Below are 110982 nucleotides of genomic sequence, written 5' to 3'. Positions count from 1 at the left end.
ATCGCCCCGGCAGCGGTCCACATGCCACCGCCAGTGGACACGACGCCAGAGGTGACGGCGGCAGTGGTGGCAACGGCGGCGGCGGTCGTGATCGCGGCGGTGACGATAGCGGCGGTGATCATCCCCCGAGGCCGCAAGCGAGGCTGGCGCCCAGCCCCCTGAACCGGCCAGGTGTCCACAGTCCGCTGGGCACCCAGGCCGGCTATCACGACGGCTCAAGAACTCGCGCCGACGGCGGTTTCGCGCGAAACCGCCATCCCCACGCCTGCCAGATGCCGGTTTCGCGCGAAACCGCCATCCCCACGCCTGCCAGATGCCGGTTTCGCGCGAAACCAGCGCACCCCACGCCCACCGGGCGACGGTTTCGCGCGAAACCAGCGCACCCCACGCCCACCGGGCGACGGTTTCGCGCGAAACCGGCGTTCCTCACTCTCGCGAGATGGCGATTTCTCGCGAAATCGCCGCCGCTCACCGCGTGGCCAAGCGGTTCGCCACTCCAAGGGACGCGCCACCACGGGAAAACGTCGTGCAACAGCAAGACGACCGCCGGAACGCCGAGCCGCCCGGCTGTGGTCAGACTCGCGTCGTCTCCGGGACGATGACGAGCTTCGTGCTGCTGACCCGCTCGTGCCAGCCGAGCGCTGCCACCATCGCCACCACGATCACGAACCCGGCCCACTGAGTCGCGCTCAGCTCCGCCCCCAGCACGAAGACGCCGACGATCGCCGCCGTCGCCGGGAACGACAGCTCGGCGAGCGTCGCCCGCGCCGCGGGCGTGGTGCTCAAACCGATGTAGTAGAGCCAAAGCGCGAGCAGCCCGGGGATCAGCGCCAACAGCACCAGCCCGAACGCGTTGTGCCAGCCCACCGCCACCGGCGCCCCGCTGGAGAGCAAGATCACCGACGCCGCGGGCAGCCCGATGGCGAACCGCAGCGTCGTGACGTCGCGCGCGGGAACGCTGCGGCTGACGAACCGCCCCAGCACCGTCCCGGCCGCCCACAGCACCGCGGCGCCCAGCGCCAGCAGCGCGGGCACCACCTGCGAAACCTCGATGTGCAGCGGATTCTTGAACGCCAGCAACCAGGCCCCGATCAGGGCCGGGATCGCGAAGGCGAAGTAGCGCCCGCGCAGCTTCTCGCGCAGCAGTGCGAACGAGGCGACGGCCGCGAAGATCGGCTGCAGCTTCTGCAGGACCAGCGGCGTCACCGGATCGCCGTACTTGAAAGCGGTGGTGAACAGCGCGGTCGCGAGCGCGGACGAGCCGACCCCGACGACGATGATCGCAACGCGTTCCCGCCAGCCGCAGGCCCGGAGCGCCCGCAACGCGCGCGGCAGGAACGGCGCCAGCAGCACCACGATGATCACGTGCTCCCAGAACACCACACTCGCCGACGGCAGGCTCGTCGCGAGCGGCTGCCGCCACAGGGCATCGGTGCCCCACATCGCGGTGGCCAACGCCACCAGCCAGGTCCGATCCGCACCCCGCGATAACCCCATGCCCACAATCTATGATCTTGCCCCGCCCGCGCGGCCGGCCGCTCGCCATCTGGGACGCGATCCGCGGCTTTCGTACCCCTGTTCACGCGACAGGACACGGGCCGCCTGCAGTCATACGCTCGATCCGGGCCACCGCTGGACGCCGGTTTTCGACGCGTCGGCGATCACGGGCAGAATCGGCGTCGATTCAGACAGTAGCGACAAAGGACGGATACCTCATGCTTCACCAGAGCGCTCGCCTGACCGGTTCGGTCCTCGCCTTGTGCACGGCGACCGTGCTGGTCGCCGGTTGCGGTGGCGGCGAGGCCCCACCGCCGCCCGGGCAGCCCGCCACGCAGGAGCACGGCCAGCACCAGGCGGCCAAGCAGACGTCGGCGACCTTCGAGCCCTACAAGGAAGGCGCCACCGCGATCACCTACAACCCGGAGCAGGTTCCGCCCGGTTCCCGCGTCAACCTGACCTCGGAGCGCACCAACGGCCAGACCAAGATCACGGTGAACGCCGAGGGCCTGCAGCCGAACCGCGACTACGGCGCCCACGTGCACACCAAGCCCTGCGGCCCCACCGGCGACGACGCGGGCCCGCACTTCCAGGAGAAGGCCGACCCGGTGAAGCCGTCGGTCGACCCGGCCTACGCGAACCCGCAGAACGAGGTGTGGCTGGACTTCCACACCGACGCCCAGGGCAACGCCACGGCCACCGCAGAGGGCAACTGGTCGTTCGACAGCCGGCAGGACGCGAAGTCCTTCGTGATCCACGAGATGCACACCCACATGGAGCCCGGCAAGGCCGGCACGGCGGGCGGCCGCCTGGCCTGCACCAACGCCACGTTCTGACGCACTAGCGCAGGGCGCCTCCGGCCACTCGGCCCGGAGGCGCCCTACTTTCGCGCCAGTTCTTTAACTGACCAATCAGTTAATTTGCTAGCCTGGTGGCATGGCTCGAACAGTCGATCCGGCGCGCTCCGCGGCGCGACGCAAGGCGATCACGCAGGCGGCCGCGACGTTGTTCGCGGAGCGGGGCTTCGAGAACACGTCCGCGGCGGAGATCGCGAAGGCCGCGGGCGTCAGCTCGGGGAGCGTCTTCTACTACTTCGCCGACAAGCGCGCCGTGTTCCGCTCGATCTTCGAACAGGACCTGCCCACGTCCCGCGAGCTGGTGCGGCGGTGCACCGCCGGCGAGGACCCGGTGGCGTCGATCCTGACGATGGTGGACGAGCTGTCGGTCGAGGCGATGGATCCGATCGCCCCGGGCCTCCTCGTCGAAATCCTGCGGCAGGCCGGCAAGGACCCGGAGTTGATGCAGGTCATCGGCCAGAACGCGGCGATCCTGCGCGCCGGGTTCGCGGAACTCGTGGAGCGCGGCATCCGCACCGGGGCCATCGATCCGGCGCTGGATCCGCACGAGACGGCGGAGGCGATCGAGGTCGTCATCGACGGCGCCTTCGTCAACGCCGACCCCGGCCGCGACCCGCGGCCCATGCTGCGCCGGATCGTCTCGAAGTTGCTCTCCCACCCGTGCGAACCCGCTGGAGAACCCGCATGACCACCACCGAAACGTCCGTGACCCTCCGCATACCCAACGTCGTGCTGTGGCTGCTGGGCATCGGCTGCGGCGCGGCGGGCTTCGGCCTGGGATTCCTCGTCAAGCCGGTCGTGGAGTGGATCCTCGACGCCGTGGGCGACGCGCCCGGCCCGCTGCGGCTGGCCGCCGCCCTGCCGACCGTCTGGGCGGTACCCGTCCTCACCCTCGCCGGCCTCCTGATCGGTGTCTGGCTGGCGAGCATGGCGCAGAAGGAAGCCCTGGTGCTGACGGTCAACGCCGCGTGCGTAGGCCTGCGGCAGGACGGGGCCGACCGCCACATCCCGCGCGACGCGATCGGCTCGGTGTTCCTGGACGGCAAGGAACTGGTGTTCCTCGACGCGCAGACCAAGCAGCTCGCCCGCCACAAGGCCTCCGACCTCTCCAAGACCGCCGTGCGCACCACCTTCGAACGCTTCGGCTACCCGTGGGCGGGCATGACCGATCCGCACGAGCAGGAGTTCCGGCGCTGGACGGACGGGCAGCCGGGCCTCGACGAGCACGCCAACGGGCTGCTGCGCGCCCGCGCCAGGGCGCTGACCGACAAGCAGGCGGGCGCGGCGGCGGACCTGGCCGACCAGCTCCAGGCGGCGGGTGTGGTGCTCCGCGACCGCGACGACGCCCAGCAGTACCGCCAGATCCGCTGATCAGGGTCACATCGGGCGGATCACGCCGGACCGGACCAGGTCGTCGTAGTTCGCGATGATCTCCTGCTGCACGATTTCGGGCGTGAGCGCGTCCGGACCGTACTTCTCGTGCAGGTCCATGCCGAACTGCACGGCGGCCTGGTCCGCCGGGTCGGTGTGCCCCTGGGTGCCGTAGTCGGCGACGTCGGCGCCGGTGTGCAGGTCGTCCGCGCTGAATCCTGCCTCCCTGCCGACGTAGCCGTAGTGGATGTTCGACCACATGTCGTACCGGATTTCCCCGGACGTTCCAGGAATCGGGGTCGCCGTGTTGTCCTCGACCGTCATGTCGAGGATCCACGACTTGTGGTCCCATTCCCCTCCGGGCTTGACCAGTTCGAACCACTCCGCGTAGGCACCAGAACGGTTGAGCTTCTCGGACAGGTCGTCCGATTCGAATATGTCCAGGAAGTTCTCCGGCGGGTCGCGCACGTCGTCCAGCACGTCCAGGAAACCGGCCAACCGGTTCTTCTCGATCAGTTCCCGCGTCCTGGGATCCTTGGAGTTGTTGACCATTTCGCCGGTCATGAAGTTCAGGACGTCGCGGAACTCGGCGAATGCGTCTCCGGGTCTAAACTGGGCGGCCACACCGGAATCGAGGTACTCCGCCGACTTCGCGGCATCGTCCATGATGCGCACCACCTCGGCGGCCACGCCGTGAACGACGAGCGGCCGCTTCGAAGCCCACGCGTACAACGCGCTGTTGCGGAGGACGCGTGCGGCAATATCGCGTTTCGCCGCTCCTACGATGTCCGCGAACAAGGCGGCGTGGTTGCTCTTCTGCTCGCAGCTCAGCCGAACCGTCTCCGTCACGTCCACGATGTCCTCGACCTGCCCGGCGAACAGCGTCCCCGCCGGGTCCGGCCACGCTTCGCCGAATTCACCGGACCGGACCGGAATCGTGGTGAAGTCCGTGGCGGCGTCGTGCCAGGCGCGGGACAGCTCGTACATGTCGTCCTCGTTGGTCTCCGGCCACCACCAGGCCGTGTAACCCGTCGCTTTCACCGCATCCCGGAGTCCGTTGGGATCGGCGGGTTCTGGAATGGGCACGCGCCCTCCTATCGAGGAAAGCAGCCGGTGGCGTCCTGCTGGGCGAGGAAGTAGAGCGCCACCGCGTCCGTGCCGTTCTGCTCCTGCGTCAGCCACCGCCCCGGCAACGGATCTGCCAGCGCGAGAACGGATTCCCGGGCCGGGCCGTATTCGCACCGGAACGCACTCCCCAGCAGATCGCGGCCGATGCGCGACTCGCTCGCCTCGATCGCCGCCCGGTGCCGGTTCCACCCGGTCTGCATGTCCTCGCCAACCGCGGTGAGCACCCGGGACAGGTGCTCGAAGTCCTCGGGCTTCATGTGGATGCAGTTGGGGTCCGCCATGTTTGAAGCCTGGCCCGCCGGAAGCCCCGCCGCGCCAACCTGACCGCTTCCGGCCAACGCCCGCACCGCCGCGCCGCGAACTGCCCGACCGCGCCCTATTCCACGTCCAGGTGGCGGCGCAAGACGTCGTAGGTCGGGGCGAGCGCGCGCAGGACCGCAGCAGCTGCGCGGTCGTCGCCGGTGACCAGCGGGTGCTGGAGCGCACCGACCAGCCGCGCCTGCTCGGTGAGGACGACCGCCGCCCCGGTGCGACCGACCCGGTGCAAGCACGTCGCGGCGTCCGCCAGCCGCCGCGCGCCAACGCGGATCACGAAGTGGACGAGCTGATCGCGCAGATCGTCCTCGCAGCCGGATTCGAGCAGCTCTGCCAGGGCGAGCGCGGCGGTGCCGCTGTCCGGCTCGGCGCGCAGCCAGTGGGCCGCGCGGTCGAGCGATGCGCGGATGGCGTCGTCCGGATCGACCTGCGCGATCCGGTGGAAGTTCGCGCGCAAGGTGAACGGCTTGCCGTAATCGATGGTGTCGGCTCGCCACGCCGCGACGAAGTCGCCCACCGGCAGGCGTGCGTACGGGTACCCCTGCGGGTCGTGCAGCAGCACGTGCTCGTCGTCGATGCCGAGTGCCACGAGGTAGTGGTCCGCGCCGATGGGCCCGGTCTTGCCCGGCTGGTACCGCAGATGCCCCATCTCGACGGGGCCGACCACGACCGGACCGTTCACCAAGCACGCCGAGAGGCGATCCAGCGCGGCGTCGACGCCGCCTCCGCTGGTGGACTCCGCGGCCCAGCCGAGGGCTGCCATCGCGTCGTCCACGCCGATCTCGGGGTTCCAGCCGGGCGGATCGAAGAACGGCAGCGACCCGTCGACCAGCTGCATTCCGAACGGGCTCCCGGTCGCCGTCTCCACGACACCGACGTCCGGCGCGTCCGGACCGAACATCATGACGAGGGAGTTCGAGTAGCAGTACGGCCCCGAGCCGAGATAGGTGATCATCCGCTCAAGATGGCCTTTTTCAGGCGAAAACACCACTGGCGCGACAGGCCCGGAGCGCGCTCCCCCCTCCGCCGACCGGCTGGTCCACGGTGGGCGATGGCCCCAGCGCGGCCGCCGAAGTCGCGGGGGCTGAAGGTCGTTTCGGGCGTCGGCGACAATGGTGGGATGACCGCGACGCTGAGCAAGCCCGCCCTCAAGATCGGCCCCTACGAGGTCGATCCGCCGGTCGTGCTCGCGCCGATGGCCGGCATCACCAACGTCGCCTTCCGGCGGCTCTGCCGGGAGTACGGCGCCGGGCTCTACGTTTGCGAGATGATCACCAGCCGCGCGCTGGTCGAACGGCATCCGAAGACCCTCGAAATGATCACCTTCGACGCGGACGAGCACCCCCGCTCCATGCAGCTCTACGGCGTCGACCCGGTGACCATGGGCAAGGCCGTGCAGATGATCGTCGACGAGAACCTCGCCGACCACGTCGACATGAACTTCGGTTGCCCCGTCCCGAAGGTCACCCGCAAGGGCGGCGGCTCCGCCCTGCCGTACAAGCGGCGGCTGTTCGCCGAGATCGTCTCGGCCGCGGTCCGCGCGGCCGAACCGGCGGGCGTCCCGGTGACGGTGAAGTTCCGCATCGGCATCGACGACGACCACATCACCTACCTCGACGCGGGCCGCCTCGCCGAGGAGAACGGCGCCGCGGCCGTCGCGCTGCACGGCCGCACCGCGGCCCAGCGCTACTCCGGCACCGCCGACTGGACCGCCATCGCGCGGCTCAAGGAGCACGTCAAGACGATCCCGGTGCTGGGCAACGGCGACATCTTCAGCGCCGACGACGCGCTCCGGATGATGGCCGAGACGGGCTGCGACGGCGTGGTGGTCGGCCGCGGCTGCCTCGGCCGCCCGTGGCTGTTCCGCGACCTGCAGGCCGCGTTCGCCGGCCGGCCGATCCCGCCGGGGCCGAAGCTGGGCGAGGTCGCCGCCGTGCTCCGGCGGCACGCCGAGTTGCTCGCCGACCACATGGGCGAGGAGAAGGGCCTGCGCGACCTGCGCAAGCACATGGCCCAGTACCTGCGCGGCTTCCCCGTCGGCTCCGATCTGCGCCACCAGTTCGGCCTGGTGTCCAGCCTCGCCCAGCTCGACGACCTGCTCGCCGGGCTCGACCCTGACGTGCCGTTCCCGGCCGACGGCGAGGGCCCGCGCGGCCGCCAGGGTTCGGCGGGCAAGGTCGTGCTCCCGGAGGGCTGGCTGGACGACCCGGAGGACGCCACCGTGCCGGTCGGCGCGGAGATCGACAGCAGCGGCGGCTGAGTGACCGCGCAGCTCACCACGACCCGCGATTCCGTTGCGGCGCGCCGAATTCGCCACCGATCGGTTTTTCCCGTCGGCGTGTCGGCGCTGCTTTTCGCGGCCGGATGTGCCCAGCCGCCAACCGAATCCGAGTCGCTGCGACTGTCCGAGCAGTACTTCGCGGAGAGCAACTCCGCCGCGGCGGAAGGACCCCAATCGCAACAGGAGTTCTTCCGCCGCACGCAACATCCCGATTTCCAGGACCAGACCTGCGATCTCGGAACGATCACGGTCGAACTCGACCCGGCATTGTCGACGCTGCGGCCGGACCCGGGTTTCGCCCCGGACGGCGCCAAGCCGCGCGGCGAGATCTGGGTGGTCGGAGTCGAGGTCACCACCAGGTCGGCGGGCAGCACCACCGGCCACCAGATCGGTTCGCAACACCTCGTGCTGCTGGACGGCCGAATGCACGGATTCGCGCCTTGTCCAACCGGTTAATTGTTGCGCGCTCAAGCGCTGTAACGCTAAGGACGGGCGAAACCGATGAACTTGCAATGTGGTGACGAGAAACACACACTGGTCTGCTCGTCCGTGCGGGTGGGTCCGATCCGTTTTGCTTCCACCCGCACCCCTCGGCCCGGTACACATCCTAGGCAGCTGCAGAATCGTGCGGCGCTCGCCAATTCGGACCAGGCCAGGGTCAGCCGGTTGAGCAAATTAGGGCGGTGCGCGAGTCAGACCAGCTCAAGCAATCCGTCCCACCCGACGACACCACGGACGGGAGGTGAGTGCGATGACCGGGCTGCGCAACGGTTTCGCCGGGCCGGAGCCACTGCGTGACGACGAACCGCCCACCGCGCTGCCTCCCGGCCGACGCTCCCGGCAGGACCTGGCCAACGGGACCGGGATGGCCGAGCTGCACGAATCGATCGCGAGCCTGCTCGCGTCGCGCGGCCAGTGGCGGCAGGCGTACCACCACCTGCGGTCGGCGCTGGACCTGAAGTCCACCGCGGACGCACCGCGGGTGCCGGAGCAGCTGCGGCACGAGGTCAACCGGCTGCGCCGGGAGCACGCCGAGGCCCGCGAGCAGAGCCTGCGGGACAGCCTGACCGCCAGCTACAACCGCCGCTACCTGGACGAACGACTGGCCGACCTGCTGGCCGACCACGTCGGCACCGACCACGGGCTGGCCGTGGCGCTGGTCGACCTGGACTGGTTCAAGCAGGTCAACGACACCTACGGACACCTGCTCGGCGACCGGGTGCTGCAACGCGTCGTCGACCTCCTGCAGGAGGTGCTGCCGACCGGCGCGTTCTGCGCCCGCTACGGCGGCGAGGAGTTCGTCCTGGTGCTGCCGAACATCGAACCCGCGGCTGCCGTCGCGGTGTGCGAAACAGCACGTTCCCGGGTGGAGCGGTTCCCGTGGGCGCAGATGGCACCGGGGCTGCGGGTGACGGTCAGCGCCGGCGTGGCGCACGAGCACACCATGGCCGATTCCGCGCCGGTGTCCGCCGAACAACAGCTGCTCAGCGCGGACGCGCTGCTCTACGCCGCGAAGCAGTCGGGGCGCAACGCGGTCGCGTACCGGACCGGGGCCGAAGTCCGCTTGGCCGGGATTGCGGCCGGGCGGCGCGGCGCCGCGGCCCGCCGGATCGCCGATTACTGATGGCGATCACGCGAAAGCACAGGGTGTATTCGAGAAACGTTTACCCCGGTCAACCTGCCTAGCACAGTTGGCCGCATTCGACGAGGACCAGGGCATGATCGTGCACTGATTGTGAAGAAATTGTCGCCCACTATCGTCAATTCGGGCGATCGGCCGTACTATCTCGTAGGCGCCGACCGATACGCGTCGGGGGGTATCGAGCGCGTCGGCAGTAGTCGCAGACCGTTGGCTTTCGCAGGTGGGAGGGAAAACGCGTGCCGCAAGACCCCCGGCATGGCGAATTCGGGCACCGGCGTTCCCGCCCCGATGAGGACGTCGCCGAGAACGCCACCGCCGCTTCGACCGGTCGACGCAGGCGCGCACTGGGCGACGACGGCACGGGTGGCACCCGCGTCATCGACCTGCTCTCCAAGCACGGCAAGGCCCCCGGCAACGGTTCCAACCACCGGCGCGCCGCCGAGCCGGAGCCCCCGCAAGCACCCCAGGCACCCCAGGCACCGCAGCCGCCGCAGGCGTCGAAACCGCGCCGCGCCGCGCGACCGCCCCAGAACATCCCGCCGGGCCCGGCGGAGCAGTCGGACCCGCGCGGCTGGACCGCGCCGGAAGGCGCATCGCGCCGCTCCCGGCCCGCGCCGCCGCCGAACCCAGGCACCCCGCCCGCCACGCCGCCGCCCGGCTGGGCGCCGCCTGCGGCGGGCTCGCACGCCCCCCAGGCCCCGAACGGCGAACCCCGCCAGGGCCGCCGTCGTGCGCGCCCTGAGAGCCCCGCACGGCCCGCCGACGGCCCTTCGGACCGCGCCCGCCCGAACATCGGTGGTGCGGCCGCAGCGTTCGCAGGCGGAGCCGCCGCGCGCAACGGCGCCCCAGCCGACCTCCCGACGCGCAACGGCGCCCCAGCGGAGCCGCCTGCTGGACGCAACAGCGCTCCGATCGAGCCGCCTGCTGGACGCAACAGCGCTCCCGCAGAGCCGCCCGTCGGCCGCAACAGTGCGCCGCTCGAACGGCCGGGTCGCAACGGCGCCCCTGCAGAGCCCCCGGCCCGCGCTCCGGAACGGCCCATCGGCAACGGCGCTCCGATCGAGCTGCCCATGCGCGGCGGAGCCCCCGGTCAGCCGCCCGCCCGCAACGGCGCTCCCGCCGAGCCGCCCGGGGCCGAGCCGACCCGAATAACCCAGGCGCTGACCGGCGAGCCCGCGCCCGCCAAGCCGCCGCGCCGCGCGCCGCGCCCCGCCGCGGGCCGTCCGGTGCCGCCGCCGGTCGACGCGGACCTGGAAGCCACCACCCAGCACCCGGCCGTGCCCGCGGGCCCGCCGCAGGCCGAGAAGACCGCGATGGTCGCGCGCCCCAAGCGGGACGACAAGACCACCATCGCCAAGCCTGTGGCGCCGCCGACCTCGGACGCCGAGCAGACGGCGATCGTCGCGCCCGCCGAGCTCGGCGGCCTCGATGAGTTCGACGAGTTCGACGACCTGGACGACATCGACGACGCCGAGGACGCCGACGAGCCCGGCGAGACGGGCGAGGAGCGCAAGAACGACATCAAGGAGATCGACGCCACGCTGGCGCGGTTCTCCGCGGTCCACGACGAGATCGCCGCCGAAGAGGAAGCCCGGCGCAAGAAGTACTCCTGGCTGCTGGGCAAGCGCCGCGAGCCGGAGCTCGGCACCAACATCCCGTTCGACTTCGTCGAGGGACGCGACGGCCAGTCCCGGGTGGAGTGGAAGAAGAAGCAGCGCAAGCGCCGCACGAACCTGATCGTGATGGCGGTCGCGATGGCCGCGTCGCTGACCGTGTTCCTTACCCTCGGCATCGCCTGGGGCGCCACCACGCTCTGGGGCCCGCCGTCGGTCCAGGCGCTGGACCCGAACTCGGACTCCATCAAGGAGATCGCCAAGCAGACCGGCGACCAGAACTTCCTGCTGGTCGGCTCGGACACCCGGGCGGGCGCCACCGCCGAGGACGGCGTGGGCAGCGAGCAGGACGAGCCCGGGGCGCGCTCGGACACCACGATCATCGCCCACATCCCGGCCGACCGGAGCCGGGTCGTGCTGGTGTCGTTCCCGCGCGACCTCAAGGTCGACCGGCCCGCTTGCGAGCGCTGGGACTCGACCACCGGCAAGTACACCGGCGAGCAGGTTCCGGCGGACAAGGGCGTGCGGCTGAACTCGGCCTACGCCGTCGGCGGTCCACTGTGCACGACGAAGGTCATCCAGCAGATCTCCGGTCTGCGCGTGAACAGCTTCCTGGGCATCGACTTCCAGGGCTTCAAGTCCATGGTGGACGCGGTGCAGGGCGTCGAGATCTGCACCGAGAAGCCGATCATCGACACCACGCTCGGCACCGTGCTGCCCCAGGCCGGCCGGCAGACCCTCACCGGCGAGCAGGCGCTGAACTACGTGCGCGCCCGGCACGTCAAGGGCGACCCGACCTCGGACTACGGCCGGATGCAGCGCCAGCAGCTGTTCCTGTCGGCGCTGCTGCGCAAGACGATGTCCAGTCAGGTGCTGCTCGACCCGGGCAAGCTGAGCGACTTCGTCAAGGCGGTCAGCGCGAACACCTTCGGCGAGAACATCGGCGTCGACCGGCTGATGGACCTGGGCCAGCAGATGCAGGGCCTGGACGCCAGCCGCGTGACCTTCATCACCGTGCCCACGACCGGCTACGCCGACGAGCAGGGCATGGAGGTGCTGCGGGAGGGCGACACCAAGGCGCTGTTCCAGGCGATCCTCGACGACGCCCCGATCATGTCGGGCAGCGGCGGGCCCGCGGGCGTCAACGCCACGCCCAGCGGCGGAGGTGCCGCGGCGGCGAACGGCCTGTTCCAGCAGCAGCCCGCGGACCCGAACCAGCCGCCGGCCGTGCCGGACGGGCTGTCCACCGTGAACGCCGGAACGGACCTCTGCGGCTGAACCGCTCCGAGCCGCGATAACGGGTTCATCACGGCCCGTTCACCGCCGGTTCACCACAGGGCATTCTGTCCGATTCCGGCTGGAAGTACCCTGGTTGTCATGCGTGAGGTTTACCAGGAACAGCTCGGCGTGCTGGCCGATGAACTCGCTTCGATGTCGACGATGGTCGGCACCGCCATGGAGCGCGCCACGAAGGCTCTCCTGGAGGCCGACCTGGCGCTCGCCGAACAGGTGCTCGACGAGGACGTGCAGGTGGACGAGACGCGGGCGCGCGTCGAAGAGCACGCCTTCGGCCTGCTGGCGCTGCAGGCGCCGGTGGCAGGCGACCTGCGCACGGTCATCTCCGCCATCCACGCCGCCGAGGACCTGGAGCGGATGGGCGACCTGGCGCTGCACGTGGCGAAGGCCGCGCGCCGCCGTCACCCGAACGCCGTGCTGCCGAACGACGTGCAGCCGTACTTCGCCGAGATGGGCCGGATCGCCGTCAAGCTGGCCGGCCGGGTCCACACCGTGATCCGCACGCAGGACGTCGAGGCCGCGCGCGGACTCGAAGAGGACGACGACGAGATGGACGACCTCCACCGCCACCTCTTCACCGTGCTGATGAGCCCCGAGTGGTCGCACGGGGTGGCGGCCGCGGTGGACGTCACGCTGCTGGGCCGGTTCTACGAGCGCTTCGCCGACCACGCCGTCTCGGTGGCCCGCCGAGTGGTGTTCGTCGTGACCGGAAAGATGCCGACCAGCTGAGCCGTCGTCGCAGGTCAAGGACGGTTTGGCCGCGAAAGTATTAATACTCGGTCTCAGTACTCGATGTTGTGATCGTCCTGTGCGATGCTCGTTCGGGTGAGAAGGTTCCGAACAGCTTCCGGCGGGGTGTCCGGTGCGTAAGAGTCCTACCGTGCACCGTCGGCGGCTGGGCAGCGAGTTGCGGCGACTGCGCGAATCCGCAGGCCGCACGCACCGCGAAGTCGCCGCTCACCTGGACTGCTCCCAGGGCAAGATCAGCCAGATCGAGCTCGGCCGGGTGCCGGTGCGCACCTCCGACGTGCGGCTGATGGCCGAGTTCTACGGCGCCACGACCGACCAGCTCTCGACGCTGGTGGACCTCGCGCAGGACTCCAAGCAACGCGGCTGGTGGCAGCAGTACCCGAGCACCGCGCAGCGGCCCGGCCTGCAGACCTACCTCGGCCTGGAGACCTCGGCGAAGGCGGTCAGCTGCTACGGCTCGGATCCGCTGCCGGAGCTGCTGCAGACTGCCGAGTACAGCCGGGCTCTGCTGACCTCGGGCGCGCAGCCCTACGAGGCGGACGAGCTGCAGGAGCGGCTGACGGTGATCTCCACCCGGCAGCAGCGGCTGCTCGGGGAGAGCCCGCTGGAGCTGTGGGCGGTGCTCGACGAGGCGGCGCTGCGGCGCGCCGTCGGCAGCCCGGCGGTGATGCGCCAGCAGCTGGAGCACCTGGTGCTGCTGGGCTACCGGCGCAACGTCACGATCCAGGTGCTGCCGTTCCGCACCGGCGGGCATCCGCTGATGGGCGACCGGATCGCGGTGTTCTCCTTCCCGGACGACGCCGACCCGCAGGTCGTGCACCTGGGCGACTCGGCGAACTCCCGGTTCCTGGACAAGCCCGAGGACACGGCGGACTACCTCAAGTCCTTCGAGCACGTCTGCACCCGGGCCCTGAACCCGAAGGACTCCAGCGCCTTCATCTCGGCCATCGCCGACGAATCCCCGGCCTAGCGCAGTTTCGGTTTCCGCTGGTCAAATGCCATGTGCTAGACCACCCACCGCACGTTCGGACCGCTACCAGCACCAAAAGGCACAGTGCAGCCGCCAACACTCGGGCCGTTGCGTCGACGTCGCTTGCCGCAGCTGGGACGCTGGGTCAGTGCAGAACCTTGCAGGTTCTGCACCTGCCAGCCAGGAAAGGAGCCGAGCCGTGAGCCTCGCGCACGCCGTCCCCGCAGCGCTCGGGCCGCACACCGTGTCCGAGTGGCACGAGATGCCACAGCCCGGCAATGGGCGGCGGTTGGAGCTTCTGGCAGGCTGGTTGATCAGGTCTCCTGCCCCGACCCGCCGGCACCAGCGCATCGGCGATCTCGTGCGCACCGTTCTCGAGGACACTTTCCCCGAGAACCTGGTGGTCACCGCCGCCGCGGTCGACGTTTCCACGCCTCGGCGCGACGGGCTCATCCCGGACGTCATGCTCATGACCCACGACACCGACGACGACCCGGCACGAGCCGAAGACGTGCTCCTGGTCGTCGAAGTCTGGTCGGACGGCAATACCGCGCGGGAGCGGGTGGAAAAGCGCCACGCCTACGCAACCGCGGGCATTCCGTTCCTGTGGGAGATCACCTTCGACGCCACCACTGCCGAACTCGTCGGCCAACGCAACGACCACGGCCGATGGCTCGAACTCGACCGCCTCCCGCTCGGGCCTGACCCGATCGCGGTGACCGCCGCGCCGAAACCCCTCACGCTCGTGCTGACCTGAGCCGGCCCGGCACAGCGGCCGATGCCCGCGGAACGCCCCGGCTTCAGGCGGTCCGCACGGGCGCGCCAGGTGTCCATTGTGGTCTGTTCGGGACGAACACCTGTCCCGGTGCATCATCCGACTTGTCTGGTCGCGATTTCGGGGAAATCAGGTCAATCGCCTGGCGCGGAGGAAGTCCGCTGTGGACTGATCTGCCGGGAAGAAGGACTCGATCGCCAGCTCCGCGACCGTCACGTCCAGCGGGGTGCCGAAGACCGTCGTCATGCTGAGCAACGACAGCTCGTGGTCGCCGTGGCGGAGGCGCAGCGGCACCACGACGTCGCTCGCCCCGGGTAGCTCGACCTCCGGTTCCGGCTGATCGCACGGGTAATCGCGGAGCTCCGCGAGCAGCTCGGCCAGCGCCGGGTCCGCGGTCACCGCGGCCTGCCGGCGCAGCCGGCCGAGGACGTGGGCGCGCCATTCGCCGAGGTTGGCGATGTTCGGCGCCACGCCCTCGGGGTGCAGGCTCAGCCGGAGGACGTTCACCGGCGGTGCCAGCAGATCCGCGGCCGCGCCTTCGAGGAGCAGTGCGACGCTGGCGTTGCTCTCGACCAGTTGCCACGCCCGGTCGACGACCAGCGCCGGATAGGGCTCGTGCCCGGCGAGCACCTGGCGCAGCGCCGCTCGCACGGCCGCCAGCTCCGGCACGTCCAGGCCGCTCGCCGGGTAGGCCGGGGCGTAGCCGCCCGCCAGCAGCAGGCTGTTGCGCTCCCGCAGCGGCACGTCGAGCCGTTCGCTGAGCCGCAGGATCATCTCCTTGGTGGGCTTCGACCGGCCGGTCTCCACGAAGCTGAGGTGCCGCGTCGAGATGTCGGCGTCCAGCGAGAGCTGCAGCTGGCTCAGCCTCCGCCGCTCCCGCCATTCCCGGAGCAGCACACCCACCTGGCGCTGTTTCACCGTTGTCACACCACGACATTAGCCACCCGGGCCATTACCTCCCGGGTAATCGACGCGATGACTTCCGCGCCGCACAGTGGTGCTCATCGAACCGCAGAACGGAAGGGTTTACACCATGACCGAGCTCCTCGACCGCTACCTCGCCGCCTGGAACGAGCGGGACGCCGACAAGCGCCGCGCGCTGGTCGACGAACTCTGGGCCGACGGGGGCACCTACACCGACCCGCTGGCCGACGTGCGGGGCCGGGAGGCCGTCGATGCGACGATCGCGGCCGTGCAGGCCCAGTTCCCGGACTTCACGTTCCGCCCGGGCGAGCTCTTCGACGCCCACCACGACATCGCCCGCTTCACCTGGGAGCTCGGCCCGGCGGGCGGCGAGGCCGTGGTGGTCGGCTTCGACGTCGCGGTCCTCGACGAGAACGCCCGGATCCGGGCGGTGCACGGCTTCCTCGACAAGGTCCCGGCGATGTGATGCCCCGGTCGTGAGTGGCTGTGGCCGCTCCAGAGGCTGTTTGGGATGTCGTGGTGTTGAGGTGCGGTAGGGCGGGTTGTTGTCTTTGAAGCGGCGCAGCCGCTTAGCCCGCCCTCGCAGCTTGCACCGCCGCGGGTTCTCAGGGGTCTTCTCGCGAGGACAGCCCCGACGTGGTGAATTGGGCATTCATGATGTCGGGGATCCCACAGCGAGAAGGGCGCAGTAACTCCCGCAGGGGGGCCGCCACCCGCACCGCCACGCAGAGCAAGTTCGGGAACAGGCTCTCCGGCCACCACGGCCACTCACGACACCAGGTCAGGCGGCGCCGTTCAGCGCCGCCATGAGCCGCCGGGTTCGCCGCTGCTCCTCGTCGGTCCCGAAGGGCGCCGCGATGAGCTCGGTGGCTCCCGCCGCTGCATAGCGGCGCAGCGCACGCTCCACCGCCGCTTCGTCGCCGATGACGGCGACGTCCTCCGGACCCGCGAGGCCTTGGCGGTCCAGAACCGCCCGGTAGGCGGGCAGTTCGCCGGCGATCGCGAGTTGCGCGGCGAACCGTTCGCGAGCGTCGTCCACATCGGACACCACCGACACCGAGACCATCGCGACGACGCGCGGTTGTGCCGCAACCGCCCGGATCGTCGGCACGATGTGCTCGTCGAGCGCCCGCGGCCCGGCCCAGACCGTGATCGTGCCGTCCGCGAGCTCCCCCGCGATCCGCAGCATCGTCGGCCCCAGTGCCGACACCAGCAGCGACGGCGCCTCGGCTCCCGGGACCTCAACCTGCCCCGCCGCCCGCAGCGTCGCGCCGCGGAAGTCGACGGCTTCGCCGCGCAGCAGCGGCCGCAGCGCCGTCAGGTACTCCCGGACGTGCCGCGCGGGTTTGTCGTAGGAGTAGCCGAACTGGTCCTCGACGATCATCCGGTGGCTCGGCCCGATGCCGAGGTCGAGCCGGCCGCCGGTGATCGCCTGCACCGTGAGCGCCTGACCGGCGAGCATCAGCGGATGGCGTGGATAGGTGGGCACGATCGCGGTGCCGAGCCGGATGCCCGGCACCGCCGCCCCGATCGCGGCCAGCGAGGTCAGCACGTCCCACGAGGCGTGCTGCCCCAGCCAGAAGCTCCCGAAGCCGTCGGCCGCGGCGTCGCGAACCGCTTCCAGCAGGTCGCCGTGCGAGAGCTCCCGCTCGTCGACGCAAAGCCCGATCCGCACATCAGCCCCTCACGTCCAGCACGGCCTTGCCCGAGACCCGCCGCTGCAGCAGCGCTTCGGCGGCCTCGTCGAGGCGTTCCCACGAGCCTCGCCAGCCGACCTCCGGCGAGATCCGGCCCGCCGCCAGCAGTTCGGCCAATGTGGACAGATTGGCGGCGGGCGCGGTGACGTCGCCGAAGGTGTTGAGCGACTTCGACGGCCCGATCGAGAAGATCGAGTAGGGCTCGAAGACCGCCGGTTCGCCGGAGGTCCAGCCGATGTTCTGCACGCTCCCACCCGGCTTGAGCAGCTTCCAGGCGTCGACCAGCAGCCGCCCGCCGACGTTGTCCAGCACCAGGTCGACCGGCCGCACGCCGGCCAGGTCGGCCACCACTTCGTGCGCGCCCAGTTCCGCCAGGCCGTCCTGCCGGTTCGCCTGCGCGATGACGTGCGCGCCGCCGATCGCCGCGAGCTGCACGGCGAAGCGCCCGACGCCGCCGGAAGCCCCGGTGATCAGGACCCGCTTGCCGAGGATCGGCGCGGTCCGCAGCGTGCGCAGCGCGGTCAGGCCCGCCATCGGCAGCGCCGCCGCGTCGGCCAGGTCCACCGCCGCCGGGACCTCCGCCACCGCGTCGGCGTTCACCGCCATGCGCTCGGCCCAGGCGCCCGCGCCGAAGGCGATCACCCGCGCACCGACCGGCGGGCTGCCCTCGGCCGCCCGCACGACGACGCCCGCGGCGTCGTAGCCGTGGACGGTGCCCGGCGCGAGCCGCCCGGCGAAGGCGATTTCGCCGTGGTTGAGCGAGATGTGGTGGACGTCGAGCAGCACCGGCCCGTGGTCCGGCTCCGGGACCTCGTCGAGGCGCAACTTCGCGGGTGCCGCCGGGTCGGCGACGAGTGCACGCATGTTCCCTCCAAGCAGTAACCGGACCATCAGTCCGCTTAATCGACGGTAGCATAGGCGGACCGACGGTCCGGTTATTCAGGAGGGGATGTGCCGAAGCAGGAGCGAGCCGACGCGGCGCGCAACCGCCAGGCGGTGCTGGAAGCGGCCGAGCGGCTGCTGGCGGAGCGCGGCCACGTCTCGCTCGACGAGGTCGCGGCCGAGGCGGGGGTCGGCAAGGGCACGGTGTTCCGCCGCTTCGGCAACCGCGCGGGCCTGATCAGGGAAATCCTGGCGGAGCGCTCGCGGGCGCTGCGCGAGGCCGTGACCAGCGGGCCGCCGCCGCTGGGCCCGGGCGCGCCGTCCCGCGAGCGGCTGATGGCGTTCCTGGCGGAGCTGACCGGCATCGGCGAGCAGAACGCCTCGCTCCTGTCGGCGCACGAAGCGGCCTGCGCCGACCACAAGCACGAAGACCCCAGCTACCGGTTCTGGGCCCAGCACATCGCGGACCTGATCACGGCGGAGCGCCCGGACCTGGACGCGGACTTCCTGAGCCACGCGATCCTGGCGACCTTCGACGCCGACCTGATCCGCCACATGCGGACCCGCGGCCCGGGTGCCTTCACCAGCGCGGTCCAAGCCATGGTCACCGCGATCCTCGACGCACCCCGAAAGCAACAGGACCCCAGTTTCAATTGAAACCAGGGTCCTGCTTCGGGCACCCACACCAGTTTCAATTGAAACTGGGACACCCGGGCATGGTGCCCAGTTTCAATTGAGCGTTTTTCATCCTGGTCGGCCCGCAGTCGCGGGTCGCAAAGCTGCACGTCGATGGGGTGCCGCATGCGCCGCAGGCGCATAGCCCACCTACGACACTTGCACCGCCGCGGGTTCACGGTGCCCACCCCTTCGGGGTTCCCTCGGCGAGGACGGCCCTGACGCCGTGTATCGGACATACATAAGTCAGGGCACCCACAGACCAGGGAGCCTCTGAGGTTCCGCCACCCGCACCGCCACGCAAACTGAGGTTGGAAAACCTCAATTGAAACCGGAGACGATCAGCCGAAGCGGCCGGAGATGTAGTCCTCCGTCGCCTTCTGCGTCGGGTTGGAGAAGATCTTGCCCGTCTCGTCGATCTCCACAAGCTGGCCCGGCTCGCCGACCGCGCGCAGGTTGAAGAACGCCGTCTGGTCGCTCACCCGCGCCGCCTGCTGCATGTTGTGGGTGACGATGACGATCGTGTAGTCCTGCTTGAGCTGCGAGATCAGGTCCTCGATCGCCAGCGTCGAGATCGGGTCCAGCGCCGAGCACGGCTCGTCCATCAGCAGCACGTCCGGCCGCACCGCGATCGCGCGCGCGATGCACAGCCGCTGCTGCTGACCGCCGGAGAGGCCGCCGCCCGGCTTGTTCAGCCGGTCCTTGACCTCTTCCCACAGGTTCGCGCCGCGCAGCGCCCGCTCCGCGACCTCGTCGAGCTTCTTCTTGTTCTTCTCGCCCGCCAGCTTCAGGCCGGCCACCACGTTGTCCCGGATGGACATCGTCGGGAACGGGTTCGCCCGCTGGAAGACCATGCCGATGGTCTTGCGCACCTGCACCGGGTCCACGTCGCCGGCGTAGATGTCCTCGCCGTCGAGCATCACCTTGCCCTCGACCCGAGTGCCCGGGATGACCTCGTGCATCCGGTTCAGCGAGCGCAGCACGGTCGACTTGCCGCAACCGGACGGGCCGATGAACGCGGTGACGCTGCGGGCGGGCACCTGGAGGGTCACGTCCTGCACGGCGTGGAACTTGCCGTAGAAGAGGTTCAGGTCCTTGATGTCGAGACGCTTGGCCATGTTTCGGTCCCTACTTCGTCTTGATCGCGAGCAGCCTGGACAGCAGCGACGCGACAAGGTTGATCAGCATGATGACGAGCACGAGGGTCAGCGCGGCGCCCCACATCCGGTAGTCACCGGCCACCGTCCCGGTGCTGCGCTCCATGTAGATCACCAGCGGCAGCGACGCCATCTCACCTCCGAAGAGGTTGTAGCTGATCGAGCTCGAATAACCCACCAAGATCAGCAGCGGCGCGGTCTCGCCGAGCACGCGCGCGAGGCCGAGCATCACGCCGGTCAGGATGCCGGACAGCGCGGTCGGCAGCACGATGCGCAGGATCGTCTTCCACTTGGGCACGCCCAGCGCGTACGACGCCTCGCGCAGCTCGTCCGGCACGATCAGCAGCATCGTCTCGGTGACCCGCACGACCACCGGCAGCATCAGCAGCACCAGCGACAGGGCCACCGCGAAGCCGCTGCGGCTGAACCCGAAGGTGGTGATCCACAGCGCGTAGATGAACAGGCCCGCGACGATCGACGGCAGACCGCTGAGGATGTCGACCATGAAGGTCGCGATCCGCGCGAACCGGGACTGCCGGCCGTACTCGATCAGGTAGACGCCGACCATGATGCCCAGCGGCACCGAGATGATCGCGCACACCAGGCCCTGCAGCAGGGTGCCGATCAGGGCGTGGTTGATGCCGCCGCCGAAGTCGTTGGGCAGCAGCCCGTTGAACGAGTTCGTCCACCAGGTGGAGCTGAACAGCGGCTTGAGGCCCCGCTCCAGCAGCGTCCACAGCACCCACAGCAGCGGAACCACCGCGACCACGAAGGCCGCCCCGAACAGCGTGGTGGCGAGGTTGTTCTTGAACTTCCGCCCGAAGCTGATGCGCTGGAACGCCGGCGGGGTGGCGAGCTGCTCCACGTCAGCGGTGTCGGTCCTCATGCTTTCCCCTTACCGCTGGAGTTCTCGATCCAGCGGGCGAGCGCGTTGACCGCGAAGGTGATGACGAACAGCACCAAACCGGCCGAGATGTAGGCGCCGACCTGCAGGTTGTTGTTGAACTCCCCAGAGCCGAGCGCGATCTTGGAGGCGAAGGTGGCGCCGGCGTCGAAGATGCTGTAGTTCGGCGGCGCGGTGCTCATGCTCAGGATGATCGTCAGCGCGACGGTCTCGCCGAGCGCGCGCCCCAGACCGAGCATCGACCCCCCGATGAACCCGTTGCGGCCGAACGGGAACACCGTCGTGCGCACCACTTCCCACTGGGTGGCGCCGAGCGCCAGGGCGCCCTCGATGTGCATGTTCGGGGTCCGCGAGAAGACCTCGCGGCTCACCCCGGTGATGGTCGGCAGGATCATCACGGCAAGCACGATGCCGGCGGTGAAGACGTTCGCGCCGGAGTTGGTCGGCGCGTTGCCGTCGGCGAAGATCGGGATCCAGCCGAGGTTCTGGTTCAGCCACAGCGCGAAGGGCTTGAGCACCGGCCCCAGCACCAGGTAGCCCCACAGGCCGTAGATCACCGACGGCACCGCGGCGAGCAGGTCGACGATGTAGGCGAAGGGGCGGGCCAGGGCCCGCGGCGCGTACTGGGTCAGGAACAGCGCGATCCCGCAGGCGACCGGCATCGCGATGACCAGCGCGACCACCGAGCTGGCCACCGTGATCCAGGCCAGGTCGATGATGCCGAAGCTCATGTTGCTCGGGTTCGAGGTGTTCCACTCCCTGCTGAACAGGAAGTTCACGTGGTTGACCTGCAGCGCGGGAACGGCGCGGATCAGCAGGAAGATGCCGATCGCGGCGATGAGCGCGACCACGAACGCGCCGGAGGCGGTCGCAACCGTGGAGAACACCCGGTCGCCGATGCGGACCTTCTTGCCCGCGGTGGTTTCGGGAGCGGAAATGGGAGCCTCCGGTCCGGAACTGGGCGCCGAAGCGCCCCGCGGCGCACCGTTGTCGGTGTCCGCGGGGCGCTGATCGGCTCTAGTCGAGTCGGTCACTGCTGTTTGCAGCCTCTCACTTCGTCCGTTCGACCTTTGGTTCGCCCTGGGTATGTGCGACCCGGGTTACTCACGAGATCGCGTTGACCGCAGTCAGGACCTTGGTCTTGAAGGACTCCGGCAGCGGCACGTAGCCGGCCTTCTCCAGCTCGTCCGAGTTGGCGTTGGCCGCGACCGTCAGGAACGCCTTGACCGACTTCGCGGTCTCCGCGTCGTAGCCCTTGGAGCAGACGATCTCGTAGGTGTTCAGCACGATCGGGTAGACACCCGGGGCCTTGTTGCCGTAGATCGAGTCGAGGTTGACGCGCAGGTCGTTGCCCTCGCCCTTGATCTCGGCGTCCTCGATGGCCTTGCCGACGTTGGCGGTGGTCAGCTCGACCGGGCCGGCGCCGCTGTCGATCTTGGCGATGCCCAGGCCGAGGTTCTTCGGGAAGGACCACTCGACGTAGGTGATGCTGCCTTCGGTGGCCTTCACCGACTGGGCGACCTGGTCGCTGCCGTCGCGACCCTGGCCGACGCCGGGGCCGCCCTGGAACTGCTTGCCCTTGCCGGTCCAGGTGCCGCCGGTGGCGGTGGTCAGGTACTTCTGGAAGTTCTCGGTGGTGCCGGACTCGTCCGAGCGGAAGAACGGCACGACGTCCTTGGCGGGCAGCTGCGCGTTCGGGTTCAGCGCCTTGATCGCCGGGTCGTCCCACTTCTTGATCTGGCCCTGGTAGATCTTGGCGATCACGTCGGCGTTGAGGGTCAGGTCCGTGACGCCGGGCAGGTTGTAGGAGATGGCGACCGGGCCGAACACCATCGGCAGGTTCCAGGCCGGGTTGCCCTGGCAGCGCTCGGCGGCCTTGGCGACCTCGCCCTTCTCCTCGCTCAGCGGCGAGTCGGAGCCGCCGAAGTCGATCTGGCCGGCGGTGAAGGCGGCGACGCCCTTGCCGGAGCCCGACTTGGTGTAGTTGAGCTTCTGGCCGGCGCACTTCAGGCCGTAGTCACGAGCGAAGACGTCCATGGCGTTCTTCTGCGCGGAGGAGCCTTCACCGGAGACCGGCTTGGTGCCGCACTCGACCTGGAGGCCGTCCAGGGCCGGGTTGCCGCCACCCTGCGGGGTGTTCTGGTCCGACCCGCAGCCGGCGAGCACGAGCGCGCCCGCGGCGAGAACGGCGAACGCAGCGCTGTGCCGCTTGATCTTCACTTCGTTCCTCCAGTTGGAAACCCTGCGGTTGCGCGGCCGAGCAGGCGCAGGCCCGTGTTGCCGCTCGCCAGGGACGCTAGGGAGTCGGGGTGGACGGCCTTCGCCATCGAAGTGAACGGAAGGTGAACAAGGCACGCTAAGTAAGCAGGCCCACAGTCAAACGGGGGATTGGCGACCCGGTTCCCAGGTGACCCAGTAACTCAGGGCAAAGATCCATCAGCGCCCAAATTGCACGTCCGTGTCCCATTTCTCGAACCCCAAGCGCTGGTAGACCTTGATGGCGGGCGCGTTGTCACCCTCGACGTAGAGCATCACCTGCCGGGATCCAGTGTCGCGGAGATGACGCAATCCGGCCACCGTGAGTGACCGACCCAACCCGCCGCCCTGCGCGGCCGGATCGACGCCGACGACGTACACCTCGCCCATGCCGTCGGGGTGGACCTTGGTCCAGTGGAAGCCCAGCAGCCGGTCCGCGCCGTCCACGGCGAGGAAGAACCCGGCGGGGTCGAACCACTCCTCGTGCTCCTTGGCGCGCAGGTCCTGCTCGGTCATGCCGCCCTGTTCGGGGTGCCAGGAGAACGCCCGATGGTTGACCTCGACCACGGAGGGTTCGTCCTGGCCTGCCCGGAAGGTGCGGATCCGCACGCCTTCCGCGAGCTCCGGCTCGGGCAGCTCCGGGGTGGCGAGGTCCCGGCCCATCCGCCACAGCTCGCGGGGCCGGCTGAACCCGAAGCGCTCGGCCAGCCGCACCGCGCCGGGGTGCTCGCCGTGCGACCAGATCCGCAGGCGGCCCAGGTCGGGCGCGGGTTCCAGGGAGAGTTCGGCGCGGTCCAGCAGCGCCTCGACCAGGCGGGCGCCGACGCCCTTGCGGCGGTGGTCGGGGTGCACGGCCAGCTCGGCGACGAGCTGACCGGCGGTCTTCTCGTGCTCGGTGTCCAGGTGGGCGTACCCGATGAGGACGCTCCCGGCGTCGCGCACCACGAAGTGCTCGGAGCGCACGTCGGCCTGCACCGGCTCGATCTGGTGGATGACGTCGCGATGCGCCTTCAGGCGCAAGATCACGTGTTCGCCGACCGGGGCCACCCCGTCGGCCTGCTCGGTCTTGTCGAGCAGGGCCATGACCTCGGCCGCTTCACTGCTGTCCAGTCCGTTTCGCCAAGTCAGCTGCACGCCACAGACGTTACCCACGAACCTTGCGGATGACGCGAGCAGAACGCTAAGACTTGTCCGCGAACTCCTCTCACCGGGCGGTGCAGGTGCCGAAACCCCGCAGGAACATCACGTGACCGAGCTCCGCCGACGCCTGAACACCGCGGACGCGGTGACGATCGGGCTGACGGCCATGATCGGAGCGGGCCTGTTCAGCGCCTTCGCCCCGGCGGCGGCAGCGGCCGGATCGGCCCTGATCATCGGCCTGGTCATCGCGGCGATCATCGCGTTCTGCAACGCGAGCAGCTCGGCGGTCCTCGCGGCCCGCTACCCGACGGCGGGCGGCACCTACGTCTACGGCCGCGAACGGCTCGGCCCGTTCTGGGGCTACCTCGCGGGCTGGGGCTTCGTGCTCGGCAAGACGGCGTCGTGCGCGGCGATGGCCCTGACGGCCGCCGAGTACCTCGCCCCCGCCGCCGCCAAGCCCGTCGCCGCGGCGTTCGCCGCGGCTCTGGGCGCGGTGAACTACGTCGGCGTCACCCGCACCGCCAAGCTCGCTCGCATCCTGCTCGCGGTCACGCTCGCGGCGCTCGCGTGCACGCTGCTCGCGATCTGGCTCGGGGGTGCCTCGGCTGCCGCCTCGGCGTCCCCGCCGCCCGCGCCGCTGGGCGTCCTGCAGTCCGCCGGGCTGCTGTTCTTCGCGTTCGCGGGCTACGCCCGCATCGCGACGCTCGGGGAGGAGGTCCGCGATCCCCGGCGGACGATCCCGCGCGCGATCCCGATCGCGCTCGGGTTCGTGGTGTGCCTGTACTTCGTGGTGGCGGTTTCGCTGCTGGCGGCGCTCGGCCCTGCGGGGCTCGCGGCGTCGTCGGCTCCGCTGGCCGACGCGGTGCGCGCCGGTGGTTTGCCGCAGCTGGCGCCGGTCGCGGTGGTCGGCGCCGGGGTCGCCGCGCTCGGCTCGTTGCTCGCGCTGCTCGCCGGGGTGGGCCGGACGACGTTGGCGATGGCCCGGGAGCGCGATCTGCCCGCTCCGCTGGCGGCGGTGCATCCGCGCTTCGCGAGTCCGCACCGCGCGGAGCTGGTGATCATCGTGGCGGTCGTCGTGCTGGTGCTCGTCACGGATTTGCGCGGTGCGATCGGCTTTTCGTCGTTCGGGGTGCTGGTGTACTACGCGATCGCCAACGCTTCGGCGTTCACCTTGCCTCGCGACCAGCGCTGGTTCCCGCGTGCGCTCCCGGTGCTCGGCCTCGTCGGCTGCGTGGTTCTGGCCTTCGCGCTGCCGTGGGCGGCGGTGCTCAGCGGGCTCGCCTGCTTCGCGCTCGGCGCCGGCGTCTGGGCCTGGCGCCACCGCGCCCGCGCCTGACGCCGCCTCGATCACCTCGCGTGGTCGTCGTCATCCTGGGCGGGCGGAATTTCGCGAGAAATCGACCATCACTCGGCGAATGTCGATTTCTCGCGAAATTGCGCCCACACGGGTGAATCACCACCGAATGGTTCCGTGATGCGGAAGAGAAATTCACAGGCGTCCGGTTTTGCCTAAAATTGGACGCCCCAATTTTAGGCAAAATCGGGAGCCCTGCACTGGACGAAGATCAACAATTCGACCGGGGATTCGCCCGGAATGCGCGAAGGCGCCTCCGGCCGGATCGACCGGAGGCGCCATCGCGGGTGGATCAGTACGCGTCGACCGCCTCGCGCTCGATCGCTTCGAGCTCCGGGTGCACCTGCTCGGCCGCCCGCGCGGAGCCGCCGCGGCTCGGGCGGACGAACTTGTAGCCCACGTTGCGGACCGTGCCGATCATCGAGTCGTGCTCCGGGCCGAGCTTCGCGCGCAGCCGCCGCACGTGGACGTCGACGGTGCGGGTGCCACCGAAGAAGTCGTAGCCCCACACCTCCTGCAGCAGCTGGGCCCGGGTGAACACCCGGCCCGCGTGCTGGGCGAGGTACTTGAGCAGCTCGAACTCCTTGTAGGTGAGCTCCAGCGCCCGCCCCTTCAGCCGCGCGGTGTAGGTCGCTTCCTCGATCATCAGGTCACCGACGCTCAGCGAGCCGTCGCCGCCGGAGCCAGCGCTGGTGCGCCGCGACACCAGCAGCCGCAGGCGGGCGTCGATCTCAGCTGGGCCGGTCGTCGGCAGCAGGATCTCGTCCACGCCCCACTCGGCGCTGATCGTGATCAGCCCGCCCTCGTTCACCAGGGCGACCACCGGCACGTCGCCGGCCGCCAGCAGGCGGCACAGGTCGCGCGCGCCGACCAGGTCGTTGCGGGCGTCGACGATGATCACGTCGTGCGCGCCGCCGGAGAGGATGGCGCCTGGATCGGCGGGCAGGGTGCGGACCCGGTGCGGCAGCAGGGCCAGCGCCGGCAGCACCGCCTCGCACTCGGATTCGCTGGTAAGCAGGAGTAGTTCGGAGCTCATCAGAGGGGCCTCCGTCCCAAGGCGAGAAACACCGACGACCGGTGGGAGAGCGGCCATCCGCAATCGGGGGACGGCCCGGCGTCGTTGCCTGTGGATGGCAAGGAGAATAACCGAGATGCGGTGGAAAAACCCAGGTCCAACCGGCGGCATCACATTTGTGAACGCTGGACGACCATTTGTTACCGGCATGTGTCGGGTGCGTCACGTCACACTCACCGCCGCCGACGGCACGCCGCTTCGCGGGCACCTCTACCCCGGTCCGGGCCTGCCCGCGGACCTCGGTTTCGTGGTCGGCCACGGCTTCACCAACCACGTGCGCAAGCCCGCCGTGCGGCGGGTGCTGGAGCGGCTGGCGAGCCACGCCCCGGTGCTCGCGGTCGACTTCCGCGGGCACGGCCGCTCCGGCGGCCGCACCACCGTCGGGCCCGCCGAGGCGCTGGACATCGCGGCCGCCGTCGAGCGCCTCCGCGAGCTCGGCTGCCGCAAGGTGGTCACCGTCGGGTTCTCGCTGGGCGGCTCGGTGGTGCTGCGGCACGCGGCGCTGTCCACGCCGCCGGACGCGGTGATCTCGGTGAGCAGCCCGGCGCGCTGGTGGGTCCGCGAGACACCCGCGATGCGCAGGGTGCACTGGCTGCTCGAACAGCCGCACGGCCGCTGGAGCGCACGGCTGCTCGGCGTCCGCCTCGCCCCGCCCTGGCCGGACGTGCCGATCTCGCCGATCGAGGTGGCGTCGCGCATCCCGGTGCCGCTGCTGGTCGTGCACGGTGACCAGGACCATTACTTCCCGGTGGCCGACGCGCTGGCACTCAGCGAGGCGGGCGGCGGCGAGTTCTGGCTGGTCCCGGGCATGCGGCACGCCGAGAGCTCGACGAGCGCCGAGTTGGTGGACCGCATCGCCGGCTGGGCGGCCGATACAGTGGGGCCGCCCGATCGAGGTGGCCGCTGGACCCCGAAAGCCACGGCCTCCTGCCCCGACGAGAAACGGACCGTTCGGTGAAGAAGCTCGCCATCGCCCTCGTGATCATCGTCGGCCTCCTGGTGGGCGCCGACTTCGGCGCTGCCGCGATCGCCGAGTACCAGGTGTCGAAGCGGCTCGCCGAGCAGATGCAGCTCCGCGAGAACCCGGACGTGCGGATCAACGGGTTCCCGTTCCTCACCCAGGCCATCGCCGGGAACTACCGCGACGTGCAGGTGGCCGCCAACGCGGTGCAGGTCGGGCAGCTCAACGAGGTCGGCATCGAGGCCGACCTGCACGGCGCGCGGGTGTCCACCGCCGACGTGATCTCCGGCACCGCCGACCACATCACCGTCGACCAGCTGGTCGGCCGGGTGAAGCTGAAGGCCTCCGACATCGCGCGGCTGATCGGCATCCAGGACCTGACGATCGAGCCTGCTCCCAAGGACGCGCTGGCCGACGACGACGGCAACATCAGCAGCGCCGACGAGCAGCTCGCGGCGGGCACCGACGACACCAAGGCCGTGGTGCAGCTGGACGGCACCGTGAACATCGCGGGCTCCGACAACAAGGTGCGGGTCATCGCGGTCTTGTCCCTGGCCGACGACAAGATGAAGATCGAGCCGCGGAAGCTGGATCTGAACAACAGCGCGCTGGGCCGGATCGAGCTGCCGAAGCTGTTCGAGCAGTCGGTGCTCAAGCAGTTCAGCACCACCCTCGACCCGGGGATGCTGCCGTTCGAGATCAAGCCGACCGCGGTGCGCGTCGAGCGGGGCGCGCTGGTCATCGAGGGCATCGCCGAGAACGTCACCATCAACGCCGGCGGGGTGCGCACGGGGTGAACGCGGGTACCTGGGCACTGCTGATCGCCGTCGCCGTCGCCGCGGTGTTCGGCCTGGTGTGGCGGGCCCGGGAAGGCAAGGTGCGCACCGGGACCGGCGGCGAGGAGAGCATGTACGACAAGCTTCCCGAGGGCCTGCGGCAACGGCTCGCCGACGCCCCGGACACCGGCGCGAAGGTGACGCTGCTGCAGCTGTCCACCACGTTCTGCGCACCCTGCCGGCACACCCGCATCCTGCTGTCCGACTTCGTCGGGCGCACCGAGGGCGTGCGCCACGTGGAGGTCGACCTCACGGACCACCCGGAGTGGTCGACGCCGCTGCGGGTGCACCGCACCCCGACGACGCTCGTGCTCGACGGCGCGGGCCGGGAGCTGTTCCGCGTCGGAGGCGTCCCGCGCCGCGACGAACTCGCCACCGCCCTGCAACCCCACCTCGCGTGACCTCTGGGCTGCCTGAGCAGCCCATACGACTCACTACCCTGGTGCCAACCGGCGCGAAGCCGAACGCTGTCCGTCGAAAGCGGCCGCAAGCGGCGCAGCCGCTTAGCCCACCCTCGCAACTTGCACCGCCGCGGGTTCTCAGACGGTGCCCACCCCGTCGGGGTTCTTGGCGAGGACAGCCCCGATGCCATGAAATGGGCATACATAAGTCGGGGATCCCACAGTCCAGACGGCGGCCGTAATTCCCGCAGGGGGCCGCCACCGGCACCGCCACGCAAAACGAGCCTGGAAATCCATCCCTGCCGTCTCACCCTGTGAACGACCTTCCCGCCGATCGGTCTAGCCGGTAACCTCCGGTCCGTGCATGTACTGCTGACCCGGAGGCGCGCGGTGGATCTTTGCCGCGTGGGTAGCAGCCTGTGTTGCGGGCACTGACCGGGCGGTAGTACGTCTTGCACATCGCACGGCCGCGCGCGGCTGGGGTGTGCTCCCGAAACCGCCTGACGGACTCGGCAGTCGAAGTCCACTGAGTCAGGAGGCCCCATGCCCGCCGCAACGCTCGACCCGCGTGGCGTCCGCTTCACCGCCGCGATGACCAGCGTGATCCTCGCGCTCGGGCTGGTCACCGCGAGTTGGCGGGTGCTCGCAGCACAGATGGTGCTGTTCGGGATGTGCGCGTTCCTCGGAATGCGGCTCAACCCGTGGGGTTACGTGTTCCGGCAGGCAGTGCGACCGCGCCTCGCGCCCATCGATCCGGCCGAACGCGAAGAACCGGCACCGGTCCGGTTCTCCCAGGGGGTCGGTTTCGCCTTCGCGCTGGTGGCCACCGTCGGCTACGCCGCCGAGTGGACGACGCTGGGCCTCGTGGCGAACGCGTTCGCCTTGGTGGCGGCGCTGCTCAACGCGGTGTTCGGCTACTGCCTCGGCTGCCAGATGTACCTGTTGCTCCGGCGCGTCACGCCCGTCGGGGCGTCCGCATCAGACACCCGCTGAACCACCGAAGATCAACGAAGGAGTCGCTCGATGAGCCGCGCAGAGGTCCTGGTTTCCACCGAGTGGGCCGAACAGAACCTGAACACCGCCGGCGTGGTGTTCGCCGAGGTGGACGAGGACACCACCGCCTACGACGGCGGGCACATCCCGGGCGCCATCAAGCTGGACTGGAAGAACGAGCTCCAGGACCACGTCCGCCGCGACTTCGTCAACCGCGAGGGCTTCGAGAAGCTGCTGTCCGCCAAGGGAATCAGCAACGACGACACGGTGATCCTGTACGGCGGCAACAACAACTGGTTCGCCGCGTACGCGTACTGGTACTTCAAGCTGTACGGGCACGGTGACGTCAAGCTGCTCGACGGCGGCCGCAAGAAGTGGGAGCTCGACGGCCGCGAGCTGACCAAGGACGACCCGAACAAGGCCGCGACCACCTACCAGGCGCAGGAGCCGGACACCTCGATCCGCGCGTTCCGCGACGAGGTCGTGGACGCCATCGGCAACAAGAACCTGGTCGACGTCCGCTCGCCCGACGAGTTCGCGGGCAAGCTGCTGGCCCCGGCGCACCTGCCGCAGGAGTCGGCGCAGCGTGCCGGGCACATCCCGTCGGCGATCAACGTGCCGTGGAGCAAGGCCGCGAACGAGGACGGCACCTTCAAGTCCGACGACGAGCTGACCGAGATCTACCAGGGCGCCGGGCTCGACACGTCGAAGGACACCATCGCCTACTGCCGGATCGGCGAGCGCTCCTCGCACACCTGGTTCGTGCTCCGCGAGCTGCTGGGCAACGCCAACGTCAAGAACTACGACGGCTCGTGGACCGAGTACGGCTCGCTGGTCGGCGTCCCGATCGAAAACCCGGCCGAAGCAGCCAAGAACTGAACAACTGTTTCCAGGTAAGGAGAGTTGAGCATGAGCGGATGCGGAGCGCCGCAGCAGTCGGGCACGGCGGTCGCCGAGGACACCGACCAGGTCATCGTGACGGGCAAGGTTCGGGCCGGCAGCGAGCCGGTCGGCGGGGCTTTCGTCCGCCTGCTGGACTCCTCGGGCGAGTTCACGGCGGAGGTCGTCTCCTCGCCGGAGGGTGACTTCACCTTCTACGCCGCGCCGGGCGACTGGACGGTCCGGGCCCTCCACCGCGAGGGCAACGGCCAGGCCGCGGTCACCACCAGCGGACCGGGCGTGCACGCGGTGGACATCGCCATCGCCTGAGTTCTTCCCGAAACGAGGACGCCCCGCACCGGTCCGGTGCGGGGCGTCCTTCGTTCGTGATCGTCCACTGTGGTCAGCGGGCGGACTTGGACCGGAGGAGGGCGAAGGCCCGCTCGTCGCGGTCCTGGGAACGCGGGTCGGAGTCCTCCTGGCAGCCGACCGTCGTGAAGTCCACGACCTCCCAGCCGGTGCGGTCGAACAGCCGCCGCAGGCCCGCCTCGCTGAAGATCCAGAAGTTCGTCGCGTCGTTGTTGGCCTCGGCCGGGTCCAGCAGGTACGCCACCGGCAGGTGCTGGATCCGGGTGCCGTCCGGCGCGACCTGCGCGACCCGGGTCGACACGAAGCACAGGTCGGCGCGCTTGGCCAGCTCCTCCAGCACGAAGTACGGGTTCTTCAGGTGGTAGAGCAGGCCGAGGAAGAACACCGCGCCGTAGTGCTCGGCGGGCAGCCGGAACTGCGCGTCCAAGTCGATCTCGTGCACCTGCACGCCGGAGTCCAGCTCCTCGACGAGCCGCCGCGCGCCGCGCAGCCCGTTGAAGTTCGTCGGCGCGTTGTCGACCACGTCCACCTGGCAGCCCAGCTCGGCCTCCAGGAAGAAGCCGAAGTCGCCGTCGGCCGCGCCGATGTCCGCGATGCGGGTGCCCGCGATCCGGTCGAACACCGAGCGCTGCTCGCCGGTCAGCAGCGCGTCCAGGTGGAAGATGTTCGCCATCGTGTCGTACGGGTACCAGCCGAAGTCGGCCGGCGCGATCTTGTCCTTGCGCGCCAGCAGATCCTCGCGGAAGGCCAGCGCGCGCTCGCGCAACGTCTCGAAGTCCATGTGATCCCCGTCCCTGCTGTCGGCTCGGCGCAGTTCGGCGCGGTATCCGCCCGCAGATCATGCCCGACGCCACACTCCGGACGGGCGCTGCGGTGGTTATCCTTTGCGCGTGGAACTTATCGACTTCCTGCACTACGGTCTCGTCACCCTCGTCGGGCTCGCCGCGGTGGCCACCATCTGGTTCGCCTGCTACGTGGTGTACCGCCTGCACAGCGACTGATCCGGGGCTCCCGGTAATCTCGACGCGATGACTGCTACGCCGAACGAACCACAGCGCGGCAGCGGCGACGCCGCGGTCGCCGCGGCCGAGGAGCGCGCCAAGCTGACCCGGGGCCGCAACGTCCCGGAGTACGACGACCTGCCCGGTATCGGCGACACCGCCAACCTGCGGATGGGTCCGTCGCTGAACGACGCCTGCCTCGCGCTGCTGCCGCTGGTCGGCGTGTGGCGCGGCGAGGGCGAGGCGTCGCACCCGTCGCTCGACGAGTCGTACTGGTTCGTCCAGCAGGTGACCATCGCGCACGACGGCCGCCCGTTCCTGACCTACGAGAGCCGCGCGTGGCGGCTCGACGGCGAGGGCGGCAAGGTCGTCGCGCCCGCGTTCCGCGAGGTGGGCTTCTGGCGCCCCCAGGCGGACGACACCATCGAGCTGATGGTCCTGCACGAGACCGGCGTCGCCGAGATGTTCTTCGGCAAGCCGCAGGGCCAGACCACCTGGCACTTCGGCACCGACGCGGTCCTGCGTACTCCGACCAGCGAAGACGTCACCGCGGCCACCCGGCTCTACGGCGTCGTGGAAGGCTCGCTGGCCTACGTCGAGGAGCGGGCCACCTCGGAGCACGAGCTGCAGCCGCGCCTGTCCGCGAAGCTCGACCGCGTCGTCGGCTGACTCGCCTGTTTCTGTCGGTCCCCCCGGGTAGGTTCAAGCCAGCTGACCGACGAACCCGAGGCAGGCAGAGCATGACCAGCACTCTCACCGGCGAGCGCGCCGACATCCTGGAACTCCTGCGGGCGCACCGCGGATTCCTGCGGCACACGGTGCAGAACCTCACCGACGAGCAGGCCCGCCTGCGGCCGACCAAGAGCGAGCTGTACCTCGGCGGGCTGATCAAGCACGTGACCGAGGTCGAGCGGAGCTGGGCCGACTTCATCCGCAACGGCCGCAAGTTCGACGCCTACGACGAGGCGGCGTTCGCCGAGCAGGCGGCGACCTTCCACCCGACCGACGAGGAAACGCTGGAATCGCTGCTGGCGGAGTACGCGGCGGTGGCGGAGCGGACCGACGAGATCGTCGCGAGCCTGCCGGACCTGGACCTCTCCCACCTCCTGCCGGACGCTCCCTGGCAGGAGGAGAAGGGCCAGCGCTGGACGGTGCGCCGGGCGCTCCTGCACGTCGTGGCGGAGACCGCCCAGCACGCGGGCCACGCCGACATCATCCGCGAGACCATCGACGGCCAGAAGACCATGGGCTGACCTGGCGGAACCGCAATTTCCATTGAGGTTTTTCCAACCTCGATTTGCGTGGCGGTGCGGGTGGCGGAACCTCAGAGGCTCCCTGGCCTGTGGGTGCCCCTCCTGATGTATGTCCAATACACGGCGGAGGGGCCGTCCTCGCCGAGGGAACCCCGAAGGGGTGGGCACCGTGAACCCGCGGAGGTGCAAGCGTCGTAGGTGGGTTATGCGCCTGCGGCGCATGCGACACCCCATCGACGTGCACCTTTGCGGCCCGCGACTGCGGGCCGACCAGGATGAAAAACGCTCAATGGAAATTGCGGGAGTTATCCACAGGTGACGGTGTCGTTGATCAGTAGTTGGACTCGTAGAGGCGGTTGATCTCGGCGTGCAGGTCGGCGTCGGTCTTGACCGCGGTGCCGTCGATGGTGTGCACCTGCGTCATCAGCCGGATGCTCGACGCCAGCCACACGCCGTCGCTCTCGAACAGCGCCGAGGTCGGGAACTTCGCCACCTCGGTCTTCCAGCCCGCCTCCTCCGCGGCGCGGAACAGCGCGCCCTGGGTGGTGCCCTTGAGGATGCCCGAGCTGGGCGGCGTGGTCAGCAGCGTGCGGCCCTGCGCGATGACGACCGTCGAGGTCGGCCCCTCCAGGACCGAACCGTCGGTGGCGGTGAAGATCACCTCGTCCGCGCCGCGCGACTCGGCCTCCCGCATCGCGGCCATGTTCACCGCGTACGACAGGGTCTTCGCGGACAGCAGCAGCCAGGGCGCGCGGTCCATCAGGTCCGGCGCGTAGCCCCGCTCCAGCGTCACCGCCGCGACGCCCTCGGCGCGCTTGCGCAGCGTGTCCGGACCGATCTGCATGCCCATCGCGAAGCCGTTGGGGGTGCCGTCGCCGCCGTCGACGCCGCGGGTGCACACGAGCTTCAGCGCCATCTGCGGGTCGGTGTCCCACGGCCAGTTGTCGATGACCGTCTGCACGACGCGTTCCCACGCGGCGCGCTCGGGCAGCCGCATCTGCATCAGGCCGGCGGAGCGCTCCAGCCGGTCGAGGTGTGGCCCGAGCTCCCTCGGCTTCCGGTCGGCGACCAGGATCGTCTCGAAGATGCCGTCGCCGCGCATCACGCCGAGGTCGTCGGCGCGGAACAGCGGCGCCTCCGGATCAACGAGGGTCCCGTCCAAAAGTGCCAGTACGCGCATGCCGGAAGCCTAGAACCTCCGCGCCGCCGGCAACGGCCGCCCCGCGCACACAACCGGCAACACCACCCGCACCGCTCAACGAGCCGATCCGAGCATTCCGGCGCGGAGTTACGATCGAAGGGACTTCAAGCGCGCCGAGCACAGGAGCGGGCATTGAGCGACCAGGGATCGCTGCGCAGCACCTTGCACCAACGCGGCATGCGGATGACACCGCAGCGCCAGCTGGTGCTGGACGCGGTGCGCGAGCTCGGGCACGCGACGCCGGAGCAGGTCTGCCGGCGCGTGCAGGGCACCGCATCGACGGTCAACATCACGACGATCTACCGCGCCCTGGACCTGCTCGAGGAGCTGGGCCTGGTGCGGCACACGCATCTGGGGCACGGCGCGCCGACCTACTCCGCCGAGGAGCACGAGCACGTCCACCTGGCGTGCCACCGCTGCGGGACCATCGACGAGGTCTCGACCGACCTGCTGGACGACCTGTGCCGCGACCTGCTCGCGCGGTTCGGGTTCGCCCTGGACGCCACCCATCTGGCCCTGTCCGGCACGTGCCGGAACTGCCGCAACGCCGACGCCGCCGAGGAGCGCCGATGAGCTCACCCCTGTTGGACCTGCCGGGTGCGGTGCCCGCGCCGGAGGATGCGGAGGACGCCGGCGTGCCCTGGCACTTCGGCGACCCGTTCGCCGAGCAGCGGTCGGCGACCCGCTCCGCGGTGCTGGTCGACCGCTCGCACCGGCAGGTCATCGCGGTGCCCGGCGAGGAACGGCTGAGCTGGCTGCATCTGGTGCTCTCGCAGCACCTGACGGAGCTGCCGGACGGGCAGGGCACCGAGGCGCTGGTGCTGGACAGCCAGGGCCGCGTCGATTGCCACGTGCTCGTCGCGCACCACGAAGGCGTCGTCTACCTGGACGCCGATGCGGGGGCCCAGGCCACCAGCGCGTTGCCGACGATGGGCGTGGACGGCAGGCAGTCGCTGCTGGAGTACCTCGACGCCATGCGTTTCTGGTCCAAAGTGGAGCCTCGGGACGCGAGCGAGGAATTCGCGGTGCTGACCGCGATCGGCCCGGACGCGGGCGGCATCCTCGCCCAGTTCGCGCCGGTGCCGTCCAAACCGTACGAGGTGAAATCCCTGCCCGGCGGCGGTTTCAGCCGCTACGTGCCGTTCCGCGCGCTGCCCACCATCGACCTCGTGGTGCCGCGCGCATCGCTGGTGGAGTGGTGGACGAAGCTGACCGATGCCGGCATCCGGCCCTCCGGCACGCTCGCCTTCGAGGCCCTGCGGGTGGAGGCGCTGCGGCCGCGGGTCGGGCTGGACACCGACGAGCGCGCGATCCCGCACGAGCTCGGCTGGGTGCACGTGGCGGCGCACGTGGCCAAGGGCTGCTACCGCGGCCAGGAAACCGTCGCCAAGGTGCACAACGTCGGCAAGCCGCCGCGGCGGATGGTGCTGCTGCACCTGGACGGTTCGGCGGAGATCCTGCCGGAGACCGGTGATCCGGTGTGGCTCGGCGAGCGCAAGGTCGGCCGGGTGGGCAGCGTGGTGCAGCACCACGAGCTCGGGCCGGTGGCGCTGGCGCTGCTCAAGCGGTCGGCGCCGGTGGACGGCGAGCTGGTCGCCGGCGATCCGGAGCAGGATCGCGCGGTGGCGGCCGCGGTGGATCCCGACTCGGTGCCGCCGGACACCGGCGAGCCGCCGGGGCGGATCGCGGCCCAGGGGCTGCGCGGCCGGTAGTTGACGAGGCGGGTATGTCTGGAGGCGCTGTCCCGCGCGTGATCCAACGCGGCGGGAAAGCACCGTTGTTGAAACAACATCACCCGAACTGTTGGCGAACTGCACCGAATTGCCGGAGGATGGCCACGTGATCGAAGTCCGCCCGGGTGGACGGCGCCGAATCGACAGGGTCCTGGCCCCGGACTACACCAGCGATATCGAACAGCGCACGCTCGGCGAGGTGCGCGCGTTGCGGGACGAAGCGGCGCAGGAGGAAACGGATCTCTCCTACCTGCGCCGGGTGCTGCATGCGCGGATCGACATCGTGCGCGCCGAGCAGCGGCGGCGCCGCGAGGGCGGCTCCGCCTCGGTCGTCGAGCAGCTGGTGAACATCCTGTCGGACAACGCCGTCGGGCCGGCGGCCGGTTCCGGCCGCCACCAGACGACCGAGCCGTCGCGGGCCGAGGCGCACCGCAGGCACGTCGAGGCGCTGATCTCCGACGTCGACCTCTCGGACGTGATGTCGTTGTCGGAGGCCAAGCTCGACCAGGCCCTCGGCGCCTACACCGCGGAGGAGGACTCGGTGTCCCGGCGCCGCCGGGAGGTGCAGGGCGTGGTGGACCGGTTGAACGCGGACATCGCCCGCCGCTACCGCGAGGGCGCGGCATCCGTGGACGACCGGCTCGCGGAGGAACGCGACCGGCGCTGAACCCCTTTCGTCCCCAGTAGACGTCCCAGCCCGCGGGTGATTGATCCGGATCAATCACCCGCGGGCTTCTCATTTCCTTCCCAACTGGTGTTTCCTCGGAGTACGCTCACATATTGGTACTGATCTCCCATATTTTGAGATGGATGTCATGACTGCGCAGCCGGACACGTACACCCACGGACACCACGAGAGCGTGCTGCGGTCGCACCGCTGGCGGACCGCCGGGAACTCCGCCGCCTACCTGATCCCGCACCTGCGGCCGAGCACCCGCGTGCTCGACATCGGCTGCGGGCCGGGCACCATCACGCTGGACTTCGCCGCCCTGGTCGGCCCCGGCGAGGTGCTGGGCATCGACAACGTCGACGAGCCGCTGGAGATCGCCCGCGCCGGCGCCGCCGAACGCGGCCTGGACAACATCGCCTTCGCCAACGCGGACGTCTACGGCCTGCCCTACGCCGACGACTCCTTCGACGTCGTGCACGCGCACCAGGTGCTGCAGCACCTGACCGATCCGCCTGCGGCGCTTCGGGAAATGCGGCGCGTGTGCAAGCCGGGCGGCGTCGTGGCGGCCCGCGACGCGGACTACGGCGGCATGCGCTGGTCGCCGGACAACCCGGGCCTGGACCGCTGGCTGGAGCTCTACCGGCAGGTGGCGCAGAGCAACCAGGCCTTCCCCGACGGGGGCCGGTACCTCAAGACCTGGGCGCTGGAGGCGGGCTTCGAGGACATCACGTGCACGGCGTCGGCGTGGTGCTTCGCAGCGCCAGAAGAGCGCTCCTGGTGGGGAAACCTGTGGGCGGACCGAATCCGCCGGTCGTCCTTCGCCGAGCAGGCCCTCGGGCGCGGCCTGACGACGCGCGAGGAGCTGGAAGAACTGGCATCGGCCTGGCACGCCTGGATCGACGCCGAGGACGGCTGGTTCGCCGTCCTGAACGGCGAGATCACCTGCCGCCCCTGACTCGCCCAAGCACGAGCCGTGAGCGTTTTGGGGTGTTGTGGCGCCCCGAAACGCTCACGGCCCCGCTAAGCACCCGTAGCGCCGCCGCAAGAGGCGCGTGGCGCATCAGTCGTCAGTTGTGGCGTTCGCGGGCCGCGAATTCCGCCCAGAAGTCCCGCAAGGTCTCGTAGTGGGTCGCGACGTCTTCGGCGTCGTCGGCTTCCATCGCGTCGACGATCGCGTGCACGTCCTCCGCCGACGTGTCGGCGTCCAGATCGCTGGACGTCATCAGCTGCACCAGGCCGCCGTAGTCCAGCTCCACCGCCGAATGCGGGTGGAAGCGCTCCAGCCAGCGGCCGGTCTCCCGCAGGATCCGGGTCGGCCCTTCCTCCCCGATGGACTTCCGGCCGATCGAGTGCGCCCGGGCGACCCGGCGCCGCGCGTCGGCCATCGCCGCCCGCCAGCACACCCGGCGCCGGCCCGGCTCGGTGAACACGCAGCGCTCCGCCGGATCGATCAGCACGAACCACGGCAGCGGGACGGTCCAGGTGGACGACAGCACGTGCACCCCGCCGCCCGCGAGCTCGCTGACCACCGCGGTGGCGCGCACCTTGGCCTTCTCCGCGGGCACCTGCAGCGCCGCGGTCCGCAGCGGGACCTCCGCGTCGCCCAGGAAGCCGACCAGCGCCGCGGCGGATCGCCCGCGCAGGTCCAGCGGGCAGACCAGCGGACCCGGCCCCACCGTGGCCGCCGGCGCGCTCGGCACGTCCGCCGGATCGAGCACCAGCACGTCGCCGATGCCCGCGACCGCACCGTCGGCGGTCTCGCCGGGCAGCAGCCGGGGCGGCGAGGCGAGCTGGCTGCGCAGCCAGACGTCCTGCTCCCGCAGCCCGGCGTCGAACGGGTCGACCGGCCCCTGCGCGACGGCCGCCTCGAGCTCCTCGCGCAGCGGCGAGTCGAAGGCCGTCAGGGGCTCGTACACCCTCAGGTAGGCGACGAACGGCTCTGGCACAGCGAGCATCGTGTCATGCGCCCCGGGACCGCCTGCGGCTGGCTCTCCGGGCAGGGAAAACAGGTGCGGGAAGGGCGTTCGGAGGGGGAGAGTTGGACGTCACCCAAGACACGGGCACTCAGTCATGGCACCACGTCGCGTTCAACCGCCTCGACACGGTACGGTAGTTACAGGAAAAGTTGTCGAGATCATGCGGGGCCGACATTCCCCTGTCCGCCCCGCAACCCTGTGCGAGGGGGTCGAGCCATGGGGCGCGGCCGGGCTAAGGCCAAGCAGACGAAGGTGGCCCGCGAGCTGAAGTACAGTTCCCCGTCCATGGACATAGAGGCGTTGCAGCGCGAGCTGTCCGTCTCGGAGTCCGGCGAGTGGTCCCGTGAGGACCGCGATGACTCGCGCGACGATGGGTACGACGACTACGACTACGACCGACGTTGAAGCACTTCTCCACGAGGGCAGCGGTTGAAAGCTGTTCGCTCGACGGCGAGGTACGTCGGAGTCGTTCGTCTGACCCGATGTCAAGGAGCGGGTGGGGTTGACGAGTTCGCAAGTCCCACATAGGAGGAGCACCGTGAGTGGCGTTGCCGGGTTCACCGGCGACGCCACTCACGTCTGTGTGCTGCCGTCCGAAAAGGCCTGAGCGAAAAGGCGAACGCACGCGCGGAAGTCCGGCGGGCAAGACGGAGCCGGCGCGCGCGGGCCGCCTCTCGGCGGGTGGCGCTACTGGGCTCCAGCCGAACGGTATTCCCAGCAGGCGATAGTTGGAGCCCGGGGGCACGCGCGCACGCCGGCACTCGTTTCAACGACCGAGACCCCATCGGGATTCCCGGTCGTGATCACACGTTTCGGGCGCGGCCCGGGACAGAACCCGAACCGCGCCCGTGAACGCGCTCGATCTTTGAAGCGGCGAAGCCGCTTAGCCCACCTGCGCAACCGGCACCACCGCGGGTTCTCAGAGGTCTTCTCGCGAGGACAGCCCCGACGTGGTGAATTGGTCATTCATGATGTCGGGGATCCCACAGCGACAAGACTCCTGAGGTTCCGCCACCCGCACCGCCACGCAGAACGCGTTTGGAAAACAGGCTAGAAACGCGGGTGGTTGCCGCGGAGAACCACTCGGTCCTCTTCGTTCGTGCCTTCGACCGTTGGCTGCTTGGCGATATCGCCCAGCACCCAGGCCGGCACGTGGCGAGCCGTGAGCACCGCGAGGGCGCGGTCCACGTCCTCGGCCGTCACCACCGCGACCATGCCGATGCCCATGTTGAAGGTGCGCTCCATCTCGTCGGCCTCGACGCGGCCGCGCTGGGCGATCAGCCGGAACACCGGGTCCGGCGTCCAGCTGCCCCGGTCCAGCGTCGCGGTCAGCCCCGACGGGATCACCCGCGCCAGGTTCTGCGCCAGCCCGCCGCCGGTGACGTGCGCGAAGGTCCGCACGCCCGCCTCCGCCGCCAGCGCCATGCAGTCCTTTGCGTAGATCCGGGTCGGTTCGAGCAGCTCCTCGCCGAGGGTCCGGCCGAACTCCTCGACGTGGCCCTCCAGCGGCATCCGGGCGATGTCCAGCAGCACGTGCCGGGCCAGCGAGTAGCCGTTGGAGTGCAGGCCCGACGAGCCCATCGCGATCACCACGTCGCCCGGGCGGACCTTGTCCGGGCCGAGCATCGCGTCCGCCTCGACCACGCCGACGCCGGTGGCCGAGATGTCGTACTCGCCGGGCGCCATCATGCCGGGGTGCTCGGCGGTCTCCCCGCCCAGCAGCGCGCAGCCGGCCTGCACGCAGCCCTCCGAGATGCCCTTGACCAGGTCGGCGATCCGCTCCGGCACGACCTTGCCGACCGCGATGTAGTCCTGCAGGAACAGCGGCTCGGCGCCGCACACCACCAGGTCGTCCACCACCATCGCGACCAGGTCGATGCCGACCGTGTCGTGCAAGTCCATGGCCTGCGCGACCGCGAGCTTGGTGCCCACGCCGTCCGTGGAGGAGGCCAGCACCGGCTCCTTCCAGCGGTCGAGCTTGAGCTGGAACAGTCCGGCGAAGCCGCCGAGCGAGCCGATCACCTCCGGCCGGGTCGCGCGCTTCGCCCACGGGCGCATCTTCTCGACCGCCTCGTCACCGGCCTCGATGCTCACGCCAGCGGCGGCGTAGGTGGCTTTCGGACTACCGGTCTGGGCAGACCCTGCGAGCAGGTCTTCGGACACGACTGGCTCCACATCTTGGTGCGAGTTTGCGATTCGCCGGACGCGCATGTGTAGCACGGACAACGCTACGCGCCGATGGCGAACCCGGGTGCGGGAACGGTGCGATTCTCAGGGCCGCTGGAGCGCGTCGGCCGCGCCGTAGCTGCTCGGCAGCACCGGTTCGGCCGGTCCCGCGATACCGCGTTCGGCCTGGTTGAGGCCCTCCAGCAGGTACTTGCCGATCCGGGCGTCCTCCGGCAGCGGGATCGGGTAGTCGCCGTCGAAGCAGGCCGCGCACAGCCGGGTGCGGGGCTGCTCGGTGGCGGCGACGAGCCCGTCCAGCGAGACGTGGCCGAGGCTGTCCGCGCCGATCGAGCGGCGCACCCCGTCCATGTCCAGGCCGTTGGCGACCAGCTCAGCGCGGGAGGCGAAGTCGATGCCGTAGAAGCACGGCCACTTCACCGGCGGCGAAGCGATCCGGACGTGCACCTCGATCGCGCCGGCCTCGCGGAGCATCCGGACCAGGGCGCGCTGGGTGTTGCCGCGGACGATCGAGTCGTCCACCACGACCAGGCGCTTGCCGCGGATCACCTCGCGCAGCGGGTTCAGCTTGAGCCGGATGCCGAGCTGGCGGATGGTCTGCGACGGCTGGATGAAGGTCCGGCCGACGTAGGAGTTCTTCACCAGGCCGTTGCCGTAGGGGATGCCGGAGGCCTGCGCGTAGCCGATCGCCGCGGGCGTGCCCGACTCGGGCACCGGGATCACGAGGTCGGCGTCGACCGGGTGCTCCTTGGCCAGCCGGCGGCCGATCTCGACGCGGGTGCCGTGCACCGAGCGGCCGGAGATCGTGGTGTCCGGGCGGGCCAGGTAGACGTACTCGAAGATGCAGCCCTTCGGCTTCGGGCTGGCGAAGTGCTGGGAGCGCAGCCCGTCCCCGTCGATGGCGATCAGTTCGCCGGGCTCGACCTCGCGGACGAACGACGCGCCGACGATGTCCAGCGCGGCCGTCTCGCTGGCCACCACCCAGCCGCGTTCCAGCCGGCCGAGCACCAGCGGGCGGACGCCCTGCGGGTCGCGCACGGCGTAGAGCGTCTGCTCGTCGCAGAAGACCATCGAGAACGCGCCGCGGACCGTCGGGAACAGCTCCATCGCGGCCTGTTCAAGACCCTTGTCCACGGCGAGCGCGGCCAGCAGGCCGGTCACCAGGTCGGAGTCGCTGGTGGCCCGCTCGCAGCCGTTGGCCGGCGAGGACGTGTTGGCCGTGGTGTCGAGGCCTTCGGCGACGACCCGTTCCAGCAGCTCGGCCGTGTTGACCAGGTTCCCGTTGTGACCCAGGGCCAGGCCACTGCCGGTGACCGTGGTGCGGAAGGTCGGCTGGGCGTTCTCCCAGCTGCCGCCGCCGGTCGTCGAGTACCGGGCGTGCCCGACGGCGACGTGGCCGCGCAGCGACGCCAGGGTCTGTTCGGTGAAGACCTGGCTGACCAGGCCCAGATCCTTGTAGACGAGCACCTGCGAGCCATCGCCGACGGCGATGCCGGCGGCCTCCTGGCCACGGTGCTGGAGGGCGAAGATCCCGTAGAAGCTGAGCTTGGCGACTTCTTCGCCGGGTGCCCAGACGCCGAAGACGCCGCATTCCTCGCGGGGGATGTCGCGCTCAAGGCTGGAGAGATCCGTTGGGGTACTTGCGTTTGCCGGTTCGGGCCGGTCGGTGACCACCGAGAACTCCCTGGAGGACGAAGCCGGAGTTACACCTCAGTGTAAACAGGTGGCAACCGGCCCAACTCCGCCCCGATGCGTGTCCGCCATCTCATCCGCGGTTCGCCATCGACGCGACGTGCAGGTTCGGTCACGGCTCGTCGATCCGGACCAGCGGAAGCCACTGCGAAACGTCCGAGCGGGAGCCGGAGGCGGTGAGCTCGCCGCGCTCCACGGCGGCGGCCCAGTCGAGCCGCCCGGTCGCCAGCAGCAACCAGGTGCGCGGGTCGGTCTCGACGACGTTGGGCGGCGTGCCACGGGTGTGCCGCGGGCCGGTGACGCACTGCACGGCCGCGAACGGCGGCACCCGAACCTCGACGCTGTTGCCGGGCGCGACCTGCTCCAACGTCCGCAGGCTCAACCGCACGGCGGCGGCGAGCTCGGCCCGGGCGGGCTTCTGCGCCGCGTCGTCCAGCCAAGACCGAACGGCCAGCACGGCATCGCGCATTTCCTGGGGATCAACGGCACGGCGACTGGGCATGCCCAAAGCCTACGAACGCACCCGACACCCAAACCCCTGACTCCAGACCCGGACTCCAGGCACTCCGACTCCAGGCACCCTGACTCCAGACCCGGACTCCAGGCACTCCGACTCCAGGCACCCTGACTCCAGACCCGGACTCCGAACTCCCGGCACCGGGCACGGCCCTCCTCCGGACCAGGGACACGCAATTGAAATTGCGGAAGTTGTCCACAGGCGTCGGCATGTCGGGGTGCGACACGCCGATGATCCGCAGTTTCAATTGAAACTGCGGATCACCCCGGGCTCAGAGCCAGCCGAGCTTGACCGCTTGCATCCCTGCCTGGAAGCGGGTTTCCACGCCGAGCCGCGAGATCAGCTCACGCACCCGGCGGTGTGCCGTGCGCGCGCTGAAGCCCATCAGCCTGCCGATCGTGTCGTCCGTGGCGCCGGAGGCGAGCAGCGACAGGATCCACCGCTCCTCCTCCGTCGGCTGGAGCTCGTGTCCCGACAGGTCCTGGTCCGCGGTGAACGGCGCCGCGAAGCGCCACAGGTCTTCGAAGATCCTGGCTATCGCCGCCAGCATCGCCGAGCTGCGCACCACCACGGCGCTCTCCACCGAGGTCTCGCTCACCGTCAGCGGCAGCAGCGCGATCTCGTTGTCCACCATGATCAGCTTCGTCGGCGCCATGTGGATCACCCGCGCCTGCTCGCCCATCGCGACCAGCTTGGTGGTGATGTCCAGCTGCGGCGGGCGCGCCAGCGCGGACCGGTCGTAAAGCACTTGGTACTGGACGCCCTCGGCGAGCTTGCGCGACTCCAGCGAGTCCAGCGGACCCGTCGTCACGTACGGCGGCTTCGCCACGCCCTGGACCAGCTGCGTCGCGTTGCGCTGCAGCTCGTACGCGGCCCAGCCGACCCGCTTGGCCCCGTGCACGACCTGCAGCACGCCGCCGTTGCCCGACTGGGCCCGGGCGGCGCGCGTCACCGACGCGACCTGCGCCCGAACCGCCCGCTCGGTCAGCGGCTCGGTCGTGGCGGTCTCCCTGGCCGGCTCGTCCACCGCAGTCGGCGACTGCGTCAGTTCCTCGGTGTATCCGGGTAGCACGGCACACCCCTCCTCGATGTGCCCCCAGCAGTACCGATTCGACACCGGCACCGCGACGGACACTGAAACACCCCCGTGTTGGCAACGTATCCACCGGGAACGACCGCTGGAACCGACTTTCGCCGGATGCAGTGGATCGACCTTTGATTGACCCCTTTTGGCCGCGTCCCCAGATCCCCCGGATGGAGCAATAGACGTCGAGTCGCCAAGCAGCGGGAAAGGCTCCCGCGCGGCTCGACGTCAAGCGCGGACGGGCCCTTCCTGGCGATCCAGGAAGGGCCCGCGTGTCGCACTGCTACCGGATCAGAGGTCGCCGATCTGCAGCAGGTCGGCGATGGTGCCGTCCGGAGCGCTCTGGATCACGCCCTTCGAGGCCTGACCCTGCAGCCCGGAGATCACGTCCGCGGGCTTCGCGTCGGGGTTGGCCTGCAGGTACAGCGCGCCGACGCCGGCCACGTGCGGGCTGGCCATCGAGGTGCCGCTCATCGTCTCGGTGCCACCGCCGGGCACGGTCGACACGATGTCCACGCCGGGGGCGTAGCCCTCGACGCTGGCGCCGAAGTTGGTGAACTCGGCGGAGCCGTCGGCATTGTCCGAGGCAGCGGTGGTGAACACACCTTCCGCGCTGGCCGGGGACACGTTCTCGGCGTCCTGACTTTCATTACCGGCCGCCACCGCGAGGAAGACACCGCTGTTGACCAGGTTGGTCGCGGCCTCGTCCAGCGCCGGGTCCTTCGGGCCGCCCAGCGACATGTTCGCCACCGACGGGCCGGAGTGGTTCTGCGCGACCCAGTCGATGCCGGACACGACCTGCTCGGTGGTGCCGCTGCCCTGGTCGTCGAGCACGCGGACGCCGACGAGCTTGGCGCCCTTGGCGACACCGTAGGTCTCGCTGCCGATGGTGCCGGCGACGTGGGTGCCGTGGCCGTGCTTGTCGGAGCCGTCGCCACCGGTGGCGTCGAAGCCGATCTCGGCGCGCCCGCCGAAGTCGGGGTGCGACGGGTCGATGCCGGTGTCGATGATGTAGGCGGTGACGCCCTCACCGGTGCCCTTGGGGGCGTAGCTGTCGTCCAGCGGGAGGTCCGGCTGGTCGATCCGGTCCAGGCCCCACGAGCTGACCGCTTCCTTCTTCGACGGCTCGACCTGGATGCGGTAGCTCTGCGAGATGTTCTCGACCTTGCCGCTGGCGCGGACGGTCTCGAGCGCCTCCGGGCTCAGCTTCGCCGAGAACCCGTTGATCGCGGTGTTGTAGACGATGCGCGGCTGAACGCCGAGCTCTTCAGCGACGCCCTGCGGGGCGATGCCGTCCTTGAGGTTGACGATGTAGACGTCCGACTCCGCGCCCTGCACCTGTGCCTGCGGGTGCAGCGCCAGCGGCGCCAACTCGATCTGCGGCTGCGCGCCTGCCGGTGCACCGGCGAACACGAGCGCGGCGGCGGCAACCCCTGCCCCGGTGCCGTACAGCAGCTTCCTCATGTGTCCCCTCCTACGTTCATTCGCTCGGGTGGGGCCGAGCGAAAGGCGGTTCGCAGCGGAACGTAACCAGGGAAAACACTCGTCCGGGTGATGTTGGCGATTTGTCGCCACACAATCGGGCGGTGGGGTGAACGAATTCCCATCTCTGGAAGGCCTACCGGGAATGAGCAGGTAAAACCGCGCCCGCCGGGTTTTCCGGCGGGCGCGGTGATTTGTTCTTTAAAGCCTGTTTTGAGCGATTCAGGTGGCCGCGACCCAGCGTCGCAGGCGGAGGCGAACGGCCTCGACGTACTCGGGTTCGACCTCGGCGACCTCGTCGATCGACTCGGCGCCGTCGGGGGCGACGCCGTAGGTCATGCCGTAGTAGAGGTACAGCGCGCGCTCCTGCTCCAGCGGGAGATCGCCCTGCAGCAGGCTGACCCGCGGCGCGCGCCGGACGGCGTCCTTGTCGACCGCGATGGTGAGCGTGTCGCCGTCGAACGCCGCGCCCTCCAGCGGCACGAAGCTCTCGTTCGTCCCGAAAAGTCCAGTTTGGACGGTGATCCAAGCCGGCTGTTCGGTGTCGTCGTCGATGAACAACTGGCCGACGATGCCGATCCGCTGGCCCTCCGGATCGAAGACCTCGCACCCGAACATCCGCAACGCTTCCCGCTGGCCGATCATCGCCGCCTCCTACCCCTCGCCCTCCCAGGCCAGTTTGCGCCCGAAAGGGTCGCGGCGGCACCTCGGAATGGCTGGTTCGCCGACCGTCCACCGAGTACTCCGCCGGGGCTGGCACCCTCGGGGGCGAGCTCCGGCACTCCCGCCGGGGCCCGAACAGACCTACGGAGCTCCGATGTCCCAGCCCGCCGACCGTCCCGCCCCGCCGATCAGCGCCGAAATGCGGGAGCACGCCAAGCAGAACCCCAACAGCTGGCTGTACATCGCCGATCCCGGCTACGCCGCCGAAGGCGAGGAGGTCCCGCCGGAGGGCATCGTGGGCGCCTACCGCATCGACGCCGACGGCGAGATCGACGAGGACTTCCAGTTCAACGACAAGTACGAGCCGTCCGAGATGACGGCGAACCAGCTGGAACCCGCCAACGAGCTGGAACAGGTGCTGGTGCAGATCGCCTCCGGCCAGCTGCCGGAGTCCGAGCTGCCCGCGGCGGTGCTCGACGGCGAGGTGCTGCTCTACGCGCCGAGCGCGGACGACCCGATGCTCTACACCGCGGAGCTCTCCGATGGCAGCCAGCTGGTGCCGGCCTGCACCTCGGCCGCCCGGGTTCCCGCGGACTGGCCGGGATTCCGCCGGGTGCCCGGGGCCGCGCTGCCGGACCTGCTGGGCGGGCTCGACCTGGGGCTGAACATGCACGACGCGATCCAGGCTGTGATCCCGAACCGGGTCCTCACCGAGGCCGCCGAGCAGCGCGGCTGAGACCGGTGGCCGGGGCCGGGCGACGTGCCTAGCCTCGGCAGTGTGACGGGCGATCAAGGGCCAGGGCTCATCGAGGACTACGCCCTGCTGTCCGACCTCCGCACGGCGGCGCTGGTCGGCAAGGACGGGTCGATCGATTGGCTCTGCCTGCCCCGCTTCGACGCGCCGTCGTGCTTCGCCCGCCTGCTCGGCGACGGGCGGGACGGCCACTGGCAGATCGCGCCGACCGCGCCGGTGCAGGAGGTCCGCCGCCGGTACCGGGACAACTCCCTGGTGCTGGAGACGGAGTTCCGCACCGACGCCGGGGCGATCCGGTTGATCGACTGCATGCCGCCGCACGAGAAGAACCAGCACGACCAGCCCTGCCTGGTGCGGATCGTCGAAGGCCTCGACGGCGAGGTGGACATCAAGCTCCGCTGGGTGGTCCGCTTCGCCTACGGCGACGCGGTGCCCTGGGTGCGCCGGGTGCGCGAAACCGAGCCGGTGCTGGACGAGTACATCCTCGCCGTCGCCGGCCCGCACACCGCGGTGCTGCGCGGCGACGTCCTGCCGCAGCGCGCCGAGCACGAGCGGGCGCACGAGCTGGTGCGCACGGTGCGCGCCGGGCAGCGGCTGTCCTGGGTGATGCAGTGGTCGCCGGACGTGCGGGACCTGCCCGCGCCGATGGATCCGGAGCAGGAAACCCAGGACAGCGAGGACTTCTGGCGGGAGTGGACCGGGAAGATCAGCTACGACGGGCCGCACTCGGCCGCGGTGTTCCGGTCGCTGGCCACCCTCAAGGCGCTGACCTACGCGCCGACCGGCGGCGTCATCGCCGCGCCGACCAGCTCGCTGCCGGAAGCCCTGCCGGGCAACCGGAACTGGGACTACCGCTACTGCTGGCTGCGCGACGCCACCCTCGTCCTGCTGGCGCTGGAGAACTTCGGCTGCTCCGAGGAGGCCGCGGCGTGGCGCGACTGGCTGGTGCGCGCGGTCGCCGGCGATCCGGCCGACCTGCAGATCATGTACGGCGTCAACGGCGAGCGGCACATGGTGGAGTGGGAGGCCGACTGGCTGCCCGGCTACCGCGGCACCGGGCCGGTGCGGATCGGCAACGCCGCCTTCCGGCAGATCCAGCTCGACGTCTACGGCGAGGTGCTGGACATGCTGCACCTGGCCCGCGAGCGCGGGCTGCCGGAGAGCGAGGAGACCTGGGCGTTGCAGCGCGGCATGCTGCGGCACCTGGAGAAGATCTGGCAGCAGCCGGATCGAGGGCTGTGGGAGGTGCGCGGCCCGGACCGCCACTTCACGCATTCGCGGGTGATGGTCTGGGTGGCGTTCGACCGGGCCGTCCGCGCCGTGGAGGAGGACGGGCTGCCGGGGCCGGTGCAGCGGTGGCGGACGATCCGCGACACGGTGCACGCGGAGGTCCTGGAGCGGGGCTGGAACCCGGAGATCGGCGCGTTCACGCAGTACTACGGCGGGACGGCGCTGGACGCGGCGACGCTGCTGATGCCGTCGGTCGGGTTCCTGCCCGGCGACGACGAGCGGGTGGTGCGCACCGTCGAGGCGGTGCAGCGCGAGCTGCAGCACGACGGGGTGCTGGTCGACCGGTACAGCACCGGTGATCGGCGCAGCGAGGTCGACGGGTTGACCGGGCGGGAGGGCGCGTTCCTGGCCTGCTCGTTCTGGCTGGTCGACGCGCTGGCCTACGGCGGGCGGCGCGCGGAGGCGGAGCGGATGTTCGCCGAGCTGGTGGGCCTGACCAACGACGTCGGCCTGTACGCGGAGGAGTACGACGGCGCGAACGGCCGGTTCACCGGCAACTTCCCGCAGGCCTTCAGCCACCTGGCGCTGGTGAACTCGGCGGCGATCCTCTTCGGCGGCATCACCCGGGACCGCAAGAGCCGCCGCAACGGCCCCCGCACGACCACCTGAGCCCCGCACCTCGTGCAGTTTCAATTGAAACTGCACACCTGGTTTCCACTGAAACCGGATCCCAGTTTCAATGAGCGTTTTTCATCCTGGTCGGCCCGCAGTCGCGGGTCGCAAAGGTGCACGTCGATGGGGTGTCGCATGCGCCGCAGGCGCATAGCCCACCTACGACACTTGCACCGCCGCGGGTTCACGGTGCCCACCCCTCCGGGGTTCCCTCGGCGAGGACGGCCCCTCCGCCGCGTATTGGACATACATCAGGAGGGGCACCCACAGACCAGGGAGCCTCTGAGGTTCCGCTACCCGCACCGCCACGCAAACTGAGGTTGGAAAAACCTCAATTGAAACTGCGGATCATCGGCGGGACCCGGGGTCGACGGTCAGTCGAGGTGGTCGGTGATGAACGTCGTTATCTCTTCTGGTGATCCGGGGCGGGCGAAGAGGTAGCCCTGGCCCGTTTCGCAGCCGATGTCCGCCATCCGGCGGGCCTGGGCTTGGGTTTCCACACCTTCCGCCGTGACCGTCAGCCCGAGGGCGTGCGCCAGGTCCACCAGCGTTCCGACGATTCGCGCGTCGACCGGATCGGCCCGCTCCGCGTCCCGCAGGCCCTCCATGAACGAGCCCGCGATCTTCAGCTCGTGCACCGGGAGGTGCCGCAGGTAGGCCAGGTTCGAGTACCCCGTGCCGAAGTCGTCGATGGCGATCCGCACGCCCATCCGGGACAGCGCGCGCAGCGCGTCCAGCGGCTCGTCGGCGGTGCCCATGATCGCGCTCTCGGTGAGCTCCAGCTGCAGCCGCGACGGCGCCAGCCCGGTCTCCGCCAGGATCTCCGCCACGTCGGACACCAGGTTCGGGTCGCGCGACTGCCGGACCGCCAGGTTGACGCTGACGAAAGGCGCCGCCGCCCCGAACTCGTCCTGCCACTGCTTCGCCTGCAGGCAGGCCTTCCGCAGCACCCAGCGCCCGAGCGACACGATCAGCCCGGTCTCCTCGGCCAGCCCGATGAACCGGTCCGGCCCCAGCCGGCCCAGCTCCGGGTGCGCCCAGCGGACCAGCGCTTCGACGCCGACGACGTTGAAGTCCCGCAGCCCGATCAGCGGCTGGTAGTCCACGTAGAACTCGTCGCGCTCCAGCGCGGCGGGCATCTTCGCCGACAGGTGGAACTGCGCGACCTCGGTGGCGTTGCGGTCCGGGTCGAACAGCGCCCACCGGCCCTTGCCGTCGGACTTCGCCCAGTACAGCGTCACGTCGGCGTCGCGCATCAGCTCGGCCGCGGTCTGCCCGGACACCGGTCGCTCGACAATGCCGATGCTGGCCGACACGGAGAGTTCGTGGCCGCCGATGCGGATCGGCCGGGCCAGCGCGTCGAGCACGGTGTCGGCGACCTCGACGGCCTGGTCGGTGCCGAACGAGTTCTGGATCACGATCACGAACTCGTCGCCGCCCATCCGCGCGACGAGCCGGTCGTCGCCGTGCACCGCGGTGGCGAGCCGGTCGGCGACCGCCCGGAGCAGGTCGTCGCCTACGTGGTGGCCGAGGCTGTCGTTGATGACCTTGAAGCCGTCGAGGTCCATGTAGCACAGCGCCACCCGTTCGTCGGGTTCGTGCTGCTCGAGGATCGTGGTGAGCCGCTCCAGGAACAACGCCCGGTTGGGCAGCCTGGTCAGCGGATCGTGCATCGCCTGATGACGCAGGCGTTCCTGCAGCAGCCGCCGGTCGGTGACGTCCTCGATCAGCGCGACCTGGTACAGCGGGAGGCCGTCCTCGCCGCGGACCAGGGAGACGATCAGCTCGGTCCACACGGTGCCGCCGTCGGGGCGGACGAACCGCTTCTCCACCCGGAACTGGTCGCGCTCGCCGCGGACCAGTTCCTCGTACAGCCGCCAGGTGCTGTGGGGATCGTCCGGATGCATCATGTCCTGCACCAGCATCCGGCGGAGTTCCTCGCCGGGCCTGCCCATGATCCGCACCAGCGAGTCGTTGACCTCGAGGATCCGGCCGGTCATGTCGCCGATCCCGATGCCGATCGCGGCCTCGGCGAAGATCGCGCGGAACCTGGCTTCGCTGGTGCGCAGCGCCTGTTCGACCGCATCGCGCGCGTCGAGCACGGCCTGCCGGATGGCCTCCTGCTCGTCCAGCGTCCGCTTGCGCGCGGCCTGCACGAAGCCTGCGCACAGCGCGCCCTGCAGTGCGGCAACGCGCCCGCGCCAGACCGAGCCGTCATCCAGCTGCAGGATGTTGAGGATCTCGTCGCCTATGAGATCGATCGTTCGGCCTAAAGACTCCGCGCTGGTGAAGTGCACGGCGACCAGGTCCACGCCGACCGCCCGCGCGGGGGACGGGTCGAACGGCTCTCCGAGCAGCGCATCGACCAGCCGGTCGGTGTAGCCGTACAGGCGGCCTTCGACCTCCGCGCTGGTCATCGGTACGTAACTGGTGCCCATCATGGCCTGCGCCCAAACGGCGGCAAAGCGTCGTCGATCGGCTCGGTTCACCTCGGCGACCACCTCGTGAGCGCTGGGCACCGGCGCTGTCCAGCCAGTCATGCCTGGGGCGCCCTCCACTCGTCCTACTCGCCTGGGCCGTTCGTTCGGAGCATACGACCGGACCGGTCCGGCGGTCGAACATCAGGTACGACACCCGGGGTAGGCGCTCACCTCGTTCGAGCAGGCCATGCAGGAGGCCTCACCCGGTGGGCGACTACCGTCCGCAACCAGTCGATCGCCGAAGCGCGGCTGCCGTGATAGATCTGATGTTTTCGACGCACAGCTCCGCCGAGAGGTTGTGCGCGGCTCCGAACTCCACCCCGACGACCGCCCGGTTCACTTGCGGTGTCCGGATTGAGCCATTCTGGTTAAAAACTAACACAGGATCTACATCTTTAGAAAACTCTTCGCCACACTTTCGGGGCAGGACGCGTGGTCCCCCGACGACGCACCGCAACTACACCCCCGAGAGGCACCGATGAACCTTCCGAGTGGACGTGGTCGCCGATTATCACTGGTCTCCTTAGTATCAGCCTGCGCAGGCGTTCTGCTCCTGTGCTCGCCCGCGCAAGCCAGCACACCCCTTCCAGGAAGGGAAAGCGCGATGAGCACGCAGGTGACCGGCGAACCACCGAGCGGAACCGAGACCGACACCCCGATGGGCTCGCAGATCCGCAAGCACGAGGGCGGCGGCGATGATCCGCTGCTCACTCCCATCGTCGATCCGCTGGCCACGGTGGCCGGCATGGACGTCAGCAGCCACCAGGGCAATGTGGACTGGGGCTCCTGGTGGAACCAGGGCATGCGGTTCGCCTACGTGAAGGCGACCGAGGGCACCGGCTACAAGAACCCGAACTTCGCCCAGCAGTACAACGGCTCCTACAACGTGGGCATGATCCGCGGCTCGTACCACTTCGCGCTGCCGGACCGCTCCAGCGGCGCGGCGCAGGCCAACTACTTCGTGGACAACGGCGGCGGCTGGTCCAAGGACGGCAAGACGCTGCCGGGCGCGCTGGACATGGAGTACAACCCGTACGGCTCCACCTGCTACGGCAAGTCCAAGAGCGGGATGACGGCCTGGATCAAGGACTTCAGCGACACCTACCACTCCCGGACCGGGCGCTGGCCGGTCATCTACACCAGCACGAGCTGGTGGAACCAGTGCGTGGACGGCGACTTCAGCTCGACGAACCCGCTGTGGGTCGCCCGCTACGCGAGCACCGTCGGCCAGCTCCCCTACAAGTGGGGCGTGTGGACGATCTGGCAGTACACGTCGTCGCCGCTGGACAAGAACACGTTCAACGGCGCTTACGACCGCCTCCAAGCGCTGGCCAACGGCTGACGCCATAACTCGCGCGGTGCCGGCGAGCCCGGCACCGCGTCGTGCGGTTGGGGCGTAGGTGGCGGTTTCGCGCGAAACCGTCGTTCGCCCCGCGTGCCGATGACGGTTTCGCGCGAAACCGCCGCTTCTGAAACCCAGGCGAGGCACTTATTCCGCACAATCTCCGAGTGCTGCGCTCCGTACCGGGCAGAATCCCTCGCATGGGTGAGCGCAAGATCGGTTTGGTCGCGACGATCGCCGTCGCCGTCGTGGTCTTCGGGGGCGCCAGCGCCGCCTTGCTCATCTTCGATCCGCGGACCACCGGCGCCGATGCCCTGCGAACCGGCGGGCTGGCGGCTGGATCGGTGGTCGCTCTCTACGCCCTGTGGCTCAACGACCGGCGCCGACGCGTCGAGGAGAAGCGGCAGGAGCTCGACAGCCAGCGGCAGGAGCTGGATCGGCAGCGCTACGCGCTCGAACAGCAGCGGCAGGCCCTGGAAGACCGGCGGACCGACCAGGATCGGGACCGCGCCGCCGATGAGCGCTTCGCGCGGTCGGTCGAGCTGCTCGGCAACGAGGCCGATCAGGTGCGGGTCGGCGCGCTGCACGCCCTCGCCGGGCTCGCCCGCAACCATCCCGACTACACCCAAACCGTGCTCGACGTCCTCTGCTCCTACCTCCGGCGGCCTTTCGACCATCCGAAGTGGACGATCCGGGCGGGCGCTGTCGACGTCACCGATGAGCAGCAGCGCGAGCGCACGGTGCGGCAGACCGCCGCCAAGCTCCTCGTGTCGCTGCTGCCGACCACCGCCGATGCGGATCCGCCGCGCTACGACCTCGACGTCGCGGCCGCCCGCTTGGACCGCTTCGACCTGTCCGGCCGGGTCGTCGGCACCTTCGAGGCCCAGGCCTGCTGGTTCCGGCACAAGACGAACTTCGACGGGACGGTCTTCCTCGGCAAGGTCGACCTCGGCGACGCCACCTTCTTGCACCCGCTGCGCGCGACCGGGACGGTGTTCCGCGGCCGGACCAACCTGCACTGCGTGCGCAACCACGCGCCGCTCAGCTTCGAGCTCGCCGAGTTCCACGGCGCGGTGGACATGCAGGAAGCGCATTGCAACGCGCACGTCTCCTTCGAGCGCGCGTCCTTCCACACCACGCTCGACCTCCGGCGTGCGCGCTTCGACGGCGGCGTCGACTTCCGCGTGCGCGAGCCGCTGCCCAGCATCGCGCTGTACAACACCGAGGTCGACACTTCGACCGATGCCCAGGTGCCGGAAGGCTGGTCGTTCGAGCCCCTGTCGGATGTGAATCGCGCACGCATCCGGGCGCACGAGGTCGGGCAGAATCCCTCGCATGGGTGAACGCAAGATCGGGCTGATCGCGACGATCGCCATCGCCGTCGTGGTCCTCGTCGGCGTCAGCATCGCCTTGCTGGTCTTCGATCCCCGGACCACCGGCGCGGATGCGCTGCGAACCGGCGGGCTGGCCGCCGGTTCGGTCGTCGCCCTCTACGCGCTCTGGCTCAACGACCGGCGCAGGCGCGTCGAGGAGGAGCGGCAGAAGACCGAGCGGCAGCGCCACGAGTTGGAGAACCGCCGGGCCGACCTCGACCGCGACCGGGTCGCCGACGAGCGCTTCGCCCGCGCCGTGGAACTCCTCGGGCACGAGGCCGATCAGGTCCGGGTCGGCGCGCTGCACGCCCTCGCCGGGCTCGCCCGCAGCAACGCCGACTACACCCAGACCGTGCTCGACGTGCTTTGCTCCTACCTGCGGCGACCGTTCTGGCACCACCGCCACAGCGATAACGCCCCGGCGTCCGCCGGAACCCCTTTGAAAGCCGACGACGGGCCCGTGCAGTGGTCCCGGGACGCGAAGGATGGCGCCGAACGGAAGCTGCAGGTGCGGCTGACCGCACAGCGGCTCATCGCCGACCTGCTCCCGGCCGCCGGTGACGAGGCCGCGCCGGCCTACGACCTCGACCTCACCAACGCCTCGCTGGAGTACTTCGACCTGTCCGACCGGAAGGTCGGTTCGTTGCTCCTGCGGTACGGGAAGTTGTTCAGCGACAACAACTTCAGCCGCTGCGAGTTCCACGGCGACGTGTGGTTCACCGGCACGACGGTCGGCGCCGGGCGGCTGTACGGGCGGTTCCGCTGCGACGACGCGGTTTTCCACCAGCGCGCCTGGTTCCCCGGGGTCGAGTTCAACGGCCGGGCGAGCTTCCGGCGGACCCGCTTCCACGGCCAGACGCGGTTCGCCGACAGCCGGTTCGCCGGCTCGGTGTTGATGACGCGGGCGGAATTCCACGGCCCGGCCGACTTCCGCGCTGTCCACTTCGAGCACGACGCCGATCTGAGCGGCACGACGTTCCACGCCGAGATCCAGCACACCGGCATCACGACCGGCCCGGACCGCGAGGTCGTCCTCCCCGACGACTGGCAGGTCGCGAGCGCGTAGCGCGAGAAGGGGTGGCCGGGCGCCGGGTCGGGGGCGGAGCGCCCGGCCACCATGCGGTCCGGCGAGGGGAGGCAGTTCGCCGGACCTGGTCTCGGGGTCAGATGCGCAGGCGCGCAAGGGTTTCGGTGTTCAGGCAGTGCCGCCCGGTCGATTGCGCTTCCCGTTGTCGCTCGGCCTCGACCTCTTCGATCAGCTGCCACACACTCAGCGCGCCATCACCCGCGCCGCCGTGCTGCGCACGCGGAGCGCGGACCAGCAGCATGCTCGCGATCAGCACGTTGACCAGGACCAGAGTGCTCACCTGAAGCCAGAACATTGCTTTCCCCTTGCCTTGAAGTTGACGTTTCCGCAGGTCAGGTCTCGTGCGCACTTTGGATCGCCATAGCACTCCAAAACACTCACGAACCCGGGCCCCACCGGGCGCTGATGCGCCGCCAGCAGTCCATGCAGGTGTCCTCGTTGATCCACTCCAGCTCACGCGGCAGTCGCTGTACCTGCCACGCCTCCACCTGCACGCCGCAGAACGACGTCACCGACGCATACGGCTCGGCCCGCTTCGCGGCCACGTCGAACGCATGCCGCCCAACCCCTACCGGCCGCCAAAACCAGTCCACACCAGCCTTTTCGAACATCCCCGCCTCCGCTTGATCGATCCAAGTTAACGATATTTCTTATCGATCAAATTTGACATCGCACAGTTGAGTGATCATGCGCGACGGTTAGGCTTCGGCCATGCCAAGCCCGACGATGCGTCGAAAGACCTTGGGAGCCGAGCTGAGGAGGCTCCGGAACGCCGAGGCGCTCTCCGCTGACCAGATCGCGGATCTTCTGGGCTGTTCCCAGGCCAAGGTGCGGCACATGGAAAACGGCCGCACCGCACCGTCGAAGGCGGAGCTCAAGGTCCTGATGGACCACTATGGACTGCCCGACGAACGCCGCTCGATCCTTGAAGAAACCCGGGAAGAAGCGCGCAAGCGAGGTTGGTGGTCGACCTACCGCCTGCCGTCGTGGTTCCAGGACTACGTCGGCATGGAGTCGGACGCAGTACGCGTGCGCACCTTCGAACTCGAAATGATTCCTGGCCTGCTCCAGACCGAGGCCTACGCGAGGGCGATCAACGTCATCGGCAGCCACATGACGGAACCCGAAGAGGTCGAGCGACAGGTAAGTGCTCGTCTTCGTCGGCAAGTCCGACTTGACGAGGGCGATTCGCTGGCGCTGCACGCGGTGATCTCGGAGGCGGCGCTACATCGATGCACCGCCGACCCGGCACTCGCTCAAGAACAAATGAGGCGCCTTGCCGAGTTGGCGGCGAAGCCGAACATCTCGATCCAGGTCCTACCGTTCAGCTCCGGGTTGCACGAGTCTGTTTCCGGCAGCTTCACACTGCTGGACTTCCCGCCCGGAACATGGCCATCCTCGGCTTACCAGGAGTACGCCGTGGGCGGCCATCTCGTCGACGACAAGGATGCAGTGGCTGCCCTCAGCACGGTGTTTCAGCGGCTTTGCGAGCGTGCTATGAGCGAAGAAGCCAGTACCAAGCTGATCAGCCGGCACGCCGACATCTGAAGGAGCGCGATCGTGGAATTCTGGCGAAAGTCCAGCTACAGCGGACCAAGCAACAACTGCGTGGAAGTCGGCTGGCGAAAGTCCAGCTACAGCCCGAATAACAACAACTGCGTCGAAGTTGGCCTCGGTGTGGATGCCGTCGGGGTGCGGGACACGAAAGACCGGGACGGTGGGCACTTAGCCGTGCCGGTGCCGAGCTGGCACCGGTTCATCGGCGCCGTCAAAGGCGGCGTCTTCGACCGCTAGCGGATGCGCGAACGGCCCGTTCGCCTCGATAGACGAGGTGAACGGGCCGTTCGCGTCAGCTCTGGATCAGCCGAACAGCTTGGGGAGGGTGCCTTCCCAGGCTTCGCGCAGCTCCGCCAGCGGGATGTCCGCCACGTCCTGGATGTCGAGCGACTGCGCGCCCGCGTCCGCGACGCCGACCTTGGCCCACGGGAGGCCACGGGCCGAGCACATGTCCGTGAAGCGCAGCTCCTCGGTGCGCGGCACCGCCACCAGGATCCGGCCCGCCGACTCGGAGAACAGCCAGACGAACGGGTCCACGCCCTCCGGCAGGACCACCCGGGCGCCGCACTCGCCGATCAGCGCCGTCTCCACCAGCGCCTGCGCCAGGCCGCCCTCGGAGAGGTCATGCGCCGCCGAGATCATGCCGTCGCGGGAACCCGCGAGCACGATCTCCGCCAGCAACTTCTCGCGCGCCAGGTCGACCTTCGGCGGCACGCCGCCGAGGTGGTCGTGGGTGACGCGCGCCCACTCCGAGCCGCCGAGCTCCTCGTGCGTCTCGCCGAGCAGCAGCAGCGTTTCGCCTTCCTCGCCACCGATTCCGGTGGGGATGCGGCGGGTCACGTCGTCGATCGTGCCCAGCACGCCGACCACCGGCGTCGGCAGGATCGGCTTCGCGCCGGTCTGGTTGTAGAAGCTGACGTTGCCGCCGGTCACCGGGATGCCCAGCTCCTGGCAGGCGTCGGCCAGGCCGCGCACCGCCTGCTGGAACTGCCACATCACCGCCGGGTCCTCCGGCGAACCGAAGTTCAGGCAGTTGGTGACCGCCACCGGCGTGGCACCGGTGGTCGCCACGTTGCGGTACGCCTCGGCCAGCGCCAGCTGCGCGCCCGCGTACGGGTCGAGCCGGGTGTAGCGGGCGTTGCAGTCGGTGGCGACCGCGATGCCGCGCCCGGTCTCCTCGTCGATGCGCAGCACGCCGCCGTCCGACGGCTGGGCCAGCACGGTGTTGCCGCGCACGTACCGGTCGTACTGGTCGGTGACCCACGCCCGGGAGCACAGGTTCGGCGACGCCGCCATCCGCAGGATCGTCTCCCGCAGTTCGTCCGATGTGGACGGGCGGGCCAGCGTGTTCGCGCTGTCCGCGACGATCAGGTCCTGCTCGGCGGGCCGCTCGACCGGCCGCTCGTAGACCGGGCCCTGGTGCGCGACGGTCCGCGGCGGCACGTCCACCACGAGCTCGTCGTGCCAGAAGATCTCCAGGTTCTCGCCGTCGGTGACCTCACCGATCACGGTCGCGGTGACGTCCCAGCGGCGGCACACCTCCATGAACGCGTCCACGTTGGACGGATCCACGACGGCGCACATCCGCTCCTGCGACTCGCTGGAGAGGATCTCCGCCGGGGTCATCCCGGTGGCGCGCAGCGGGACCTGGTCCAGGTCGACCCGCATGCCGCCGTCGCCGGCCGACGCCAGCTCCGACGTCGCGCAGGACAGGCCCGCGCCGCCGAGGTCCTGGATGCCCACGACCAGCCCGGCGTGGTACAGCTCCAGGCAGCACTCGATGAGCACCTTCTCGGCGAACGGGTCGCCGACCTGGACGCTGGGCAGCTTCTTGCGGCCGCCGCCGCTCTCGTCGCCGTCGAACGTCTCCGACGCCAGCACCGACACGCCGCCGATGCCGTCGAGGCCGGTGCGCGCGCCGAACAGGATGATCTTGTTGCCCTTGCCGCTGGCGTGCGCCAGGTGCAGGTCTTCGACCTTCATCACGCCCACGCACATGGCGTTGACCAGCGGGTTGCCCGCGTAGCACTCGTCGAAGACGACCTCGCCGCCGATGTTCGGCAGCCCCAGGCAGTTGCCGTAGCCGCCGACGCCGGCGACGACGCCGGGCAGCACCCGCTTGGTGTCCGGCGCGTCGGCCGGGCCGAAGCGCAGCGGGTCCGCCACCGCGACCGGGCGGGCGCCCATCGCCATGATGTCGCGGACGATGCCGCCGACGCCGGTGGCCGCGCCCTGGTAGGGCTCGACGTACGACGGGTGGTTGTGGCTCTCCAGCTTGAACGTGACCGCCCAGCCGTCGCCGATGTCGACCACGCCGGCGTTCTCGCCGATGCCCGCGAGCATCTTCTCGCGCATCTCGTCGGTGGTCGTCTCGCCGAAGTACTTCAGGTGCACCTTCGACGACTTGTAGGAGCAGTGCTCGCTCCACATCACCGAATACATGGCCAGCTCGGCCTCGGTGGGCCGGCGGCCCAGGATCTCGCGGATCCGGGCGTACTCGTCGTCCTTCAGCCCCAGCTCGCGGAACGGCTGGTCGACGTCGGGTGTGGACTTCGCGTGATCGACGCTGTCCACCTTTGCCAGATTGGTCACGCTGCCACCAGTGCATCCAGAACGGACAGGAACATGCCGAGGCCGTCGTCGGTGGGGCCGGTCAGCGGGTCGATCGCGTGCTCCGGGTGCGGCATCATGCCCGCGACCCGGCCGCGCGCGTCGGTGATGCCCGCGATGTCGCGCCGCGAACCGTTCGGGTTCTCGCCCGCGTAACGGAACAGCACCCGGCCTTCGCCTTCGAGCTCGTCGAGGACGGCCTCGTCGGCCACGTAGTTGCCCTCGCCGTGCTTGATCGGGATCAGCAGCTCGGCGCCCGCGTCGTAGCGGGTGGTCCAGGCGCTGCTGTTGTTCTCCACCTTCAACCACTGGTCGCGGCAGACGTAGTGCAGGCCCGCGTTGCGGGTCAGCACCCCGGGCAGCAGCCCGGACTCGCACAGGATCTGGAAGCCGTTGCACACGCCGAGCACCGGCATGCCCTTGCGGGCGGCCTCCACGACCTCGGTCATGACCGGGGCGAACTTGGCGATCGCGCCGCAGCGCAGGTAGTCGCCGTAGGAGAAGCCGCCGGGAACGACCACCGCGTCCACGCCCTTGAGGTCGTGGTCGGCGTGCCAGAGGGCGACCGATTCGCCACCTGCACGGCGCACCGCGCGCGCGGCGTCGACGTCATCGAGGGTGCCGGGGAAGGTGACGACGCCGATCTTCGCGCTCATGCGTCCACCCGGCGAACGGTCCAGTCCTCGATCACCGGGTTGGCCAGCAGCGTCTCAGCGATCTTGGCGAGCGTGGCGTCGTCGACGTCGTCGGCGACCTCCAGCTCGAACCGCTTCCCCTGGCGGACTTCGGTGATGCCCTCGAAACCGAGACGGGGCAGCGCGTTCGCCACCGCCTGTCCCTGCGGATCGAGGATTTCCTGCTTCGGCATGACGTCGACAACGACTCGGGCCACGGGTGCTGCTCCCGGTTTCCGTGCAGATCCGCCGGGACCCCGGCGGATGGCCAGCAGTACCGCCAAAGGGTAACTGAGCTGGGAGTTCACCCTGCCGGGCAGGGGCCGGAGGTGCGGCGTGGCTCACGACACCCGACACGGCCTGTGTCTTGCGCCACAATTTTCGCACATTGTCTAAACCTTTGGCCCGACGGACGTCTATTACGACCGGGGCACCGAAACCCGGGCCCCGCTTGCAGTTACCTAGGGGGAACGCACACCGATGCGCACAATCAAGACGCTGATGGCGGCCGGCCTGCTCGCCGGCCTCGCGCTGACCACCACCGTGCCGGCGATGGCGGCGCCGAGCCATGGCCCGGCGGCCGTCGCGCCCGCCGAGAACGCCCTGCTGACCGCGGACAAGTCGCAGGTCCGGGCGGGCAACACGCTGGTCCTGCGGCTGGAACACGGCGCCGAAGGCGTCAACTGGATCTCGTCGGCGGCGTTCGTGCGCAACCGGGAACACCCGTTCGGCGCGGACGAAGGCCTCGCCGAGGTCGTGAACGACCGCGACGGCAACGCCGAGGCGGTGGCCACCATCGCCGACGTCGCGCCCGGCGAGTACATCGTGCACACCCGCATCGGCGGCAGCGCGGGCCCGACCATGAAGATCACCGTCACGAAGTGACCTCGCGCAGTGGGGCGTCCCCGGCCGGGGGCGCCCCACTCGCGATTCAGCTGATCGCGTAAAGCGTTCACCCGCAGCGAGAACCGTCGCGATGCCCGGACCGGTCGAGGCAGGGTGCCGATATGCGGATCTTGGTTTTGGGCGGAACGGTTTTCCTCGGGCACGCGGTGGCGGCCGAGGCCCTCCGGCGGGGGCACGACGTCGTCTGCGCGGCGCGCGGCACGGGCGGCAACATTCCCGACGGCGCGAAGCTGGTGACGGTGGACCGGGAGCAGGGCCTCGGCCAGCTCACCGGGGAACGGTTCGACGCCGTGGTCGACGTGGCGCGGAACTACCGGTGGGTGCGCGACGCCCTCGACGTCCTGGGCGCGACGGCCGGGCACTGGACGTTCGTGTCCACCATCAACGTCTACGCCGACAACGAGACGCCCGGCCTGAGCACCGACGCCGAACTGCTGGAGCCGATCACCGACTCCGACGACGTGAGCACGTCCGAGGCCTACGGCGGGATCAAGGTGGCGTGCGAGAACGCGGTGCGCGCCGCGGTCGGCGACCGGGCCTTCGTGCTGCGCCCCGGCCTGATCACCGGGCCGAACGACATCTCGGACCGGTTCGGCTACTGGCCGGCGCGGATGGCGCGCGGCGGTCGCGTGCTCGTGCCGGACGCCGACCACCCGACCCAGCACGCCGACGTGCGCGACCTGGCGGCGTGGATCGTGGACGCCGGGGAGCAGGGCATTACCGGCACCTTCGACGGCACGAGCCCGACCACCCCGCTGAACGAGCTGCTGGCGCAGATCGCCGAGCTGGTCGCGCCGCCTGGCACGGAACTCGTGGCCATCGCGCCGGAAGCCCTGACCGAAGCGGGCGTGCAGCCCTGGGCAGGCCCGAAGTCGCTGCCGTTCTGGCTGCCGGAAAGCCACCAGGGCATCGTCGCGCGCAACGCCCAGCCCAGCCTCGACGCGGGCCTGCGCATCCGGCCGCTCGCCGAGACGGTGTCGGCGGCGCTGGAGACCGAGCGCTCACTGGGCCTGGACCGAGAGCGTCGAGCGGGGCTCACCCCGGAGGAGGAAGCCGAACTCCTCGCCACCCTCGCCAAGTGACCCGGTGATCTCGCCGACCTCCTTCGGCCTGGTCAGAACCCGTGCGCGTTTTGTGTCGCCATAGCAGCACAAAACACGCACGGGCTCCTACCAGCGGAAACCGAACCTCCGGTGATCTTCCGCCGGTAGCCGAGCAGCGTGGAAGAGTGGACGTGCTCGCTCATCTAGGAGGAAACACCGTGCAGATCACCCACTTCGGACACGCGTGCGTGCTGGTCGAGACCGATTCGGCGCGACTGCTGATCGACCCCGGCGCGTTCTCCGCCGACTTCGAAGACCTCCGCGACCTCGACGCCGTGCTGATCACGCACCAGCACTTCGACCACCTCGACCTCGACCGGCTCCCGGCCCTGCTCGCCGCCAACCCGAACGCCCGGCTGGTGGCCGACTCGGGCTCGGCGCCGGCGATCGCCGAGAAGGGCCTGGCCGCGACCACGGCGCGCCCCGGCGAGTCGCTGGAGCTGGGCGGCGCGTCGATCAACGTCGTCGGCGGCACGCACGCGGTGATCCACCCGGACATCCCGGTGATCGACAACATCGGCTACGTCGTCGACCACGGCGCCTTCTACCACCCCGGCGACTCGTTCTACGTGCCGGAACAGCGGATCGACGTGCTCGGCGTGCCTACGGGGGCGCCGTGGCTGAAGCTCTCCGAAGCGGTCGACTTCCTGCGCGCGGTGGCGCCGCGAGCGGCGGTGCCGATCCACGAAGCGGTGCTGGCGAACCCGAACATGCACTACCGCATGTTCGAACAGCTCGGCCCGAAGGACACGGCCCTCGAAGTCCTGACCAAGGGCACCCAGACCACGCTCTGACCCGGACCGGGCGCCAAGGAGGCCCCGCCGCGCCAGCCGCCGTTTTCGCGCGAAACCGTCCCCGGCCCTGCGCGGACGCGCCGTTTTCGCGCGAAACCGCCACCAGTCACGCGCGGACGCGGCGGTTTCGCGCGAAACCGGCATCACGCCCGCGTAGGCGCGGCGATTTCGCGCGAAACCGCCATCTGCCACGCGTGCGGTGCGCTGATGTCGCGCGAAATCGACATCCTTCCGGCGTGCTTCGCCTGGTGGCGGGGTCGCAGGTTCAGTCGTCGTTGCGGTCGTCGTCCTGGTCGTCGACGTCGTGGTGGTCGCCGGGCCGGTCGTCCAGGTGGTCGTCGCGGTCGTCCAGGTTGTCGTCGAGGTCTAGGCGGTCGTCCAGGTCGAGGTGATCGTCGCAGTCGTCGAAGCGGTCATCGACCTCGTCGCGGTCGTCGTCGTAGCGGTCGTCGACGTCGCGGTCATCGTCGAAGCGGTCGTCCGCGTCGTCGTCGAATCTGTCGTCGGCGTCTTCGAAGTGGTCGTCCTGGTCGTCCAAGCAGACCGGGGTTGGTTGGGCGAGCGGGAGCTGGTCGGCCGGGGTCGCCGCTCGCGGGGTTTCGGCCGTGCCGGTTTCCGCTGCGAGCGCGGCTCCCGTTCCGCCGAGGCCCACCAGCGCTACCGCCGCCACCGCCGCGAGCCAGGTCCGCTTCGTGTTCCGAATCCGCATCGTCCTCGTCCTCCGTTGGCTGCTCTCGCCTGACGAGAACCAGCTTCGGCGCCCAGCGTGAGGCGGCCCTGAAGGTCGAATGAGGGGATCCTCATCCCCGTGCCGGCGTCGCGGAGCGGCGGGCGAACGAGGCATAGGTGACCGGCCGCGCGCCGTGGTGCAGCGCCAGGTCCACGGCGTCCAGGAGCGCCTGCCTCGCGGCCGGTTTCCGCAGCTCGGCGGCGTCCATCGCGAGCCGGACCGGCCTCCCGCGGCGGGCCGCCCGCTCGACGCCCAGCACCAGCGCCCGGCACCACCACGGCTCCGCGCGTTCCCCCGGGCCGAGCATCCGGATCCGCGCCCGGTGCACCTGGCCGGTCGTGAGATCCCGGACCGCCATCGCGTCCGCGCAGACGGAGAATCCGCGCCGCTGCAGCGCGGTGACGGTGCCGGGCGAGGCGAGCCAGCGCGGCGGGATGAAGCTGTTCGTCCGCAGCCCGACCTGTTCCAGCACCGCCGACGCGGCCGCCAGCCGCAGCCCGGCTTCGTGCGCCGGGAGTTGGGCGGCCGGGGCGAGACGGGCGCGCAGGCCCGGGGACAGGCGGGCGAAGCCGTGCAGGCTGATGGCGTCGCGCCGCGCCAGGCGCTCGGCCACCCAGTCCAGCAGCGGGGACTGCGGGTTCCGCGCCTCCAGGTGATCCGGGCGCGGTGAGATCAGCAGGGATAGCGGGACCTGGCGGCGGTCCAGTTCGGCGGCGAATTCCGCGCACTGGTCCAGCACCCGGAGCCCAAGACCGGACAACGACACGACGAGCGGCGTGCTCACGATCCCTCATTCCGCCTGGTCCGGGTGTCCACGACCTGACGGCCAGGTGTCGTCCCGGCGCAAATCCGGCGAACCTCCACGCCGCCACCTTCGGCAAGCCCGGTCCCGGCCGGACGCCGACACGCCGACGCATACTCCGACCGGGGGAACCGGGCCGGCGGCAGCGCGATTCCACGAGAAATCGCGCGCCTGCCCGTGCTCGCCGCGCCGAGTTCGCCCGGGTGGCGGCCGGTTTCGCGAGTCTCCCGGGTGATGCGGGACTACTGCGCGGGGGCGAGCCAGTCGGCGAAGGAGCGGCCGGTGATCCGCTCGTAGGCCTCGACGTAGCGGGCGCGCGAGGCGTCGATGACGTCGGCAGGCAGCGGGGGCGGCGGGGTGTCCGAGGCGCGGTCCCAGCCGGAAGCCGGCGAGGTCAGCCAGTTGCGCACGTACTGCTTGTCGAACGACGGCTGCACCTTGCCCGCCTCGTACCCGTCCGCCGGCCAGTACCGCGACGAGTCGGGCGTGAGCACCTCGTCGCCGAGCACCAGCGAGCCGTCCCCGGCCAGGCCGAACTCGAACTTGGTGTCCGCGAGGATCACGCCGCGACCGCGCGCGTGCTCCGCCGCCCGGCGGTAGACCAGCAGCGTCAGGTCGCGCAGCTCCGCGGCGCGCTCCGCGCCCAGCTGCTCGGCGACCGCCTCGAAGCTCACGTTCTCGTCGTGCTCGCCGATCTCGGCCTTCGTCGCCGGGGTGAAGATCGGTTCCGGCAGCTCGGACGCCTCGACGAGCCCGCCGGGCAGCTGCACGCCGCACACCGCGCCGGTGCGCTGGTAGTCGGCGAGCCCGGAACCCGTCAGGTAGCCGCGCGCCACGCACTCCACCGGCAGCATCTCCAGCCGCTTCACCAGCAGCGCGCGACCGCGCACCTCGCCGGGGATGCGCGGGTCGTCGGCGGCGACCAGGTGGTTCGGCATCACGTCGGCGAGCAGCTCGAACCAGAACACGCTCATCGCGGTCAGCACCCGGCCCTTGTCGGGGATCGGGGTGTCGAGCACGTGGTCGTACGCCGAGATGCGGTCGGAGGCGACCAGCAGCAGGTGTTCGTCGTCCACGGCGTGCAGCTGGCGAACCTTGCCGGCCGCGATCTGGGGGTAATCGGCGAGTGCAACCACGTGCGGATTGTCTCGCACCGGGGCCAGGGCACTCGCACGCGGGCCGGTGGTAAGAACCGGCGTGGGCCGCCCGGACCAGCCCCGATCGACCACAGGAGGACTTCGTGACCGAGACATTCACCGACTGGCTCCGCCAGCGCAGCGAGCCCGACTGGACCGCGGTCGTCACGCACCCGTTCACCCAGGGCCTGTTCGACGGGCTGGTGCCGGTCGAGTCGATGCGCTCCTACCTGGTGCAGGACTACCAGTTCGTCGACGACTTCCTGGCGCTGCTGGGTTCCGCGGTGGCCAAGGCGGACCGCTACTCGTCGCGGCTGGCGATCGCGGGCAGCATCGCCGTGGTCACCAGCGAGGAGAACACCTACTTCCAGCGCGCGTTCGACGCGCTGGGCGTCGGCGAGGCGGACCGGGTGCGCCCGGTGCTGGACGAGGCGACGGTGGCGTTCCGGGACGTGATGAACGACGCCAACGCGAACGGGAGCTACGCCGAGGTGCTGACGGTGCTGACCGTCGCGGAGTGGACCTACCTGGAGTGGGCGATGCGGGCACCGGCCTCGCCGCCGGAGAACTTCGTGCACGCGGAGTGGATCACGCTGCACAACAACCCGGGTTTCCAGGGCTGGGTGCGGTGGCTGTGCGGCGAGCTCGACCGGATCGGCGCCGACCTGGACGAGCGCGAGCGGGCCCGCTGCCTGCGCGTGTTCCAGCAGGCGACGCGCTGCGAGCTCGACTTCTTCAACGCCCACTGGAAGTGACGGGTCAGGCCCGTGCGTACTTTGTGCTGCTCCAGCGACACAAAGTACGCACGGCCACTGACCTGGCCTTACGGCTCACTCGAAGGCTCGTTGCAGCGCGTCGAAGGCCTGCTCGGCGAGGGGCTCGATCGCCGCCGCGATCTCCTCGTGGTTCGCGCCGTCGAGCGTTCGCCGGAAGATCTCCTCCAGCAGCACTCGGTACGCCGTCGTGGCTTGTGCCGCCAGGAGCTTGGCGGTGAACTCGGCGAGTTCCGGCGCCAGCGCGTCGGCCAGCGCCCGTTCCCGCTGCTCGTGGATCTCCCGCAGCCGGGCCTGCAGCGTCGGGCTTCCGCTGATCACCCGGACGAACTCCGCCCCGGAGAAGCCGATCAGCGCGTCGCGCCGGGCCAGCGCCTCGAAGTAGGCGCGCCGCAGCGCCGCCGGCGCCGACTCGCCCGGTTCGCGCTCCGCGACCGCCTGCGCCGGCCCGGCGACCAGTTCCTCGTGCATGTCGAGGAGCAGGTCCTCCTTGCGCGGGAAGTGGTTGGTGACGGTCATCTTCGCCACCCCGGCCGCGGCCGCCACCTGCGCGATCGTCACGTTCTCGAAGCCGTGCTCGATGAACAGCCGCGTCGCGACGTGCGAGATCTCCTGCCTCGTCTGCCGCTTGCGCCGTTCCCGCAGTCCCTCCGTGCTCATGACTGGTCCGCCTCTCCGCGATCCACAGTGGTGGTTGCGTTCAGCCCAATCTCCCGTTGCGTGGTTTCTCGTGGCTGGTTTGCGTCACGGTCCCCCGGGGTGCGGTTGAGGAGGGTTGAGGTTGGCACAGGGCTCATGCCGCCAGCCTAGCCACCAGGCTAGGTCGCACCCAAATAATGTACTTGACCTAATTATTAGGTTCAACCTAAGTTAACCTCCGTTGCTCGACGCGAGGAGGTGCGATGACGGTTGCGAAAGCCGCCCCGGCGGCGCGATCGGATGAAGAGGTTCCAGCGCAGCTGTGGCGGATGGCCGGAGTCCTGCTGCTCGGCGCGGTGCTGGGCGGGCTGGACGCCACGATCGTCAACGTCGGGATCGACGCGATCGCCGGCGAGCTGCGCAGCCCGTTGAGCACGATCCAGTGGGTGTCAACCGGATACCTGCTGGCCGTGTCGCTGGTGATGCCGATCTCCGGCTGGGCGTCCGAGCGGTTCGGCGCCAAGCGGATGTGGCTGGTCTCGGTCGCCCTGTTCGTCGGCGGGTCCGCGCTCTGCGGCATCGCCTGGTCGGCCCCGGCGCTGGTCGCGTTCCGCGTCCTGCAGGGCATCGGCGGCGGGATGATGCAGCCGATCGGCCAGTCGATGGTCGCCCAGGCCGCCGGTTCCAAGATCGGCCGCGTGATGGGCGTGACGTCGATCCCGGTGATGCTCGCGCCGGTGGTCGGCCCGATCCTCGGCGGCGCGATCGTGCAGAGCCTGGACTGGCGCTGGATGTTCCTGATCAACCTGCCGATCGGGCTCATCGCGCTGTGGCTGGCGGTGCGGGTGCTGCCGTCCGAGCCGGGCACCGCGAGCGGCAACCGGCTGGACGCCGTCGGCCTGCTGCTGCTCTCGCCCGGGCTGGCCGCCGTGGTGTACGGGTTCACCGCGGCCGGAGCTGCCGGCGGTTTCAGTTCTATGTGGACGGTGCTACCGCTGGCCGCGGGCGCGGTGCTGTTGTTCGGCTATGGCGTGCATGCGCTGCGGGGCCGGGTTGCGCCGCTGATCGACCTGCGCCTGTTCGCGCGCCGGGGATTTGCCGCCGCCACGGGCAATTCGTTCCTGCTCGGCGCCTCGCTCTACAGCTCGATGCTGCTGATTCCGCTTTACTACCAACAGGTCCAGCACGTCGGACCGCTCGCCGCCGGGCTGCTGCTCGCGCCGCAAGCGCTGGGCACCGCGATCACCACGTTCGCGGCCGGGCGGCTCTCCGACCGGATCGGGCCGCGACCGCTGCTGCTCGCCGGCATCCTCGTGGCCCTCGCCGGAACGGTGTCGTTCACCCAGCTCGCCGCCCAGCCCCCGGGCTGGTTGCTGACCGCTTCCCTGCTGCTGCGCGGGATCGGAATGGGCATGACGATGGCCCCCGGCATGGCCGCGGTCTACCAGAGCGTGCAGCGGCACGAGGTTCCCCGCGCGGCCAGCGCGTTGAACGTGCTCAACCGGATCGGCGGATCGCTGGGCACCGCACTGCTGGTGGTGGTGCTGCAGGGCTCGTCGGCGCCGGAACCGGCGGCCGCGTTCGGCGACACCTTCTGGTGGGCGTTCGGCATCACCGCGCTGAGCCTGATCCCCGCATTCCTGCTGCCCGCCGCGAAGAAGGAGCCGAAATGACGTTGCGCCTGATGAGCGTGCACGCCCACCCCGACGACGAATCCAGCAAGGGCGCCGCCACCTTGGCCCGCTACGCCGCCGCGGGGGCGGAGGTGCTGGTCGTGACCTGCACCGGCGGGGAACGCGGCGACGTGCTCAACAAGCGGCTGGACCGCCCCGAGGTGCGGGCGAACCTGGCCGGGATCCGCCGGCGGGAGATGGCCGCCGCCGCGGAGATCCTCGGCGTGCGGCAGCGGTTCCTCGGGTTCGTCGACTCCGGGCTGCCCGCCGACGGCGAGCCGCTGCCGGACGACTGCTTCGCCGCCCAGCCGCTCGACGTCGCGGCCCGGCCGCTGGTCGCCGCGATCCGCGAGTTCCGGCCGCACGTGGTCATCACCTACGACGAGACCGGCGGCTACCCGCATCCCGACCACATCAAGACCCACGAGGTGACCGCTACCGCGTTCGAGGCGGCCGCCGATCCGGCGCGCTACCCCGGCGACGGGCGGCCGTGGCAGCCGCTGAAGCTGTACTACCAGGCCGCGCTGTCCCGCGCGTGGTTCGAGGCGCTGGACGAGGCGATGACGACGCGCGGCCTGGAGTCGCTGTTCGCGCCGGTGCTCGCCGACTGGCCGGACACCGCCCCGAACCTGGCCGTCACCACCCGCATCCGGTGCGCGGAGCACTTCGAGGCCCGGGACCGGGCGGCGCTCGCGCACGCCACGCAGATGGACCCGGACCACCCGTTCTTCGCGCACCCGCGCGAAGTCGAGCGGGAGGTGTGGCCGACCGAGGACTACCACCTGGCCCGCAGCCTGGTCGGCACGAACCTCCCGGAAGACGACCTGTTCACCGGGATCACGGTCTAGGCCGGTCTCGTGAGCACTTTGGATCGCTATGGCAGTCCAAAGTGCTCACGAGCAGGGAAGTCCAGGGTTCCCGCCGTCAGCGGATGCCGGTCAGGCCGCGACGCTCAGGCCCGCAGCTCGGTGAAGCGGAGGCGGTTGCCGAAGGGATCGCGGAGGCCGCAGTCGATCCCGTACGGGCGCTCGGTGGGTTCCTCGGTGAACTCGACGCCCCTGGCCAGCAACGTCTCGTACGTCTTGTGGCAGTCGTCCGTGGTGAGGATGAACCATCCGCCCATCGCGCCCTTGGTCACCAGTTCGCGGACCTCCTGCGCGGCCTCCTCGGACAACGACGGAGCCCCCGGCCTCTCCAGCATGATCTGGCGCTCCGGGTGGCCGGAGACGCTGACGGTCAGCCAGCGCATGAAGCCCATGTCGATGTCGGTGTTGACCTCCAAGCCGAGCTTGCCGACGTAGAAGTCGAGGGCCTCGTCCTGGTCGAGGACGTAGATCTGCGAGTGGGTGATGGCGTTGAACATGGACAACACGCTAATCAGCCGGGTCCGGGAAAACTTATCCAGAACTGATCGATCGGCGAGCTCGGGAACTCGGCCGCGTCCACGCCATCACGAAGCAGTTCGGCACGCTCGTGACCACGGCTTCCTTGCGGTACGTCCGCGGCGAGCTGCCGACGATGTCGTGGAACGTGCGGCTGAACGTTCCCAGGCTGCCGAAGCCGACCGCGAAGCAGATGTCCGTCACGCTGCGATCGGTCTCCCGCAGCAGGAGCATCGCGCGCTCGACGCGGCGGCGCTGCAGGTAGCGGTGCGGCGTCTCGCCGAACGTGGCCCGGAAGGTGCGCGCGAAGTGCGCTTCCGACACGTGGGCGATCCGGGCCAGGGCCGCCACGTCCAGCGGCTGCGCGTAGGCGCGGTCCATCGCATCCCGCGCCCGGAGCATGCGGCGGTTGTTCTCCTCGGTAGCGCGGCTCACAACGCCATCCCACCACGTCTTCGAAGCGAGAAGGGCGCCCCGGTCGGGGCGCCCTCCTGCTGTCGTCAGAGGATGTCGGCCGGGCTGTAGGCCGCCGCCTCCGGGTGGCGGGTCGTGATCTTCTCGACCTGGTCCACGATGGCGCCGACCTGGGCCGCCGCCGCTCCGGTGAAGGCGAGGCGGTCCGCCAGGAGGGCGTCCAGCTCGGCCCGGTCCAGCGGGAGGCGGTCGTCGGCCGCCAGCCGGTCCAGGAGGTCGTTGCGCTCCGCGCCCTGCTCGCGCATCGCCAGCGCGACCGCCACCGCGTTCTCCTTGATCGCCTCGTGCGCGGTCTCCCGGCCGACGCCGGCCCGCACCGCCGCCATCAGCACCTTCGTGGTGGCCAGGAACGGCAGGTAGCGGTCGAGCTCGCGGGCGACCACGGCGGGGAACGCGCCGAACTCGTCGAGCACCGTCAGGAACGTCTCCAGCAGGCCGTCGAAGGCGAAGAACGCGTCCGGCAGCGCCACCCGGCGCACCACGGAGCAGGACACGTCGCCCTCGTTCCACTGGTCACCGGCCAGCTCGCCGACCATCGACACGAAGCCGCGCAGCACCACCGCGAGGCCGTTGACCCGCTCGCAGGACCGGGTGTTCATCTTGTGCGGCATCGCGCTGGAGCCGACCTGGCCCGGCTTGAAGCCCTCGGTCACCAGCTCGTGCCCGGCCATCAGCCGGATCGTGGTCGCCACGTTCGACGGCGCGGCGGCGAGCTGCGCCAGCGCGGTGAGCACTTCGAAGTCCAGCGAGCGCGGGTAGACCTGGCCGACGCTGGTCAGCGTGCTGCCGAAGCCGAGGTGGCCGGCCACCCGGCGCTCCAGCTCGGTGAGCTTCGCCGGGTCGCCGCCGAGCAGGTCGAGCATGTCCTGCGAGGTGCCGACCGGGCCCTTGATGCCGCGCAGCGGGTAGCGCGCGAGCAGCTCCTCCAGCCGGTGGAAGCCGACGAGCAGCTCGTCGGCGGCAGTGGCGAAGCGCTTGCCGAGCGTGGTCGCCTGGGCCGCGACGTTGTGCGAGCGCCCGGCCATGACGAGCTCGCCGTACTCGCCTGCGAGCTTGCCGAGCCGCGCCAGGACGGCGACCGTGCGGTCGCGGACCAGCTCCAGGCTGAGCCGGACCTGCAGCTGCTCGACGTTCTCGGTGAGATCCCGGGAGGTCATGCCCTTGTGGATCTGCTCGTGGCCGGCGAGGGCGTTGAACTCCTCGATGCGGGCCTTGACGTCGTGGCGGGTGACGCGCTCGCGGGCGGCGATGGAGTCCAGGTCGACCTGCTCCAACACCCGCTCGTAGTCGGCGACCGCGTTCTCGGGGACCTCGATGCCGAGGTCGGCCTGGGCGCGCAGCACCGCGAGCCACAGCTTGCGCTCCAGGATGATCTTGTGCTGCGGGGACCACAGCTCGACCAGCCCGGGCGAGGCGTAGCGGGCGGCGAGGACGTTCGGAATGCTGGGCTTGACCGTCACGAACAGCCAGGATACCGGCGGGGTGCCCCCGTTCGGCCCACCCGGTCGGCGCCCGGCCCCGCGACGCGAGGCGGCGGCCCCACCCGTTCGGCGCCCGACGCCTCGCTTCGGGCGTTTTCGCGCGAAATCGGCGTTCCCCACGCCTGCCGGAAGACAAAATCCACCGAATCGGATATTTCCGTCGAGTCGGCGATTCGAATTGGAAAGCGGTTCGGCGGGCGTCAGCCCTGGAACGTGATTTCTCGATCGGTCGCGATCAGGTCGAGGCGATCCACGTGCAGCTGCCGGTAGGCGCCCAGGCCGGCGGCCTCCGCGCCGGCGGTGTGCGACGCGGAGGCCGAAACGACGCTGCCGTCGGTCCGGAAGTGCCGGACGATGTGCGTCGTCGGCCCGTCCTCACCCAGGGAGGCGAGGACGCTCGCGCCTTCCACGAGGATCGATCCGTCATCGAGCGTGCGCGTGGTGCAGCCGCGCAACACCTGCGCCGACTCGAAGCGTCTACTGTGGACATATCTACGCGCTGCCACGCCCGGTAGAGCTCGAGGAGCGTGTTCTGGGCGAGGTCTTCGGCGAGGTGCCAGTCCCCGCACAGCAGGTACGCCGAGCTGCGCAGCCACAGCGCACGCGCCGCGGCGAACTCGCGGAACTCCTGTTCCCGTTCGGCCCGCATGGAATCGGTCCCCTTTCGCGCTACCGACCTTCTCCACGGACCCGGTTCGAGCGGGGTTGCACGAACGCGCAACCCGCGACCCGATCGGTCCAGCACCGCGCATCCCGGCAGGCAATCCGGTGGTCCGGCCCGGAATTCGCGACCGAGACCGGATCGGCACATTAATTCGGACCTAAATGACCCGACCCTCGCTGGACGCCGCCAAATCTCGAACATATCGTTGGCGGACGACCGAGTTGACGCGAACAAAAGGACTCGAACGGATGGCCATCGACGTGTTCCGCGATGAGCGGCAGGACGTGTTCTGGATCGTCGGCATGGGCCTCCCCCTGAGACACGCCACCATCTTTCGCCCCGGCGCGGTGTACGCCGGGCAGTCGATTCCGGCGCTGTGCGGCGCCTCGCTGAAGGTTCCGCAGCCCACCCCGAGCGGCCGCGAACCGAACTCGAAGCCGGTCACCGACAAATGCCAGGAATGCTCGCGGGAAGCCGCCGAAGGCGATTTCGCGGAAACGACCTGGGACTTCTGACCACCCCGCGCACCAACGGAAAATCGGTCGACCGGGACACACGACACGAACTACCGTCGATGTCACCATGGCTTCGCGCGATTCGAGTGCATCCCGGTTCCTGTGGTCCCTGCTGGCACAACGGCCGGGACTGCTGACGCTTGCGACCATTTCCGGTGCGTTGTGGATGCTGCCGACGGCGCTGATGCCGCTGGTGGTCGGCCACGCGATCGACGAGGGGATCCGCGACGGCGTCGACGGCGCGCTGCTGGGCTGGGTGCTGGTCGTGGTGGCGCTCGGCCTCACGCTGATGGTCGCCGCAGGCACGCTGAGTTGGGCGTCGCACACGCTTTGGCTGCACGGCGCGGTGGGATCCCAGCGGATCGTGCTGGGCCACGTGATCGGGCTCGGCGGCACGCTGACGCGCAAGGTCCGGGCGGGCGAGGTGGTCACGGTCGGCGCGACGGACATCTACCGCGTCGGCGGGGTGTTCGAGGTGATCGGGCGGGCCACCGGATCGCTGGTCTCCTTCGCGGTCGCCGCCGCGGCGGTGCTGTGGATCTCGCCAGTGATGGGCGTCGTCGTGCTGATCGGCGTGCCGCTGGCGACCGTGGGCATCGGGCCGCTGCTGGCCCCGCTGCGCCGCCGCGAGGAAGCGCAGCGGGAGGAGCTGTCGCAGGTCAGCGCGCAGGCCGCGGACATCGTGTCGGGGCTGCGGATCCTGCGCGGCGTCGGCGGCGAGTCCCGCTTCCACGCGCGGTTCGTCGACGCCTCCCAGCGAGTCCGGGTCGCCGGGGTGGCCGCCGGGCGGATCGAGGCGCTGCTGTCCGCCGCGGAGATCCTGCTGCCCGGCCTGGTCACGGTGCTGGTCACCTGGATCGGCGCGCGGCTGGCGCTGGACGGCGACATCAGCGTCGGCGAGCTCGTCGCGTTCTACGGCGTGTCTGCGTACCTGGTCATCCCCGTCCGCACCGCCACCGAGGCGGCCTACGCGTTCGCCTCTGCGCAGGTCGCGGCCGGTCGCATGGGCTCGCTGCTGCGGCTGGAGCCCGAGCCCGCGCCGCCGGAGCACCCGAAGCCGCTGCCGCCGGGTCCGCTGGAGCTGTTCGACGAGGCGAGCGGCCTGCGCATCCCGGCGGGCGAGCTGACCGTGATCGACGCAGGCGAACACGCGGAGGCGCTCGCGGAGCGCCTCGCCGGTGCGGCGATCGCCGACGGCGTGCCGCTGCGCGACGTCGAGCCGGACGAGGTGCGCCGCCGAATCGTGTTGGCGCACAACCAGGACCAGCTGTTCTCCGGACCGGCCCGCACCGAGATCGACCTGGAGTCCGATGTGGACGTCGAAAGCGCGTTGCACGCGGCCGATGCGCACGACGTGATGTCGGCCCTGCCCGCCGACGGGCTGCTCGACGAGCGCGCCCGCTCGCTCTCCGGCGGTCAGCGGCAGCGCCTGCTGCTCGCCCGCGCGCTGTGCGCGGACGCCGACGTGCTGATCCTGGACGAGCCGACGTCGGCGGTCGATGCGCACACCGAGGCGAGGATCGCCGAGCGAGTAGGCGAGTTGCGGCGCGGGCGCACCACCGTGGTGCTGAGTCAGAGTCCGTTGTGGATGGCCGTGGCGGATCAGGTGCGGCACGCGGGAGACGATGCATGAGCACGAAACTGCCGCTGGCGGGCGGAACCGCGGTGCGCAGCTGGATGTGGCGCACGCTCCTGGTGCACCGCCGCCACTTCGCCGCGATGATGCTGCTGTTCGGCCTGACGACGCTGGTCGGCCTGATCGGACCGCAGATCCTCGGTTCCCTCGTCGACTCGGTGGTCACCGGCACCACCACCGACTACGTCGATCTGCTCGCCGCGGTGTTCCTCGTGGTGCTGGTGGTGCAGGCGCTGCTGGCTCGTTCGGCGCGACTGCGCGCGACGATGCTCGGCGAGCACCTGCTCGCGGAATCGCGCGAGAGCATGGTGGGCCACGCGCTGCGGCTGCCGCTGGGCACCGTCGAGGCGGCCGGCACCGGCGACCTGCTCAGCCGCGCGACCACGGATGTCGACCGGCTCGACTACACGATCCGCAACGCCGCGCCCGAGATCGCCACGGCGCTGATCACCATCGTGCTGACCGGCACCGCGATGATCGTCACCTCGCCGCTGCTCGCCTGCGGGATGCTGGTCGCGGTGCCGCTGATGGTCTTCAGCACCCGCTGGTACTTCCCGCGTTCGCTGCCGAACCTCGCGCAGGTCGCGGCGAACTGGTCAGAGGTCCAGTCGAGCACGCACGAATCCGTCGAGGGCGCGCGAGCCATCGCTGCCCTGCGCCTGGGCGCGCGCCGCCGCGCGCGCAACGAGCAGATGCTCGGCCGGGCCGCCGCATCGGAGAAGCGGCACCGGTACCTGCTCACCGTGTGGCTGCCGTTCCTGGAGCTGTCGTACGTGCTGCCGATCGGCGCGATCCTGCTCATCGGCGGCTGGGCGTACCAGGCGGATCTCGTCGAGCTCGGCACCATCATCACCGTCGTGCTCTACGCGCAGGCGATGTCGAACCCGTTCGACGAGCTGTTCATGTGGCTCGAAGAGCTGCAGACCGGGCACACGGCGCTGCAACGCATCCTCGGCGTCCGCGAGATCCCAGTGGCCGACGACGCCGCGTCCGGCCCCGAGGAGGAGCCCGGCCGCGACCTGGTGATCCGCGACGTGCGCTTCTCCTACCGGACAGACCGGGAGATCCTGCACGGCATCGACCTGACCGTCCCGGCCGGTCAGCGGCTGGTGATCGTCGGCCCGTCCGGCGCGGGCAAGTCGACCCTCGGCAGGCTGATCGCCGGCATCAGCCGGCCGGACTCCGGGTCGGTCGCCTTCGGCAGCACCGAGATCACCGACCTGCCCGCCGCACAGCTGCGCCGCGAGGTGGTGCTGCTGACCCAGGAGCACCACGTCTTCGCCTGCTCGCTGCGGGAGAACCTCGCGCTGGCCGACGGCGACCCGAACGACGACCAGCTGACCGACGCGCTCAAGGCGGTCGGGCTGCAGGACTGGGTGGCGGCGCTGCCGGACGGGCTGGACACGGTCCTCGGCGCGGGCGGGCACCCGGTTCCGGCGGCCCGCGCGCAGCAGCTCGCGCTGGCCCGGGTGCTGCTGGCCGACCCGCACACGGTGGTCCTCGACGAGGCGACGTCGCTGTTGGACAACGTCACGTCGCGGGATCTCGAACGGGCGCTTTCGACGCTGCTGGCGGGGCGCACGGTGATCGCGATCGCGCACCGGCTGCACACCGCGCGCAACGCCGACCAGGTGGCCGTGATGTCCGACGGGCGCATCGTCGAGCTGGGCAGCCACGATGAGCTGCTCGCCGCCGACGGCTCGTACGCGCGGCTGTACCGGGTGGCTCAAAGAAGGGTTTAAAAGTGGTTTCCGTAGCGGTGCGGGTAGCGGAACCTCAGGCGCCGCCTCGCTGTGGGATCCCCGACATCATGTATGTCCAATACACCACGTCGGGGCTGTCCTCGCGGGGCGACGCCTGAGAACCCGCGGCCGTGCAAACTGAGTCCCACACCGCAAGCGGCTACCGCCGCTTGTAGAAAGTGCATCTCAGCCGAGCTGAGAACGCAGCATCCGCCGCGCCGCGCCGCGGGGATCCGGGTCGCTTTCGATCAGCGCGTTCACCACCGCGCCGTCCACCAGCGCGATCAGTTCGAGCAGCCGTTCGCGGCCGACCTCCATGCCGCTGCGGGCGAAGATCTCCGCGAGCAGCTCGTGCAGTTCGGCGCTGAGCTCGCGCATCAGCGGCGCCAGGTAGGGGCGGCGCGGCGAGCCGACCAGCCGCTCGTAGCGCAGCAGCACCGGCTCCGCGCCGCCGTCGCGCGACCCCGTGCCCAGCAGGAGGTCCAGCAGCAGCTCGATCACTGCGTCAGTGCCTCGCGGGCGCTCGGCGAGCTCGTCGAGCCGGGCCCGGCCGGTGGCGAGCTCCTGCCGCGACTCGTACTCGACGGCGGCGCTGACCAGGTCGTCCAGCGACGAGAAGTAGTAGGTGGTGGAGGCCAGCGGCAGCCCGGCTCGCTCGGCGACCGCACGATGCCGCACGGCTTCGAAGCCGCCCTCGGCCAGCAGCTGCGCGGCAGCCACGACCAGGGCATGCCGCCGCCGCTCGCCCTTCGGAGTACTGGCCGCTGTCATGTCTGCCGATCCTATTCGTCAGCGAGCACGGGGTGGTCACACGAACGGTCGTGAACGGCAACGGCCGCCGGGGCGACCACCACCGCTCACGACTCGTCCGGTCCGCGCGATCTCACGAGGTACCGCGGAGGTCAGTGGCTGGCGCCCGCCAGGTTCAGGCCGATCACGCCGGCGACGATCAGCACGATCGAGACCAGCTTCAGCGCGGACACGCCGTCGCCCAGCCAGACCATGCCGATGATCGCCGTCAGCGCGGCGCCGATGCCGGTCCACACCGCGTACGCGGGGCCTGCGGGCAGCGTCCGCATCGCGTACGCCAGGCCCGCGAAGCTGATGGCGGCCAGCACGAAGAACGACACCGTCGGGATCAGCCGGCTGAAGCCGTGCGAGAGCTTGAGCGAGATCGCCCAACCCGCCTCGAAAACTCCCGAAACCATCAGAATGATCCAGGCCATCATTTCTGGTCGCCCTTCCCTCGATCCGGCAGCCGGGCCGCTCACCCGCTGTCTGGTACTAACGTACCAATAATTTGGTACAGTCGTACCGTTCTGGTGAGCGATGACACCACACGCCGGACACGAGGGAACAGCCGGGATTGTTTTCGCAGGTCAAAGCAGATGAACTGGTTCAGCTGACCGGGCAGCCGAAAGCACTCACGGGCGCAGGCGGCGCCGGAGCGGAGATCAGAACTGGTCGGCCAGGCCGCCCGCGATCGACGCGATCCGCGTGCCGTACGGCGCCGCCGGAGAGCCGGCGTCCGGATCGCTGAGCACGACGACCAGCTTGCCGCTGCGCGCCTTGCGCACCGACTGCTCGGTGCCGTCCGGGCGCCGCACGTCGCCGGGCGTCGACTGCTCCGGCGACACCGCGCCCACCGGGCTCACGATCACCGTGACGCTGCCCGTCGACGACCCGTCGCGCAGCAGGAACGAAGCCGTCTTCGCGCCGGACGGACACGGGTCCGGAACGACCGGCGCCGTCCCAGCCGCCTCCGGCAGCTGCTTGGTCACCGCCGCCACGAGCTGCGCGTCCGGCCCGCACCGGCCCGAGCGGTCACCCAGGACGCCCGGCCCGTCGATGCGCGGGGAGCTCGACGCGGTCTCCGGCTCACTCGCGAAGTTGCTGGTCGACGACGACCCGAACAGACCGGTGCCCACTCCGACACCACCCACCAGCACGGCGGCCGCGACCACCGTGCCGCCCAACGCCGCCATCCGGCGGCGCGCCGTGATCCGCCGCGATGCCCGCGCCACGTCGCTCTCGTCGAACGACGACGGAGGCACGGCCTGCACCGAATCGCGGAACAGCTCCTCGAGCTTGCGTTCGTCCACCTACCCCCACCTCCTCACGCCGACCGCAGGTCGCCGAGCTCATCGCCCAGCGCTTCCCGCAACGCCGCCAACCCCCGGGCGCACTGGCTCTTCACGTTGCCTTCGCTGCACTTCATGACTGCCGCCACCCCCGCGACGTCCAATCCCTCGAGGAACCGCAGCACCAACACGGCCCGCTGCTTCGGCGGCACCTTCTGCAGGCCCGCGAGCAGGGTCTGCTTGGTCGCCACCGAGTTGTCCACGTCCGGCGAGTCCACCGGCCGGTCCGGCAACACCTCCGCGGCGCGCTCCCGCCGCCACGGCCGCCGGGACTCGTCGATCACCGCGCGGGTCAGGGTGCGCCGCACGTACGCGTCCAGCGCGCCCTTGTCGCGGACTTTGCGCCAGTGCCGGTGCAACGCGATGAACGCGGTCTGGGCGAGATCGTCCGCGCGGTGCCAATCGCCGCACATCATGTACGCCATTCGACGCACCGCCTCTCGCCGAGCCGCGAAGTACTCCGCGAACTCCTGCTCCTCGCGCTGGTCCACGCGGAACTCTCCGCTCGTTGTGCCTGCACCTGTACGGACGGAATCGCCGGCCCCGGCCGTTGCACGGCCTCGGCGATCCACCTGTGATTGATACCGCAGTCACCGCAGCGGTGTCAGCAGGGTTGCTGCCCGAACCCGGTGCCGGTGTGGTGTGATCTGTTCGTGACCAACACGGCACCGATCGACCTCCGTTCCGACACGGTCACGCGTCCCGACGAGCGGATGTCCGCGGCCATGGCCGCGGCCGAAGTCGGCGACGACGTGCTCGACCACGACCCGACGATGCGCACGCTCGAAGAACGCGCTGCGCAACTGCTCGGCACCGCCGCCGCGCTGTGGGTGCCCAGCGGCACGATGGGCAACCTGATCGCCCTGATGCTGCACCTGAAACGCGGGGACCGGTTCCTCGCGCCGCGCGGCGCCCACGTGCTGAACCACGAGCTCGGCTCCGCCGCCTGGCTGGCCGGCGGCATGCCGGAACCACTGGACTGGAGCGCCGGACCGGGGCGCCCGACGGCTGAGGCGGTGCGGGCCCAGCTGGGCGGCGCAGCGGCCTACGACATGCTGCACACCACGCTGTTGTGCCTGGAGAACACGCACAACGGCGCGGGCGGCGCGGTCATCCCGCCGGACGAGCACGTCATGCTCGCGTCGGCCGCGCGCGACGGCGGCCTGAAGGTCCACCTCGACGGCGCCCGGCTCTGGAACGCCTCGGTCGCGCTCGGCGTCCCGCCGGCCGCGCTGACCGTCGGCGTCGACACCGTGCAGGCCTGCCTGAGCAAGGGGCTCGGCGCGCCGGTCGGCTCCGTCGTCGCGGGCAGCGAGGAATTCATCGGCGAGGCCCGCCGGGTGCGCAAGATGCTCGGCGGCGGCGTCCGGCAGGGCGGCGTGCTCGCCGCGGCCGGACTCGTCGCGCTGGACCGCCTCGACGCGCTCGCCGAGGACCACGACAACGCCCGCGCGCTCGCCGATGGGCTCACCGAGCTCGGGTGGGCCGTCACCGCGCCGCAGACCAACATCGTTCTCGCGGCGGTTCCGGACGTGCAGCTGACCCTGCGACGCTTGCAGGCGATCGGGGTGCGGGCGGTGCCGATGAGCGGGCAGGTCCGGTTCGTGACGCACCGCGACGTGTCCAAGACCGAGATCGAGGAAGTGCTCCGCAGGATCGGCGAAGCCCGGCTGTAGGACTCCCACTTGGAGGACTCGTGGTGCGTTGGATCGTGTTCGACTACGGCGAGGTGATCAGCCGGCGGACGGCTGCGCTGCCCGCCATCGCGGCGCTGCTCGGGGCCGAGCCACCGGAGTTCGAGCAGGCCTACTTCGCCGAGCGCCTCGCCTACGACTGGGGCTTGTCCGATGTGGATTACTGGCGGGCGGTCGCGGCGCGGCTGGGCAAGGACGTCGACGGCGAGCTGTCCGCGCGGCTGACCCGCGCCGACGTCGGCGGCTGGCTGGAGACCGCGCCGGAAACCCTGCAGCTGCTGGAAGATCTGCACCGGCAGGGCGTCACGATGGCGGTGCTGTCCAACGCGCCTTCGTCGTTCGGGCGCGCGGCGGAGCAGGAGAGCTGGGCGAGGCTGTTCAAGCAACTGATCTTCTCGGGAGACCTGCGCTTGGCGAAGCCGGACGTGGCGATCTACCGGGTGCTGCTCGAAACGCTCGACGCACCGGCGACGGAGTGCCTGTTCTTCGACGACCGGCAGGAGAACGTGGACGGCGCCCGCGAAGCGGGTCTCCACGCGGAGCGCTGGCAGGGCGCGGACGCGGCCCGCGCAACCCTCCGGACCCACGGCATCCTGCCCTGACCCGGGCCCCTCATGCGAGAAGGGCGCCTTCGTCCAGACCGAAGGCGCCCTCTCTCCGCACAGAGTGGTTCAGGGTTTGATCTGCTTGCGGTCCCGGGCCCAGCCGATCGCGGCGGTGGCGACGAACAGCACGCCACCGATGACGGCGAGCCAGAACAGCCCCTTGATGACGAAGCCCGCCACCGAGATCACCAGCCACAGCAGCAGCAGTCCGCCGATCACTTTCCACACCATCGCACGCACCTCAGCTCGCCCGCGTCGTTCCCCGTCCTACACCCAGCCTGCCAGATCGTCGGCCCGAATCGGCCCGTCGAAGCCGATACCGGGGAAAACTCAGGGCTTCCCGGAGGCCCCGGCGGAGGTGCTCAGCGGGGGAGCCAGCTGGCCAGCCGGTCCAGGGCTTCGGCGATGTCCTCGGTGCTGCCCGCGAAGGACAGGCGCACGAAGCGGTTGCCCAGCACCGGGTCGAAGTCGACGCCCGGCACCACCGCCACCCCGGTCTCGTCCAGCAGCCGCCGGCAGAACCCCGTCGCGTCGTCGGTGAGGTGCCCGATGTCCGCCCAGGCGTAGAACGCACCGTCGGCCGGGGCGACCCGGGTGATGCCGAGCTCGCCGAGGCCGCTCAGCAGCAGCTCCCGGTTCGTGCGATAGCGCTCGACGTGCGCGTCGACCTCGGCGTAGGCGTCGGGCGAGAACGCCGCGACCGCGCCGTGCTGGGACAGCGCGGGCGGGCAGAGCGTGAAGTTCCCGGTCAGCGAGTCGACCGCGCGATGCAGCCGCGGCGGCACCAGCATCCAGCCCAGCCGCCAGCCGGTCATCGACCAGAACTTGGAGAACGAGTTCACCGCGATGGCCTCGCGGGAGAACTCCCAGGCCGAGTGCAGCGGATCGCCGTAGCTGAGGCCGTGGTAGATCTCGTCGCTGATCAGCTGCACGCCGTTGGCCCCGCACCACCGCGCCAGCCCGGCCAGCTCGTCGCGGGAGAGCACGGTGCCGGTCGGGTTCGCCGGGCTCGCCACGACCAGCCCCTGCACCGGCTCGTCGAGCGCGTCCAGCATCTCCACGGTCGGCTGGAAGCGGGTCGTCTCGTCGCACGGCAGCTCGACGACCTCGCAGCCCAGCGCGGCCAGGATGTTCCGGTAGGCCGGGTAGCCGGGGCGGGCCAGCGCGACGCGGTCCCCGGCGTCGAATGCGCTGAGGAACGCGAGCAGGAAGGCACCGGAGGCGCCGGTGGTCACGACGACGTCGTCGGCCTGCACCGCCAGGCCGTAGGCGCGGTCGTAGTGCCCGGCGATCGATTCGCGCAGCTCGGGCAGGCCGAGCTGCTCGGTGTAGCCGAGCGCGTGGTGGTGCATGGCCTGCGCGGCAGCGTCGCGCACGGCCTTCGGCGCGGGCGTGGCCGGCTGGCCGGCGGCCAGCGAGACCACGTCGCCCTTCGTCCGCTGCCGCGCGGCGGCAGCGGACAGGACCTCCATGACATGGAAAGGAGCGACGTCGGCGCGCCGCGCGACACCCAGAACCGCAGGATCGAGCATGTGCTCAGCGTGCCAGGCGCAGGAGTCGCCCGGACGCCCAGGCCCCGGTCAGTCCGTCTTGGCGAACGTCCACGATCAGCCCGGCACCGTTGGCCACCACGAACGGCAGCCGCACCAGGAACCTCGACAGCCCCAGCCGGTCCGCCGGGCGAACCCGATCAGTAGCCCTGGTAGCCACCGCCGCCGGCCATCGACTTCAGGCCCGGGTGCCCCTCGAAACCGCCGTAGCGGTCGAAGGTGTAGCGAACACCCGCGATGATGTTGTCCACCGGGTTGTAGATGTCGTCGTGCCCGGGGAGCTTGTGCGCCTGGAACGTCGGGTCGATGCACTGCATCAGGCCCTTCGACGGCGTTCCCTTCGCCGCGTTGGAGTCCCAGTCGTTGATCGCGTGCGGGTTGCCGCCCGACTCCTTCTGGATGATCGTCCAGATCTCGTCGATGTTGTCCTCGGTGACCGGGACGCCGTTGGCCTGCAAGATCTTGATGGCCTCGCGGATCCACTCCTCGACGTTGCCGGGCGGCGGGCCACCACTGGGCGGGCCACCGCTCGGCCCGAGGCCGCCACCGCCCCCACCGGACTCACCGCCGCCGCCACTGCCGCCGCCACTGCCTCCGGAACCGCCCGAGCCACCGGACGAGCTCGACTCGCCGCCGGGCGTGCTCGACTGCTGCTTGGTCTCCGCGGGCGGCGTCATGTCCCAGTCGACCTGCCTGCCGGGGGCCGGCGTGAACGGCTGCTCGCCCGCCTTCGGCAACGAGGAGAACGCGCCGGTCAGCCCGGCCCCGGCGCCGCGCAACTCGCCCAGCGCCGCGCCGAGCTTCGCGTTCGCGTCGTCGATCTTGCCCTTGGCCTCCCGGGCGTGCTCCTTCATGGCCTTGGTGATGGCGTCGTCGCGCCGGCGCGCCGCCTCTTCCTTGGCCGCGTCGTCGCCCGCTCCCGCGATCTCCTTCTGGTACGCGTCCTCGGCGGCCTTGGCGTCCGACAGCGCCCGCTCGCCGATCGCGTTGACCTCGTCCTTGGCGGACTGCACGCCCTGCGCCGCCCGGTCCAGCACGTCGGCGGAGTTCTGCAGCGCCTCGCGGGCCTTGTCGAACCCGCCGGTCACCTTGCCCATGTAGCCGACGAAGGCGTCCGCGGACGCGCCCTCCCACGCCCCGTCGAGACCGCGCACCGCCTGGCCGAGGTCGTTGCCGTGGTCGCCGGTGCGGCCGGCCGCGTCGCGCCAGCGGGCGCCGATCGCGCGGATGTCCGCCGGCCTGCTGTTCTCGATCTTGCGCAGCTGCTCGGCGAGCTCGCCCCCACCGGGCTTGCTCGCCACCTCTCCCGAAATCCCCATCAGATCCCCAGCTCAGCGGAATGATTCGACGTTCGCCCGGTCGGTCTCGTCGACGGTGGTCCGCACCGCGTCCAGCGCGCCGCTGACGCTGCGCAGCAGCTGCTCGGCGGCGTCGAACTCGCGCTTGCCGGTCGCGTCGAACTCGGTGATCGCGGACGCGAACGACCCGGCCGCCTCCAGCTCGCCGAAGATCGCGGCGTCGACGTGCTGACCCTCGAAGCCGTCCCCCACCGCCCCGACCGGCCCGGCCTTGCCGTCGACCGACGCCCGGCAGTCCTCCATGGCTTCCAGGTTGTAGCCCGCCTGCGTCACAGACGCCTCCTAGTGCTCGCCCCCGCACCTCCGACGGCGGGTCCCCGCGGTTCTCCGCGGCCAGAGCAAGAACACCAGAAAAAACCGCCCGGCGGCGGGGTTTCCCCCATTACCGGGCGGTTTTCACCGAAGTTTCCGTTTTGGTCAGGAGCTCGGGATGGCGATCTCGCCCTCGACCGCGCGAAGCGCGATGTCGGTGCGGTAGTGCGAGCCGGGCAGGTGCACACCGGCGACCCGGCCGTACGCCGCCTCGCGGGCCGACGCCAGGTCTTCACCGGTGGCCACGACCGACAGCACGCGGCCGCCGGCGGACAGCACCGCGCCGTCCTCGCGGCGGCGGGTGCCGGAGTGCAGGATGCCCTGCGCGTCGCCGCCCTGGATCACGTCGTCGATGCGCGGCCGCCCGGGGTAGCCCTCGGCGGCGATCACGACGGTCACCGCGGCGCCGGGCTCCCACTCCAGCGGCGGCTGCTCGGCGAGCTCACCGCGCGCGACGGCGTTGAACAACGACGCCAGCGGGGTGTTGAGCAGCGACAGCACGGCCTGGGTCTCGGGGTCGCCGAAGCGGCAGTTGAACTCGATCACCTGCGGGCCGCTGGAGGTCAGCGCCAGCCCGGCGTACAGCAGTCCGGAGAACGGCGTGCCGCGGCTCGCCAGCTCGTCGACCGTGGGCTGCACGATGGTGCGCACCACGTTCTCCACCAGGTCGTCCGGCGCCCACGGCAGCGGCGCGTAGGCGCCCATGCCGCCGGTGTTCGGGCCCGCGTCGCCGTCGCCGACGCGCTTGAAGTCCTGCGCGGGCAGCAGCGGAACCACCGTCGTGCCGTCGACCAGGCAGAACAGCGAGGCCTCGGGGCCGTCCAGGAACGACTCCAGCAGCACCGGGTGCCCGCCGTCGAGCAGCTTGAGCGCGTGCACGCGCGCCGCGTCGAAGTCGCCGGTCACCAGCACGCCCTTGCCCGCGGCCAGACCGTCGTCCTTGACCACCCAGGTGGGGCCGAAGTGGGCCAGCGCGGCGTCCAGCTTCGCCGGGTTGTCGACCACTTCGCTGTGCGCGGTCGGCACCCCGGCCGCGAGCATGACGTCCTTGGCGAACGCCTTCGAGCCTTCGATGCGCGCGGCGGCCTTCGACGGGCCGAAGCAGGCGATGCCCGCCGCCCGGACGGCGTCGGACGCGCCCGCGACCAGCGGCGTCTCCGGGCCGAACACGACGAGGTCGGCTTTCCACTTGGTGGCCAGCTCGGCCACGTCGGCCGGCTTCGCGACGTCGACGCCGTAGGTCTCGGCGAGCGCAGCGGTGCCGGCGTTGCCCGGCGCGCAGGCCAGCGCGGTCACGGACGGGTCGCGGGACAGCGCCAGCACGATCGCGTGTTCCCGGCCACCGCCACCGATCACGAGGATTCGCACAAGCCGTGAGCGTAGAGCGTGCGGCAGGCCACGTCGGCGGTGCCCCCGCCCTTTTTGACGCGAATGCCTCGCCGGGGGTAGCTCATCCGGTCCATCCCGGTAGTTCACCCGGCCGTTGTCGCGGGGTTGCCCGGCCTTGCGCGAATGGTCGATTGCGGCGGTCAGTGTTTTGCCCGAATGTGCAGCGTTGATCGACATGCTGCGCGAGACACAGGAGGGCACATGACCATCCGGGTACGCCTGACGGCGCTGTCCGTCGCGGGCGCAGCGGCGCTTGGGCTGATCACCGCGCCCGCCATCGCCGCACCGAACCAGCCGCACGACACCGACCAGGTGGCGGTCTTCGGGCACCGCGGCGCCTCCGGATACCGACCGGAGCACACGCTGGCCTCCTACGAGCTGGCCGCCCGGATGGGCGCCGACTACATCGAGCCCGACCTTGTGTCCACAAAGGACGGCGTGCTGGTCGCGCGGCACGAGAACGAGATCAGCGGCACCACCGACGTCGCCGAGCACCCCGAGTTCGCCGGCCGCAAGACCACCAAGGTCATCGACGGCAGCTCGATCACCGGCTGGTTCACCGAGGACTTCACCCTCGCGGAGCTCAAGACGCTGCGCGCCAAGGAGCGCATCCCGGACGTCCGGCCGAACAACACGATCTACGACGGCCGCTACGAGGTGCCGACGTTCCAGGAGGTCCTGGACCTGCGCGCCCGGCTGTCCCAGGAGCTCCGCCGCGACATCGGCGTCGCCCCGGAGACCAAGCACCCCAGCTACTTCGCCAAGCTCGGCCTGGCGCTGGAACCCGGCGTGGTCGAGGCGCTGACCCGCAACGACCTGAACCGGCCGAACGCCAAGGTCGCCGTGCAGTCCTTCGAGGTGGCCAACCTCAAGCAGCTCGACCGGTCGCTGCGGGTGCAGCTCGTGCAGCTGATCAGCAACTCCGGTGCGCCGCAGGACTTCGTCGAGGCCGGCGACCCGCGCACCTACGCCGACCTGGTCAAGCCGGCGGGCCTGCGGGAGATCGCGACCTACGCCGACGTGATCGGCCCGGACACCAAGGTGATCCTGCCGGTGAACGCCGACGGCTTCCTCACCGCGCCGACCACCGTCGTCGCCGACGCCCACGCGGCCGGCCTCGAGGTGGTGCCCTACACGGTCCGGGCGGAGAACAAGTTCCTGCCCGCGGACTTCCGCTCCTCGGCCGACCCGGCCGCCTTCGGCGACGCCTTCGGCTTCTTCCGGGCGCTGTTCGAGCAGGGCATCGACGGCATCTTCAGCGACCACCCGGACATCGCGGTCACCGCCCGCGACGAGTTCGCCGGCCGCTGACGACCGTTCCGACCCAGGGGGACCGCAGTTTCAATTGAAACTGCGGTCCCCCTGGTTTCGGCGGTTCCCTCTGGTTTCGGGCGCAGTTTCAGCAGAACCTGCCGCCGGAGCCTCGGGCCGCGCCGAGCGATCCGCCCACCTAGCCTGTCCATGATGGACGGAGGTGCCTGGTGGCCCAACTGCTGCTCGTGCTGATCGGTGCCCTGCTGGTCACCGCGGTCGCGCGCAGCCGCGAGATCGCCGCCCCGCTGCTGCTGGTCCTGGTCGGCCTGGTCGTTTCGCTGATCCCCGGCACCGCGCGGCTGGAGATCGATCCGGAGCTGCTGCTGACCGTCGTGCTCCCGCCGCTGCTGTACGCCGCCGCGCTGGAGAGCTCCTACACGAACTTCCGGGCCCGGATCGCGCCGATCGTGCACCACGGCGTGCTGCAGGTCGTCGCCACGTCGTTACTGGTCGGTTGGCTGGCCTTCACGCTGATCCCGGAACTGCCGCTGAACTCGGCGATCGTGCTCGGCGCGGTCATCGCGCCGCCGGACGCGGTCACCGCCGCCGCGATCGGCCGCCAGCTGAAGCTGCCGCGCGGCATGATGACGGTCCTCGGCGGCGAAAGCCTGATCAACGACGCGGCGGCGCTGACCATCTACCGGATGGCGATCGCCGCGGTCGTCGGCACCACGCCGACCCTGGCGCAGGGCGCGCTGGTGTTCGTGCTGGCCGTGGTGGTCGGCGTCGGCCTCGGGCTGGTGTTCGGGATGCTCGCGCAGGTCGCCCGCACCCGCGTGCCGGACGTGCAGGTGGCGACCGTGCTGGGCGTGCTCGTGCCGTTCATCGCCTACCTCACCGCCGAGCAGCTGTACGGCTCCGGCGTGCTCGCGGTGGTCACCGCCGGGCTGTACGTCGGCCACAACCAGCCGCGGGCGCGGGCCGCCGGACGCCTGCAGGAGCACACCGTCTGGGCGTCGATCAACCTGCTGCTGGAAAGCCTGGTGTTCGCCTACATCGGGCTGCAGCTGCAGACCGTCATCACCGCCATCGTCACCTCCGGGCTCAACCTCGGCATGGTGCTCGCGTCCGCGCTGATCATCCTGGCCGCGACGATCGCGGTGCGGATCCTGTGGATGTTCGGCTCCAACTACCTGCCCGGCCTGGCGCACCTGCTGGCCACCACCACCAGGCGCGGCGTCCGGTGGCGGCGCACGACCGTGCTGTCGTGGGCCGGGATGCGCGGCGTGGTCACGCTCGCGGCCGCGGGCGCGATCCCGCACACCACCGGCACCGGCGCGCCGTTCCCGGCGCGCGAGCTGATCCAGTTCATCGCGTTCGTGATCGCGGTCGGCACCATCCTGCTGCAGGGCACCACGCTGCCGTGGCTGATGCGGAAGCTCGACATCGCCGATCCGGCGGAGGCCGCGCGCGACGACCAGGCGGAGGCGGAGGCGCGGGTGACCGCGACCAACGCCGCTCTGAGCTACCTGGACGAGCTCACGCCCGCGGACCTGCACGCCAGCCACGAGGACTTCGACCGGATGATCGGCCGGATGAAGGCCCTGGTGGAGCACCAGGGGATGGCCGCGGCGGAGCAGGTCGGGCGCACGCCCGACGAGCGGGCGGACACGGCGAGCAAGACGTTCTCCGACCTGCGCCGCGAGCTGATCGAGGTGCAGCGGTCGGCGATGGCCGACGCACGGGACGCGGGCAACGTCGACGACGAGGTGCTGCGCCGCGTCCTGCGCGAACTGGACCTCCAGGAAGCCGCCATCGACAGCTCCTGGCGCAACCGCTGATCAACCGCGGTTCCCACGGAAACCGGGAGTCCGATCTCCGTGGGAACCGCGGTTCGACTCACGCCATCGTGTGGCGGACGATGGTCTGGTCCCGGCCCGGGCCGACGCCGACCGCCGAGATCCGCGCCCCCGCGAGCTCCTCGATCCGCTCGATGTAGGCCCGCGCGTTCGCCGGCAGGTCGTCGAAGCTGCGCGCCCCGCTGATGTCCTCCCACCAGCCCGGCATCTCCTCGTACACCGGCACCGCGTGGTGCACGCCGGTCTGCGTCATCGGCATTTCCTCGACGCGCTCGCCGTCCACGTCGTAGGCCACGCAGATCGGGATCGTCTCCAGCCCGGACAGCACGTCGAGCTTGGTGAGGAAGTAGTCGGTGATCCCGTTGACGCGGGTCGCGTAGCGCGCGATCACCGCGTCGAACCAGCCGGTGCGCCGCGAGCGGCCGGTGGTCACGCCGAACTCGCCGCCCTGCTTGCGCAGGTTCTCGCCGGCCTCGTCGGTCAGCTCGGTCGGGAACGGACCGGCGCCGACGCGGGTGGTGTAGGCCTTCAGGATGCCGATCACCGCGTTGATCTTCGTCGGGCCGATGCCGGAACCGGCGCTGGCGCCGCCCGCGGTCGGGTTCGACGAGGTGACGAACGGGTAGGTGCCGTGATCGACGTCCAGCAGGGTGCCCTGCGAGCCCTCCAGCAGCACCGTCTCGCCGCGGTCCAGCGCCTGGTTGATCAGCAGCTTGGTGTCGGCGATCCGGCTCGCGAACTGCTCGCCCTGGGACATCACGGTGTCCACGACCTCGTCGACGTCCAGGGCGCGGCGGTTGTAGACCTTGACCAGGATCTGGTTCTTGATGTCCAGCGCGGCCTCGACCTTCTGCCGCAGGATCTTCTCGTCCAGCAGGTCCTGCACCCGCACGCCCACCCGGGCGATCTTGTCCTGGTAGCAGGGCCCGATGCCGCGACCGGTGGTGCCGATCTGCTTCTTCCCCAGGTACCGCTCGGTGACCCGGTCGATGGCCACGTGGTACGGCATGATCAGGTGCGCGTCGGCGGAGACCAGCAGCCGCGAGGTGTCGACGCCGCGGCCCTCCAGCCCGGCCAGCTCCTCCAGCAGCACGCCCGGGTCGACGACGACGCCGTTGCCGATCACGTTGGTCACGCCGGGGGTGAGGATCCCCGACGGGATGAGGTGCAGGGCGAAGTCCTGCCCGTCCGGCAGCACCACGGTGTGACCCGCGTTGTTGCCGCCCTGGTAGCGGACGACCCACTGCGCCTGCTCGCCGAGCAGGTCGGTCGCCTTACCCTTGCCTTCGTCGCCCCACTGGGCGCCGATCAGCACGATCGCCGGCATGTGAAACTCCAACCTGGACTGGGTGGTCGCCAGCGTGACCGCACGCTTCGCCCGCTCCCACCACGGGGTATGCCGGTCGATCAGGGTAAACCAGGAGCGAAACGTGAGTACCACCGCATTGTCCTGCGGAAACGTCGAGCGCGCAGAGCGCCCGTCCGGTGACGGTGTGCAATGGTTCGACGTCCCGGCGGCCCCGGCCCGCGCCGACCTGGACCCGCTGCTCGCCGACGCCGGGGAACGGCTGGTGGTGCATGGCACCGACATCGATTTCGCGTCGGTGGTGCTGCGCCTGCTCCGGAAGAACCGGCTGGCCGACCTCATCGTCGGCTACGTCCCGGTCGCCGACTCGCCGGCCGCGCGGCTGTGGGGGCTCCGCCCCGGCGACTTCGACCGCGCGCTGACCGCCGCGCCGCGACCGGCGGCGCTGATCCGGGACGACTCGGGCGGCGTGCTGCTCGGCGAGGGCTCGATCGAGCCGATCACCGGGCAGGTGTACTGCGACGACGAGCAGGTGCTCAACGGCGCCGCGACCAGCATCACCATCTCGCCGGACCCGGCGGCCACGCCGCTGCCGGAGCCGACCTCCGATCCGATGAACGCCATGCTCGACCCGGCCGCCGACGGCATCTTGGTCACCACCGTCCGCCGCGGCCTCCTGCGCAGCCGGCGCACCGTCGCGCGCGGGCGCGCGGTGCAAGCGTCGTTCCGGTCGGCGACGGTGCACCACGACGGCGTCGCCCACCCGCGCCCGATGGAGAAGTGGGTCTGGTACCGGCACACCGAGGACCTGCGACTGGCCCGCTGACCGCCCGGGCACATTTCGATTCCACCCGAGGAGCCGTTTCAGAATGGCTCCGCCCGACCGGTCCCGAAGGCCCCAGGTGGCCACGTCCCGCACGGGCCCGCGCACCGCGCTGGAACGAACCCTGAAATTGAAATCCGCCATTCCCGACAAAAGGGATTCCCATTTTTGCCGAAAATTGGGTGACCCGAACGCGCCGCGGCCGCGCCGGTCGGTGCGAAATTCACCGATAAGTGGCACGATCGGTGGCGATTTCACGCCAAGTCACCCGTTCGCCACTCTCCGGCATTGTCCCGGCCACCTGCGTCGGCGATGGTCAGCACGGACATCGCCGAGACGCCCACGCGGAGGGAAGCCATGACAGGCCACCGATCGTTGCGCGCCACCCTGACCGCCCTACCCCTGGCGGGAATCCTCGGCCTCGCCCTGGCCTTGCCGGCCGGCGCCGAGCCGCCCGGCATCCCGGACCCCGCGACGGCGAAGTCCGAGCTCACGAAGCTGACCGTCGCCCCGGAGGGCTCGATGGACGGCTACAGCCGGGAGAAGTTCCCGCACTGGATCGAGGGCCCGGACGGCTGCAACACCCGCGAGGCGGTGCTCAAGCGCGACGGCAAGGACGTCGAGACCGGCTCGGACTGCTACCCGACCTCCGGCAGCTGGCTCAGCCCGTACGACGGCGAGACCTGGACCAAGCCGTCCGATTTGGACATCGACCACGTCGTGCCGCTGGCCGCCGCGTGGCGCTCCGGCGCGGCGGAGTGGACCCAGGACCAGCGCCAGGCGTTCGCCAACGACCTGGAGGGCCCGCAGCTGATCGCGGTCACCGACAACGTCAACCAGTCGAAGGGCGACCAGACGCCGGACGAGTGGATGCCGCCGCTGGCGAGCTACCACTGCACGTACGCGTCGATGTGGGTCGGCACCAAGAGCAAGTACGGCCTGACCGTCACCGACGCGGAGAAGTCGGCGCTGCAGAAGACCCTCGACGGCTGCTGATCCGCCCGCGGTGCCCCGTGCGGGAGCGGGGCACCGCCGGTTTCGCGCGAAACCGACCTCCGACCGCGCCGCTCTCGGCAGGACATACTGGAGCGGCCGAGGCGCCGTGAGGAGGGTGGTTCCATGTCGGACCACGCAGAGCCGGATCGCTCGACCGCACCGGAGCCTGCGGTGCGGCGCTCCGCGGTGACCGCGCCGCCGGGCGGGGTGATGACCGACGAGGTCGGGGTCATCACCGGCGACCTGGAGCTGGCCACCGAATGCGCCGACGGCGACGTCACGGTGTGGGTGCGCTACGCGGGCGCGGCGGAGTGGTACCGGCTCTCGGCGGCCGACTGCCACCTCTACGACCCGCGCGATCACGAAGCCCTGCACAACGCCCTGATCGCGGTCCTGAACCGCCCCGCGGGCTGACGCTCAGCCGGACCTCTCCTCCGGGTGCAGGGGCGGCAGGGCGGCGATCGCCTCGGTCCGGCTGAGGCCGGTGGCCTGCAGCAGGTCCACCGCGATCGAGCGGACCTGCAGCACCACCACCTGCATCGAGAAGTCCCCCTCGCCGAGGAGTTCCACTGTGGACTTCTTGGCGACGGATCTGGCCGCCGCGCGGGTCTGCAGCGGATCGACGCCGCTGGCCAGCTCGTCGCGCAGCAGCACAACGGCGCCCGCCAGCTCCTCCAGGAGCCCCGGGAGCGGGCGCGGCACCGGCTCGCCGTCCCGCAATGCGGCGAGCGCCCGGCGCGCGAGCACGCGCGTGTTGCGCAGCGCGCGGTCGATCGGCGTCGCCGCGGTCCCGTAGCGCTCCAGGTCGCCGCGCCGCCGCCACCGGATGGGCGCGAACCGCGCGATCTCCTGTCCGGCCTCCAGCGCCGTTCGGAGCTCCTCCACGTCCTGCTGGCTCTTGCGCGCCTTCGCCAGCACGTCGGCGGCGAGCTCGATGTCCTGCCGCGCCACCGCGTTCCCGACGCCGCGGAGCGCGTCGGCGAGGGCGCCGAGCACGAGTCGCCCGTTGCGGTGCGCCACGGCGAGCGGGTTGGCGGGCAGGAGCGCGGCGACGATGAAGCCGACCAGCCCACCGATCGCGGCGTCGAGCATCCGCGTCAGCCCGCCGGCGGTGGCCGGCGGCAGCAGCGTCGCGACCAGCACCGACGACGACGCGGCCTGCAGCACGATCACGACGCCGCTGTCCAGCAGCACCGCGGTGCTCATGGCCAGCGCGACGACCAGCGCGATCTGCCAGCTTCCCGTGCCGATGAACGAGATCAGGATGTCGCCGACCCCGACGCCGATGCTGACGCCGACGACGAGTTCCAGGGCGCGCCGCATCCGCTGGCCCAGCGAGACACCGAGCGAGATGACCGCGGCGATCGGCGCGAAGAACGGCGCCGGGTGGCCGAACAGGTGTCGGGCCAGGAACCACGCGAGACCGGCCGCGATCGCGCATTGCGCGATGGGAACTCCGGTGCGCATGAGGCGGCGCAAGCGGCGGACGAGTTCCTCGCGCAGTCGGTGCACGCTCCACATTGTCCGACAGATCACGGCGCAATCCGAGTGCCGCCGCAGTGATCCTCGCTCGATCTGCGCGACCGGGCGCGACGCCCGGTCGCGCAAGCGGCTCAGGCCACGCCGGTCGCTTCCAGGGAAGCCGGGTCGCTGTCGGCGAGCAGCTGGCGGCAGCGGTCGAACTCGTCGGCCTCGCCGATCGCCTTCGCGGCCTTCGCCAGCGCCGCGATCGAGCGGAGCACGCCCTGGTTCGGGGCGTGCCGCCACGGCACCGGGCCGAAGCCCTTCCAGCCGGCCTTGCGCAGCGCGTCCAGGCCGCGGTGGTAGCCGGTGCGGGCGTAGGCGTAGGCGGCGATGTTCTCGTCGGCGTCGAGCGCGGCCTCCGCGAGCGCGGCCCACGCGGCGCTGAAGGTGGGGTGGTGCGCGGCGACCTCGGCCGGGTCGGTGCCGGCGGCCAGCTCGCCCTGCGCGGCCTCGTTCTCCGGCAGCAGGGTCTCCGGCGGTTCCAACAGGTTCCTCGTCATGCCCCAATCCTCCCAGGTACGACGACGGCCCGTCCGCCACCAGGCGAACGGGCCGTTCGTTCTCAACACCGCGAGCAACGGCAGCGACCGGGCAGCCCTGGCCGTTGGACGTCAGGCAAGCGGCGCAGCGGCTTCCAGCGGTAAACCGCCACCGCGGCGCTCAACGCCGCATGTGCCGAAGTCGCCGCAAGCGCCGGAGGCGCTTAGCCCACCTAAGCAACCGGCACCGCCGCGGGTTCTGAGAAGCCTTCTCGCGAGGACAGCCCCGACGCCTCGTATTGGACATACTCAAGTCGGGGATCCCGGAGTCGAGAAGGCTTCTCAGGTTCCGCTACTGGCTCCGCCACGCAAGGTGAGTCCGGAAAACCTCAACCCGCGAGCATGCGGCCCGCGGACTTCAGGTTCTCGCAGGCGTGCGCGACGCGGGCCGCCATCGCCTGCTCCGCGACCTTCAGGTAGCTGCGCGGGTCGTAGGTCTTCTTGTTGCCGACCTCGCCGTCGATCTTCAGGACGCCGTCGTAGTTCTTGAACATGTGGTCCGCGATGGGCCGGGTGAAGGCGTACTGGGTGTCGGTGTCGATGTTCATCTTCACCACGCCGTAGGAGACCGCCTCGTGGATCTCCTCCAGCAGCGAGCCGGAGCCGCCGTGGAAGACCAGGTCGAACGGCTTCGAGCCGGCCGCTAGGCCGAGCTTCTCCGACACCACGTCCTGACCCTGCTTGAGGATCTCCGGGCGCAGCTTGACGTTGCCCGGCTTGTAGACGCCGTGCACGTTGCCGAACGTGGCGGCCAGCAGGTAGCGGCCCTTCTCGCCGCTGCCGAGGGCGTCCACGGTCTTCTCGTAGTCGCCGGGCGCGGTGTAGAGCTTCTCGTTGATGTCGTTGGCGACGCCGTCTTCCTCGCCGCCGACGACGCCGACCTCCAGCTCCAGGATGATCTTCGCCTTGGCGGCGGCGGCCAGCAGGCCCTGGGCGATCTCCAGGTTCTCGTCCAGGTCGATGGCCGAGCCGTCCCACATGTGCGACTGGAACAGCGGGTTCTCGCCGCGGTCGACCCGCTCCTGGCTGATCTGGATCAGCGGCCGGACGAAGCCGTCCAGCTTGTCCTTCGGGCAGTGGTCGGTGTGCAGCGCGATGTTCACCGGGTACTTCGCGGCCACCACGTGCGCGAACTCGGCCAGCGCGGTCGCGCCGGTGACCATGTCCTTGACCTTGGTGCCGGAGGCGAACTCGGCGCCACCGGTCGAGAACTGGATGATGCCGTCACTCTCGGCCTCGGCGAACCCGCGCAGCGCCGCGTTGAGCGTCTCCGACGAGGTCACGTTGATGGCCGGGTAGGCGAATTCGCCCGCCTTCGCCCGGTCCAGCATCTCCGCGTAGACCTCGGGGGTCGCGATGGGCATCGGTCGTCCTCCTCGGGGTGGAGTTTGGTCTTGGTGACGGGAAGTCGCGCAGCATCCTACGAGCTCATGCCCGTTGTCAGCGGGCCCGTTCGGCCCGGTGCCACACTTTCGCGTCACAGTGCCCCAGCCGGGGCTCTTTTGGAAAGCCGGTGACAGGATTCAGAACGGGACGAATCCTGTGGACATCCTCACACGCTGCAGGTTCGGCGGCCAGGGAGCCCGCCGATTTGATCTTGGTGGCGCGGCTGCTAGGCCCAGGCGCCGGTGAGCAGGTTCCACTCGCGGACGGTGGTCTTGGCGATCACGCCGGCCTCCGTGTAGGGGTCCGCGGCGAGCACCCCGCCGAGCTCGTCGGCGTCGGCGACCTCGTAGATCAACTGGGCGCCGAGGTTGTCGGCGTACGGGCCGCCGGCCAGCAGCACGCCGCGCTCGGCGAGTCCGCGGCAGTACTCCCGGTGCGCGGGCCGCACTTCGAGGCGTCGCTCCTCGTCCTCGCCGTACACCAGCTCGACCACGAACTTGGCCATGTCCCGACACCTCCGCTGCAGATCACCGATCGATATCGACGCTACCCGGTCGTGTTATCCGCGCCAGTGGCCAGCCGGTAGGTTGTTCGATCATGGCCGGTCATTCGCACAGCGCCGAACGCAGCGTCGAGCAGACTCTCGGACACCTGCGCGCGCTGGACAGCGCGGCGATGGACGTCTCGGCGCAACCGCTGACCTTGGAAGACCTGTACCGCCAGCAGCGCATGCGGATGGTGCGGCTGGCGATCCTGCTGGTCGACGACCCGGCGACGGCCGAGGACGTGGTGCAGGAGGCGTTCACCGGGTTGTACCGGAACTGGTCCGGGCTGCGCGACGCCCGCGCCGCGATCGGGTACCTGCGCACCGCGGTCGTCAACGGCAGCCGCTCGGTGCTGCGGCGCCGCAAGACCGCCCGCGAGTACCAGCCGCCGCACCAGGCCGACGCCCGTTCGGCCGAGTCGCTGGCGATGTTGACGGCCGAGCACCAGGCCGTCGTGGAGGCGCTGGGCAAGCTGCCGCGGCGGCAGCGCGAGGTGCTGGTGCTGCGGTACTACGGGAACCTCACGGAAGCGGAGATCGCCGAGGCCACGGGCGTTTCGAAGGGCACCGTGAAGTCGACCGCGAGCCGCGGCCTGGAAGCCCTGCAGAAGCTGATGGGCAATTGATCGACGGGGAAGTCCGCGAAATCCCAGTCGAACGACACACCGATTTGGTGTAGACCATTGGGTGGCCGGTAGCGGAGGATCGTCGGCGTGACCGCACACGCCATCGCCGTAGACGTCGGCGGTACCGACATGAAGGCCGCCCTGGTGGCCGTCGGCCGCGATGCCGCTCGGCAGCTGCGCCATGCGCGCCGCCCGACCCCGCGCGGCTCGGACGGCGCAGCGACCGCGGACCTCGTCGTCGAGGCCGTGATCGAGCTGGTGTCCGAGCTGCGCTCCGGCGTGGAACCGGTGGACGCCGTCGGCGTCGTGGTGCCCGGTGTGGTCGACGAGGCGCGCGGTGTCGGAGTGTTCTCCGCGAACCTCGGTTGGCGGGACGTGCCGCTGCGCGCACGGCTCGCCGCCGGCATCGACCTGCCGCTGGCCTTCGGCCACGACGTCCGGGCCGGCGGGCTCGCCGAGGCACGCCTGGGCGCCGCCCGCGGCATGCGCGACGTGGTCGTGCTGCCGATCGGCACCGGGATCGCCGCGGCGCTGGTGCTCGACGGCCGGCTCCACTCCGGCGGCGGCTTCGCCGGCGAGGTAGGGCACATCGACGTCGGGCACGGCGAGCCGTGCGGCTGCGGGAGCAGCGGCTGCGTCGAGGCCGTGGCATCGTCGGCCGCGGTCGCCCGCCGCTACCGCGCGCGGACGGGGCGGGACGTCTCGGGCGCCGACGTCGCCGCCGCGGTGCGCACCGGCGATCCGGACGCCCAGGCGGTTTGGCAGGACGCGATCGACGCACTGGCCAGGGGGCTTCTGGTGCTCGTGACGATCGCAGCGCCCGAGTGCATCGTGCTCGGCGGCGGGTTCGCACAGGCCGGCGATCTGCTCGTCGAGCCGCTGCGCGCCCGGTTGGACGGCATGCTGGCGGCATACCACCGCCGCCCCCACCTCAAATTGGCCGAGCTCGGTGACACCGCGGGCTGCCTCGGTGCAGCGCTGCTGGCGACGGAAGGGTTGAAAACAACGTGAACGCTCCCGAACTGATCCTCGCCGGTGGGCAGGTCGTCACCGCCGACGGAGTGCTGGACCGCGGTTGGATCCGGGTCTCCGGCGGCCAGATCGCCGCGGTCGGCAGCGGCCCCGCGCCGGACGGCCCCGCCGTCGACCTGGCCGGCCGGTGGCTGGTGCCCGGCTTCGTGGACATCCACTGCCACGGCGGTGGCGGCGGCTCCTTCACCGGCATCGAGCTCGACCAGTCGCACGCCGCGATCAACACCCACCGCGCGCACGGCACGACGACGATGCTGGCCAGCCTCGTGTCGGCGCCGCTGTCCGATCTCGCCAAGCAGATCAGCGCGCTCAGCGAGCTGGTCGTCGACGGCGCGCTGGCGGGCATCCACCTGGAGGGCCCGTTCCTGTCGGCGGCGCGCTGCGGCGCGCACGACCCGGCGATCCTCCGGCCGCCGGAGGCCGCGGCCGTCCAGCAGCTGCTGGACGCGGGACGGGGCGCGGTGCGGATGATCACGCTGGCGCCGGAGCTGCCGGAGTCGCTGAGCGCCGTCCGGCGGCTGGTGGACCAGGGCGTGATCGCCGCCGTCGGGCACACCGACGCCGTGCTGGACCAGGTGGTGCCCGCGGTGGAGGCGGGCGCGACGGTCGCCACGCACCTGTTCAACGCGATGCGCCCGCTGCACCACCGGGAGCCGGGCCCGATCGGCGTCCTGCTGGAGGACGAGCGGGTGACCGTCGAGCTCATCTGCGACCTGGTGCACCTGCACCCGGCCGTGGTGAAGCTGGCCGCCTCGCACGCGGGCACCGGGCGGACGGTGCTGGTCACCGACGCGATCAGCGCGACCGAAGCGGGCGACGGCACCTACGAGCTGGGCAAGCTGCCGGTCACGGTGACCGACGGCGAGCCGCGGCTCGCGGACGGCTCGCTGGCGGGCAGCACGCTGACCATGGACGTGGCGTTCCGGAACCTGGTCCGCAGCTGCGGCCTGACGGTGCCGGCGGCGGTGGCGGCGTCGTCGACGAAGCCGGCGCAGCTGCTCGGCCTCGGCGACCGGATCGGCGAGATCCGCCCGGGCCTGGCGGCGGACCTGGTCGTGCTGGACGCCGACCTGGGGCTGGACGCGGTCATGAAGGACGGCACCTGGGTGACCGAACCGAAGTAACCCGAACGGGCACTCCGGCCGCATCCGGAACGCTGTGGGCGCGGTCGCCCCTCGCCTACGCTCGGGGGGTGACCCGACCCGACCCAGCACACCTCCTGTCGGCGGCGCTGCGCGCCCAGGCCGGGGGCAGCCCTGGCACGACTCCGCAGCCTCCGCCCGCTCCGCCGCGCAAGCGCCTCCCGGTGGTCGGCGTGCTGTTGTTCGCGCTGATCGTCGGGCTCCTGGCCGGCTCCATCGCCGGAGCGCTCACGCTGTTCCCGGTCGCGCCTGAGCCGATACCCACTTTCAGGTGATCATGGGATTGCCCTGCGTGTTCGGCGGGCTTGCTCGCCCGGGGGCTGGCACGAGGGCGGTCACGGTACCGTTGGCAAGCGTGACGACCGAATTGCCCGCGATTGTCGACGCCGCCGCGAACACCCCCGCGCTCGCCCTGCTGCCGGACTGGCTCGATCCGGAGCACATCATCCAGTCGATGGGGCCGTTCGCCCTGATCGGCGTGTGCCTGATCATCTTCGCCGAGTGCGGCCTGCTCATCGGGTTCTTCCTGCCCGGTGACTCCCTGCTGTTCGTGACCGGCCTGTTCGTCGCCACCGGCGCGATCGACACCCCGATCTGGCTGGTGTGCGCGCTGCTCGCGGTGTGCGCGTTCGTGGGCAACGTGACCGGGTACTGGATCGGTCGCAAGGTCGGGCCATCGATGTTCAACAAGCCGGACTCGAAGCTCTTCAAGAAGGAGCACGTGGACAAGACCCACGGGTTCTTCGAGAAGTACGGGGCGCGCGCGATCATCCTGGCCCGGTTCGTGCCGATCGTGCGGACCTTCATCACCGCCGTCGCGGGCGTCGCGCAGATGGACCAGAAGAAGTTCTTCGGCTACTCCGCGGTCGGTGGCATCGCGTGGACCGTCAGCATGACGGTGCTCGGCTTCTTCCTCGGCAACATCCCGTGGATCAGGAACAACCTCGAAGCGATGGCCATCCTGATCGTGCTGGTGTCGGTCGTCCCGATCATCATCGAGTACCTGAAGGGCCGCCGCGAGAAGGCCCGCGGCGCCGCGAGCTGACCTGTCGCCACCTTCGCGCGGATCCGGAGAACCGGATCCGCGCGAACTGCTTTCCGGGCCCGATCAGGCCTCGGGGCCGTAGAACGCGGCGATGTCCTCGGAGCTGGCCCACCGGCTGTAGGCGGGCGACTGCGGCCAGCCCTCGGGCGAGTCCTGCCACTCCTCCTGCCGCCCGTACGGCAACACGTCGATCAGCGCGAAGGTGTGGCTGAGCTGCTCGCAGCCGCGGGCGTTGGTGTGCCAGGTGCGGTAGACGGTGTCGCCGTCGCGCAGGAACACGTTGACGGCGAATGCCCCGCCGGGCGGTGCGCCGACGTCGGAGCCGAACGAGCTGTTCGCGGTGGAGTACCAGGTCATCTGGTTGCCGACCCGCCGCTTGTAGGCGAGCGCCTCATCGATCGGGCCCTGGGTGACGACGACGAACCGGGCGTCGTAGTTGTGCAGGACCTCCAGCCTGGTGAACTGCGAGGTGAACCCGGTGCAGCCCGAGCACTGCCACTCCTTGCCGGGGAACCACATGTGGTTGTAGACGATCAGCTGCGACGCGCCCTCGAAGACGTCCGCCAGCCGGACCGGCCCCGCCTCGCCTTCGAGGGTGTAGTCGGGCATCTCGACCATCGGCAGGCGGCGGCGCTGCGCGGCGATCGCGTCGAGCTCTCGGGTCGCGGCCTTCTCCCGGGCGCGCAGCTCGTCGAGCCGGCGCTGCCAGGTTTCAGCGTCGACGACGGGCGGTAGGGCGTTGCTGGTCATGGATCCCCCAACCAATCAGGGTCTGCTCTCGGTACACCAGAACAGACCCGGCCAGGGCGGAGAACTCATCGGTCGGCGGCGCTGATCACCAGGCGTTGGAGAGATCGGCGTGCTGCTCGATCCAGGTGTGCATCACGACACCCGCCGCGACCCCGGCGTTGATCGAGCGGGTCGACCCGAACTGCGCGATCGACACCACCAGGTCCGCGCCGAGCCGCGAGTCCTCCCGCAGGCCGGGGCCCTCCTGGCCGAACAGCAGCACGCAGCGGCGGGGCAGCGCCGTTCGCTCGATCGGCACCGCGCCCGCGGTGTTGTCCACCGCCACCAGCGCCAGGTCGTGCTCGGTCGCGTAGCCGCGCAGCGCCTCCAGGTCGGGGTGGTGGTGGATGTGCTGGTACCGGTCGGTGACCATCGCGCCGCGCCGGTTCCACCGCCGCCGCCCCACGATGTGCACTGCCTTCGCGGCGAAGGCGTTCGCGGTGCGCACCACCGTGCCGATGTTGTGGTCGTGCTGGAAGTTCTCGATGGCCACGTGGAAGTCGTGCCGCCGCAGGTCCAGGTCGGCGACGATCGCCTCGCGCCGCCAGTACCGGTAGTGGTCCACGACGTTGCGCCGGTCGCCGTGCTCCAGCAGTTCCGGGTCGTAGCGCTCGTCCGCCGGCCACGGGCCCGGCCAGGGGCCGACGCCGACGGTGGTGCCCCACTCGGTGGGACCGAGCTCCTCGCTCACGCCAACCCGAGGTCGGCCAGGCTCAGCAGCGAGCGGTACGGCAGCCCGGCGGCCTCGATGGCCTCGCGCGCGCCGGTGTCGCGGTCGACCACGGTCGCCACGCCGACGATCTCGGCGTCGGCCGCGCGCAGCGCCTCGACGGCGGTGAGGACGCTGCCGCCGGTCGTGGAGGTGTCCTCGACAGCCAGCACCCGGCGCCCGGTGACGTCCGGTCCCTCGATCAGCCGCTGCATGCCGTGCGTCTTGGTGCTCTTGCGGACGACGAAGGAGTCCAGCCCGGGGCCTTCGGCGTGCATCATCGCGGTGGCGACGGGGTCCGCACCGAGGGTGAGGCCGCCGACGGCGGCGTAGTCCCAGTCGGCGGTGAGCTGGCGCAGGAGCGTGCCGATCAGCGGCGACGCCTGGTGGTGCAGCGTCGCCCGGCGGAGATCGACGTAGTAGTCGGCTTCCTTGCCGGAGGACAGGGTGACCCGACCGTGCACGACGGCGAGCTCCCGGACCAGGCGGGCGAGCTCGATGCGCTGCTGTTCATCCACTTTGACCACGAGTTTTCAGCATACCGGCCGGGTGCCGGACCCCGGTCGGCGGTAATGGTGGCGGCTCAGGTGCGGCCCGGGACGGTGCGCGACACGATCATCCGCTGGAGCTTCTGCGGCACCAGCCGGCCGATGGCGACCAGCGCCTTGTACTGCACGCCCGGCACCGACACGCTCTTGCCCTGGCGCAGATCGGCCAGTGCCTCGTGCACCACCTGGTCGGCCTGCAGCCAGAACGCCCTGGGCAGGCGGCCCATCTCCAGCCCGGCCCGCTGGTGGAACTCGGTCTGGGTGAAGCCCGGGCACAGCGCCATGACCCGTACCCCGGTGCCGGTCAGCGACACCGACAGCCCTTCGGAGAAGGCGGTCACGTAGGCCTTGGTCGCCCCGTAGGTGGAGCCGGCGACCGGGAAGAAGCCTGCGACGCTGGACACGTTGATCACGTCGCCCCGGTCACGCTCCCGCATCCCGCGCACCGCGGCGTGGGTCAGCGCCAGCACGGCGGCGACGTTGACGTCCAGCTGCCGCTGCAGCTCGGCGGCGGTGGTGTCCCAGAACGCCCCGGCCGTGCCGAACCCGGCGTTGTTGACCAGCAGGTCGACCGGCCGGTCGGAGTCGGCGAGGCGCCGCTCGACCTCGGCGCGCTGCTCGGGATCGGCGAGGTCCGCCGGGAGCACCTCGACCCGGACGCCGTGCCTGGCCTGCAGACGATCGGCGAGTTCGGCGAGCCGTCCGGCGTCGCGGGCCACCAGGACCATGTCGTGGCCCTCGGCGGCGAGTCGGCGGGAGAAGGCGCGCCCGATGCCCGCGGTGGCGCCGGTGACGAGTGCGGTAGCCATGGCCCGAACCTACCGAAGAGTTCACCCGACCCGAGCACCCGCCGGGGTCCCCGCGACTTCCATTGAGCGTTTTTCGTCTTGGCTGGTGACCGCAGCCGCGACAGCTAACGGGCCGTATCCCGAAAGCAGGCGCATAGCCCACCTACGCAGCTTGCACCGCCGCGGGTTCTCAGCGTTCGCCTGGCGAGGACGGCCCTGACGCCGGGTATTTGGACATACATAAGTCAGGGCACCCACAGACCAGGAAGCCTCTGAGGTTCCGCCACCCGCACCGCCGCACAAATCGAGGTTGGAAAAACCTCAATTGAAATTGCGGACTCCCGAGGTCAGCGCGAGCGTTCCGACGGCTCCGGCTCGGCGTCGAGGAGCTCGTCGTCCTCGACCGCGCCGTTGGCGTCGCCCTCGTTCGGGTCGGCGTCGAAGGGGTCGATCAGGTCGGCGAGTTCGCCGAGGTCGCGCAGCAGCCGCTCCAGGCGCGCCGGGTCGGCGTCGTCGGGGTGCAGCGCCGCGAGCACCCAGTCGTTCTCCAGCCACACCACCGTGATGTCGTGGCCGATCTCCTCGGTGGCGTCCACCAGGTCCGGCGTCACCAGCGGCCGGGCCGCGGCCACCTCGGTGACGAACGCGTACCGCGAGCCGACCGGGCCGAGCAGGTCCAGCTCGGAGTCCTGCGGCACCGGGACGTCGGGCAGCCACAGCTCGATGGTGGCCGGGGCGGACCGGCGGCAGCGGATGGCGGCCAGCACCGCGGCCGCCTTGCCGTTGACGTCGAGGTCGAGGACGTACACCTGGCGCCGCCCGTCGGCGGTGAACGTGGACCCGGCCACCACGTCGGTGGCGGTCACGCCGCCGAACTGGGCCAGCACGCCGCGCTCCCACCTGGTCGGCAGGACCTGGTCCACCTCGGCGAACTGCCAGCCGCGCAACGCGGCCCAACGGCGCCGCTCGCGGTTGTTCGACGCGCGCTGGGATCGGTCGGCGATCAGCAGCACGACGCCCGCACCGATGGCGACGACGGCGATGACGAACCAGAGCCACGCAGGTATGCCCACACAGCGCAGGGTAGTCCGATCATCGCCGAACACGAAGATCACCTGGGCATCCGGTTCGGAACCGCTCCATCGGCTGATAGTGACCTGGGAAAACACGTCGCGGAGAGGTGCGGCCGGAGCAACGGGCTCCGGCCGCACCGCCGATCAGGTGGTTCAGCCGCCGATCGTCTGGCCGATCCAGTCCCGGACCGCGACCGGGTCGGCGAAGATGTCCGGCTCGTCGCCGCAGACCTCCGCCTCCTCGGTGCCGCCGAACCGGCTCGTGATGCCGATCTGCTCCCAGCGCCCGGCCGCGTCGCGGATCAGCGCCGGGCCGCCGGAGTCGCCCTGGCAGATCGACACCCGGTTGCCGGGGGCGCGCACGCAGGTGTCGACGCTGCCGTCGGTCTTGGCGCACTCGGCGTCGTCGCCCACCTCGGTGTCGAACTGCTTCAGCCCGCGCGGGTACACCGGCAGCTCGCCGCACTCGAACTCGCTGCACTCCCGGCCCCAGCCGATCAGCCGGGTGTCCTTGCCCGGCACCTGCGCGGAGTCCGCGATCCGCACCGTCGGCAGGTCGACGGGCCGGTCCAGCTTCAGCAACGCGAAGTCGTACTGCGCCAGGAACTCCTGCATGAGCTTCGGGTGCAGGACCTTCTCGGTGATCCGGCGCTCCTCGCCGCCGGTGGTGCGGTCCGGGCTGCCGATGCGCGCCGTCAGCTGCGCCGGGTCGAACGAGTCGACGCAGTGCCCGGCGGTCAGCAGCCAGTCGTCGTCTATCAGCGTCGCTCCGCAGTGGAACCTGGGCTCGTCCGGCACCTGCAGCGATGCCATGAACGGGTACTGCTCGTCCGCCGGGCCACCGCCGACGATCGCGCCGGCGCTGCCGGCGGTCGCGATCCCGACCAGCGCCGCGCCGAAGGCGGCAGCGAACAACTTCCGAATTCGCATGGTTTTTCCTCTCGATTCAGTGAAGGTCCCGAGCAAAGCCGGGAGATCAGATCGCCTTGCGGCGCAACAGCCAGCAGGTCAGCGCGATGCACGCCGCGGCGAGCACCAGGAAGACCCCGGCATCGACGAACTGGAACGTCCAGAACCGGCTTCCGGGCTGGACGAGCATGATTTGGGTGTAACCGGCCGCGCTGAGCTGGTCGGTCTCGGCCGAGCCGAAGGAGTTCGGCGCATGCGAGATGCCGCTCGCCCGGAGCGCCTCGAAGATGTCCAACTCCTCGCCGGCCGGGCTCCGGTAGACGAACTCGGTCACCCAGCCGCGAGGTCCGCTGTAGTACTCGTCGACCGTGAGCTGCATCGGCGACATGTAGTGCGGTCGCAGCCACGCCACGACAGGGAGGAAGAGGGCCAGGAAACCGACCAGCGACAACGCCATTCCGACGAGGAGGTGCTTGGTCACCGTTCCGGCCAGGACGCCGAGCGCGAAACCGAACACGCACGTCGCGGGGAAGGACGGCAGCAGCATGCCGAAGGCGTCGAACCAGCTCCACTCCGGCACGGCCGGCTGGAAGAACCACATGTACGCGGCCGAGAACACGGCGCTGAGCACCGCGATCGCGCCGCCGAGCAGGAACACCTTGCTGAACAGCCAGTGCTCGCGGGAGACCCCCTGCGTCCAGGCGTAGCGGAAGGTTCGCTGTTCGATCTCCCGCGTGAGCATCGGCGCGCCCAGGAACGCGCCGATCAGCGCCGGCAGCACGGGAAGCAGCGTGGTCTGCAGGCTGTTCAGCAGGCCGAGCGACGAAGTCCACTCGCCGCAGTCCATGCCGAACCCGATGCACTCGGCCAACTCGGCCGGTCCCAGCGAACCTCGCATTCCGTTGCCCAGCAACAGGAACCACGCGGCGAAACCGAGCAGAACCGCACCGACCAGGGCGATCATCAACCGATGTTGCCGCCAGGTCAACCAGATCATTCGTACCTCCGGTTTTGGGGTTTTCCGGGCAGCATCGGTCGGGGCGCGATTCGCGCCCTCGTTTCGCCCGGAATCAGGTCAGCTGAATTTGCGGCGCAGCCAGTAGAAGGCCAGCGCCAGACAAGCGATGGTCAACGCGAGGTAGATCCCCGCTTCGATGAATTGGAAGGACCAGAACCGGTCCGCCGGGTGGTAGGTGACGATGCGCAGCGGCGCGGGTTCACCTTCTCGCCAGACCGCCGAAACCCCGGTTCCGCCCGAACTGTCGCGGTAAACCGTGCCGAGGTAGTACGCATCGTTGAGCACGTCGTCGGATCCGGATTGCTGGCCGACCGGTTCGACCGCCCGGGTCAGGGTCATCGGCTCCTGGTAGTTCGGCCGCAGCAGCCAGGCCACCACCACGAAGACCGCGGCGCCGCCGAACAGGGTCGCGGCCATCGCGGGCACCGTTCGCTTGAGCAGCGTTCCGGCGGCAACTCCCAGCGCGAAGGTGAACAGGCAGCTCATCGGGAACGCCGGGATCGACTGGTTGAAGAAGCGGAACCAGCCCATCTCGGGAACCATCGGCGCGAACCAGCTCATGTGCACGAGGGAGAAGATCGTGCTGAGCGCCAGAACCGCGCACCCGACCAGGAGCACCTTGCTGCTCAGCCACTGGCTCCGCGAAACGCCCTGGGTCCACGCGTAGCGGAACGTGTGCTGCTCCAGCTCCCTGGACACCAGCGGAGCACCCGCGAACATGCCGACCAGCAGCGGAAGCGGCAGCAGGAAGATGCTGGCGTCCTCGACGAACTTGACCAGGCGCGAGAACCCGTACGGCGTGGCGTAAACCGTCGAGGCATCGGCGCCGAGCGAGTCGGAGAAGAGGTAGATCGCCGCCCCGCCGAGGAAGACGACGGCGAATCCGGCCAGCCCGAGCCGGTGCTGCCGCCAGGTCAACCAGGTCATGCGGCGGCCTCCCGGATGCGCGGCGGCGCCGCAGCCGTCAGGTAGTGCATGACGAGCGTTTCCAGATCGACGCGCTGCACGTCCCACGAAGAGCCGGCAGTCGGCGGATTCCCGCGCACCAGCAGGGAAACCCGGTCGCCGCGCTCCTCCCGGTGCACGACCTCGCCGGTCACGCCCGCCACCGCGCCCGCCGGCCCGGTCAGGACGTGGTGCTGCTCCAGCAGGTCGTCGATGTCCTCGGCGAGCTTGACCTGGCCGTGGTCCAGCACGATCAGGTGGTCGCAGAGCCGCTCCAGCTCGGAGACCACGTGCGAGGACAGGACCACGGTGCAGTCCCAGTCGGCCTTCGTCTCCATCAGGACGCTCATCAGCTCCCGCCTGGCCAGCGGGTCGAGGCTCGCCACCGGCTCGTCCAGGATCAGCAGCTCGGGCTTCTTCGCCAGGGCCACCGCGAGCGCGACCTGCGCCCGCTGGCCGCCGGAGAGCCCGCCGATCCGGCTCTCCAGCGGGATGTTCAGCTCGGCGAGGCGGTCCAGCGCGATCTGCTCGTCCCAGCGCTTGTTCAGCATCCGCCCGGCCTTGAGCATCTCGCGCACCTTGAAGTTCCGGTACAGCGAGTGCTCCTGGTCGAGGTAGGCCACGCGGTCCAGCACGGTGCCGGGGCCGACGCGCTCGCCGAGCAGTGTCAGCTCGCCTTCGGTCGGCGCGAGCAGGCCGACCATCAGGTTCAGCAGCGTGGACTTGCCCGCGCCGTTCGGGCCGACGAGGCCGACGACCCGGCCCGCGGGCACCTGCAGCGAGCAGTTCCGCAGGCCCCACTTGCGGCCGTACCGCTTGCCGAGGCCGGTCGCCGTCATGGCGATTTCAGTCATTGGTTCCCCTCAGGACGGAAGTCGTGCAGCGCCGTCGCGATCAGCGCGGCGATGCCGTCGGAATCCATGCCGGCCCGGTACGCCTCGGTCAGCCACCGCTCCAGGCCGGCGCGCAACTCGGCCTGCTTCTCAGCGGGGAGCCCGGTCAGGCCGCTCTCGATGAACGTGCCCGCCCCGGGACGGCCCTTGGCCAGTCCCTTGTGCTCCAGCTCGCGGTACGCCTTCAACACCGTGTTCGGGTTGATGACGAGGCTCTTCGCGACTTCTTTGACGGTGGGCAGGCGGTCGCCGACCTGCAGCTGCCCGAGCCGGAGGGCGTGCTCGACCTGATGCACGAGCTGCCGGTAGGGCGGCACCCCGGTACCGCTGTCGACGCGGAACTCGATCAAGCACTTCCCCTATCACTCTATTTACCTACGACCATAGGATAACTATGGACCGATCTAGGTCAAGCCGAACCCCCGAAAAGGCCCCTGAGCAGCAAAAAGCGCCCCAGCTGAACGCTGAGGCGCAGCGGAGCAGGACGACTTCCCCCATAGACCAAGACGGGAAAGACCCATAGCCAAGGTTCCGCAATGCAGAACTCGGGTCCCGCAGTGTCCGATTTTGCCTAAAATTGAGCGGGTTCCGAACGACCCGATTTTAGGCAAAATTGGGGACCCACCAAGGGAAACCGAACCCGGGGGCGATCGGTCAGGACAGGGCGAAGTTGTCGCAGAGGGCCTGCCACTCGGCCCGGTCCGGCGGCGGCCCCGGCAGCTCCGCGCCTCCCGCCCGCAGGCCTTCGAGCACCAGGGACAGGTAGCGGGCGCGGAACTCGGCCCGCCGGGCCTCGCTCGTCGGCAGCGCCGGGTTGAGGTGCTTGAGCAGCAGCAGGATGTCCGTCCAGTCCACGTCCGCGCGCAGCTCGCCCGCCTGCTTCGCGGCGTCGACCAGGGCCTCGATCTCCTTCGCGACGCCCTGCTGCAGCTCGCGGAACTCCGCGGAATAGGTGTGCTGCTGGTCCATCGGCGGCAACACGGTGCCGATCCCCGAGCCCTCCCGCAGGCAGCGGCGCATGAACCGGTCCAGGGCCTGCCACGGATCGGACTCCTCGGCGCGGGCCGCTTCCGCCTCGCCGATGATCCGCCGGAACGCGGCGATGCGGACCTGCTCGACCAGCTCCTGCTTGCTCGGGTAGCGCCGGTACACGCTCGCCACTCCGACGCCCGCGCGCTTGGCGACCTCCGACATCGGCGCCGCGAAGCCCTGCTCGGCGAACACCTCGCGCGCGGCGGCGATGACCTGGTCGTCGTATTGCGCGGACCTGTCCGGTGTGGGCATGGCCACAGCATACGCGGACAGCGGAATGATCCATTCCGCTGCCGGGTTGGACCCGAGCGGAATCACTCATTCCGCTGCGGCCCGCTGCGAGCAGGGCGATCCGCGGCCGTTGGAAGCAGAGGAAGGCATGACCACAACGGAGCTCGTCCAGCCCCGCAGCGGACCCCTCACCCGCGCCGCGCTGTCCCGGCCCGCGTCGTTCTGGTTCATCGGCGGGCTGTACGCCCTGTTCCTGATGGCCTCCACCGCGCCGTCCCCGATGTACTCGATCTACCAGCAGCGATGGCACTTCACCACCACGGTCCTCACCGAGGTCTTCGCCGTCTACGCGGTCCTCATCCTGCTCGCGCTGGTGCTGTTCGGGTCGCTGTCCGACCACATCGGCCGCAGGCCGGTGCTGCTGACCGGGCTCGTGCTGGAGATCGCCTCGATGCTGGTGCTCGCGATCGCGCCGAGCGTCGGCTGGCTGCTGGTCGGCCGGGCGCTGCAGGGCCTGGCCACCGGGATCGCGACCAGCGCGATCAGCGGCGCCCTGCTGGACTTCCAGCGCCCGGGCACCAATCGCGGATCGCTGATCAACGGCGTCGCCGCCGGGCTCGGCATGGCGCTCGGCTCGCTGCTGGCGGGTGCGCTGGTGCAGTTCGTGCCCGGGCCGACGCTGACCAGCTACCTGCTGCTGATCCTCGGGTTCCTGCTCGCGATCCCGGGCGTGCTGCTGATGCCCGAGCCGGTCACGCACCGCAGCGCACTGCGCGAGGTGCTGCGCCCGCAGCGGCCGACCGTGCCTGCCGGGAAGGGCGCGGCGTTCGCGCTGATGGCGACGACGCTGCTGGCCTCGTGGATCGTCGGCGGCATGTTCATGTCCCTCGGGCCGTCGGTGGCCAAGGGGCTGGTCAGCGGAAACCCCTACCTGGTGGGCGGTTTGGCGGTCGCGGTGCTGGCCGGGTTCGGCGGGCTCGCGCAACTGCTGCTGGGCGGCTGGGAGGCGCGGCGCGCGGTGCGGGTCGGCGCGCCGCTGATGCTCGCCGGGCTCGCGGGAGTGGCGGCGGCTGCGCTCGGACAGGGCGCCTCGGTGTTCTTCGTCGGCTCGGCGGTGCTCGGCACCGGCTGGGGCCTGGTGTTCATGGGCGGATTCCGGATGCTGACCGGCTTGGCCTCCCCGGAACACCGGGCGGGCACCGCGGCGCTGATCTACGTCGTGGCGTACCTGTCGGCCAGCGTCCCCAGCGTCGCCCTGGGCTTCCTCAGCACGGCCTACGGCCTGACCGCGGCGACGCTGGTCTTCACCGCGACGGCGGCCGTCTTCGTCACCGTCGCGGCCCTCTCCACCTTCGCCCGCCGCTGACCGCAGTTTCAATGAGGGTTTTTCATCCTGCTCGGCCCGCAGCCGCGGGTCGCAAAGCTGCACGTCGATGGGGTGCCGCATGCGCCGCAGGCGCATAACCCACCTACGACACCTGCACCGCCGCGGGTTCTCAGAGGTTCCCTCGGCGAGGACGGCCCTGACGCCGTGTATTGGACATACATAAGTCAGGGCACCCACAGACCAGGGAGCCTCTGAGGTTCCGCCACCCGCACCGCCACGCAAAACGAGGCTGGAAAAACCTCAATTGAAACTGCGGGAAACCCGGGCACCCCGGGTGTGCAGTTTCAATTGAAACTGCACACCCGGGGTGCGGTCAGGGCCCGTGGGGCGAAGGTCAGGCGGCTTCGACCGTGAGGGACTCGTTGTCGTCCGCCGTGTCGACGCGGATCTTGTCGCCCTCCCGGATCTCGCCGGCCAGGAGCTTCTTGGCGAGCTGGTCGCCGATCGCCGACTGGACCAGGCGGCGCAGCGGGCGCGCGCCGTAGACCGGGTCGAAACCGTTGAGCGCCAACCAGTCCCGCGCCGCCGGCTGCACGTCCAGGGTCAACCGGCGCTGGGCCAGCCGCTGGGCCAGGCGGTCCACCTGGATGTCCACGATGGACGTCAGCTCGTCCGTGGTCAGCGAGTGGAAGACCACCACGTCGTCCAGCCGGTTCAGGAACTCCGGCTTGAAGTGCCCGCGCACCACCGACCGCACCGCCTCGTCGCGCTCCTGATCGGTGAGGTTCGGTTCGGCGATCGCCTGCGAGCCGAGGTTCGAGGTGAGCACCAGGATCGTGTTGCGGAAGTCCACCGTGCGGCCCTGGCCGTCGGTGAGCCGCCCGTCGTCGAGCACCTGCAGCAGCACGTCGA

General features: G+C 70.3%; 120 protein-coding genes and 1 pseudogene (2 of these 121 cut by a window edge). 57 read left to right on the top strand and 64 right to left on the bottom strand.

The window, feature by feature from the left end; genetic code table 11:
- On the top strand, positions 1–162 hold the 3' end of the coding sequence (locus tag BLW84_RS10510; RefSeq protein ID WP_093264248.1) for a S8 family serine peptidase. 984 nt of this gene lie to the left of the window's left edge; 162 of the gene's 1146 nt are visible here — the last part of the coding sequence; the start codon falls outside the window, past its left edge; its stop codon occupies positions 160–162.
- Between the two features lie 411 nt (positions 163–573).
- Here the strand turns inward: BLW84_RS10510 and BLW84_RS10505 are convergent, their stop codons facing one another.
- Entirely contained in the window at positions 574–1497 is a 924-nt protein-coding gene (locus BLW84_RS10505) for a DMT family transporter (protein WP_093264245.1), read from the bottom strand.
- Positions 1498–1715: 218 nt separating this feature from the next.
- Here BLW84_RS10505 and BLW84_RS10500 point away from each other — a divergent pair, with 218 nt between their 5' ends.
- From BLW84_RS10500 to BLW84_RS10490, 3 genes are all read left to right on the top strand, one after another.
- The gene (locus BLW84_RS10500) at positions 1716–2333 is read left to right on the top strand and encodes a superoxide dismutase family protein (protein WP_177226392.1); all 618 of its coding nucleotides are present in this window, start codon (positions 1716–1718) and stop codon (positions 2331–2333) included.
- 100 nt (positions 2334–2433) lie between these two features.
- Positions 2434–3042: a TetR/AcrR family transcriptional regulator gene (locus BLW84_RS10495; protein ID WP_093264242.1), complete on the top strand. Its 609-nt coding sequence runs from the start codon at positions 2434–2436 to the stop codon at positions 3040–3042.
- The gene (locus BLW84_RS10490; RefSeq protein ID WP_218157269.1) at positions 3039–3725 is read left to right on the top strand and encodes a YqeB family protein; all 687 of its coding nucleotides are present in this window, start codon (positions 3039–3041) and stop codon (positions 3723–3725) included. The genes BLW84_RS10495 and BLW84_RS10490 overlap by 4 nt, the downstream gene beginning before the upstream one ends.
- A 6-nt stretch (positions 3726–3731) precedes the next feature.
- Here BLW84_RS10490 and BLW84_RS10485 read toward each other — a convergent pair whose 3' ends face one another.
- The 3 genes from BLW84_RS10485 to BLW84_RS10475 all read right to left on the bottom strand — a co-directional run bounded on the left by BLW84_RS10485 (position 3732) and on the right by BLW84_RS10475 (position 6123).
- Positions 3732–4811 (bottom strand): WXG100-like domain-containing protein, encoded by a 1080-nt coding sequence (locus tag BLW84_RS10485; protein ID WP_093264239.1) that lies wholly within the window; start codon positions 4809–4811, stop codon positions 3732–3734.
- Between the two features lie 8 nt (positions 4812–4819).
- Complete coding sequence (locus BLW84_RS10480) at positions 4820–5134, bottom strand: hypothetical protein (RefSeq protein ID WP_143060911.1); 315 nt, start codon at positions 5132–5134, stop codon at positions 4820–4822.
- 95 nt (positions 5135–5229) lie between these two features.
- Positions 5230–6123 carry a hypothetical protein gene (locus BLW84_RS10475; protein WP_093264233.1) on the bottom strand — a complete coding sequence of 298 codons (894 nt, stop codon included), beginning with the start codon at positions 6121–6123 and terminating at the stop codon, positions 5230–5232.
- 165 nt (positions 6124–6288) lie between these two features.
- Between BLW84_RS10475 and dusB the strand changes: the two genes are divergently transcribed.
- The 7 genes from dusB to BLW84_RS10440 all read left to right on the top strand — a co-directional run bounded on the left by dusB (position 6289) and on the right by BLW84_RS10440 (position 14477).
- On the top strand, positions 6289–7428 hold the full coding sequence (gene dusB, locus BLW84_RS10470; protein ID WP_093264230.1) for a tRNA dihydrouridine synthase DusB: 1140 nt from the start codon (positions 6289–6291) through the stop codon (positions 7426–7428).
- Between the two features lie 78 nt (positions 7429–7506).
- The gene (locus BLW84_RS10465; protein WP_245761055.1) at positions 7507–7905 is read left to right on the top strand and encodes a hypothetical protein; all 399 of its coding nucleotides are present in this window, start codon (positions 7507–7509) and stop codon (positions 7903–7905) included.
- Positions 7906–8200: 295 nt separating this feature from the next.
- Entirely contained in the window at positions 8201–9073 is an 873-nt protein-coding gene (locus BLW84_RS10460; protein ID WP_093264228.1) for a GGDEF domain-containing protein, read from the top strand.
- 254 nt (positions 9074–9327) lie between these two features.
- Positions 9328–11982, top strand: a complete 2655-nt coding sequence (locus BLW84_RS10455; RefSeq protein WP_245761054.1) for an LCP family protein — start codon at positions 9328–9330, stop codon at positions 11980–11982.
- A gap of 99 nt (positions 11983–12081) precedes the next feature.
- The gene (gene phoU, locus BLW84_RS10450; RefSeq protein ID WP_093264225.1) at positions 12082–12729 is read left to right on the top strand and encodes a phosphate signaling complex protein PhoU; all 648 of its coding nucleotides are present in this window, start codon (positions 12082–12084) and stop codon (positions 12727–12729) included.
- 133 nt (positions 12730–12862) lie between these two features.
- Positions 12863–13720, top strand: a complete 858-nt coding sequence (locus BLW84_RS10445; RefSeq protein ID WP_245761053.1) for a helix-turn-helix domain-containing protein — start codon at positions 12863–12865, stop codon at positions 13718–13720.
- A gap of 199 nt (positions 13721–13919) precedes the next feature.
- A complete protein-coding gene (locus BLW84_RS10440) occupies positions 13920–14477 on the top strand; it encodes a Uma2 family endonuclease (protein WP_177226391.1) in 558 nt (185 codons plus the stop codon).
- Positions 14478–14624: 147 nt separating this feature from the next.
- On the opposite strand, the gene BLW84_RS10435 is transcribed toward BLW84_RS10440, so the two are convergent.
- Complete coding sequence (locus BLW84_RS10435; RefSeq protein WP_093264221.1) at positions 14625–15422, bottom strand: helix-turn-helix domain-containing protein; 798 nt, start codon at positions 15420–15422, stop codon at positions 14625–14627.
- Positions 15423–15528: 106 nt separating this feature from the next.
- On the opposite strand from BLW84_RS10435, the gene BLW84_RS10430 reads away from it, so the two are divergent.
- On the top strand, positions 15529–15885 hold the full coding sequence (locus BLW84_RS10430; RefSeq protein WP_093264363.1) for a nuclear transport factor 2 family protein: 357 nt from the start codon (positions 15529–15531) through the stop codon (positions 15883–15885).
- 315 nt (positions 15886–16200) lie between these two features.
- On the opposite strand, the gene BLW84_RS10425 is transcribed toward BLW84_RS10430, so the two are convergent.
- Together BLW84_RS10425 and BLW84_RS10420 are read right to left on the bottom strand one after the other, a co-directional pair.
- Positions 16201–17094, bottom strand: a complete 894-nt coding sequence (locus tag BLW84_RS10425; protein ID WP_093264219.1) for a TIGR03564 family F420-dependent LLM class oxidoreductase — start codon at positions 17092–17094, stop codon at positions 16201–16203.
- Between the two features lies 1 nt (position 17095).
- Complete coding sequence (locus BLW84_RS10420; protein ID WP_177226390.1) at positions 17096–17980, bottom strand: zinc-binding dehydrogenase; 885 nt, start codon at positions 17978–17980, stop codon at positions 17096–17098.
- An 87-nt stretch (positions 17981–18067) separates the two neighbouring features.
- Between BLW84_RS10420 and BLW84_RS10415 the strand changes: the two genes are divergently transcribed.
- Positions 18068–18655: a TetR/AcrR family transcriptional regulator gene (locus BLW84_RS10415; RefSeq protein ID WP_177226389.1), complete on the top strand. Its 588-nt coding sequence runs from the start codon at positions 18068–18070 to the stop codon at positions 18653–18655.
- Positions 18656–19014: 359 nt separating this feature from the next.
- Here the strand turns inward: BLW84_RS10415 and pstB are convergent, their stop codons facing one another.
- The 5 genes from pstB to mshD all read right to left on the bottom strand — a co-directional run bounded on the left by pstB (position 19015) and on the right by mshD (position 24124).
- Positions 19015–19791, bottom strand: coding sequence for a phosphate ABC transporter ATP-binding protein PstB (gene pstB, locus BLW84_RS10410; RefSeq protein ID WP_093264216.1), 777 nt, complete (start codon positions 19789–19791; stop codon positions 19015–19017).
- A gap of 10 nt (positions 19792–19801) precedes the next feature.
- Positions 19802–20716, bottom strand: a complete 915-nt coding sequence (gene pstA / locus BLW84_RS10405; protein WP_093264213.1) for a phosphate ABC transporter permease PstA — start codon at positions 20714–20716, stop codon at positions 19802–19804.
- Positions 20713–21768 (bottom strand): phosphate ABC transporter permease subunit PstC, encoded by a 1056-nt coding sequence (gene pstC, locus BLW84_RS10400; protein WP_093264210.1) that lies wholly within the window; start codon positions 21766–21768, stop codon positions 20713–20715. The genes pstA and pstC overlap by 4 nt, the downstream gene beginning before the upstream one ends.
- 70 nt (positions 21769–21838) lie before the next feature.
- The gene (gene pstS, locus BLW84_RS10395) at positions 21839–22954 is read right to left on the bottom strand and encodes a phosphate ABC transporter substrate-binding protein PstS (RefSeq protein WP_093264207.1); all 1116 of its coding nucleotides are present in this window, start codon (positions 22952–22954) and stop codon (positions 21839–21841) included.
- A 216-nt stretch (positions 22955–23170) separates the two neighbouring features.
- Positions 23171–24124, bottom strand: a complete 954-nt coding sequence (gene mshD / locus BLW84_RS10390; RefSeq protein ID WP_425441704.1) for a mycothiol synthase — start codon at positions 24122–24124, stop codon at positions 23171–23173.
- A gap of 112 nt (positions 24125–24236) precedes the next feature.
- Between mshD and BLW84_RS10385 the strand changes: the two genes are divergently transcribed.
- Positions 24237–25466 carry an APC family permease gene (locus tag BLW84_RS10385; RefSeq protein WP_093264203.1) on the top strand — a complete coding sequence of 410 codons (1230 nt, stop codon included), beginning with the start codon at positions 24237–24239 and terminating at the stop codon, positions 25464–25466.
- Positions 25467–25776: 310 nt separating this feature from the next.
- Here BLW84_RS10385 and BLW84_RS10380 read toward each other — a convergent pair whose 3' ends face one another.
- Positions 25777–26520 carry a winged helix-turn-helix transcriptional regulator gene (locus tag BLW84_RS10380; protein ID WP_093264201.1) on the bottom strand — a complete coding sequence of 248 codons (744 nt, stop codon included), beginning with the start codon at positions 26518–26520 and terminating at the stop codon, positions 25777–25779.
- Positions 26521–26707: 187 nt separating this feature from the next.
- Here BLW84_RS10380 and BLW84_RS10375 point away from each other — a divergent pair, with 187 nt between their 5' ends.
- From BLW84_RS10375 to BLW84_RS10350, 7 genes are all read left to right on the top strand, one after another.
- The gene (locus tag BLW84_RS10375; protein ID WP_093264198.1) at positions 26708–27517 is read left to right on the top strand and encodes an alpha/beta hydrolase; all 810 of its coding nucleotides are present in this window, start codon (positions 26708–26710) and stop codon (positions 27515–27517) included.
- On the top strand, positions 27514–28317 hold the full coding sequence (locus BLW84_RS10370) for an LmeA family phospholipid-binding protein (RefSeq protein ID WP_093264195.1): 804 nt from the start codon (positions 27514–27516) through the stop codon (positions 28315–28317). Before BLW84_RS10375 ends, BLW84_RS10370 begins: the two co-directional genes overlap by 4 nt.
- Positions 28314–28757, top strand: coding sequence for a TlpA family protein disulfide reductase (locus BLW84_RS10365; RefSeq protein WP_093264193.1), 444 nt, complete (start codon positions 28314–28316; stop codon positions 28755–28757). The genes BLW84_RS10370 and BLW84_RS10365 overlap by 4 nt, the downstream gene beginning before the upstream one ends.
- A 360-nt stretch (positions 28758–29117) precedes the next feature.
- The gene (locus BLW84_RS50285) at positions 29118–29192 is read left to right on the top strand and encodes a putative leader peptide (RefSeq protein ID WP_350945149.1); all 75 of its coding nucleotides are present in this window, start codon (positions 29118–29120) and stop codon (positions 29190–29192) included.
- Between the two features lie 108 nt (positions 29193–29300).
- Positions 29301–29750, top strand: a complete 450-nt coding sequence (locus BLW84_RS10360; RefSeq protein ID WP_093264190.1) for a DUF4395 domain-containing protein — start codon at positions 29301–29303, stop codon at positions 29748–29750.
- 30 nt (positions 29751–29780) lie between these two features.
- Positions 29781–30629, top strand: coding sequence for a sulfurtransferase (locus BLW84_RS10355; RefSeq protein WP_093264187.1), 849 nt, complete (start codon positions 29781–29783; stop codon positions 30627–30629).
- A 30-nt stretch (positions 30630–30659) separates the two neighbouring features.
- Positions 30660–30959, top strand: coding sequence for a DUF1416 domain-containing protein (locus BLW84_RS10350; protein ID WP_093264184.1), 300 nt, complete (start codon positions 30660–30662; stop codon positions 30957–30959).
- 73 nt (positions 30960–31032) lie between these two features.
- Here BLW84_RS10350 and BLW84_RS10345 read toward each other — a convergent pair whose 3' ends face one another.
- Entirely contained in the window at positions 31033–31779 is a 747-nt protein-coding gene (locus BLW84_RS10345; protein ID WP_093264181.1) for a class I SAM-dependent methyltransferase, read from the bottom strand.
- A 247-nt stretch (positions 31780–32026) separates the two neighbouring features.
- On the opposite strand from BLW84_RS10345, the gene BLW84_RS10340 reads away from it, so the two are divergent.
- Positions 32027–32668: a heme-binding beta-barrel domain-containing protein gene (locus BLW84_RS10340; protein WP_093264178.1), complete on the top strand. Its 642-nt coding sequence runs from the start codon at positions 32027–32029 to the stop codon at positions 32666–32668.
- A 71-nt stretch (positions 32669–32739) separates the two neighbouring features.
- Complete coding sequence (locus tag BLW84_RS10335; protein ID WP_093264175.1) at positions 32740–33252, top strand: DinB family protein; 513 nt, start codon at positions 32740–32742, stop codon at positions 33250–33252.
- Between the two features lie 331 nt (positions 33253–33583).
- On the opposite strand, the gene BLW84_RS10330 is transcribed toward BLW84_RS10335, so the two are convergent.
- Complete coding sequence (locus BLW84_RS10330) at positions 33584–34432, bottom strand: aminodeoxychorismate lyase (protein ID WP_093264172.1); 849 nt, start codon at positions 34430–34432, stop codon at positions 33584–33586.
- Between the two features lie 153 nt (positions 34433–34585).
- On the opposite strand from BLW84_RS10330, the gene BLW84_RS10325 reads away from it, so the two are divergent.
- The 4 genes from BLW84_RS10325 to BLW84_RS10310 all read left to right on the top strand — a co-directional run bounded on the left by BLW84_RS10325 (position 34586) and on the right by BLW84_RS10310 (position 37811).
- Positions 34586–35026: a Fur family transcriptional regulator gene (locus BLW84_RS10325; protein WP_093264169.1), complete on the top strand. Its 441-nt coding sequence runs from the start codon at positions 34586–34588 to the stop codon at positions 35024–35026.
- Positions 35023–36165, top strand: a complete 1143-nt coding sequence (gene ygfZ, locus BLW84_RS10320) for a CAF17-like 4Fe-4S cluster assembly/insertion protein YgfZ (protein WP_093264166.1) — start codon at positions 35023–35025, stop codon at positions 36163–36165. Before BLW84_RS10325 ends, ygfZ begins: the two co-directional genes overlap by 4 nt.
- A 127-nt stretch (positions 36166–36292) precedes the next feature.
- On the top strand, positions 36293–36853 hold the full coding sequence (locus BLW84_RS10315; protein WP_093264163.1) for an RsiG family protein: 561 nt from the start codon (positions 36293–36295) through the stop codon (positions 36851–36853).
- Between the two features lie 148 nt (positions 36854–37001).
- Positions 37002–37811 carry a methyltransferase domain-containing protein gene (locus BLW84_RS10310; protein ID WP_093264162.1) on the top strand — a complete coding sequence of 270 codons (810 nt, stop codon included), beginning with the start codon at positions 37002–37004 and terminating at the stop codon, positions 37809–37811.
- Between the two features lie 112 nt (positions 37812–37923).
- On the opposite strand, the gene BLW84_RS10305 is transcribed toward BLW84_RS10310, so the two are convergent.
- Positions 37924–38811 (bottom strand): DUF8083 family protein, encoded by an 888-nt coding sequence (locus BLW84_RS10305; protein WP_363908797.1) that lies wholly within the window; start codon positions 38809–38811, stop codon positions 37924–37926.
- 237 nt (positions 38812–39048) lie between these two features.
- On the opposite strand from BLW84_RS10305, the gene BLW84_RS10300 reads away from it, so the two are divergent.
- Complete coding sequence (locus BLW84_RS10300) at positions 39049–39237, top strand: DUF3073 domain-containing protein (protein WP_093264158.1); 189 nt, start codon at positions 39049–39051, stop codon at positions 39235–39237.
- Between the two features lie 645 nt (positions 39238–39882).
- Here the strand turns inward: BLW84_RS10300 and purM are convergent.
- From purM to BLW84_RS10270, 6 genes are all read right to left on the bottom strand, one after another.
- Positions 39883–40995 carry a phosphoribosylformylglycinamidine cyclo-ligase gene (gene purM / locus BLW84_RS10295; protein WP_093264155.1) on the bottom strand — a complete coding sequence of 371 codons (1113 nt, stop codon included), beginning with the start codon at positions 40993–40995 and terminating at the stop codon, positions 39883–39885.
- Positions 40996–41103: 108 nt separating this feature from the next.
- Positions 41104–42690, bottom strand: coding sequence for an amidophosphoribosyltransferase (purF, locus tag BLW84_RS10290; RefSeq protein WP_425441703.1), 1587 nt, complete (start codon positions 42688–42690; stop codon positions 41104–41106).
- A 130-nt stretch (positions 42691–42820) separates the two neighbouring features.
- Positions 42821–43210, bottom strand: a complete 390-nt coding sequence (locus tag BLW84_RS10285; protein ID WP_093264354.1) for a sterol carrier family protein — start codon at positions 43208–43210, stop codon at positions 42821–42823.
- A 286-nt stretch (positions 43211–43496) separates the two neighbouring features.
- Entirely contained in the window at positions 43497–44360 is an 864-nt protein-coding gene (locus BLW84_RS10280; RefSeq protein ID WP_245761052.1) for a helix-turn-helix domain-containing protein, read from the bottom strand.
- A 240-nt stretch (positions 44361–44600) separates the two neighbouring features.
- A complete protein-coding gene (locus BLW84_RS49855; RefSeq protein ID WP_093264153.1) occupies positions 44601–45773 on the bottom strand; it encodes a S8 family peptidase in 1173 nt (390 codons plus the stop codon).
- 240 nt (positions 45774–46013) lie between these two features.
- On the bottom strand, positions 46014–46436 hold the full coding sequence (locus BLW84_RS10270) for a PRC-barrel domain-containing protein (RefSeq protein WP_093264150.1): 423 nt from the start codon (positions 46434–46436) through the stop codon (positions 46014–46016).
- A gap of 172 nt (positions 46437–46608) precedes the next feature.
- Between BLW84_RS10270 and BLW84_RS10265 the strand changes: the two genes are divergently transcribed.
- Together BLW84_RS10265 and BLW84_RS10260 are read left to right on the top strand one after the other, a co-directional pair.
- The gene (locus BLW84_RS10265) at positions 46609–47190 is read left to right on the top strand and encodes a type VII secretion system-associated protein (protein ID WP_093264149.1); all 582 of its coding nucleotides are present in this window, start codon (positions 46609–46611) and stop codon (positions 47188–47190) included.
- 42 nt (positions 47191–47232) lie between these two features.
- Entirely contained in the window at positions 47233–49107 is a 1875-nt protein-coding gene (locus BLW84_RS10260) for a glycoside hydrolase family 15 protein (protein ID WP_093264146.1), read from the top strand.
- Positions 49108–49484: 377 nt separating this feature from the next.
- Here BLW84_RS10260 and BLW84_RS10255 read toward each other — a convergent pair whose 3' ends face one another.
- On the bottom strand, positions 49485–51650 hold the full coding sequence (locus BLW84_RS10255; RefSeq protein ID WP_281247378.1) for a putative bifunctional diguanylate cyclase/phosphodiesterase: 2166 nt from the start codon (positions 51648–51650) through the stop codon (positions 49485–49487).
- Positions 51651–52194: 544 nt separating this feature from the next.
- On the opposite strand from BLW84_RS10255, the gene BLW84_RS10250 reads away from it, so the two are divergent.
- From BLW84_RS10250 to BLW84_RS10240, 3 genes are all read left to right on the top strand, one after another.
- Positions 52195–52932 (top strand): lysozyme, encoded by a 738-nt coding sequence (locus tag BLW84_RS10250; RefSeq protein ID WP_245761051.1) that lies wholly within the window; start codon positions 52195–52197, stop codon positions 52930–52932.
- 200 nt (positions 52933–53132) lie between these two features.
- Complete coding sequence (locus BLW84_RS10245; protein WP_093264144.1) at positions 53133–54275, top strand: pentapeptide repeat-containing protein; 1143 nt, start codon at positions 53133–53135, stop codon at positions 54273–54275.
- A complete protein-coding gene (locus BLW84_RS10240) occupies positions 54268–55371 on the top strand; it encodes a pentapeptide repeat-containing protein (RefSeq protein WP_093264141.1) in 1104 nt (367 codons plus the stop codon). Before BLW84_RS10245 ends, BLW84_RS10240 begins: the two co-directional genes overlap by 8 nt.
- Positions 55372–55468: 97 nt before the next feature.
- Here BLW84_RS10240 and BLW84_RS10235 read toward each other — a convergent pair whose 3' ends face one another.
- Together BLW84_RS10235 and BLW84_RS10230 are read right to left on the bottom strand one after the other, a co-directional pair.
- Positions 55469–55687: a hypothetical protein gene (locus tag BLW84_RS10235; protein ID WP_093264138.1), complete on the bottom strand. Its 219-nt coding sequence runs from the start codon at positions 55685–55687 to the stop codon at positions 55469–55471.
- An 82-nt stretch (positions 55688–55769) separates the two neighbouring features.
- The gene (locus tag BLW84_RS10230) at positions 55770–56003 is read right to left on the bottom strand and encodes an HC3 family zinc finger protein (protein ID WP_093264135.1); all 234 of its coding nucleotides are present in this window, start codon (positions 56001–56003) and stop codon (positions 55770–55772) included.
- 100 nt (positions 56004–56103) lie between these two features.
- On the opposite strand from BLW84_RS10230, the gene BLW84_RS10225 reads away from it, so the two are divergent.
- Together BLW84_RS10225 and BLW84_RS10220 are read left to right on the top strand one after the other, a co-directional pair.
- Positions 56104–56940: a helix-turn-helix domain-containing protein gene (locus BLW84_RS10225; RefSeq protein WP_093264134.1), complete on the top strand. Its 837-nt coding sequence runs from the start codon at positions 56104–56106 to the stop codon at positions 56938–56940.
- A gap of 12 nt (positions 56941–56952) precedes the next feature.
- Positions 56953–57186, top strand: a complete 234-nt coding sequence (locus BLW84_RS10220) for a DUF397 domain-containing protein (RefSeq protein ID WP_177226387.1) — start codon at positions 56953–56955, stop codon at positions 57184–57186.
- Positions 57187–57252: 66 nt separating this feature from the next.
- Here BLW84_RS10220 and purL read toward each other — a convergent pair whose 3' ends face one another.
- The 3 genes from purL to purS are packed head-to-tail and all read right to left on the bottom strand — an operon-like array spanning position 57253 to position 60451.
- Positions 57253–59541 carry a phosphoribosylformylglycinamidine synthase subunit PurL gene (purL, locus tag BLW84_RS10215; RefSeq protein ID WP_093264129.1) on the bottom strand — a complete coding sequence of 763 codons (2289 nt, stop codon included), beginning with the start codon at positions 59539–59541 and terminating at the stop codon, positions 57253–57255.
- Positions 59538–60215, bottom strand: coding sequence for a phosphoribosylformylglycinamidine synthase subunit PurQ (purQ, locus tag BLW84_RS10210; protein WP_093264126.1), 678 nt, complete (start codon positions 60213–60215; stop codon positions 59538–59540). Before purQ ends, purL begins: the two co-directional genes overlap by 4 nt.
- Complete coding sequence (purS, locus tag BLW84_RS10205; RefSeq protein WP_093264124.1) at positions 60212–60451, bottom strand: phosphoribosylformylglycinamidine synthase subunit PurS; 240 nt, start codon at positions 60449–60451, stop codon at positions 60212–60214. The genes purQ and purS overlap by 4 nt, the downstream gene beginning before the upstream one ends.
- A gap of 262 nt (positions 60452–60713) precedes the next feature.
- Between purS and BLW84_RS10200 the strand changes: the two genes are divergently transcribed.
- The 3 genes from BLW84_RS10200 to BLW84_RS10190 all read left to right on the top strand — a co-directional run bounded on the left by BLW84_RS10200 (position 60714) and on the right by BLW84_RS10190 (position 63036).
- Complete coding sequence (locus BLW84_RS10200) at positions 60714–61118, top strand: hypothetical protein (protein WP_093264121.1); 405 nt, start codon at positions 60714–60716, stop codon at positions 61116–61118.
- 122 nt (positions 61119–61240) lie between these two features.
- On the top strand, positions 61241–62221 hold the full coding sequence (locus BLW84_RS10195) for an NAD-dependent epimerase/dehydratase family protein (protein WP_093264119.1): 981 nt from the start codon (positions 61241–61243) through the stop codon (positions 62219–62221).
- Positions 62222–62400: 179 nt separating this feature from the next.
- A complete protein-coding gene (locus tag BLW84_RS10190) occupies positions 62401–63036 on the top strand; it encodes an MBL fold metallo-hydrolase (protein WP_093264116.1) in 636 nt (211 codons plus the stop codon).
- 265 nt (positions 63037–63301) lie between these two features.
- Here the strand turns inward: BLW84_RS10190 and BLW84_RS10185 are convergent, their stop codons facing one another.
- The 3 genes from BLW84_RS10185 to BLW84_RS10175 all read right to left on the bottom strand — a co-directional run bounded on the left by BLW84_RS10185 (position 63302) and on the right by BLW84_RS10175 (position 65704).
- On the bottom strand, positions 63302–63745 hold the full coding sequence (locus tag BLW84_RS10185) for a hypothetical protein (protein ID WP_093264114.1): 444 nt from the start codon (positions 63743–63745) through the stop codon (positions 63302–63304).
- A gap of 91 nt (positions 63746–63836) precedes the next feature.
- A complete protein-coding gene (locus tag BLW84_RS10180; RefSeq protein WP_093264112.1) occupies positions 63837–64550 on the bottom strand; it encodes a DUF2334 domain-containing protein in 714 nt (237 codons plus the stop codon).
- A 260-nt stretch (positions 64551–64810) separates the two neighbouring features.
- Positions 64811–65704, bottom strand: coding sequence for a phosphoribosylaminoimidazolesuccinocarboxamide synthase (locus tag BLW84_RS10175; protein WP_093264110.1), 894 nt, complete (start codon positions 65702–65704; stop codon positions 64811–64813).
- Between the two features lie 104 nt (positions 65705–65808).
- On the opposite strand from BLW84_RS10175, the gene BLW84_RS10170 reads away from it, so the two are divergent.
- Positions 65809–66459, top strand: coding sequence for a TenA family protein (locus tag BLW84_RS10170; protein WP_093264107.1), 651 nt, complete (start codon positions 65809–65811; stop codon positions 66457–66459).
- A gap of 75 nt (positions 66460–66534) precedes the next feature.
- Here BLW84_RS10170 and BLW84_RS10165 read toward each other — a convergent pair whose 3' ends face one another.
- A complete protein-coding gene (locus BLW84_RS10165) occupies positions 66535–67137 on the bottom strand; it encodes a TetR/AcrR family transcriptional regulator (protein ID WP_093264105.1) in 603 nt (200 codons plus the stop codon).
- A gap of 242 nt (positions 67138–67379) precedes the next feature.
- On the opposite strand from BLW84_RS10165, the gene BLW84_RS10160 reads away from it, so the two are divergent.
- On the top strand, positions 67380–68789 hold the full coding sequence (locus tag BLW84_RS10160) for an MDR family MFS transporter (protein WP_093264102.1): 1410 nt from the start codon (positions 67380–67382) through the stop codon (positions 68787–68789).
- Positions 68786–69637, top strand: coding sequence for a mycothiol conjugate amidase Mca (gene mca / locus BLW84_RS10155; RefSeq protein ID WP_093264100.1), 852 nt, complete (start codon positions 68786–68788; stop codon positions 69635–69637). The genes BLW84_RS10160 and mca overlap by 4 nt, the downstream gene beginning before the upstream one ends.
- Before the next feature lie 104 nt (positions 69638–69741).
- Here the strand turns inward: mca and BLW84_RS10150 are convergent, their stop codons facing one another.
- The 5 genes and pseudogenes from BLW84_RS10150 to BLW84_RS48960 form a co-directional block, all read right to left on the bottom strand.
- Entirely contained in the window at positions 69742–70152 is a 411-nt protein-coding gene (locus BLW84_RS10150; RefSeq protein WP_093264343.1) for a VOC family protein, read from the bottom strand.
- Positions 70153–70186: 34 nt separating this feature from the next.
- A complete protein-coding gene (locus tag BLW84_RS10145; RefSeq protein WP_093264341.1) occupies positions 70187–70573 on the bottom strand; it encodes a helix-turn-helix domain-containing protein in 387 nt (128 codons plus the stop codon).
- Positions 70574–70671: 98 nt separating this feature from the next.
- A complete protein-coding gene (purB, locus tag BLW84_RS10140) occupies positions 70672–72105 on the bottom strand; it encodes an adenylosuccinate lyase (RefSeq protein ID WP_093264097.1) in 1434 nt (477 codons plus the stop codon).
- A 221-nt stretch (positions 72106–72326) separates the two neighbouring features.
- Positions 72327–72536 carry a hypothetical protein gene (locus BLW84_RS48965; RefSeq protein ID WP_245761060.1) on the bottom strand — a complete coding sequence of 70 codons (210 nt, stop codon included), beginning with the start codon at positions 72534–72536 and terminating at the stop codon, positions 72327–72329.
- A gap of 122 nt (positions 72537–72658) precedes the next feature.
- A pseudogene (locus tag BLW84_RS48960) lies at positions 72659–72775 on the bottom strand (SigE family RNA polymerase sigma factor); the annotation flags it as partial.
- A 263-nt stretch (positions 72776–73038) separates the two neighbouring features.
- Here BLW84_RS48960 and BLW84_RS10130 point away from each other — a divergent pair.
- From BLW84_RS10130 to BLW84_RS10120, 3 genes are all read left to right on the top strand, one after another.
- Entirely contained in the window at positions 73039–73305 is a 267-nt protein-coding gene (locus BLW84_RS10130; protein WP_177226385.1) for a hypothetical protein, read from the top strand.
- Positions 73306–73372: 67 nt separating this feature from the next.
- Positions 73373–74938: an ABC transporter transmembrane domain-containing protein gene (locus BLW84_RS10125; RefSeq protein WP_093264093.1), complete on the top strand. Its 1566-nt coding sequence runs from the start codon at positions 73373–73375 to the stop codon at positions 74936–74938.
- The gene (locus BLW84_RS10120) at positions 74935–76683 is read left to right on the top strand and encodes an ABC transporter ATP-binding protein (RefSeq protein WP_093264091.1); all 1749 of its coding nucleotides are present in this window, start codon (positions 74935–74937) and stop codon (positions 76681–76683) included. The genes BLW84_RS10125 and BLW84_RS10120 overlap by 4 nt, the downstream gene beginning before the upstream one ends.
- A gap of 186 nt (positions 76684–76869) precedes the next feature.
- On the opposite strand, the gene BLW84_RS10115 is transcribed toward BLW84_RS10120, so the two are convergent.
- The 4 genes from BLW84_RS10115 to BLW84_RS10100 all read right to left on the bottom strand — a co-directional run bounded on the left by BLW84_RS10115 (position 76870) and on the right by BLW84_RS10100 (position 79315).
- Entirely contained in the window at positions 76870–77454 is a 585-nt protein-coding gene (locus tag BLW84_RS10115) for a TetR/AcrR family transcriptional regulator (protein WP_093264088.1), read from the bottom strand.
- A gap of 131 nt (positions 77455–77585) precedes the next feature.
- Positions 77586–77909 (bottom strand): DMT family transporter, encoded by a 324-nt coding sequence (locus tag BLW84_RS10110; RefSeq protein ID WP_093264338.1) that lies wholly within the window; start codon positions 77907–77909, stop codon positions 77586–77588.
- A 228-nt stretch (positions 77910–78137) separates the two neighbouring features.
- A complete protein-coding gene (locus BLW84_RS10105; RefSeq protein WP_093264086.1) occupies positions 78138–78785 on the bottom strand; it encodes a hypothetical protein in 648 nt (215 codons plus the stop codon).
- 14 nt (positions 78786–78799) lie between these two features.
- Positions 78800–79315, bottom strand: a complete 516-nt coding sequence (locus tag BLW84_RS10100) for a SigE family RNA polymerase sigma factor (protein WP_093264083.1) — start codon at positions 79313–79315, stop codon at positions 78800–78802.
- Between the two features lie 162 nt (positions 79316–79477).
- Here BLW84_RS10100 and BLW84_RS10095 point away from each other — a divergent pair, with 162 nt between their 5' ends.
- Entirely contained in the window at positions 79478–80500 is a 1023-nt protein-coding gene (locus BLW84_RS10095) for a threonine aldolase family protein (RefSeq protein WP_093264336.1), read from the top strand.
- A gap of 20 nt (positions 80501–80520) precedes the next feature.
- Complete coding sequence (locus BLW84_RS10090) at positions 80521–81120, top strand: HAD family hydrolase (protein ID WP_093264081.1); 600 nt, start codon at positions 80521–80523, stop codon at positions 81118–81120.
- A gap of 69 nt (positions 81121–81189) precedes the next feature.
- On the opposite strand, the gene BLW84_RS47380 is transcribed toward BLW84_RS10090, so the two are convergent.
- The 6 genes from BLW84_RS47380 to purD form a co-directional block, all read right to left on the bottom strand.
- A complete protein-coding gene (locus BLW84_RS47380) occupies positions 81190–81354 on the bottom strand; it encodes a hypothetical protein (protein WP_177226384.1) in 165 nt (54 codons plus the stop codon).
- Positions 81355–81485: 131 nt separating this feature from the next.
- Positions 81486–82655 (bottom strand): pyridoxal phosphate-dependent aminotransferase, encoded by a 1170-nt coding sequence (locus BLW84_RS10085; protein ID WP_093264078.1) that lies wholly within the window; start codon positions 82653–82655, stop codon positions 81486–81488.
- A gap of 4 nt (positions 82656–82659) precedes the next feature.
- Positions 82660–82833 carry a hypothetical protein gene (locus BLW84_RS47375; protein ID WP_177226383.1) on the bottom strand — a complete coding sequence of 58 codons (174 nt, stop codon included), beginning with the start codon at positions 82831–82833 and terminating at the stop codon, positions 82660–82662.
- On the bottom strand, positions 82814–83992 hold the full coding sequence (locus BLW84_RS10080) for a transglycosylase SLT domain-containing protein (protein ID WP_093264076.1): 1179 nt from the start codon (positions 83990–83992) through the stop codon (positions 82814–82816). Before BLW84_RS10080 ends, BLW84_RS47375 begins: the two co-directional genes overlap by 20 nt.
- A gap of 12 nt (positions 83993–84004) precedes the next feature.
- Entirely contained in the window at positions 84005–84304 is a 300-nt protein-coding gene (locus BLW84_RS10075; RefSeq protein ID WP_093264073.1) for a hypothetical protein, read from the bottom strand.
- A gap of 144 nt (positions 84305–84448) precedes the next feature.
- The gene (purD, locus tag BLW84_RS10070; RefSeq protein WP_093264070.1) at positions 84449–85711 is read right to left on the bottom strand and encodes a phosphoribosylamine--glycine ligase; all 1263 of its coding nucleotides are present in this window, start codon (positions 85709–85711) and stop codon (positions 84449–84451) included.
- 222 nt (positions 85712–85933) lie between these two features.
- On the opposite strand from purD, the gene BLW84_RS10065 reads away from it, so the two are divergent.
- Both BLW84_RS10065 and BLW84_RS10060 read left to right on the top strand, forming a co-directional pair.
- On the top strand, positions 85934–87043 hold the full coding sequence (locus tag BLW84_RS10065) for a glycerophosphodiester phosphodiesterase (RefSeq protein WP_093264068.1): 1110 nt from the start codon (positions 85934–85936) through the stop codon (positions 87041–87043).
- A 170-nt stretch (positions 87044–87213) separates the two neighbouring features.
- A complete protein-coding gene (locus BLW84_RS10060) occupies positions 87214–88827 on the top strand; it encodes a Na+/H+ antiporter (RefSeq protein ID WP_093264065.1) in 1614 nt (537 codons plus the stop codon).
- 58 nt (positions 88828–88885) lie between these two features.
- Here BLW84_RS10060 and BLW84_RS10055 read toward each other — a convergent pair whose 3' ends face one another.
- The gene (locus BLW84_RS10055; RefSeq protein WP_093264062.1) at positions 88886–90172 is read right to left on the bottom strand and encodes an adenylosuccinate synthase; all 1287 of its coding nucleotides are present in this window, start codon (positions 90170–90172) and stop codon (positions 88886–88888) included.
- A 103-nt stretch (positions 90173–90275) separates the two neighbouring features.
- On the opposite strand from BLW84_RS10055, the gene BLW84_RS10050 reads away from it, so the two are divergent.
- The 3 genes from BLW84_RS10050 to BLW84_RS10040 all read left to right on the top strand — a co-directional run bounded on the left by BLW84_RS10050 (position 90276) and on the right by BLW84_RS10040 (position 92384).
- Positions 90276–90977 carry a hypothetical protein gene (locus BLW84_RS10050; RefSeq protein WP_245761050.1) on the top strand — a complete coding sequence of 234 codons (702 nt, stop codon included), beginning with the start codon at positions 90276–90278 and terminating at the stop codon, positions 90975–90977.
- Positions 90978–91331: 354 nt separating this feature from the next.
- Positions 91332–91970 (top strand): HNH endonuclease family protein, encoded by a 639-nt coding sequence (locus tag BLW84_RS10045; protein ID WP_093264059.1) that lies wholly within the window; start codon positions 91332–91334, stop codon positions 91968–91970.
- Between the two features lie 123 nt (positions 91971–92093).
- The gene (locus BLW84_RS10040) at positions 92094–92384 is read left to right on the top strand and encodes a hypothetical protein (RefSeq protein ID WP_093264057.1); all 291 of its coding nucleotides are present in this window, start codon (positions 92094–92096) and stop codon (positions 92382–92384) included.
- Positions 92385–92387: 3 nt separating this feature from the next.
- Here the strand turns inward: BLW84_RS10040 and BLW84_RS10035 are convergent, their stop codons facing one another.
- The 4 genes from BLW84_RS10035 to BLW84_RS10020 all read right to left on the bottom strand — a co-directional run bounded on the left by BLW84_RS10035 (position 92388) and on the right by BLW84_RS10020 (position 95924).
- Complete coding sequence (locus tag BLW84_RS10035) at positions 92388–93491, bottom strand: FUSC family protein (RefSeq protein WP_177226394.1); 1104 nt, start codon at positions 93489–93491, stop codon at positions 92388–92390.
- Positions 93492–93583: 92 nt separating this feature from the next.
- Positions 93584–93994, bottom strand: a complete 411-nt coding sequence (locus BLW84_RS10030) for a DUF3151 domain-containing protein (protein WP_093264054.1) — start codon at positions 93992–93994, stop codon at positions 93584–93586.
- 368 nt (positions 93995–94362) lie between these two features.
- Complete coding sequence (gene fbaA / locus BLW84_RS10025) at positions 94363–95397, bottom strand: class II fructose-bisphosphate aldolase (RefSeq protein ID WP_093264051.1); 1035 nt, start codon at positions 95395–95397, stop codon at positions 94363–94365.
- Positions 95398–95645: 248 nt separating this feature from the next.
- Entirely contained in the window at positions 95646–95924 is a 279-nt protein-coding gene (locus BLW84_RS10020; RefSeq protein WP_093264048.1) for a YciI family protein, read from the bottom strand.
- Positions 95925–96016: 92 nt separating this feature from the next.
- Between BLW84_RS10020 and BLW84_RS10015 the strand changes: the two genes are divergently transcribed.
- The 5 genes from BLW84_RS10015 to BLW84_RS10000 all read left to right on the top strand — a co-directional run bounded on the left by BLW84_RS10015 (position 96017) and on the right by BLW84_RS10000 (position 99808).
- The gene (locus tag BLW84_RS10015) at positions 96017–96589 is read left to right on the top strand and encodes a SigE family RNA polymerase sigma factor (protein ID WP_093264046.1); all 573 of its coding nucleotides are present in this window, start codon (positions 96017–96019) and stop codon (positions 96587–96589) included.
- Between the two features lie 87 nt (positions 96590–96676).
- Complete coding sequence (locus BLW84_RS10010) at positions 96677–97600, top strand: ROK family protein (RefSeq protein WP_093264043.1); 924 nt, start codon at positions 96677–96679, stop codon at positions 97598–97600.
- Positions 97597–98745 (top strand): N-acetylglucosamine-6-phosphate deacetylase, encoded by a 1149-nt coding sequence (gene nagA, locus BLW84_RS10005; protein WP_093264040.1) that lies wholly within the window; start codon positions 97597–97599, stop codon positions 98743–98745. The genes BLW84_RS10010 and nagA overlap by 4 nt, the downstream gene beginning before the upstream one ends.
- 68 nt (positions 98746–98813) lie before the next feature.
- Complete coding sequence (locus BLW84_RS46095; RefSeq protein WP_143060909.1) at positions 98814–99038, top strand: hypothetical protein; 225 nt, start codon at positions 98814–98816, stop codon at positions 99036–99038.
- A gap of 80 nt (positions 99039–99118) precedes the next feature.
- On the top strand, positions 99119–99808 hold the full coding sequence (locus BLW84_RS10000) for a DedA family protein (RefSeq protein WP_245761049.1): 690 nt from the start codon (positions 99119–99121) through the stop codon (positions 99806–99808).
- A gap of 63 nt (positions 99809–99871) precedes the next feature.
- Here the strand turns inward: BLW84_RS10000 and BLW84_RS09995 are convergent, their stop codons facing one another.
- From BLW84_RS09995 to BLW84_RS09945, 11 genes are all read right to left on the bottom strand, one after another.
- Complete coding sequence (locus tag BLW84_RS09995; protein WP_093264037.1) at positions 99872–100558, bottom strand: DUF899 domain-containing protein; 687 nt, start codon at positions 100556–100558, stop codon at positions 99872–99874.
- 85 nt (positions 100559–100643) lie between these two features.
- Entirely contained in the window at positions 100644–101288 is a 645-nt protein-coding gene (locus BLW84_RS09990; protein WP_093264034.1) for a TrmH family RNA methyltransferase, read from the bottom strand.
- On the bottom strand, positions 101285–101833 hold the full coding sequence (pyrE, locus tag BLW84_RS09985) for an orotate phosphoribosyltransferase (protein ID WP_093264031.1): 549 nt from the start codon (positions 101831–101833) through the stop codon (positions 101285–101287). Before pyrE ends, BLW84_RS09990 begins: the two co-directional genes overlap by 4 nt.
- Positions 101834–101889: 56 nt before the next feature.
- Positions 101890–102663, bottom strand: coding sequence for an SDR family NAD(P)-dependent oxidoreductase (locus BLW84_RS09980; protein ID WP_093264028.1), 774 nt, complete (start codon positions 102661–102663; stop codon positions 101890–101892).
- 326 nt (positions 102664–102989) lie between these two features.
- The gene (locus BLW84_RS09975) at positions 102990–103715 is read right to left on the bottom strand and encodes a type III secretion system chaperone family protein (protein ID WP_177226382.1); all 726 of its coding nucleotides are present in this window, start codon (positions 103713–103715) and stop codon (positions 102990–102992) included.
- A gap of 153 nt (positions 103716–103868) precedes the next feature.
- A complete protein-coding gene (locus BLW84_RS09970; RefSeq protein ID WP_093264022.1) occupies positions 103869–104645 on the bottom strand; it encodes a S1 family peptidase in 777 nt (258 codons plus the stop codon).
- A gap of 46 nt (positions 104646–104691) precedes the next feature.
- The gene (locus BLW84_RS09965; RefSeq protein ID WP_093264019.1) at positions 104692–105621 is read right to left on the bottom strand and encodes an ABC transporter permease; all 930 of its coding nucleotides are present in this window, start codon (positions 105619–105621) and stop codon (positions 104692–104694) included.
- A 78-nt stretch (positions 105622–105699) separates the two neighbouring features.
- A complete protein-coding gene (locus BLW84_RS09960) occupies positions 105700–106569 on the bottom strand; it encodes an ABC transporter permease (RefSeq protein ID WP_093264017.1) in 870 nt (289 codons plus the stop codon).
- The gene (locus tag BLW84_RS09955; protein WP_093264015.1) at positions 106566–107441 is read right to left on the bottom strand and encodes an ABC transporter ATP-binding protein; all 876 of its coding nucleotides are present in this window, start codon (positions 107439–107441) and stop codon (positions 106566–106568) included. The genes BLW84_RS09960 and BLW84_RS09955 overlap by 4 nt, the downstream gene beginning before the upstream one ends.
- The gene (locus tag BLW84_RS09950; RefSeq protein WP_093264013.1) at positions 107438–107830 is read right to left on the bottom strand and encodes a GntR family transcriptional regulator; all 393 of its coding nucleotides are present in this window, start codon (positions 107828–107830) and stop codon (positions 107438–107440) included. Before BLW84_RS09950 ends, BLW84_RS09955 begins: the two co-directional genes overlap by 4 nt.
- 304 nt (positions 107831–108134) lie before the next feature.
- Entirely contained in the window at positions 108135–108764 is a 630-nt protein-coding gene (locus tag BLW84_RS09945) for a TetR/AcrR family transcriptional regulator (protein ID WP_093264011.1), read from the bottom strand.
- Between the two features lie 127 nt (positions 108765–108891).
- Here BLW84_RS09945 and BLW84_RS09940 point away from each other — a divergent pair, with 127 nt between their 5' ends.
- Positions 108892–110109: an MFS transporter gene (locus BLW84_RS09940; protein WP_093264008.1), complete on the top strand. Its 1218-nt coding sequence runs from the start codon at positions 108892–108894 to the stop codon at positions 110107–110109.
- Between the two features lie 355 nt (positions 110110–110464).
- Here the strand turns inward: BLW84_RS09940 and clpB are convergent, their stop codons facing one another.
- On the bottom strand, positions 110465–110982 hold the 3' end of the coding sequence (gene clpB, locus BLW84_RS09935) for an ATP-dependent chaperone ClpB (RefSeq protein ID WP_093264006.1). 2065 nt of this gene lie beyond the right edge of the window; only the last 518 of its 2583 coding nucleotides appear in the window; the start codon falls outside the window, past its right edge; the stop codon is at positions 110465–110467.

This window comes from Saccharopolyspora shandongensis (assembly GCF_900106995.1).
GTDB lineage: Bacteria > Actinomycetota > Actinomycetes > Mycobacteriales > Pseudonocardiaceae > Saccharopolyspora > Saccharopolyspora shandongensis.
Note: the sequence above shows the minus strand (reverse complement) of the source record. Positions and strands in the feature narration are given on the sequence as shown.

Excerpts from the sequence above, each read along its gene's own strand:
- BLW84_RS10270 (WP_093264150.1), bottom strand. The coding sequence starts at position 46,436 with ATGATCGGCCAGCGGGAAGCGTTGCGGATGTTCGGGTGCGAGGTCTTC.
- BLW84_RS10045 (WP_093264059.1), top strand. The coding sequence starts at position 91,332 with ATGACAGGCCACCGATCGTTGCGCGCCACCCTGACCGCCCTACCCCTG.
- BLW84_RS10350 (WP_093264184.1), top strand. The coding sequence starts at position 30,660 with ATGAGCGGATGCGGAGCGCCGCAGCAGTCGGGCACGGCGGTCGCCGAG.
- BLW84_RS10055 (WP_093264062.1), bottom strand. The coding sequence starts at position 90,172 with ATGCCGGCGATCGTGCTGATCGGCGCCCAGTGGGGCGACGAAGGCAAG.
- purQ (WP_093264126.1), bottom strand. The coding sequence starts at position 60,215 with ATGAGCGCGAAGATCGGCGTCGTCACCTTCCCCGGCACCCTCGATGAC.
- BLW84_RS10125 (WP_093264093.1), top strand. The coding sequence starts at position 73,373 with ATGGCTTCGCGCGATTCGAGTGCATCCCGGTTCCTGTGGTCCCTGCTG.
- BLW84_RS10305 (WP_363908797.1), bottom strand. The coding sequence starts at position 38,811 with ATGCTCGCTGTGCCAGAGCCGTTCGTCGCCTACCTGAGGGTGTACGAG.
- BLW84_RS10110 (WP_093264338.1), bottom strand. The coding sequence starts at position 77,909 with ATGGCCTGGATCATTCTGATGGTTTCGGGAGTTTTCGAGGCGGGTTGG.
- BLW84_RS10335 (WP_093264175.1), top strand. The coding sequence starts at position 32,740 with ATGACCAGCACTCTCACCGGCGAGCGCGCCGACATCCTGGAACTCCTG.
- BLW84_RS49855 (WP_093264153.1), bottom strand. The coding sequence starts at position 45,773 with ATGAGGAAGCTGCTGTACGGCACCGGGGCAGGGGTTGCCGCCGCCGCG.
- BLW84_RS10250 (WP_245761051.1), top strand. The coding sequence starts at position 52,195 with ATGAGCACGCAGGTGACCGGCGAACCACCGAGCGGAACCGAGACCGAC.
- BLW84_RS10490 (WP_218157269.1), top strand. The coding sequence starts at position 3,039 with ATGACCACCACCGAAACGTCCGTGACCCTCCGCATACCCAACGTCGTG.
- BLW84_RS09940 (WP_093264008.1), top strand. The coding sequence starts at position 108,892 with ATGACCACAACGGAGCTCGTCCAGCCCCGCAGCGGACCCCTCACCCGC.
- BLW84_RS10035 (WP_177226394.1), bottom strand. The coding sequence starts at position 93,491 with ATGTGGAGCGTGCACCGACTGCGCGAGGAACTCGTCCGCCGCTTGCGC.
- BLW84_RS10380 (WP_093264201.1), bottom strand. The coding sequence starts at position 26,520 with ATGAGCTCCGAACTACTCCTGCTTACCAGCGAATCCGAGTGCGAGGCG.
- fbaA (WP_093264051.1), bottom strand. The coding sequence starts at position 95,397 with ATGCCCATCGCGACCCCCGAGGTCTACGCGGAGATGCTGGACCGGGCG.
- BLW84_RS10475 (WP_093264233.1), bottom strand. The coding sequence starts at position 6,123 with ATGATCACCTATCTCGGCTCGGGGCCGTACTGCTACTCGAACTCCCTC.
- BLW84_RS10460 (WP_093264228.1), top strand. The coding sequence starts at position 8,201 with ATGACCGGGCTGCGCAACGGTTTCGCCGGGCCGGAGCCACTGCGTGAC.
- BLW84_RS10265 (WP_093264149.1), top strand. The coding sequence starts at position 46,609 with ATGTCCCAGCCCGCCGACCGTCCCGCCCCGCCGATCAGCGCCGAAATG.
- BLW84_RS10505 (WP_093264245.1), bottom strand. The coding sequence starts at position 1,497 with ATGGGGTTATCGCGGGGTGCGGATCGGACCTGGCTGGTGGCGTTGGCC.
- BLW84_RS10020 (WP_093264048.1), bottom strand. The coding sequence starts at position 95,924 with ATGGCCAAGTTCGTGGTCGAGCTGGTGTACGGCGAGGACGAGGAGCGA.
- BLW84_RS10150 (WP_093264343.1), bottom strand. The coding sequence starts at position 70,152 with ATGTTCAACGCCATCACCCACTCGCAGATCTACGTCCTCGACCAGGAC.
- BLW84_RS09980 (WP_093264028.1), bottom strand. The coding sequence starts at position 102,663 with ATGGCTACCGCACTCGTCACCGGCGCCACCGCGGGCATCGGGCGCGCC.
- pstA (WP_093264213.1), bottom strand. The coding sequence starts at position 20,716 with ATGAGGACCGACACCGCTGACGTGGAGCAGCTCGCCACCCCGCCGGCG.
- BLW84_RS09960 (WP_093264017.1), bottom strand. The coding sequence starts at position 106,569 with ATGACCTGGTTGACCTGGCGGCAGCACCGGCTCGGGCTGGCCGGATTC.
- BLW84_RS10495 (WP_093264242.1), top strand. The coding sequence starts at position 2,434 with ATGGCTCGAACAGTCGATCCGGCGCGCTCCGCGGCGCGACGCAAGGCG.
- BLW84_RS10340 (WP_093264178.1), top strand. The coding sequence starts at position 32,027 with ATGACTGCTACGCCGAACGAACCACAGCGCGGCAGCGGCGACGCCGCG.
- BLW84_RS09955 (WP_093264015.1), bottom strand. The coding sequence starts at position 107,441 with ATGACTGAAATCGCCATGACGGCGACCGGCCTCGGCAAGCGGTACGGC.
- BLW84_RS10480 (WP_143060911.1), bottom strand. The coding sequence starts at position 5,134 with ATGGCGGACCCCAACTGCATCCACATGAAGCCCGAGGACTTCGAGCAC.
- BLW84_RS10240 (WP_093264141.1), top strand. The coding sequence starts at position 54,268 with ATGGGTGAACGCAAGATCGGGCTGATCGCGACGATCGCCATCGCCGTC.
- BLW84_RS10245 (WP_093264144.1), top strand. The coding sequence starts at position 53,133 with ATGGGTGAGCGCAAGATCGGTTTGGTCGCGACGATCGCCGTCGCCGTC.
- BLW84_RS10080 (WP_093264076.1), bottom strand. The coding sequence starts at position 83,992 with ATGGGGATTTCGGGAGAGGTGGCGAGCAAGCCCGGTGGGGGCGAGCTC.
- dusB (WP_093264230.1), top strand. The coding sequence starts at position 6,289 with ATGACCGCGACGCTGAGCAAGCCCGCCCTCAAGATCGGCCCCTACGAG.
- BLW84_RS10185 (WP_093264114.1), bottom strand. The coding sequence starts at position 63,745 with ATGCGGATTCGGAACACGAAGCGGACCTGGCTCGCGGCGGTGGCGGCG.
- BLW84_RS10015 (WP_093264046.1), top strand. The coding sequence starts at position 96,017 with ATGGCCGGTCATTCGCACAGCGCCGAACGCAGCGTCGAGCAGACTCTC.
- BLW84_RS10200 (WP_093264121.1), top strand. The coding sequence starts at position 60,714 with ATGCGCACAATCAAGACGCTGATGGCGGCCGGCCTGCTCGCCGGCCTC.
- BLW84_RS10115 (WP_093264088.1), bottom strand. The coding sequence starts at position 77,454 with ATGACAGCGGCCAGTACTCCGAAGGGCGAGCGGCGGCGGCATGCCCTG.
- BLW84_RS10030 (WP_093264054.1), bottom strand. The coding sequence starts at position 93,994 with ATGACGAGGAACCTGTTGGAACCGCCGGAGACCCTGCTGCCGGAGAAC.
- BLW84_RS10195 (WP_093264119.1), top strand. The coding sequence starts at position 61,241 with ATGCGGATCTTGGTTTTGGGCGGAACGGTTTTCCTCGGGCACGCGGTG.
- BLW84_RS10225 (WP_093264134.1), top strand. The coding sequence starts at position 56,104 with ATGCCAAGCCCGACGATGCGTCGAAAGACCTTGGGAGCCGAGCTGAGG.
- BLW84_RS10120 (WP_093264091.1), top strand. The coding sequence starts at position 74,935 with ATGAGCACGAAACTGCCGCTGGCGGGCGGAACCGCGGTGCGCAGCTGG.
- BLW84_RS10255 (WP_281247378.1), bottom strand. The coding sequence starts at position 51,650 with ATGACTGGCTGGACAGCGCCGGTGCCCAGCGCTCACGAGGTGGTCGCC.
- BLW84_RS10430 (WP_093264363.1), top strand. The coding sequence starts at position 15,529 with ATGACCGAGCTCCTCGACCGCTACCTCGCCGCCTGGAACGAGCGGGAC.
- BLW84_RS10145 (WP_093264341.1), bottom strand. The coding sequence starts at position 70,573 with ATGCTCCGGGCGCGGGATGCGATGGACCGCGCCTACGCGCAGCCGCTG.
- BLW84_RS10285 (WP_093264354.1), bottom strand. The coding sequence starts at position 43,210 with ATGCCCAGTCGCCGTGCCGTTGATCCCCAGGAAATGCGCGATGCCGTG.
- BLW84_RS10065 (WP_093264068.1), top strand. The coding sequence starts at position 85,934 with ATGACCATCCGGGTACGCCTGACGGCGCTGTCCGTCGCGGGCGCAGCG.
- ygfZ (WP_093264166.1), top strand. The coding sequence starts at position 35,023 with ATGAGCTCACCCCTGTTGGACCTGCCGGGTGCGGTGCCCGCGCCGGAG.
- pstB (WP_093264216.1), bottom strand. The coding sequence starts at position 19,791 with ATGGCCAAGCGTCTCGACATCAAGGACCTGAACCTCTTCTACGGCAAG.
- BLW84_RS10040 (WP_093264057.1), top strand. The coding sequence starts at position 92,094 with ATGTCGGACCACGCAGAGCCGGATCGCTCGACCGCACCGGAGCCTGCG.
- BLW84_RS10300 (WP_093264158.1), top strand. The coding sequence starts at position 39,049 with ATGGGGCGCGGCCGGGCTAAGGCCAAGCAGACGAAGGTGGCCCGCGAG.
- BLW84_RS10375 (WP_093264198.1), top strand. The coding sequence starts at position 26,708 with ATGTGTCGGGTGCGTCACGTCACACTCACCGCCGCCGACGGCACGCCG.
- BLW84_RS10420 (WP_177226390.1), bottom strand. The coding sequence starts at position 17,980 with ATGCGTGCACTCGTCGCCGACCCGGCGGCACCCGCGAAGTTGCGCCTC.
- BLW84_RS10360 (WP_093264190.1), top strand. The coding sequence starts at position 29,301 with ATGCCCGCCGCAACGCTCGACCCGCGTGGCGTCCGCTTCACCGCCGCG.
- BLW84_RS10330 (WP_093264172.1), bottom strand. The coding sequence starts at position 34,432 with ATGCGCGTACTGGCACTTTTGGACGGGACCCTCGTTGATCCGGAGGCG.
- BLW84_RS10165 (WP_093264105.1), bottom strand. The coding sequence starts at position 67,137 with ATGAGCACGGAGGGACTGCGGGAACGGCGCAAGCGGCAGACGAGGCAG.
- mca (WP_093264100.1), top strand. The coding sequence starts at position 68,786 with ATGACGTTGCGCCTGATGAGCGTGCACGCCCACCCCGACGACGAATCC.
- BLW84_RS10160 (WP_093264102.1), top strand. The coding sequence starts at position 67,380 with ATGACGGTTGCGAAAGCCGCCCCGGCGGCGCGATCGGATGAAGAGGTT.
- BLW84_RS10500 (WP_177226392.1), top strand. The coding sequence starts at position 1,716 with ATGCTTCACCAGAGCGCTCGCCTGACCGGTTCGGTCCTCGCCTTGTGC.
- BLW84_RS09945 (WP_093264011.1), bottom strand. The coding sequence starts at position 108,764 with ATGCCCACACCGGACAGGTCCGCGCAATACGACGACCAGGTCATCGCC.
- BLW84_RS47380 (WP_177226384.1), bottom strand. The coding sequence starts at position 81,354 with ATGGTGTGGAAAGTGATCGGCGGACTGCTGCTGCTGTGGCTGGTGATC.
- BLW84_RS10230 (WP_093264135.1), bottom strand. The coding sequence starts at position 56,003 with ATGTTCGAAAAGGCTGGTGTGGACTGGTTTTGGCGGCCGGTAGGGGTT.
- BLW84_RS09965 (WP_093264019.1), bottom strand. The coding sequence starts at position 105,621 with ATGATCTGGTTGACCTGGCGGCAACATCGGTTGATGATCGCCCTGGTC.
- phoU (WP_093264225.1), top strand. The coding sequence starts at position 12,082 with ATGCGTGAGGTTTACCAGGAACAGCTCGGCGTGCTGGCCGATGAACTC.
- BLW84_RS10310 (WP_093264162.1), top strand. The coding sequence starts at position 37,002 with ATGACTGCGCAGCCGGACACGTACACCCACGGACACCACGAGAGCGTG.
- BLW84_RS10345 (WP_093264181.1), bottom strand. The coding sequence starts at position 31,779 with ATGGACTTCGAGACGTTGCGCGAGCGCGCGCTGGCCTTCCGCGAGGAT.
- BLW84_RS09995 (WP_093264037.1), bottom strand. The coding sequence starts at position 100,558 with ATGACCAGCAACGCCCTACCGCCCGTCGTCGACGCTGAAACCTGGCAG.
- BLW84_RS10355 (WP_093264187.1), top strand. The coding sequence starts at position 29,781 with ATGAGCCGCGCAGAGGTCCTGGTTTCCACCGAGTGGGCCGAACAGAAC.
- BLW84_RS10085 (WP_093264078.1), bottom strand. The coding sequence starts at position 82,655 with ATGCTCGATCCTGCGGTTCTGGGTGTCGCGCGGCGCGCCGACGTCGCT.
- BLW84_RS09970 (WP_093264022.1), bottom strand. The coding sequence starts at position 104,645 with ATGCGAATTCGGAAGTTGTTCGCTGCCGCCTTCGGCGCGGCGCTGGTC.
- BLW84_RS10130 (WP_177226385.1), top strand. The coding sequence starts at position 73,039 with ATGGCCATCGACGTGTTCCGCGATGAGCGGCAGGACGTGTTCTGGATC.
- BLW84_RS10235 (WP_093264138.1), bottom strand. The coding sequence starts at position 55,687 with ATGTTCTGGCTTCAGGTGAGCACTCTGGTCCTGGTCAACGTGCTGATC.